102 protein-coding genes (1 of these 102 running past the window's edge) are annotated in these 115,343 nt (G+C 45.4%); 49 read left to right on the forward strand and 53 right to left on the reverse strand.

Annotation, left to right across the window (positions count from 1 at the left end):
* The 9 genes from L3V35_RS21850 to fkpA form a co-directional block, all read right to left on the reverse strand.
* Positions 1–128, reverse strand: a 128-nt coding sequence (locus tag L3V35_RS21850; protein WP_227484038.1) for a GTP-binding protein, incomplete at its 3' end; no start/stop codon positions are given.
* A gap of 146 nt (positions 129–274) precedes the next feature.
* Positions 275–2,371: an elongation factor G gene (gene fusA, locus L3V35_RS21855; RefSeq protein WP_065207392.1), complete on the reverse strand. Its 2,097-nt coding sequence runs from the start codon at positions 2,369–2,371 to the stop codon at positions 275–277.
* Positions 2,372–2,537: 166 nt separating this feature from the next.
* Positions 2,538–3,008: a 30S ribosomal protein S7 gene (rpsG, locus tag L3V35_RS21860; RefSeq protein WP_017073678.1), complete on the reverse strand. Its 471-nt coding sequence runs from the start codon at positions 3,006–3,008 to the stop codon at positions 2,538–2,540.
* A 103-nt stretch (positions 3,009–3,111) separates the two neighbouring features.
* Entirely contained in the window at positions 3,112–3,486 is a 375-nt protein-coding gene (rpsL, locus tag L3V35_RS21865; RefSeq protein ID WP_012604917.1) for a 30S ribosomal protein S12, read from the reverse strand.
* A gap of 181 nt (positions 3,487–3,667) precedes the next feature.
* The gene (tusB, locus tag L3V35_RS21870) at positions 3,668–3,943 is read right to left on the reverse strand and encodes a sulfurtransferase complex subunit TusB (RefSeq protein WP_114634058.1); all 276 of its coding nucleotides are present in this window, start codon (positions 3,941–3,943) and stop codon (positions 3,668–3,670) included.
* 8 nt (positions 3,944–3,951) lie between these two features.
* Positions 3,952–4,308, reverse strand: a complete 357-nt coding sequence (gene tusC / locus L3V35_RS21875) for a sulfurtransferase complex subunit TusC (protein ID WP_114634059.1) — start codon at positions 4,306–4,308, stop codon at positions 3,952–3,954.
* On the reverse strand, positions 4,305–4,694 hold the full coding sequence (gene tusD, locus L3V35_RS21880; RefSeq protein WP_054548206.1) for a sulfurtransferase complex subunit TusD: 390 nt from the start codon (positions 4,692–4,694) through the stop codon (positions 4,305–4,307). The genes tusC and tusD overlap by 4 nt, the downstream gene beginning before the upstream one ends.
* Positions 4,688–5,413 (reverse strand): transcriptional regulator, encoded by a 726-nt coding sequence (locus L3V35_RS21885; RefSeq protein WP_004729851.1) that lies wholly within the window; start codon positions 5,411–5,413, stop codon positions 4,688–4,690. The genes tusD and L3V35_RS21885 overlap by 7 nt, the downstream gene beginning before the upstream one ends.
* A gap of 205 nt (positions 5,414–5,618) precedes the next feature.
* Positions 5,619–6,395: an FKBP-type peptidyl-prolyl cis-trans isomerase gene (fkpA, locus tag L3V35_RS21890; protein WP_004729852.1), complete on the reverse strand. Its 777-nt coding sequence runs from the start codon at positions 6,393–6,395 to the stop codon at positions 5,619–5,621.
* A gap of 131 nt (positions 6,396–6,526) precedes the next feature.
* Here fkpA and L3V35_RS21895 point away from each other — a divergent pair, with 131 nt between their 5' ends.
* Together L3V35_RS21895 and L3V35_RS21900 are read left to right on the forward strand one after the other, a co-directional pair.
* Complete coding sequence (locus tag L3V35_RS21895) at positions 6,527–7,504, forward strand: PQQ-binding-like beta-propeller repeat protein (protein ID WP_029224574.1); 978 nt, start codon at positions 6,527–6,529, stop codon at positions 7,502–7,504.
* Between the two features lie 5 nt (positions 7,505–7,509).
* Positions 7,510–7,737 (forward strand): SlyX family protein, encoded by a 228-nt coding sequence (locus L3V35_RS21900; RefSeq protein ID WP_004729640.1) that lies wholly within the window; start codon positions 7,510–7,512, stop codon positions 7,735–7,737.
* A 142-nt stretch (positions 7,738–7,879) separates the two neighbouring features.
* Here L3V35_RS21900 and L3V35_RS21905 read toward each other — a convergent pair whose 3' ends face one another.
* The 5 genes from L3V35_RS21905 to kefG form a co-directional block, all read right to left on the reverse strand.
* Positions 7,880–8,845: an isoaspartyl peptidase/L-asparaginase gene (locus L3V35_RS21905; RefSeq protein WP_146456893.1), complete on the reverse strand. Its 966-nt coding sequence runs from the start codon at positions 8,843–8,845 to the stop codon at positions 7,880–7,882.
* A gap of 222 nt (positions 8,846–9,067) precedes the next feature.
* Positions 9,068–9,664, reverse strand: a complete 597-nt coding sequence (gene slyD / locus L3V35_RS21910; RefSeq protein WP_017083786.1) for a peptidylprolyl isomerase — start codon at positions 9,662–9,664, stop codon at positions 9,068–9,070.
* Positions 9,665–9,757: 93 nt separating this feature from the next.
* Positions 9,758–9,958 carry a YheV family putative zinc ribbon protein gene (locus L3V35_RS21915; protein ID WP_086048637.1) on the reverse strand — a complete coding sequence of 67 codons (201 nt, stop codon included), beginning with the start codon at positions 9,956–9,958 and terminating at the stop codon, positions 9,758–9,760.
* Between the two features lie 162 nt (positions 9,959–10,120).
* Positions 10,121–11,917, reverse strand: coding sequence for a glutathione-regulated potassium-efflux system protein KefB (gene kefB, locus L3V35_RS21920; RefSeq protein WP_004729644.1), 1,797 nt, complete (start codon positions 11,915–11,917; stop codon positions 10,121–10,123).
* On the reverse strand, positions 11,904–12,488 hold the full coding sequence (gene kefG, locus L3V35_RS21925; protein ID WP_237300663.1) for a glutathione-regulated potassium-efflux system ancillary protein KefG: 585 nt from the start codon (positions 12,486–12,488) through the stop codon (positions 11,904–11,906). The genes kefB and kefG overlap by 14 nt, the downstream gene beginning before the upstream one ends.
* Before the next feature lie 174 nt (positions 12,489–12,662).
* Between kefG and L3V35_RS21930 the strand changes: the two genes are divergently transcribed.
* The 6 genes from L3V35_RS21930 (at position 12,663) to crp (ending at position 18,451) form a co-directional block, all read left to right on the forward strand.
* Positions 12,663–14,585 (forward strand): ABC transporter ATP-binding protein, encoded by a 1,923-nt coding sequence (locus L3V35_RS21930; RefSeq protein ID WP_171316612.1) that lies wholly within the window; start codon positions 12,663–12,665, stop codon positions 14,583–14,585.
* Entirely contained in the window at positions 14,582–15,052 is a 471-nt protein-coding gene (locus L3V35_RS21935; RefSeq protein WP_004729647.1) for a TIGR02444 family protein, read from the forward strand. The genes L3V35_RS21930 and L3V35_RS21935 overlap by 4 nt, the downstream gene beginning before the upstream one ends.
* Before the next feature lie 276 nt (positions 15,053–15,328).
* Positions 15,329–16,321 (forward strand): hydrolase, encoded by a 993-nt coding sequence (locus L3V35_RS21940; protein WP_237300664.1) that lies wholly within the window; start codon positions 15,329–15,331, stop codon positions 16,319–16,321.
* 98 nt (positions 16,322–16,419) lie between these two features.
* Positions 16,420–16,632, forward strand: coding sequence for a YheU family protein (locus tag L3V35_RS21945; protein WP_004729649.1), 213 nt, complete (start codon positions 16,420–16,422; stop codon positions 16,630–16,632).
* A gap of 77 nt (positions 16,633–16,709) precedes the next feature.
* On the forward strand, positions 16,710–17,579 hold the full coding sequence (locus L3V35_RS21950; RefSeq protein WP_004729650.1) for a phosphoribulokinase: 870 nt from the start codon (positions 16,710–16,712) through the stop codon (positions 17,577–17,579).
* A gap of 239 nt (positions 17,580–17,818) precedes the next feature.
* Positions 17,819–18,451, forward strand: a complete 633-nt coding sequence (crp, locus tag L3V35_RS21955) for a cAMP-activated global transcriptional regulator CRP (RefSeq protein ID WP_004729651.1) — start codon at positions 17,819–17,821, stop codon at positions 18,449–18,451.
* A gap of 176 nt (positions 18,452–18,627) precedes the next feature.
* Here the strand turns inward: crp and L3V35_RS21960 are convergent, their stop codons facing one another.
* From L3V35_RS21960 to pilM, 18 genes are all read right to left on the reverse strand, one after another.
* Entirely contained in the window at positions 18,628–19,419 is a 792-nt protein-coding gene (locus L3V35_RS21960; protein ID WP_171308874.1) for a DUF1338 domain-containing protein, read from the reverse strand.
* 257 nt (positions 19,420–19,676) lie between these two features.
* Positions 19,677–21,134, reverse strand: coding sequence for a succinylglutamate-semialdehyde dehydrogenase (gene astD / locus L3V35_RS21965; protein ID WP_017077626.1), 1,458 nt, complete (start codon positions 21,132–21,134; stop codon positions 19,677–19,679).
* Positions 21,135–21,173: 39 nt separating this feature from the next.
* The gene (gene astA / locus L3V35_RS21970; RefSeq protein WP_065207399.1) at positions 21,174–22,193 is read right to left on the reverse strand and encodes an arginine N-succinyltransferase; all 1,020 of its coding nucleotides are present in this window, start codon (positions 22,191–22,193) and stop codon (positions 21,174–21,176) included.
* Between the two features lie 107 nt (positions 22,194–22,300).
* Positions 22,301–23,512 carry an aspartate aminotransferase family protein gene (locus tag L3V35_RS21975; protein ID WP_004729655.1) on the reverse strand — a complete coding sequence of 404 codons (1,212 nt, stop codon included), beginning with the start codon at positions 23,510–23,512 and terminating at the stop codon, positions 22,301–22,303.
* A gap of 465 nt (positions 23,513–23,977) precedes the next feature.
* A complete protein-coding gene (locus L3V35_RS21980) occupies positions 23,978–24,556 on the reverse strand; it encodes an aminodeoxychorismate/anthranilate synthase component II (RefSeq protein ID WP_237300665.1) in 579 nt (192 codons plus the stop codon).
* Positions 24,557–24,756: 200 nt separating this feature from the next.
* Positions 24,757–27,726 carry an ExeM/NucH family extracellular endonuclease gene (locus L3V35_RS21985; RefSeq protein ID WP_237300666.1) on the reverse strand — a complete coding sequence of 990 codons (2,970 nt, stop codon included), beginning with the start codon at positions 27,724–27,726 and terminating at the stop codon, positions 24,757–24,759.
* Positions 27,727–28,242: 516 nt separating this feature from the next.
* Positions 28,243–29,259 (reverse strand): tryptophan--tRNA ligase, encoded by a 1,017-nt coding sequence (trpS, locus tag L3V35_RS21990; RefSeq protein ID WP_004729658.1) that lies wholly within the window; start codon positions 29,257–29,259, stop codon positions 28,243–28,245.
* A gap of 176 nt (positions 29,260–29,435) precedes the next feature.
* Complete coding sequence (locus L3V35_RS21995; RefSeq protein WP_054548214.1) at positions 29,436–30,122, reverse strand: phosphoglycolate phosphatase; 687 nt, start codon at positions 30,120–30,122, stop codon at positions 29,436–29,438.
* Positions 30,123–30,224: 102 nt separating this feature from the next.
* Entirely contained in the window at positions 30,225–30,899 is a 675-nt protein-coding gene (gene rpe / locus L3V35_RS22000; protein WP_029222055.1) for a ribulose-phosphate 3-epimerase, read from the reverse strand.
* A gap of 200 nt (positions 30,900–31,099) precedes the next feature.
* Positions 31,100–31,948: a Dam family site-specific DNA-(adenine-N6)-methyltransferase gene (locus L3V35_RS22005; RefSeq protein ID WP_065207402.1), complete on the reverse strand. Its 849-nt coding sequence runs from the start codon at positions 31,946–31,948 to the stop codon at positions 31,100–31,102.
* Positions 31,949–32,017: 69 nt separating this feature from the next.
* Entirely contained in the window at positions 32,018–33,535 is a 1,518-nt protein-coding gene (locus L3V35_RS22010) for an AAA family ATPase (protein ID WP_237300667.1), read from the reverse strand.
* Between the two features lie 79 nt (positions 33,536–33,614).
* Entirely contained in the window at positions 33,615–34,703 is a 1,089-nt protein-coding gene (gene aroB / locus L3V35_RS22015) for a 3-dehydroquinate synthase (RefSeq protein ID WP_004729663.1), read from the reverse strand.
* A 25-nt stretch (positions 34,704–34,728) separates the two neighbouring features.
* Entirely contained in the window at positions 34,729–35,247 is a 519-nt protein-coding gene (gene aroK / locus L3V35_RS22020; RefSeq protein ID WP_004729664.1) for a shikimate kinase AroK, read from the reverse strand.
* A gap of 176 nt (positions 35,248–35,423) precedes the next feature.
* Entirely contained in the window at positions 35,424–37,142 is a 1,719-nt protein-coding gene (locus L3V35_RS22025; protein ID WP_237300668.1) for a type IV pilus secretin PilQ family protein, read from the reverse strand.
* Between the two features lie 35 nt (positions 37,143–37,177).
* Positions 37,178–37,696 (reverse strand): pilus assembly protein PilP, encoded by a 519-nt coding sequence (locus tag L3V35_RS22030; RefSeq protein ID WP_237300684.1) that lies wholly within the window; start codon positions 37,694–37,696, stop codon positions 37,178–37,180.
* Positions 37,683–38,312: a type 4a pilus biogenesis protein PilO gene (gene pilO, locus L3V35_RS22035; protein ID WP_004729667.1), complete on the reverse strand. Its 630-nt coding sequence runs from the start codon at positions 38,310–38,312 to the stop codon at positions 37,683–37,685. Before pilO ends, L3V35_RS22030 begins: the two co-directional genes overlap by 14 nt.
* Positions 38,305–38,919 carry a PilN domain-containing protein gene (locus tag L3V35_RS22040; protein WP_237300669.1) on the reverse strand — a complete coding sequence of 205 codons (615 nt, stop codon included), beginning with the start codon at positions 38,917–38,919 and terminating at the stop codon, positions 38,305–38,307. Before L3V35_RS22040 ends, pilO begins: the two co-directional genes overlap by 8 nt.
* Complete coding sequence (gene pilM, locus L3V35_RS22045) at positions 38,903–39,928, reverse strand: type IV pilus assembly protein PilM (RefSeq protein WP_237300670.1); 1,026 nt, start codon at positions 39,926–39,928, stop codon at positions 38,903–38,905. Before pilM ends, L3V35_RS22040 begins: the two co-directional genes overlap by 17 nt.
* A gap of 151 nt (positions 39,929–40,079) precedes the next feature.
* On the opposite strand from pilM, the gene L3V35_RS22050 reads away from it, so the two are divergent.
* Positions 40,080–42,641 carry a PBP1A family penicillin-binding protein gene (locus L3V35_RS22050; RefSeq protein ID WP_237300671.1) on the forward strand — a complete coding sequence of 854 codons (2,562 nt, stop codon included), beginning with the start codon at positions 40,080–40,082 and terminating at the stop codon, positions 42,639–42,641.
* 112 nt (positions 42,642–42,753) lie between these two features.
* Here L3V35_RS22050 and oxyR read toward each other — a convergent pair whose 3' ends face one another.
* Positions 42,754–43,647, reverse strand: a complete 894-nt coding sequence (oxyR, locus tag L3V35_RS22055) for a DNA-binding transcriptional regulator OxyR (protein ID WP_114634071.1) — start codon at positions 43,645–43,647, stop codon at positions 42,754–42,756.
* A gap of 220 nt (positions 43,648–43,867) precedes the next feature.
* On the opposite strand from oxyR, the gene L3V35_RS22060 reads away from it, so the two are divergent.
* Entirely contained in the window at positions 43,868–44,596 is a 729-nt protein-coding gene (locus L3V35_RS22060; protein ID WP_004729672.1) for a glutathione peroxidase, read from the forward strand.
* Positions 44,597–44,874: 278 nt separating this feature from the next.
* Positions 44,875–46,341: a dihydrolipoyl dehydrogenase gene (locus tag L3V35_RS22065; protein ID WP_237300672.1), complete on the forward strand. Its 1,467-nt coding sequence runs from the start codon at positions 44,875–44,877 to the stop codon at positions 46,339–46,341.
* Positions 46,342–46,656: 315 nt separating this feature from the next.
* Here L3V35_RS22065 and L3V35_RS22070 read toward each other — a convergent pair whose 3' ends face one another.
* A complete protein-coding gene (locus L3V35_RS22070; protein ID WP_004729674.1) occupies positions 46,657–47,004 on the reverse strand; it encodes a RidA family protein in 348 nt (115 codons plus the stop codon).
* A gap of 87 nt (positions 47,005–47,091) precedes the next feature.
* Between L3V35_RS22070 and L3V35_RS22075 the strand changes: the two genes are divergently transcribed.
* Positions 47,092–47,340 (forward strand): DUF3624 domain-containing protein, encoded by a 249-nt coding sequence (locus L3V35_RS22075; protein WP_026012359.1) that lies wholly within the window; start codon positions 47,092–47,094, stop codon positions 47,338–47,340.
* Between the two features lie 279 nt (positions 47,341–47,619).
* On the opposite strand, the gene argH is transcribed toward L3V35_RS22075, so the two are convergent.
* From argH to argC, 4 genes are all read right to left on the reverse strand, one after another.
* Positions 47,620–49,494: an argininosuccinate lyase gene (argH, locus tag L3V35_RS22080; protein WP_004729676.1), complete on the reverse strand. Its 1,875-nt coding sequence runs from the start codon at positions 49,492–49,494 to the stop codon at positions 47,620–47,622.
* A 347-nt stretch (positions 49,495–49,841) separates the two neighbouring features.
* On the reverse strand, positions 49,842–51,053 hold the full coding sequence (locus L3V35_RS22085) for an argininosuccinate synthase (RefSeq protein WP_009848894.1): 1,212 nt from the start codon (positions 51,051–51,053) through the stop codon (positions 49,842–49,844).
* Positions 51,054–51,166: 113 nt separating this feature from the next.
* A complete protein-coding gene (gene argB / locus L3V35_RS22090; protein WP_004729678.1) occupies positions 51,167–51,955 on the reverse strand; it encodes an acetylglutamate kinase in 789 nt (262 codons plus the stop codon).
* Between the two features lie 12 nt (positions 51,956–51,967).
* Entirely contained in the window at positions 51,968–52,972 is a 1,005-nt protein-coding gene (gene argC / locus L3V35_RS22095) for an N-acetyl-gamma-glutamyl-phosphate reductase (protein WP_237300673.1), read from the reverse strand.
* A gap of 153 nt (positions 52,973–53,125) precedes the next feature.
* On the opposite strand from argC, the gene argE reads away from it, so the two are divergent.
* The 3 genes from argE (at position 53,126) to L3V35_RS22110 (ending at position 58,063) form a co-directional block, all read left to right on the forward strand.
* Positions 53,126–54,262, forward strand: a complete 1,137-nt coding sequence (argE, locus tag L3V35_RS22100; RefSeq protein ID WP_237300674.1) for an acetylornithine deacetylase — start codon at positions 53,126–53,128, stop codon at positions 54,260–54,262.
* A gap of 251 nt (positions 54,263–54,513) precedes the next feature.
* Positions 54,514–57,150 carry a phosphoenolpyruvate carboxylase gene (ppc, locus tag L3V35_RS22105; protein WP_017077604.1) on the forward strand — a complete coding sequence of 879 codons (2,637 nt, stop codon included), beginning with the start codon at positions 54,514–54,516 and terminating at the stop codon, positions 57,148–57,150.
* Positions 57,151–57,523: 373 nt separating this feature from the next.
* Positions 57,524–58,063, forward strand: a complete 540-nt coding sequence (locus L3V35_RS22110; RefSeq protein WP_004729682.1) for a PadR family transcriptional regulator — start codon at positions 57,524–57,526, stop codon at positions 58,061–58,063.
* Between the two features lie 115 nt (positions 58,064–58,178).
* Here L3V35_RS22110 and metF read toward each other — a convergent pair whose 3' ends face one another.
* From metF to L3V35_RS22125, 3 genes are all read right to left on the reverse strand, one after another.
* Positions 58,179–59,078: a methylenetetrahydrofolate reductase gene (metF, locus tag L3V35_RS22115; protein ID WP_029224094.1), complete on the reverse strand. Its 900-nt coding sequence runs from the start codon at positions 59,076–59,078 to the stop codon at positions 58,179–58,181.
* A 275-nt stretch (positions 59,079–59,353) separates the two neighbouring features.
* Positions 59,354–61,765, reverse strand: a complete 2,412-nt coding sequence (locus tag L3V35_RS22120) for a bifunctional aspartate kinase/homoserine dehydrogenase II (protein ID WP_237300675.1) — start codon at positions 61,763–61,765, stop codon at positions 59,354–59,356.
* Between the two features lie 2 nt (positions 61,766–61,767).
* Complete coding sequence (locus L3V35_RS22125) at positions 61,768–62,949, reverse strand: O-succinylhomoserine (thiol)-lyase (RefSeq protein WP_029224093.1); 1,182 nt, start codon at positions 62,947–62,949, stop codon at positions 61,768–61,770.
* A 208-nt stretch (positions 62,950–63,157) separates the two neighbouring features.
* On the opposite strand from L3V35_RS22125, the gene metJ reads away from it, so the two are divergent.
* Positions 63,158–63,478 (forward strand): met regulon transcriptional regulator MetJ, encoded by a 321-nt coding sequence (gene metJ / locus L3V35_RS22130; RefSeq protein ID WP_004729686.1) that lies wholly within the window; start codon positions 63,158–63,160, stop codon positions 63,476–63,478.
* 304 nt (positions 63,479–63,782) lie between these two features.
* Here the strand turns inward: metJ and L3V35_RS22135 are convergent, their stop codons facing one another.
* Together L3V35_RS22135 and rpmE are read right to left on the reverse strand one after the other, a co-directional pair.
* A complete protein-coding gene (locus L3V35_RS22135; RefSeq protein ID WP_237291031.1) occupies positions 63,783–65,072 on the reverse strand; it encodes a malic enzyme-like NAD(P)-binding protein in 1,290 nt (429 codons plus the stop codon).
* Positions 65,073–65,404: 332 nt separating this feature from the next.
* The gene (gene rpmE / locus L3V35_RS22140; protein WP_004729688.1) at positions 65,405–65,623 is read right to left on the reverse strand and encodes a 50S ribosomal protein L31; all 219 of its coding nucleotides are present in this window, start codon (positions 65,621–65,623) and stop codon (positions 65,405–65,407) included.
* 331 nt (positions 65,624–65,954) lie between these two features.
* Between rpmE and priA the strand changes: the two genes are divergently transcribed.
* The 7 genes from priA to rraA all read left to right on the forward strand — a co-directional run bounded on the left by priA (position 65,955) and on the right by rraA (position 73,885).
* Entirely contained in the window at positions 65,955–68,156 is a 2,202-nt protein-coding gene (gene priA, locus L3V35_RS22145; RefSeq protein WP_102498698.1) for a primosomal protein N', read from the forward strand.
* A gap of 240 nt (positions 68,157–68,396) precedes the next feature.
* Positions 68,397–69,401 (forward strand): DNA-binding transcriptional regulator CytR, encoded by a 1,005-nt coding sequence (cytR, locus tag L3V35_RS22150; protein WP_004729690.1) that lies wholly within the window; start codon positions 68,397–68,399, stop codon positions 69,399–69,401.
* Positions 69,402–69,523: 122 nt separating this feature from the next.
* Complete coding sequence (ftsN, locus tag L3V35_RS22155; RefSeq protein ID WP_065207417.1) at positions 69,524–70,057, forward strand: cell division protein FtsN; 534 nt, start codon at positions 69,524–69,526, stop codon at positions 70,055–70,057.
* 215 nt (positions 70,058–70,272) lie between these two features.
* On the forward strand, positions 70,273–70,821 hold the full coding sequence (gene hslV / locus L3V35_RS22160; RefSeq protein WP_004729692.1) for an ATP-dependent protease subunit HslV: 549 nt from the start codon (positions 70,273–70,275) through the stop codon (positions 70,819–70,821).
* 58 nt (positions 70,822–70,879) lie between these two features.
* Positions 70,880–72,220: an HslU--HslV peptidase ATPase subunit gene (gene hslU, locus L3V35_RS22165; protein ID WP_017077598.1), complete on the forward strand. Its 1,341-nt coding sequence runs from the start codon at positions 70,880–70,882 to the stop codon at positions 72,218–72,220.
* Positions 72,221–72,375: 155 nt separating this feature from the next.
* Positions 72,376–73,293 (forward strand): 1,4-dihydroxy-2-naphthoate polyprenyltransferase, encoded by a 918-nt coding sequence (locus tag L3V35_RS22170; RefSeq protein ID WP_017080187.1) that lies wholly within the window; start codon positions 72,376–72,378, stop codon positions 73,291–73,293.
* Between the two features lie 73 nt (positions 73,294–73,366).
* Complete coding sequence (rraA, locus tag L3V35_RS22175; protein ID WP_017077596.1) at positions 73,367–73,885, forward strand: ribonuclease E activity regulator RraA; 519 nt, start codon at positions 73,367–73,369, stop codon at positions 73,883–73,885.
* A gap of 112 nt (positions 73,886–73,997) precedes the next feature.
* Here the strand turns inward: rraA and zapB are convergent, their stop codons facing one another.
* Positions 73,998–74,240, reverse strand: a complete 243-nt coding sequence (zapB, locus tag L3V35_RS22180) for a cell division protein ZapB (RefSeq protein ID WP_004729696.1) — start codon at positions 74,238–74,240, stop codon at positions 73,998–74,000.
* Positions 74,241–74,564: 324 nt separating this feature from the next.
* Here zapB and glpX point away from each other — a divergent pair, with 324 nt between their 5' ends.
* The 3 genes from glpX (at position 74,565) to L3V35_RS22195 (ending at position 76,823) form a co-directional block, all read left to right on the forward strand.
* Positions 74,565–75,572 carry a class II fructose-bisphosphatase gene (glpX, locus tag L3V35_RS22185; RefSeq protein WP_237300676.1) on the forward strand — a complete coding sequence of 336 codons (1,008 nt, stop codon included), beginning with the start codon at positions 74,565–74,567 and terminating at the stop codon, positions 75,570–75,572.
* A 180-nt stretch (positions 75,573–75,752) separates the two neighbouring features.
* Positions 75,753–76,373, forward strand: a complete 621-nt coding sequence (locus L3V35_RS22190; protein ID WP_237300677.1) for a metalloregulator ArsR/SmtB family transcription factor — start codon at positions 75,753–75,755, stop codon at positions 76,371–76,373.
* 102 nt (positions 76,374–76,475) lie between these two features.
* Positions 76,476–76,823, forward strand: coding sequence for a DUF3135 domain-containing protein (locus L3V35_RS22195; protein WP_017077594.1), 348 nt, complete (start codon positions 76,476–76,478; stop codon positions 76,821–76,823).
* A gap of 132 nt (positions 76,824–76,955) precedes the next feature.
* Here the strand turns inward: L3V35_RS22195 and L3V35_RS22200 are convergent, their stop codons facing one another.
* The gene (locus tag L3V35_RS22200) at positions 76,956–77,378 is read right to left on the reverse strand and encodes a DUF805 domain-containing protein (RefSeq protein ID WP_237300678.1); all 423 of its coding nucleotides are present in this window, start codon (positions 77,376–77,378) and stop codon (positions 76,956–76,958) included.
* A 126-nt stretch (positions 77,379–77,504) separates the two neighbouring features.
* Positions 77,505–77,852, reverse strand: a complete 348-nt coding sequence (locus L3V35_RS22205) for a 5-carboxymethyl-2-hydroxymuconate Delta-isomerase (protein WP_004729703.1) — start codon at positions 77,850–77,852, stop codon at positions 77,505–77,507.
* Positions 77,853–78,101: 249 nt separating this feature from the next.
* Between L3V35_RS22205 and tpiA the strand changes: the two genes are divergently transcribed.
* Positions 78,102–78,872, forward strand: a complete 771-nt coding sequence (gene tpiA / locus L3V35_RS22210) for a triose-phosphate isomerase (RefSeq protein WP_004729704.1) — start codon at positions 78,102–78,104, stop codon at positions 78,870–78,872.
* 149 nt (positions 78,873–79,021) lie between these two features.
* Here tpiA and pfkA read toward each other — a convergent pair whose 3' ends face one another.
* The 3 genes from pfkA to L3V35_RS22225 form a co-directional block, all read right to left on the reverse strand.
* A complete protein-coding gene (pfkA, locus tag L3V35_RS22215) occupies positions 79,022–79,984 on the reverse strand; it encodes a 6-phosphofructokinase (RefSeq protein ID WP_004729705.1) in 963 nt (320 codons plus the stop codon).
* A gap of 317 nt (positions 79,985–80,301) precedes the next feature.
* Positions 80,302–81,210, reverse strand: coding sequence for a CDF family cation-efflux transporter FieF (gene fieF / locus L3V35_RS22220; RefSeq protein WP_026012358.1), 909 nt, complete (start codon positions 81,208–81,210; stop codon positions 80,302–80,304).
* A 163-nt stretch (positions 81,211–81,373) separates the two neighbouring features.
* Positions 81,374–81,883 carry a CpxP family protein gene (locus L3V35_RS22225; RefSeq protein ID WP_017077588.1) on the reverse strand — a complete coding sequence of 170 codons (510 nt, stop codon included), beginning with the start codon at positions 81,881–81,883 and terminating at the stop codon, positions 81,374–81,376.
* A gap of 187 nt (positions 81,884–82,070) precedes the next feature.
* Between L3V35_RS22225 and L3V35_RS22230 the strand changes: the two genes are divergently transcribed.
* The 4 genes from L3V35_RS22230 to L3V35_RS22245 all read left to right on the forward strand — a co-directional run bounded on the left by L3V35_RS22230 (position 82,071) and on the right by L3V35_RS22245 (position 85,390).
* On the forward strand, positions 82,071–82,760 hold the full coding sequence (locus L3V35_RS22230; protein ID WP_171308887.1) for a response regulator: 690 nt from the start codon (positions 82,071–82,073) through the stop codon (positions 82,758–82,760).
* Complete coding sequence (cpxA, locus tag L3V35_RS22235) at positions 82,760–84,139, forward strand: envelope stress sensor histidine kinase CpxA (RefSeq protein ID WP_102504177.1); 1,380 nt, start codon at positions 82,760–82,762, stop codon at positions 84,137–84,139. Before L3V35_RS22230 ends, cpxA begins: the two co-directional genes overlap by 1 nt.
* Before the next feature lie 76 nt (positions 84,140–84,215).
* On the forward strand, positions 84,216–84,833 hold the full coding sequence (locus tag L3V35_RS22240; RefSeq protein ID WP_054548233.1) for a superoxide dismutase: 618 nt from the start codon (positions 84,216–84,218) through the stop codon (positions 84,831–84,833).
* A 77-nt stretch (positions 84,834–84,910) separates the two neighbouring features.
* Complete coding sequence (locus L3V35_RS22245) at positions 84,911–85,390, forward strand: tRNA (cytidine(34)-2'-O)-methyltransferase (RefSeq protein ID WP_004729711.1); 480 nt, start codon at positions 84,911–84,913, stop codon at positions 85,388–85,390.
* A 182-nt stretch (positions 85,391–85,572) separates the two neighbouring features.
* Here the strand turns inward: L3V35_RS22245 and L3V35_RS22250 are convergent, their stop codons facing one another.
* Positions 85,573–86,097 (reverse strand): FxsA family protein, encoded by a 525-nt coding sequence (locus L3V35_RS22250; protein ID WP_004729712.1) that lies wholly within the window; start codon positions 86,095–86,097, stop codon positions 85,573–85,575.
* A gap of 284 nt (positions 86,098–86,381) precedes the next feature.
* Here L3V35_RS22250 and aspA point away from each other — a divergent pair, with 284 nt between their 5' ends.
* From aspA to L3V35_RS22305, 11 genes are all read left to right on the forward strand, one after another.
* Entirely contained in the window at positions 86,382–87,833 is a 1,452-nt protein-coding gene (gene aspA, locus L3V35_RS22255; RefSeq protein ID WP_004729713.1) for an aspartate ammonia-lyase, read from the forward strand.
* A gap of 181 nt (positions 87,834–88,014) precedes the next feature.
* Positions 88,015–89,322, forward strand: coding sequence for an anaerobic C4-dicarboxylate transporter (locus L3V35_RS22260; RefSeq protein ID WP_004729714.1), 1,308 nt, complete (start codon positions 88,015–88,017; stop codon positions 89,320–89,322).
* 542 nt (positions 89,323–89,864) lie between these two features.
* A complete protein-coding gene (locus tag L3V35_RS22265) occupies positions 89,865–91,313 on the forward strand; it encodes a YfcC family protein (RefSeq protein ID WP_114634081.1) in 1,449 nt (482 codons plus the stop codon).
* 814 nt (positions 91,314–92,127) lie between these two features.
* Positions 92,128–93,351, forward strand: coding sequence for an arginine deiminase (gene arcA / locus L3V35_RS22270; RefSeq protein WP_054548236.1), 1,224 nt, complete (start codon positions 92,128–92,130; stop codon positions 93,349–93,351).
* A gap of 73 nt (positions 93,352–93,424) precedes the next feature.
* Positions 93,425–94,336, forward strand: coding sequence for a carbamate kinase (gene arcC / locus L3V35_RS22275; RefSeq protein WP_114634083.1), 912 nt, complete (start codon positions 93,425–93,427; stop codon positions 94,334–94,336).
* A gap of 212 nt (positions 94,337–94,548) precedes the next feature.
* Complete coding sequence (locus L3V35_RS22280) at positions 94,549–95,559, forward strand: ornithine carbamoyltransferase (protein ID WP_004729719.1); 1,011 nt, start codon at positions 94,549–94,551, stop codon at positions 95,557–95,559.
* Positions 95,560–96,035: 476 nt separating this feature from the next.
* On the forward strand, positions 96,036–96,965 hold the full coding sequence (gene pyrB / locus L3V35_RS22285; RefSeq protein ID WP_004729720.1) for an aspartate carbamoyltransferase: 930 nt from the start codon (positions 96,036–96,038) through the stop codon (positions 96,963–96,965).
* Between the two features lie 15 nt (positions 96,966–96,980).
* Positions 96,981–97,445 carry an aspartate carbamoyltransferase regulatory subunit gene (gene pyrI, locus L3V35_RS22290; protein WP_004729721.1) on the forward strand — a complete coding sequence of 155 codons (465 nt, stop codon included), beginning with the start codon at positions 96,981–96,983 and terminating at the stop codon, positions 97,443–97,445.
* Between the two features lie 326 nt (positions 97,446–97,771).
* A complete protein-coding gene (locus L3V35_RS22295; RefSeq protein WP_009844705.1) occupies positions 97,772–98,260 on the forward strand; it encodes an arginine repressor in 489 nt (162 codons plus the stop codon).
* Positions 98,261–98,435: 175 nt separating this feature from the next.
* Entirely contained in the window at positions 98,436–100,301 is a 1,866-nt protein-coding gene (locus L3V35_RS22300; RefSeq protein WP_237300679.1) for a protein-disulfide reductase DsbD, read from the forward strand.
* A gap of 212 nt (positions 100,302–100,513) precedes the next feature.
* Positions 100,514–101,143, forward strand: coding sequence for a response regulator transcription factor (locus tag L3V35_RS22305; RefSeq protein ID WP_004729724.1), 630 nt, complete (start codon positions 100,514–100,516; stop codon positions 101,141–101,143).
* On the opposite strand, the gene L3V35_RS22310 is transcribed toward L3V35_RS22305, so the two are convergent.
* Positions 101,140–102,891, reverse strand: a complete 1,752-nt coding sequence (locus L3V35_RS22310) for a potassium/proton antiporter (RefSeq protein ID WP_054548239.1) — start codon at positions 102,889–102,891, stop codon at positions 101,140–101,142. The two genes, L3V35_RS22305 and L3V35_RS22310, sit on opposite strands and share 4 nt — an antisense overlap.
* 426 nt (positions 102,892–103,317) lie before the next feature.
* Between L3V35_RS22310 and L3V35_RS22315 the strand changes: the two genes are divergently transcribed.
* The 4 genes from L3V35_RS22315 (at position 103,318) to L3V35_RS22330 (ending at position 107,293) form a co-directional block, all read left to right on the forward strand.
* Entirely contained in the window at positions 103,318–103,584 is a 267-nt protein-coding gene (locus L3V35_RS22315; protein ID WP_004729726.1) for a DUF4212 domain-containing protein, read from the forward strand.
* Between the two features lie 10 nt (positions 103,585–103,594).
* A complete protein-coding gene (locus L3V35_RS22320; protein WP_054548240.1) occupies positions 103,595–105,298 on the forward strand; it encodes a sodium:solute symporter family protein in 1,704 nt (567 codons plus the stop codon).
* Between the two features lie 210 nt (positions 105,299–105,508).
* Positions 105,509–105,895, forward strand: a complete 387-nt coding sequence (locus tag L3V35_RS22325) for a hypothetical protein (protein ID WP_081009021.1) — start codon at positions 105,509–105,511, stop codon at positions 105,893–105,895.
* Between the two features lie 12 nt (positions 105,896–105,907).
* Positions 105,908–107,293 (forward strand): class II fumarate hydratase, encoded by a 1,386-nt coding sequence (locus L3V35_RS22330; protein WP_054548241.1) that lies wholly within the window; start codon positions 105,908–105,910, stop codon positions 107,291–107,293.
* 129 nt (positions 107,294–107,422) lie between these two features.
* Here L3V35_RS22330 and L3V35_RS22335 read toward each other — a convergent pair whose 3' ends face one another.
* Positions 107,423–110,854, reverse strand: coding sequence for a PAS domain-containing hybrid sensor histidine kinase/response regulator (locus tag L3V35_RS22335; RefSeq protein WP_162838729.1), 3,432 nt, complete (start codon positions 110,852–110,854; stop codon positions 107,423–107,425).
* Between the two features lie 110 nt (positions 110,855–110,964).
* Positions 110,965–112,155 (reverse strand): 3-phenylpropionate MFS transporter, encoded by a 1,191-nt coding sequence (locus L3V35_RS22340; RefSeq protein WP_054548243.1) that lies wholly within the window; start codon positions 112,153–112,155, stop codon positions 110,965–110,967.
* Between the two features lie 232 nt (positions 112,156–112,387).
* On the opposite strand from L3V35_RS22340, the gene L3V35_RS22345 reads away from it, so the two are divergent.
* The 3 genes from L3V35_RS22345 to acs form a co-directional block, all read left to right on the forward strand.
* The gene (locus L3V35_RS22345; RefSeq protein ID WP_054548244.1) at positions 112,388–114,220 is read left to right on the forward strand and encodes a DUF294 nucleotidyltransferase-like domain-containing protein; all 1,833 of its coding nucleotides are present in this window, start codon (positions 112,388–112,390) and stop codon (positions 114,218–114,220) included.
* Positions 114,221–114,231: 11 nt separating this feature from the next.
* Complete coding sequence (locus L3V35_RS22350) at positions 114,232–114,864, forward strand: 3'-5' exonuclease (RefSeq protein WP_237300680.1); 633 nt, start codon at positions 114,232–114,234, stop codon at positions 114,862–114,864.
* A 218-nt stretch (positions 114,865–115,082) separates the two neighbouring features.
* A protein-coding gene (acs, locus tag L3V35_RS22355; protein ID WP_054548246.1) for an acetate--CoA ligase crosses the window boundary here: on the forward strand, positions 115,083–115,343 show its start. 1,689 nt of this gene lie beyond the right edge of the window; only the first 261 of its 1,950 coding nucleotides appear in the window; it begins with the start codon at positions 115,083–115,085; its stop codon lies off the right edge, out of view.

A 115,343-nucleotide genomic window follows, 5' to 3' on the forward strand; every position in this document is an offset into this window, starting at 1 on the left:
ACACCGCCGTACACTTTTGCAAGTGTAGTACAGATAGCAGCAGTTAGAGTTGTTTTACCGTGGTCAACGTGGCCGATAGTACCAACGTTTACGTGCGGTTTCGTACGTTCAAATTTTTCTTTAGACACAATCGTGTTCCTTCCTAGTTATGATTCGCCACGTTCATTATTGAGCGAGACGCGCCAGAAATTGCTATTTTATGCGCCAACTCTCGTTAGCGCAATATTTGGACGCATTGATCTTTCAAAAAATGAAAAAAATGCGTCCCTTTTGTTTAACCACGCTCTGCAATGATTGCTTTTGCAACATTGTTAGGCACTTCAGCGTACTCACTAAACTCCATAGAGTAAGAAGCACGGCCTTGTGTCGCAGAACGTAAATCAGTTGCGTAACCGAACATGACAGACAACGGAACTTGTGCACGAATTATCTTCAGGCCAGCTGTCCCCTCGTCCATACCTTCGATGATGCCGCGACGACGGTTAATATCGCCAACAACGTCACCCATCCAGTCTTCTGGAGTAGTTACTTCAACTTTCATCATAGGCTCAAGCAGAACCGGTTGCGCTTCAAGTGCACCCGATCTGAAAGCCATAGAGGCAGCGATTGTAAACGCCATCTCACTTGAATCTACTTCATGGTAAGAACCATCATATAGTGTAGCTTTGATATCCAAAACTGGATAGCCAGCAAGTACACCATTGTTCATCTGCTCTTCAATGCCTTTAGCGACTGAAGCGATAAACTCTTTAGGTACGATACCGTTGGCAATTTCATCAACGAAGACAAAGCCTTCGCCAGCTTCTGATGGTTCAAGTTTTAGCCACACGTGACCGTACTGACCTTTACCACCATGCTCACGGATAAATTTACCTTCCGCTTTCGCAGTACCGCGAATCGTTTCACGATAAGCTACTTGCGGGTTACCAACGTTGCAGTTGACGTTAAATTCACGCTTCATACGGTCAACGATGATATCTAAGTGTAGTTCGCCCATACCAGAAATTAGTGTCTGGCCAGTTTCCGCATCCATATCAACGCGGAATGATGGGTCTTCTGCTGCTAGTTTACCTAGAGCGATAGTCATTTTATCTTGATCAGCTTGAGAGCGAGGCTCTACAACGATCTGAATAACTGGATCTGGGAATTCCATACGCTCAAGAACGATTTTATGGTTCTGATCACATAGAGTTTCACCAGTAGTAACATCTTTAAGGCCGATAATGGCTGCGATGTCACCTGCTCGTACTTCTTTTACTTCTTCACGTTTGTTTGAGTGCATTTGAACAATGCGCCCTAAACGTTCACGTTGTTTCTTCACAGAGTTGTAAGCTGTTTTACCGCTTTCAACAACTCCAGAGTAAACACGGATGAAAGTTAAAGTACCAACAAATGGGTCTGTTGCAATTTTAAATGCTAGCGCTGAGAACGGTTCTTTGTCGTCCGCGTGACGCTCAATTTCATTCTCGTCGTCATCAACACCTTTAATTGCCGGTACATCGACTGGAGAAGGAAGGAAATCAACCACTGCATCTAGAACAGCTTGTACACCTTTGTTTTTGAATGCACTACCACAAGTGGCAAGTACGATTTCATTATTAAGGGTACGAATACGAAGACCTTGCTTGATTTCAGCTTCTGTTAATTCACCTTCTTCAAGGTACTTATCCATCAGCTCTTCATTTGCTTCCGCAGCAGCTTCAACAAGTTCGGTACGATATTCTTCAGCCATTTCTTGCATGTCTGCAGGAATATCTTCGTACGTGAAAGTCATGCCCTGGTCAGCGTCGTTCCAGTTAATTGCCTTCATCTTGATAAGATCGACAACACCTTGGAAGTTTTCTTCAGCACCAATGTTCAGTTGAATTGGAACAGGAGTTGCGCCTAGGCGGTCCTTGATCTGTTCAACTACGCGCAAGAAATCTGCGCCTGTACGGTCCATTTTGTTAACGAAAACCATACGCGGAACTTGGTACTTATCAGCTTGACGCCATACTGTCTCTGACTGAGGTTCAACACCAGACGAGCCACAGAAAACAACAACTGCACCATCAAGTACACGCAGAGAACGTTCTACTTCGATTGTGAAGTCAACGTGTCCAGGAGTGTCGATGATGTTGATACGGTGGTCCGAGAACTGAGCTTCCATACCACGCCAAAACGTAGTCGTTGCTGCTGAAGTGATCGTAATACCGCGCTCTTGCTCTTGCTCCATCCAGTCCATGGTTGCTGCACCATCGTGAACTTCGCCGATTTTGTGAGAAAGACCGGTATAGAACAGAATACGTTCACTTGTGGTTGTTTTACCTGCATCTACGTGAGCAACGATACCGATATTACGGTATTGCTCTATAGGAGTTTTACGAGCCACGGTTGAATCCTCTTATTAGAGACTTAGGGACTATTGCTATGTCTAGATTATGCGTTAAAAGCGATGCTTCGCTAAAAAGTGCTTGCCCTAGAAATAGCAATAGTTCCTAGCATAAGCATAGGAACTAAAGAAGTGCTGCAAGGAACCTTGCAGCACTAAAAAGGTATTACCAGCGGTAATGTGCGAACGCTTTGTTTGCGTCAGCCATGCGGTGAACGTCTTCACGTTTCTTAACCGCAGTACCTTTGTTCTCAGACGCGTCTAGCATTTCAGCAGCTAGGCGTTGAGCCATAGATTTTTCACCACGCTTACGCGCAGCTTCAACTACCCAACGCATAGCAAGAGCGTTACGGCGAACCGGACGAACTTCTACAGGTACTTGGTAAGTTGAACCACCCACACGGCGAGATTTAACTTCTACCGCTGGGCGAACATTTTCAAGAGCTTCTTCAAATACAGCTAAGTGATCTTTACCAGATTTCTCAGCCATAGTTTCTAGTGCAGTGTAAACAATCTTCTCTGCAGTAGATTTTTTTCCGTCAACCATAAGGATGTTAACGAATTTTGCCAGCAGTTCAGATTTGAACTTAGGATCTGGAAGGATCTTACGCTGGCCTATTACGCGACGACGTGGCATGGAATTTCTCCGTTGTCTTCTTCAGGTTTTTTCCAAAACTTTTCAGAATAATAAATAAATAGTGTTTGGCCTTACTTAACGCTTTCTTTTTAAAAAAGACGCATTAAGACTTAGGACGTTTCACACCATACTTAGAACGACCTTTCTTACGGTCGTTAACGCCTGCACAGTCAAGTGCACCGCGAACAGTGTGGTAACGCACACCTGGTAAATCTTTAACACGACCACCACGGATAAGAACAACACTGTGTTCTTGAAGGTTATGACCTTCGCCGCCGATGTATGAAGTAACTTCAAAGCCGTTAGTTAGACGAACACGACATACTTTACGTAGTGCTGAGTTCGGTTTTTTTGGAGTAGTAGTATATACGCGAGTACATACACCACGTTTTTGTGGGCACGCTTCTAGTGCAGGCACGTTGCTTTTAACAACCTGCTTTACACGAGGAGTACGTACCAACTGGTTAATAGTTGCCATTAACTAGCTCCTGATTTACTTGAAAGTAAGCTTGATGAAAAATCTAGCCCTATTACACATAGTGTAAATAGGGACGCAAAATTCTATTCAGCAGTGGGATGTGTGTCAAGAAATATACAGATTTTTTTTAGCCGTCTAGAGCTCAGGATGGTCTTTTTTTAACCATACTGATAAAACGCAGCTACCAAGTTACTGATTTGTCGTTCAAAACCGTCAGTTTGACGAATCCGTCGAAGTCCACTTGTTCCAGAGTGCTTGAAGCAAGTTGTTGTAAACCTCGGCTATCGAGATCTGTTTTTAATACCGACACATGATCAACATTTGAGATTTGATTGAATAACTCATGATTTGGAAGGCAAACATACACCGCATCTTCAACCAAAAGGATGTGATCCTTTTGTTGCGAGTACGCCAATGCAAGCTTGAGTTTGTCTACTGATTTTACAATATGAAGCATAACGTTCCCTAGAAAGTCAGTATTTTTTGGCTCTGAACTAACTTCTGCGTCAACTCATTCACTTCTAGCGCAGTCACATCGATCAGTAAGTTATCGGTCGAAAGACCAAACTGATTGAGGCTATGTTGACATACGTAAACCTGCTCAATGTCGTAGAGGTCCATAAGCTTGAATGCAGAAATATAGTCACGTGATAGGGATTCATCAGGCTGTTGAGCCTTGAGAAGCTGTGTAACGCCATTACCGACAAAGAACACGGTAATGTCTTCACTATAGGCTGAAGCCGCTAGCAGTGCGTCTAGCCCTTCCCTGCCCGCAGCCGTCGTATGAGGAAAAGTGTTAAATACAAAGGCCAATTTACTCAAAACTGTACAACCCTATCTTGCGTCAAAAGTGCTTCAGATAAGCTCCCTAACCCAGCTTGGGTAAACCCAGCCGCCAAGTTAGATGCACTCAATTGATGTTGCGTTGCTTCATCCGTGCTGATCACTCCGCGTCTAAGCGCAGCAGCCACACACGTTTCAAGGCTAACATTGTGCTCATCCGCCAGTTTTTGCCAAGCGGAAGCCAAGTCGAATTCATCATTAGCAGGCACAGTAATGCCAGAGCCATTACTGACGCCATCTTGATAGAAGAATACACTGTGAAGTTTGTGGCCCTGATTAATAAGAGCCACAGCAAACTGGTAAGCACTTCTTGCCGATTGTGAACCGTAGACCGGTCCATTCACTAAAAGTGTATAGCTTAACAACCCTCTTCATCCTCTGTTTTACGTTGGCGGATGTATAGGTATACGGTGTGCTTAGAGATGTTCAATCGCTCGGCAACACGGTTAATCGCATCTTTGATATCGAAAATACCTTTGTCGTAAAGCTCCATCACGATTTGACGGTTCTTAGTATTGTTCGATACTGATTTGTCGGCATTGATTTCTTCAATGGTGCGTTCAACCGTCTGGTCGACAAGCTCTTCCACATCACTCGCAAAGTTTACTGATGATGCTGCTTCGTCCGCATCTTGGGTAGGCATGAAAGATTGCAGTACTTGTGAGAATGGCGCATCTAAGTTTACGTTAATACACAACAAACCAATCACTCGGTCTTCACCATTGCGGATAGCAACCGTGATCGACTTCATCAATACTCCGCCTTTAGCGCGAGTAAAGTATGAACGTGAGAAGTTACGCTTAGAACCTTCAATATCTTTCAGCATCTTCAATGCGAGATCGGTGATCGGCGAACCAACCTGACGACCTGTATTTTCGCCGTTGGCAATTTTAATCGCAGAAGTATTGAGGTCTTCTAAAGAGTGTAAAACGATTTCACAAAACGGACCGATAAGACTCGCAATACCGTCAACCACGGCCTCATAAGATCTTAGAATGATTTTATCGTGTTCACTGAATGGCATAACGTGGACTGATTCCATTTCAAGTAACACATCTGCATTGACTGTTTCTGTAGTAGTCACTTATTCCTTACCTTCGTGTGAAAAATCAACAAATTTATGTAAGTTTATCAGAAAATTTTAATTGCACACCTAGCTAACATTGCAACTAGTGATTTAGAACAAGTTTAAAAATCAAATACTCACCTTCAAATCATAAAAAAAGCCTAACTCAAAGTTAGGCTTTTTGTTCAATCAACGTATTTTAGAATAAAACTTTTAGCTGATATTACTGAGCAGGAGCCGCTTCAGCGTTATCAATTTTAAGTAGTTCAACTTCGAATACTAGCGTTGAGTTAGCAGGGATAGTCGGTGTGTCTTGCTCACCGTATGCTAGCTCTGGCGGGATTACGAATTTGTACTTAGAACCAACTTGCATCAGTTGTACGCCTTCAGTCCAGCCTGGGATTACGCGGTTTAGTGGGAATGTTGCTGGTTCGCCACGATCGTAAGAGCTGTCGAACTGAGTACCGTCTGTTAGCGTACCTTTGTAGTGTACTTGAACGGTATCAGTGTCTTTTGGAGAAGCACCTTCACCAGCCGTCATTACTTGGTAAAGTAGACCAGATTCAGTTTGCTTAACGCCTTCAGTTTTAGCGAACTCAGCACGGAAATCATCACCGGCTTTCTTCACTTCTGCAGATTTTTCTGCCGCTTGTGCTTGCATTGTTTCAGCAACACGCTTGTCTAGAGCTTCAAGAGCTGCGCGAGTTTCTTCTTCGTTAAGTGCTGTTTTCTCTGCGAATACGTCTTCGATACCTTGAAGAACCATATCCTTGTCTAGGTTAATGCCTAGCTCGCTTGGCTTATCAATGCTTGTGCTTAGGTAGTTCGCGAAAGATACACCGATTGCGTATGCCGCTTTGTCATCTTCTGTTTTAAAGTTTACTGCTGCAACTTTAGCTTCTTCTACCTGTGGAGCTTCTGCCTTTGGTTCTTCTTTCTGACAACCAACTGCTAGCATAACCGTTGCGGCAAGCAGTGATACTTTTAAAACTGATTTCATTGAATTCTCCAATTAATGGCCAAGCCATTGGTTATTGTGCACAAATCTAATGATTAGATTGGTGTGAATACGTTAGTTATAACAATATACTAGTCATATGTCTTTCGACACAAACCGGATTATTAGATGTGATGCGAATATTTTTCCACTCATTGCTATGTACGATTGTCATCACCTTGTTAAATGGTTGCTTTTTCTTTCAAGATGATGAGCAACGTTGGGAAATTGAACCCAATGGTGCCACCAGCTTTGCACTAAGCAGAGATGGACGCTTCGCCCTGCTCTACTCTCAGCAAAAACAACTGTTACTCTGGGACCTCGTCCAAGATAAAGAACTCGCTCAACTCGGCCCGCAAGATCAATCAGAAAACCAAGTATCGCGTATCCGCATCTCGGACAACGGCCGCTTCGCCATTACCGCCAGCCAGATGAATTTCGCCGTTTGGGACTTATCTTGGACTCAAGCTGAAGGGCTTTGGTCTATTTCCGATGGCCTAATTCGTGATGTCGATATATCCAGCAATGGTGAAAAAGTCTTACTTGGCCTGTCTAATGGCAAAGCTATCTATGTGGACTTAGTCACCGGACGCCGTCTTGAGTTCCTTGCTCACCGAGAAAAAGTTAATTCAGTCTCCCTCTCTTCTAATGGCCGCTACGCATTATCAGGCGGCAACGACTACAAAGCTTACCTTTGGGATACCGAATCAGGCTTGGTGTTACGTACCTTCGAGCATGAACAAAGAGTAGTACGAGTTGCACTACAACGGGATGGAGAATTGGCTTTTACTTCCGATGGCGGCAACCAAGCGATGATCTGGGATTTGGAAACAGGTGAACCTCAAGCGCAGTTGCAGAGCTGGTCTCGACAGCTGATATTCTCTAGTGCTCGCTTTTCTGACGACGGCAGTATGTTGGTGACGGGTACGCCATCCAGCCAAGTGAGTGTGTGGAATACTCAAGATGGAAAACGAATTTCTCGTCACGATGCCGAGCCATTAAAAGATGCTCGCCCTCCCCGTGCGGTAGTGTATGATGCAGCCTTTGATGAAAAGAACCGTGTGATATCGGGCACCTCTGCGGGCATCGCCCAAGCTTGGAATGTGGATTAAGAACGATGACAGAAAAGCGAATTGAACAACTAGAAAGCCGCGTGAATGACCTAGAATGTCAGTTGGCTTTCCAAGAACAGACCATTGAAGAACTCAATGAAGCGCTTAGCCAACAACAGATGTTGATCACGAGAATGCAAGACCAAATGAAGTTCGTTGTGGGTAAAGTGAAAAATATGGATGGCTCAAACCTCGCTGACGCATCAGAAGAGACGCCACCTCCACACTATTAAGCGCCGTTCAAAATGACGAATTGATTCTAGTGACATGTATCGCTAGAAATCTGCAAACAAAAGGGCGACAGATACTCATCTGCCGCCCTTTTGTTTATTTCACCTGAGTGAATAAGCTAAAGCCAATTAAGCCAATACAATCTTAGTCATCGGCATAAATCTTCACTTCCACGCAACCGTTCGTATCAACACTCGCACGATACATCCCTGAACTGTTCATACCGAAGTGGATATCACCTTGGCCATCAATAGCAATCAAGCCACCTTCTCCGCCCATGGTTTTCAATTCACCTTGAATGATCGTTTCACAAGCCGTGTGTACATCTTCTTTGAGATAACGCATTCGTGCTGCTACATCACTGGCAACCATTTTACGTAGAAAGAACTCGCCCATTCCTGTCGTTGATACGGCCACGTTGCCATTTTCAGCAACAGTGCCTGCACCGATGATTGGAGAATCTCCCACACGACCGTATTTTTTATTGGTTACGCCACCGGTACTGGTTGCTGCAGCTAAGTTACCGGCTTGGTCTAATGCTACTGCGCCAACCGTGCCGTATTTCTTATCATCTGGGTATTTTTGAACTTGTTGTTCATCATATTTCGCTTCAGACAGCGCAAAGATGCCTTTCTCTTTCATCGATTGAAGTTGGTCATAACGACGCTCAGTAAAGAAGTAATCTTGCTCGGTGAAGATATACTCATGCTCAAACGCAAACTTCTCTGCGCCTTCACCAATCAACAGCACATGATCGCTTTTAAGCATCACATCACGCGCCAGCTCAATGGGGTTTTTGATATGGCGGACACCGGCAATAGCACCCGCATCCATTTCGCGACCGTGCATCACAGAAGCATCCATCTCAACAAATTCATCATGAGTTAAAACAGAGCCTTTACCGGCATTAAAATGCGGGCTGTCTTCCATCACCTTGACTGACGCAACCACCGCATCCAACGCATCGCCACCCGATTGCAAAACTTGATAGCCAGCCAAAACCGACTTCTCCAAAGCCTCGGTAATACCCGTTTTTAATTCATCGCTCATTTGCTCTCGCAAGATAGTTCCTGCGCCACCATGAATGGCAATTGAAAAAGGCTGTGACATGCAAACTCTCCACTGACGTCGTCTTATAATGTTGTGCTATCAATACCACATCCATGGTTTGATGTCTGATAGGGAAAACCAAACTCTTTACGAATGCTTAGATTTGCGGACACTTAGATTTGCACTAGACTAAAAGTCAGCTCAAAAAGCGAGACTTCTAAACGAAGAAAGCCTCCGCAAGGGAGGCTTTCAGTATTCTTAAACTAAACCGCTAATTCGGTATTAGTGAGAACCACAGCTACCGCCGCCGCAGCAGCCGTCTTTTTTCTCTTCAGCGTGGTCATGGCCTTCGCCACCACAGCAACCGCCTTCGTGGTCATGATCATGGTCGTGACCGTGGCTACCACAGCCGCCTTCTTGGTGTACGTGACCGTGTTGAACTTCTTCTTCAGTCGCTTCACGAACGGCTACAACTTCAACGTCAAACGTTAGAGTTTGGCCAGCTAGCATGTGGTTACCATCAACAACAACTTCGTCGCCATCTACTTCAGTAACTTCAACTGGGATTGGACCTTGGTCAGTATCCGCTAGGAAACGCATGCCAACTTCGATTTGCTCAACACCTTGGAATACGTCTGCAGGAACACGTTGAACTAAGTCATCGTTGTGCTCGCCGTAAGCGTCTTCTGGAGTAACCGTTGCTGAGAACTTGTCGCCAGCTACTTTGCCTTCAAGCTCTTTTTCAAGACCTGTAATTAGGTTGTTGTGACCGTGAAGGTAATCTAGTGGAGCTTCTGCAGTTGATTGGTCAACTACTACGCCATCTTCAAGTTTCACTTGATATGCAACACTAACTACTACGTTCTTTTCAATTTTCATGAGAGCTCCAAGGAGGTTTGGACTAAGCTCGAACAGTGAGCTTAGGAAAAATTCTGTACCGGGATATTATGGGGATCAATTAACGAAACTCAATCATTCTGGCTTAAAAATACCGATCATTTCTTGATTCGCGTGTTCAGATTTCTCTACAGTTTTCGGTTTGCGCTGCTCTGTGAAGTCACAATCGACGCATTCCACCAGCTCAATATTATTTTCAACCCACCAGCGGAGTGTGTCTTGAGTCTTGCAGCTTGGGCAGCTCGCCCCTGCGATAAAGCGTTTTTTCTGTTTCACGTTCATATCCTTTACTACTCTGGGTTCGCAGTTCTTCCCACATGCTCTATTCGAGACTAAGCAGAGACCGCGTTTATTATTAGATTGGTTCTTTAAGTTACAGTTTTTAAGAACAACTATAGAGCTAAGCTCAAGCGATTAGTTCTAAGTTCTAAGCTCAGGCTATTGCCAATAGTTTCTAGATTGGTGATCATTTTCCATCTCATGTCCAAAGATCTCTTCAAGCTCTTTACGAGCCTCTTTCGCTCTCTGAGCTAACTCGGCATCTTCGCTATGCTGAGGAAGCAACTCTTTGAGCATACCATTATCCAATTTCCTAAAATGTGCTTCTGCTCGCTTCGCTTTATATGGATGCATACCAAGTTCAGTCAATGTTTGACGACCTAAATCTAGAGCCCCAAGGAAAGTTTCACGAGAATAGTTGCTTACACCATGGTTAAGTAATTGATACGCTTCAACACGGCTTCGAGCACGCGCTAAGATCTTCAACTGCGGGAAATGCTGCTTACACAAATCCACGGTCTTCATGATTTCATCGGGAGAGTCGGTACACAGCACAATGGCTTCAGCCTTATCCGCTCCCGCAGCTCGTAATAGTTCAAGGTGAGTTGAGTCACCGTAGAATACCTTGTAGCCGAATTTTCTAAGGATATGGATTTGGCTGGCATCACTTTCAAGAACGGTGATACGAATCTTGTTGGCATACATTAGACGCCCAATGATCTGACCGAAACGACCAAAGCCCGCAATAATCACTCGAGGGCTACGATCGACCACATCCGAAGACATTGCGCTTTCACTGATTTGATTGAGTTGACGAGCAAAGAAACGATCTTGCAGCTTAAGCATCAATGGCGTGGTCACCATCGAAAGGCTCACAACAACCAGTAAGAACGACACTTGGTCACCACTTAGGATGCCTTGTGCACTCGCTGCGGTAAAAATAACGAAAGCGAATTCACCACCTTGGCTGAGAATCATCGCCATACGGCTGCGCGCTTTAGTTTGAGTGCCGAAGATACGAGCCAGCGTATACAGCACTAAGCCTTTCAATACGACCAGAGACGACACCGCGATCAATATTGCGAATGGACTTTCTGCCAGTAAACCTAGGTTCACCGCCATACCCACAGAGATAAAGAACAGGCCGAGCAGTAACCCTTTAAATGGGTCTATGGCGATTTCAAGCTCATGTCGATATTCACTTTCAGCCAGAAGTACGCCCGCTAAGAAAGTACCTAATGCCATCGACAAACCAATCTGCTGCATGATGACGGCAATACCAATAACCAATAATAGCGCCGCGACCGTGAACAACTCTCGCACACCGCTCATGACTACGTATCGGAACAGTGGTCTCAATAAGAAGTGACCACCGACAAGCAAGCCAATGACACCACCTAGCATCCACAACATGTCAGCCCAACTGCCGCCCGTATTACCCGCAAGTAGAGGCAACATCGCTAGCATTGGAATAACAGCAATATCTTGAAAAAGTAGTACTGCAAAGCCGGATTGCCCCGCTTCTTTTCCGCCAAGCTCTCGCTCTTCAATAACACGTAAGGCTATGGCTGTCGAAGACAGCGCTAAACCCATACCTATTACCAGGCTGGTTTGCCATGTTAATCCGAACAAACAGGCGATAGCGGTAATAATCAAGGTGGTGATCAGCACTTGCGCTCCACCGAGTCCGAGAATAGGCGCCCTCATCTGCCACAGTTTTTTAGGGTTAAGCTCTAAGCCAATCAAGAAAAGCAGCAGCACCACCCCGAATTCGGAGAAATGTAGAATCGCCTCGACATCACTGATTAAACCAAGCCCCCACGGGCCAATCGCCACGCCAGCTAATAGATAGCCGAGTACTGAACCTAAGCCAGCTCGCTGCGCGATAGGAACCGCAACCACAGCAGCCGCTAAAAATATAACGCTACTTTGTAGAAAATCATTAGTCAGAGCCATCATTCGCCCCTATATCTTGTAGCGGGTCTCGCAACCAATTTCGATACGCTTCTGCGTGTTGGTAAAGCGTCATATCCGAAACATTTCTCGCCCAGTGTAAAACTAAGGGGGATATCCAGTGCATCTGACACAAAGCAGCGGTTAACTCGAATGGTTGCAAGATCTCTTGTAATGGATATTTATTATAGCCTGCGGCGCCAAACGCCTCTTCTTTACCACCGGTAGTAATAACGCTGCGCCAGTGTTTGCCTTTAAGCGCACTCTGCTCACCGAATGCAAATCCTTTTCCTAACACACGATCAAACCACTCCTTCAATAACGAAGGACAGGAATACATAAACAGAGGATGCTGGAACACAATCACATCGTACTCTAGGAGTAAGTCATGCTCATAAGGCACATCGATAAAGAAGTCTGGGTAGATGGCGTAGAGATCGTGAATTTTGACATGACCGAGCGACTCGACCTTTTTAACCATCATTTGATTAGCAATAGAGCTGTGTGGCTCTGGGTGTGCGTAGATTATTAACACCTTTGGCACGGCTTTGTCTGTCGAGGGAGTAGTACTCATTCCTTTGAAACATTCCTTTGAGGGCTAAACGGTGGCAAGGCCACAAGAATTTAAGCAAAAGTTATTAATATGTTATTGGCATCATAACGCAAATTGCATTGTGATCGACTTTTATCTGGTTTCAGCCTACTATGCAGGCGTCTGTTCACCTCTAATTTCTATGCTATTTCAATTATGATTACTTTCTCTGATATTCAATTGCTCCGCGGTGGTAAGCCACTCCTCGACCAAGCATCTGCGACTTTTCATCCTGGCGACAAGATCGGTTTGGTTGGTAAAAACGGCTGTGGTAAATCTACGCTGTTCGCCCTAATCAAGGATGAACTGTCTATTGATGCAGGCTCGTTCAGTAAACCAGCTCATTGGGAAATGGCTTGGGTTGCTCAAGAAACACCAGCATTAGAAAGAACAGCCATTGAATACGTGATTGATGGCGACCGTGAATACCGTGGCCTTGAAGATCAACTAGAGAAAGCGGAACAAGCCGACAACGGCACATTAGTCGCAGAGATCCACGGCAAGGTTGAAACCATTGGTGGTTACAGCATCAAAGCACGTGCTGCCGAGTTATTGGATGGCCTAGGCTTTCGCCAAGAGCAAATGACATGGAACCTAACCCAATTCTCGGGTGGTTGGCGTATGCGTTTGAACTTAGCGCAAGCCCTTCTATGTCGCAGTGACTTACTGCTACTCGATGAGCCTACCAACCACTTGGATTTAGACGCAGTAATGTGGCTAGAGCGCTGGTTACAAAACTACCCAGGCACACTGGTTCTTATCTCGCACGATAGAGACTTCTTAGATCCTATCGTCAACCGCATCGTGCATGTTGAAAACCAGCAGCTCAATGAATACACAGGTAACTACTCGTCGTTTGAAACTCAACGAGCACAAAAGTTAATCCTGCAGCAGGCAATGTTCCAAAAGCAGCAGAAACAAATGTCTCACATGCAGAGCTACATTGACCGTTTCCGCTACAAAGCATCAAAGGCTCGCCAAGCGCAAAGCCGTATTAAAGCACTAGAGAAAATGGAACAAGTGCTACCCGCTCAGTTTGATAATCCATTCAGCTTTGAGTTTAGAGAGCCAGACGCGCTGCCGAACCCAATAATGATGATGGATGAGGTATCGGCGGGCTACGATGACAACCTGATTCTAGAAAAGATTCGCCTTAACCTCGTTCCGGGTAGCCGAATTGGTCTGCTTGGTCGAAATGGTGCTGGTAAATCAACGCTAATCAAGCTGCTTTCAGGTGAACTGAAACAGCAAGGCGGTGAGCTGAGCTATTCGCAGGGCGTTAAGATGGGTTACTTCGCTCAGCATCAATTGGAGACGCTGCATCCAGAAGAAACGCCACTTCAGCACATGATGCAAATTGCACCGAAACACACCGAGCAACAACTACGTGACTACCTAGGTAGCTTTGGCTTCCAAGGTGAAAAAGCACTCGACAAGGTGGCCCCATTCTCGGGTGGTGAAAAAGCGCGTTTAGTATTAGCGCTACTGGTATGGCAAAAGCCGAACCTGTTGTTACTCGATGAACCAACCAACCACTTGGATCTCGACATGCGTCAGGCGTTGACCTTCGCCCTACAAACGTTTGAAGGCGCGATGGTTATCGTATCGCACGACCGCTACCTACTTCGTGCGACTACCGATGATTTATACCTTGTACACGACCGTCAAGTTGCACCGTTTGATGGTGACCTAAGCGATTACTACAAATGGCTAACCGAACAGCAGAAAGTTGAACGCAAAGAAGCACAAGCATTGGCACCAGCAAAAGACGGCGCCAACAGTGCAGCAGCGAAAAAAGAGCAGAAACGTAAAGAAGCCGAGTTCCGTAAACTGACGGCACCACTTCGTAAAAAGCTGACTCAATTTGAAAAGCAGATGGATAAGTTAACGCTATCTCTCGAAGAAGCTGAGCAAGAATTATCCGACACTTCACTGTATGAAGCTGAAAATAAGGCTAAACTGAATAAAGTACTCGCTCTGCAAGCGAGCAGTAAGTCACAGCTAGAAGAAGTTGAAATGGATTGGATGTCCACTCAAGAAGAGCTTGAGCAGATGGAACAGGATATGGATAGCTTATGAGCCCAGAGCACGCACCAATATCACTAACACTGGAACGACTATGGCAATTTAGCCTTCAGTATTACAGTGTGCGCGGTGTAAAGGATGCGTGCCTAGCTTTGCAAAACCAGTTCCACGGCAACGTCAATCTACTGCTGCTTCTCAAATGGCTCGATGAGCAGCAATTGTCTTTTGCCGAAGAAGAGTGGCACAAGGTACAACAGTGCTTAAGCCGCTCTGAAACCCTGCTTCATAGCTATCGAGAGCTGCGTAAGCACCTCAAACCTCAAGTCGTCGATTCCCTCTACCGTGAAGCTCTCCAATTTGAACTGCAGTTAGAGAAGCAACAGCAATCTGATCTCGTCGACTGCATTAATTCTCTTCAGCTTACGGCTAACCAGCAATCACCACTCGCTTTTCAATACTGTCGTTTATTAGGGGCAGAAAACCTCTACGACGCTTTTTCTGAACCAGCACCCCAACCCTAACGCGTTTCCTTTCTCTAATCTTCAATCAAGATCCAAGCTTACCTTGGTAGTATCGCTCTTCGTTTTCACACGGGAGTGGCGCGCATGACTGGCAATATGTTTGAAGCTCAATCTCGACAATATTCAACCAGTTACCTACACCCTGTTTTTGTAACCCGTATCAGTGAAACCCTTGCGCTTATACCGAGAATCAACCAAGCTCAAATAAAAACGTGGGCGTTTCGCTAAAAGCTCAACACTTTATCAAAGCCCATAAAAGAAGCATGGACTGTTTTTATGACAATATTTACCGCAGCCGCTGGTTTATCTAATCCGCACTTACAAACCTTAGTGCCACGATTTATTAGAAAGCAGGCATTGTTTGACCCTCAATGGCAAACCTTAGAAACCCCTGACGGTGACTTTCTCGATCTTGCTTGGAGCGAATCGCCAGAGGGTGACACCCCAAGTAATGAGGCTCGAAGTAACAAGCCGATATTCATTCTATTCCATGGCTTAGAGGGAAGCTTTGAAAGCCCTTATGCCAACGGACTGATGAATGCCTTTGCTAAAGATGGCTGGCTATCAGTGATGATGCACTTCAGAGGCTGCAGCGGAAAGCCCAATCGCTTGGCTCGCGCTTACCATTCAGGTGAAGTCGAAGATGCACGCTTTTTCCTAAGACATCTACACGCCCAGTTTCCCAATAACCCGAAGGTAGCGGTTGGTATATCTTTGGGCGGTAACATGCTGGCGAACTATTTGGCTGAGTACGCGGACGACCCACTGCTGTCGGCGGCGACGATTGTCTCTGCACCTTTTGATCTGGCTTGTTGCTCTAGTCGTATTGAGCGAGGTTTCTCTAAGCTCTATAAAAAGTACCTGCTCAACTCTCTCAAATCGAATGCCTTGAAAAAGATTAAGCTGCTGCAAGAAAAGCTCGGTATCACCGCCGAAACCATTAAGAAGATAGACAAGCTGTATGAGTTTGATGAACGTATTACTGCGCCTCTGCACGGGTTCAAGAATGCTCAGGATTACTATGCTCAGTGCTCAGCGCTTCCTAAGCTTAATAAGATTAAACTACCGACTCAGATCATCCATGCCAAAGACGATCCGTTTATGACAGACGACGTGATTCCAAAGTTCGTGTTGCCTGACAACATCGACTATCGCCTATTTCAAAAAGGCGGCCATGTGGGGTTCATTACCGGTAGCACGCTCAAACCAAGGTTTTGGTTAGAAGAAGCGTTACCCGCCTACTATGAAAGTATTCAAGATTCAGCATAATGGCCGAGCCTTTTTAAGGACTGAGTGGTAGACGTCACTAGACACAGTAATCAACACATCAATAAACCTATTTATGAACATAAAAGAGAGAAGTATTTATGATCATCCCATGGCAAGACATTGCGCCAGAAACACTGGAAAACCTCATTAAAGAATTCGTGCTGCGTGAAGGCACAGACTACGGCGACGTAGAGGTTTCACTGCAAAACAAGATTGATCAAGTGAAACATCAATTAGCCTCAAAGGAAGTCAGCATCGTGTTTTCTGAGCTGCATGAAACCGTTGATATTCAAGTCACAAAACGCTTCTAAGCTGCGCTCATAAAGGAGCCGTGTTATAGTGGTAAACGATTGCTAACAAGTAAGTTACTCAAAAGACAAGGGTTGTCATGTCCGCTAAACATCCAATTATTGCGGTGACGGGTTCATCAGGAGCCGGCACCACCACTACCTCAGAAGCCTTCCGAAAAATGTTCAATATGATGGACGTGAAGGCCGCTTGGGTTGAAGGGGATAGTTTCCATCGCTTCACTCGACCAGAGATGGACGTCGAGATCCGTAAGGCTCGCGAGCAAGGTAAGCACATCAGCTACTTTGGTCCACAAGCCAACGATTTTGGCGCATTAGAAGAGTTCTTCCGTCAATACGGTAATGAAGGCACGGGTAAAGTCCGTAGTTACCTACATACCTTCGATGAAGCCGTGCCTTACAATCAAATGCCGGGCACCTTTACGCCATGGCAAGAGATCCCAGAAAATTCCGATGTGATGTTCTACGAAGGTCTTCATGGTGGCGTAGTCGATGGCGATATTAACGTCTCGCAACACGTCGACCTGCTTATCGGCATGGTACCTATCGTAAACCTAGAGTGGATCCAGAAATTCGTTCGTGACACACGCGATCGTGGGCACTCTCGCGAAGCGGTGATGGACTCGATTGTTCGCTCAATGGATGATTACCTTAATTACATCACCCCACAATTTTCGCGTACTCACATCAACTTTCAGCGTGTTCCAACCGTAGATACATCGAACCCACTGAACGCCAAAGGGATTCCAAGTTTAGACGAAAGCTTCGTGGTTATACGTTTGCGTGGCATCAAAAACGTCGATTTCCCCTACCTTCTAGCTATGATAGATGGCTCATTTATGTCACGCCACAACACGCTTGTGGTGCCAGGCGGCAAGATGAGTTTTGCTATGGAGCTCATTGTAAGGCCCATCCTACAACAGCTCATCGAAACCGGAAAAATAGGTTAACAAGACACCATTCTGGTTGATTACTTTTCATACCGTGATCATGTGCACAATTTTGCGTAAAAAATCGTAGCTTGGTCACGATTAAAATCAAGAAATAGTACCTGAAAAAGGATACTATTCTTAAACGAAACACAAGATAGCTTGCAGCGCTCAACGAGTGCTCTTATCCTACAAGTCAATCCAGGCTTAGCTAAAATACGGAAAGCGGCAAGCATACCCTGCAGAGGAAGTAAGATATTATGGTTCTAGGTAAACCCCAAACCGATCCAACATTAGAGTGGTTCCTTTCACACTGTCATATTCATAAGTACCCTTCAAAAAGTACTTTGATTCATGCTGGTGAAAAGGCAGAAACCTTGTACTACATCGTTAAAGGTTCTGTGGCAGTTCTTATCAAAGACGAAGAAGGTAAGGAAATGATTCTTTCTTACCTAAACCAAGGTGACTTCATTGGTGAACTTGGCCTCTTCGAAGAAGACCAAGAGCGTACTGCATGGGTTCGTGCAAAATCTCCTTGTGAAGTGGCTGAAATTTCTTTCAAGAAATTCCGTCAACTTATCCAAGTGAACCCAGATATCCTAATGCGCCTTTCAGCGCAAATGGCAAACCGTCTACAAGTAACTAGCCAAAAGGTTGGTGACTTAGCGTTCCTTGACGTAACAGGTCGTATCGCTCAAACGCTACTTAACCTAGCGAAACAGCCAGATGCAATGACTCACCCTGACGGCATGCAAATCAAGATCACTCGTCAAGAGATTGGCCAGATTGTTGGTTGTTCTCGTGAGACAGTAGGTCGTATCTTGAAGATGCTAGAAGAGCAGAACCTAATTTCTGCACACGGTAAAACTATCGTGGTATACGGCACTCGTTAATCTCGATTAACTGAGCCAAAAATTTGAAAGCCACCAAATGCAAATTTGGTGGCTTTTTGTTTTCTAAAGATCTAGAGAGCAGATGCGAATGGAGCACCTCCCGCGTCCAAGCGCAAACACTCTCAAAGCGAAGCGTACCCGCATCTTTAGGGTGAAGCCCGTGCTCGTATCTTTCTTTAACCGTTGGTGCTCTCAAAGATCTTGTCAGCCGATGCTGCAACAAATCCTGTATAAAGCTCACCATTCGCCATCGCATAACGCTTAGCGAACTCGTAGAAGCCACCAGGAATCACCTCATTGCCTTCAACAAATGAAACTGGGACTTTGTCTGCCATTGTAGATGATTGCTCTAATAAGACCTCTGGAGAGCCTTTAACCTGACCGCCAGATGCATTGATAGTGAAACCTGAATCACTCAAATAGTCATTCACAGTCTGTACTTCATCGAACTCATTAAGCTGATTCACACTCACCGTAAAGTGGTTGGCACCGTAACCATGAGCCGCTAGCCAAGACGCGTATTCACTCTCTTTTGCTAGCACTTGGAAATCCGCGAAGCTCAGATCCCAAAGGCGACCACCAAACAAGAACTCATGGCCTTGAAGCTTGCTTACGTCCACTTGCTCAACCAACTTAGCAACGATCTGTTGTAAGTCACTTGAACACTCTTCTACCTTCAACTCACTAATGAACACTTTCGGTTGGTTTGGGTCTGGGTGCTCATAGTGCTTAGCCACTAGTTTCTTGCTTTCAAACAAGTAATCGCCACACGCTTTATAACCTAGCTCAAGAAAAGGCTTGGCCAGTGTTTCAATGCCCAGCGGTGCAACATTGAAAGTACGCAGTGCAATATGATCATTAATCAGGGCTTCGTCTTCTTTAAGCAGATGATGAACTTTCTCAGCCGATGGGCAAAGCCTGTGAATGTAATCGTCCCATAGTGATTTAAAGAGTAGATCGGGCGTCATGGTGACTCCTTGTCAGAGGTTCTAGCAAGCTAGTAATTTGGATTAGAGAGGGAGAGGCTGGACACAGGGTCAGCAGCCATCAGCCTGTGACATACTTGTTCTATTATTATCTACCGCCCAATCTAGGTGTCGGACGTGATGGAAAAAGGAAGCGATAACACCGCTTCCTCATTACACAATTAACGAATGAATCTGTTATTCATGAACCTAGAGCTCATAAGCTTATGATTCATGAACTTATAGCTTAAGAGCTTAAACTAAAGCTCAATACCTGGGCTAAATGTCGCTGGCAGTTGAGTTTCACCACCTTCCATTGATGCCATAGGGTAAGCACAGTAGTCAGCCGCGTAGTAAGCACTTGGGCGTAGGTTGCCTGAAGCACCTGGGCCACCAAATGGTGCATCACCACTTGCGCCTGTTAGCTGGCGGTTACGGTTAACAATACCTGCACGGATATGGTCAACGAAGTATTCCCATTCAGAATCGTCTGTTGAAACTAGGCCTGCAGACAAACCAAAGCGCGTGTCATTAGCCAATTCAACCGCTTGCTCTAGCGATTGGTAACGAACTACTTGCAGCAATGGACCGAAGTACTCTTCATCTGGTAATTCAGCAATGTTGGTTGCATCAATAATACCCGGAGAAACAAACGCCGCTTCACCCGCCTTTGCTTCTACTAGGCTTACACCGCCTAACGATTGCAGATTAGCTTGCGCGTCCAGAATGAATTTAGCCGCAGCTTCAGAAATTTGTGGCCCCATGAATGGTGCAGGCTCAGCGAATGGCTGATCGACACGAATCTTCAAGGTCGCAGCCACGAGCTTATCAAGCAGTTGATCGCCCTTCTCGCCAACAGGCACATACAAGCGACGTGCACATGTACAACGTTGGCCTGCACTGATGAAGGCCGACTGGATAATGGTATAAACCGTCGCGTCAGCATCACCAAATTGGTCAGTGATCACCATAGGGTTGTTGCCGCCCATCTCTAGCGCTAACATCTTGCCCGGTTGACCTGCGAATTGACGGTGAAGGATATGACCAGTATTGGCACTGCCCGTGAATAGCACGCCATCAAGACCTTTAGCATCCGCCAGTGCGATACCAGTTTCTTTAGCGCCTTGCACTAGGTTAATCACGCCAGCTGGAAGGCCTGCTTCTTGCCACAGTTTCATCGCAAACTCACCCGTCCAAGGTGTCTGCTCTGACGGCTTAAATACCACGGTATTACCCGATAGCAGTGCCGGAACAATATGACCGTTAGGTAGATGACCAGGGAAGTTGTAAGGACCAAATACCGCCATTACGCCTAATGGGCGATGACGCAGTACGATTTGGTTGCCTGCGGCTTCACGTGAAGCTTCACCCGTACGTTCGTGGTAAGCACGAATAGAGATAGCGATTTTACCCGCCATCGCACCCGCTTCAGTGCGAGTTTCCCAAATCGGTTTACCCGTCTCTTTTGCAATAATCTGTGCAATCTCTTCGCTGTTCTCTTTTACCTTCTCAGCAAAGTTCAACACGATCGCTTCACGCTCTGCAAAGCTGAGTTTTTTCCAAACTAAGAACGCGTCACGAGCCGCTGCTACTGCAGATTCAACCTGCGCTGGTGTTGCACTATCGCCTTGCCACACGACTTCATTGTTGTATGGGCTTACTGATGTCATGGCGTCGCCTTGACCTGCCACCCACTGTCCTGCTATCCACTGAGTCATACTTCTATCCTTAAAATCTTCGACAGATAATCGCCGCTCTTATTGAGCCAACATGCGAACGAATTCGCCTTCTTTTACTTCAAGAGCGCTTGCTACTTCAGATGATAAAATCACTGTGTCGCTAGCTTGGTCATACGCGCCTTTCGCGGCTACTGCGCGGAAGTTCTCAAACGAGGTATTACCAATTAGGAAGTCTTTAGAGCTTGAATGCTCTGCAATTGTCACTTGAGCTCGAATCGCATGACGCACTGATTCGATATTTCTTAGATCACACTCAACCGTTGGGCCCCCATCAAAGATGTCGACATAGCCACGGTTGGTGAAACCTTCACGTTCCAGCAACTTAAGTGCAGGGCGCGTATTGTCATGAACCACTCCAATTACTGCCTGAGCTTCTTTGCTCAGTAGGTTCACATAGATAGGTAACTTCGGCATTAGGTCAGCAATGAAGCCTTTCTTACCAATACCCGTTAGATAATCAGCGAGCGTAAAATCAATCGAGAAGAAATGCTCTTGCAGCCATTTCCAGAAAGGAGAGTTACCTTCTGCATCTGATACGCCACGCATCTCAGCAAAAATCGTTTTCGAGAAACGCTCTGGGTGTTCTGACATGATCAAGAAGCGACACTTAGACATCAAACGACCATTCAATCCACCACGGAAAGCAGGACGTAAGAACAGTGTGCAGATTTCACTGCATCCGGTGTAGTTATTGCCGAAAGTAAGTAGCTTCACGACGTTATTAACGCCAAGCTTCTGCGATGAGTGAACCACTTTGCTGATGTGGTAAGAGTAAAACGGAACATCCCAGCCAATTGAGGCTTCGATGCCTGTGGTACCTGCGACTTCTCCGGTTTCGGTATCAAAGCCAACCATTAGGTAGCCTTCATCACCAGGTTCAGTCACATCTTGTTTAGCAAAGCTGTATTCAGAATGAGTAATACGGTTGGTTAACAGTTCTTCGTTAACCGGAAGAGATGTGAATCCGTGACCAGATTCAACCGCGCAGGTATGCAACGCATCGTAATCAGATAATTTTATTGGGCGAACAACTAGCATCAATATTCCCTCCAGATGCAAAACAGGCCCAAAACGAGAATCTTGGGCCTTTAGCAGTACGTCATGGGATCGCTCTAATGGCGATCATTCCTATGACGCCGCTCAGGCTAAACTAGCGTAGCGATTGCTTTGTCTAGTTTTGATAAACCTTCTTCAATTTCTTGTGTAGTGATAACCAATGATGGCGTGAAACGAACCACGTTTGCACCCGCAACCAGTACCATCAAGCCTTGTTCGCCTGCTGCTACTAATACATCACGAGCACGACCTTGCCATGCTTCATTAAGTGCAGCACCTAGCAATAAGCCTTTACCGCGAACTTCACTGAATATTTGGTATTTGTCGTTAATCTTAGCTAAACCATCACGGAACATTGCTTCACGTTCTTTCACGCCAGCTAGCGTTTCCGGTTGGCTAACGACATCAACAACCGCTTCAGCAACGGCACACGCCAGTGGGTTGCCGCCGTAAGTAGAACCGTGCGTACCGACTTTTAGGTGTGTCGCGAGTTCGGTAGTCGTTAGCATTGCACCGATTGGGAAACCGCCACCTAGTGATTTCGCTGTGCTTAGAATATCAGGTGTCACTCCTAGGCCTTGGTAAGCGTAAAAGTTACCCGTACGGCCATTACCCGTTTGCACTTCATCAAAGATAAGCAGTGCATTGTGTTTGTCACACAGTTCACGAACTGTGTTCACGAACTCAGATGTTGGAGAGATGATACCGCCCTCGCCTTGTAGAGGTTCCATCATGATTGCACATGTGCGATCTGAGATGTGCGCTTCTAGCGCGGCAATATCGTTGTAAGGCAGGTGAGTTACATCGCCCGGTTTAGGACCGAAGCCATCAGAGTAAGCCTCTTGACCACCCACCGTTACGGTAAAGAAAGTACGACCGTGGAAACCTTGTTTGAATGCAATGATTTCAGACTTCTCAGGACCGTGAACATCCGCTGCCCAACGACGAGCTAGCTTCAATGCAGCTTCGTTCGCTTCTGCACCAGAGTTGGCAAAGAATACTTTTTCTGCAAAACATACGTCTGTTAGCTTCTTCGCTAGACGTAATGCAGGTTCATTGGTCATGACATTACTTAAATGCCAAATCTTGTTTGCTTGCTCAGTAACTGCGTTAACCATTGCTGGGTGACAGTGACCCAAACAGCTCACAGCGATACCACCAGCAAAGTCGATATATTCTCGGCCTTGTTGGTCCCAAACGCGTGCGCCTTCCCCTTTTACCGGAATCATTTCCATTGGGTTATAACAAGGCACCATCACCTCATTAAACAGACTACGTTCTACTTTTTTTTCCACTGTCATCGTACATTCCTTTTCGATACCGCAAGCTTCGCAAATAAGCGTACTGGTTCATAAGTGAGACAAAGATATTTTCTCTCGCCATAATCCCGCTGCAGCATTATATTTACATTTAATTAACGTTTTCAATAGTAGATTATTCTTTAGCTATCCCTAACAACCAGCTAAACGTCACTACCTATGACTATTTATGCATCAATTAATCTGTTTTATGAAGCTTTTTTTACCTAAGCGTATAACCTGAAACGGCAAAGCCTTACTGGCATTGCGGTATATTGGGTTCAAGACGAAATAAGGCGAATAATTTTGCATAGGCTAAAAACTTAGCCTTAAGAGGGAGAAATGTTATAAAAAGTGATCAGCGTCAGAGGAGTAAGAGACGCGTAGCGCCCGAATTTAAACGCTTAACAAATGGACTAACAGGTTTAACTGGCTTATTTAGGCGGAGAAAGGGTCAAATTTAAACACTCAACGCGCTAAGAAGTTAGCGAGAAGCTGGTGTCCTTGCTCTGTTTTAATCGACTCAGGGTGAAATTGCACCGCATCAATCGGCAAGGTTTTGTGTTGATACCCCATGATCTCATCCATGCTGCCATCTTCAAATTCCGTCCAAGACGTCAGTTCAAAGCAGTCAGGTAGCGTGCCATTTTTCACCACTAGGGAATGGTAACGTGTCACAGTTAGAGGGTTATTAAGCCCTTGAAAAACGCTCTTATCATTGTGGCGTATTGGAGAGGTTTTACCGTGCATCACTTGTCTAGCTCTTACCACTTCACCACCAAACACTTGAGCAATGGCTTGATGACCAAGACACACACCTAAGATCGGCAGTTTACCCACGAAGTGTTCAATGACTTGTAGAGAGATTCCCGCATCATCAGGCGTACAAGGACCTGGCGAGATAACTAAATGGCTAGGATTCAGCGCTTCAATACCGACAATATCAATCTCATCGTTGCGAACAACTTTTACAGTGACCCCTAACTCACAGAAATACTGATACAAGTTATAGGTAAAAGAGTCGTAGTTATCGATGATAAGTAACATGGGTCGAAATCGTTTGCTAAATACTAAATGATTGGGAGATATAGGGGCGGTATTGTGCAATACCCATGGCGAAAGGCAAGTGGAAACTGCATTTCGCCAATAATTAAGGCCAACCTAAGTTGACCTTAATTGTTTACAGATAGCCTTAAGTTATCTGAATTGGCTTGCTTGTATAGCAAGCCAATCTATTTGTGATTGAGCTACTTGCGACGACGCCACATTGCTAAACCAAATAGTGACATCAGAGCACCGAAGCCAAATGAACCGCCAACATTAACCTCTGGTTCGGTAGGAGTGGTGGGGGTAGTGTCTGACTTCTCAACAGTAACTTCGCGCTCAGAGCTGAACTTAACCGTTTCACCAGTAGAGTCAGTCAATTTTTCTTGCAGTAGGTACTGCCCTTGCTCTAATTCTTCGTTAAATTCAACATTAACACTTCGAGCATCAATATCAGCCTGGTCCAAAGTCACACTAGCAGAGTAACCTTGAGCTTCAGAGTTGGATGAGGCAGCTTGAATTGCCCCAGTTAGAGTTAAGCTGACCGTCACAATATCATTCACGGCTGCATTTGGTGGCAGACGAACTTCAACTGCGAACTTCTCACCCGAGCTAGGCAAATCAAGATCAGTGTTAGGGAAGTCTATAGCAATGATCACTGGGTCATGGTCCGACGCTGAGAATGCATCTTTGTACTTCGGCATATCACCAGTGTACTTGCTACTATATTCGAACAAGTTACTTTCTAGCGAGTTAATGTGCCAATCTTCAATAGCAACCACTTTTTGAGCCAAACTACTGCTCGCCAATGCATGATCCAAGTTACCTAACTCACCAGAATAAGTGTATGAAAAAGTATCAGCTCCGTGTAGTACCGTATTCAAATTGTGGTAACCGTAACCCTGTTGGATTTGCGTTTTTTCTACCTGAAGCTCGCCACCATTTAATGTTGTGTAAGACGCAGTGTATATATCACGCTCGTATTTCTCTTTTGAGTAGTCCGTTAAAGTTAATAAAGGATCTTCCATACCGTAAGCATTCAGATCACCCATTACCAACATATCACCTTGAATATCTTTCAACGCTTCACCAACAACATGAGCAGCCGAAACACGGAAGTTATTACAATTTCCTTGAAGGTCAGTTGGCTCTGAATCTTCAACACCTGCGATCCACTCTTCAATACACTCAGAACCTTTCGATTTAAAGTGGTTAACTACAATCGAAAGATCTTCACCCGTCTCTTGCACAGTAAAGGTTTGCAACAAACTATGACGTTGATATTTATCGTATGAAGGGTTATTTTCAGCACCTTCATTACGAGTTATTGTATTCTCCTCAATGTGTTGCTCAGGAGTCACAATGACTTTAGCCGCTTGCTTTGGCGTCACTGCCTTGGCACGGTACAAGATAGCAACCATGATTGCATCGCTACCAAAGTACTCACCTTGATACCTATCTTGATCAGAAATCTCAACATAAGTGTAATGCTCATCGACGTCATCAATCTCAGTGTTCAATGCATTAACTAGGTTGTTCAAAGCACTATCGTCACCGAAACCGTTGTTCTCTATTTCCATTAGACCAATAATGTCTGCATCCATTTTGCTCATCGCTGCAACGATTTTTGCTTGTTGAATTAAGAATTCATCAAGGTTTGTTGCACCCCTGTTTTGCCCAGTTGGATTATCATGACCACTGTCAGCAACAGAGGTGAAATAATTGAGAACATTAAAACTCGCTACACGTAGATCAGACTCAGCAATCGATGGGGCCGCTTTTCGAGCTACGTCGAAATTATCACCTGATGTCACAAAGTTTGTGTTATTTACCTCATTTGTGGCGATCAAACGATATTCGTTGTAACTGTAACTGACCACACCATGTAGACCCTCAACACGAGAACCAAGGCGAATATGTTGCTCAGAAGAACCATCTTGATCAGCATCTTGGCCAAATTCTGGGTAATAAGGAATTTGACCGTTAGCCGCTTTGCCATCAGATTCTAAGAACACGCGATTGCTTGCATTCTCTTTTGCTCGCTCAGTCGCACCTTCACTTTCTGCCGCATGCAGTTGAGTTGGTTTAAGTAAAGGCGCTTGATATGACAGCATCATATTGTTGCGCTTTGAATCATAGTCATAAGAAAAATTACGTGTAACAAACAAATCGCTTGCTGAGCTCAATTCAACTTGCATTCCTTCGTGACGCTCTAGCGCATCACGCAAGGTTTCTCCTTCTTTGATGTTCAGTTTCGTAACAAGAGGGATATCGGACTCTCCCGTCTTAATGTAGCTATTTGCATCAGAGGAAAGCTGAGTACTACTATAATACTCTTGGATTTTACCTTTCACACACACAACATCGCCCGGCTTTAAGTCTGTATCTGCTGTATCGGTATGAATAAATAAGCCTTCGGAAGTCTTATCATTATTATCGTTCTCGATAGCCTGCAGATAGAAACCTTTTGTTAAACCAGTGGTTACAGCACTGACAACACCAGTCACAAAGTGATCTTCTTCTGTAATGTACGGGTAACCATCAATGAGTGGAGAGGAGCCTTCTTCACCCTGAATATCTTGAATGGTTGTGAAGGTAGGTTGTTGTTCATCGACTTCACAAACAAACGGAACTGGCGGTTCAACGGTATTTAAATCTCCAAGACCATCAATATTATCTTTCGCGAATGCAGTCCATTGTGCAGCTTGGTAAGTCGTAGAGGGAATTAAGGCATCACTATTACGAACCAGAGTGGTATCTTTACCAAAATCAACATCCCCCATAACACCAAGAATGTCGTGTACTTCGCCATCTTTGAGTAATGCTAATGGGTCATCACCGTTGAAATTAGCAACACTTTTATCTGTAAAGTCGGCAATAGCTGTAATCGCGTCGCTCGAGTCACCATGAGCAACAACATATACTTGGTTCGCTTGCAAAGTCACTTGGCTTAGGTCTGTTTTACTCCCCCAATTACCATCGCCATTCGACGATTTAGCCAATTCATAACCGGTCAAGGTTACCGCTGCATCACCCGTATTCGCGATTTCTACCGCTTTATTATATGAACTACCTTCAACATACTGGGAAAGAATAATTTCAGCACTAGCATTGGCACTGAGCGCGCTAGCGATTGTCAGAGCAAGTAAAGAGGGTTTGATTAACGTGTCCATTGTCGTACCTGATATTTATTTGAATACAAACTAAGCCCTAAGCAGAGAGCCCACCATTTGCGCTTACTATCAGGCTTATTTATGAAACAAATAAGAAAGAGCAACAAAAGCCGTGAAATCAATCACATGTGAATGTTAAGAATTATGCCAGAGCTGCTCATTTAAACAATTTTTGTAACAAATATATCAATTACCTAAATCAAAGCTAATAATTAGAGTCAATGCTCAGCTTTGTATTTCTTATTATGTTAGGTGGGTTGAACAATAAGATAGCCAATCTAATCTTTTAGAACTGGTGCTGATCGCGCGTACGATTTAGAACTAAACGAACCAATACCCTAAGCAGAATAAACGATACAGCCCATTACGTAGTTTAATTAAAACTCTACTTTACCTTGTAGGCAGAAATGAACCATATGACACAGGCACTCCTCCATTGATATCTCACCGACAATCGACATAAAAAAAGCCCCACCAATGGTGGAGCTCTAAAATTTGATTATCGTCTCATAGGGGCTACGGGCGAGTAACAAAACCTACCGCTTCGTATGCTTTTTTCAGCGTTACGGCAGCGCGCTCAGAGGCTTTTTCAGCACCCGCTTTCATTACTGCATCCATATAAGCACGGTCAGCACGGATACGATGGTATTCAGCTTGGATTGGCTCAAGCATCTCAACCAATGCTGCGCCTACATCTTTCTTGAACGGACCGTACATTTCAACACCTTGGTATTGCGCTTCGATCTCTTCGAACGTTTTACCCGTCGCAGCAGAGTACAGACCCATTAGGTTAGAGATACCCGCTTTGTTTTCCCAATCATGGGCAATACGTGGTGGTGTTTCTGCGTCAGTCTGCGCTTTGTTGATCTTCTTGATGATCGACTTCGGCTCTTCTAACAGAGTAATCACGTTCTTACGGTTGTCATCCGACTTAGACATCTTCTTAGTCGCATCTTGCAGGCTCATCACACGTGCATTCACTGTTGGAATGTAAGGTTCTGGTACTTGGAAGATTGGCGTTTCAGGGCCGTAGATGTTGTTAAAGCGATTTGCGATATCACGCGCTAGCTCTAGATGTTGTTTCTGGTCGCTACCTACTGGCACTTGGTGAGCACCGTAAAGCAGGATGTCTGCAGCCATCAACACTGGGTAGTCGTATAGGCCTACGTTTACGTCATTTGAGTGACGTGCAGACTTATCTTTAAACTGAGTCATACGGCTCAGTTCACCCATTTGTGTGTAACAGTTAAGAAGCCAACCAAGTTGAGCATGCTCTGGTACGTGTGACTGAACAAATAGCGTGCTCTTCTTTGGATCAACACCGACAGCAAGACAGATTGCTAATGCGTCTAGAGTCGCTTCATGCAGTGCTTTCGGATCTTGGCGAACCGTAATTGCGTGAAGGTCTACAACACAGTATTGGCAATCGTAATCATCTTGCATCTGTTGCCATTGACGTAGAGCACCCAAGTAGTTACCGATACTTAGTTCACCAGATGGTTGAACACCACTCAATACGATGGGCTTGCTCATGGTTTTAATTCCTTTGCTTGTTCGCTAAGCTCGTTAACTTAGTTTCTTAACGTAGTATCTGAAAAACTTAGCTTCTTAACTTTAAAATAGAAAAGCCGCACAGCTCTTCTGTACGGCTCATCCAGTGTACTCATTGATAAGTATTTTGCTAGTAGGTTAGCTAACTTTTGTCCGCTTTATGCTGAAACTAGAACGACATCTAGTAATTGTGCAATGTTGTCTGCGACATAGTCAGGGTTTGATACTGAAATCGGCTCACCGTGGTTATAACCGTAAGTCAGACCAAACGAGTGGCAGCCTGCGTTCTTAGCCGCTTTGATGTCGTTGCTTGAATCGCCTACCATCAGCATCTCTTCAGCCTTCACATTATGCTTTTCCAGCAACCAGTTCAGCGCTACTGGGTTCGGTTTCTTCTCTGGGAAAGAGTCGCCACCCAACACATCAACAAAGTACTTATCGATACCGTGCTGCGCCAGAACATCTGGTACAAATTTCGAAGGCTTGTTGGTGACAAGAGCCATGGTGAAGCCCGCTTTGTCTAGCTCAGCTAACGTCTCTTTAACCGATGGATAAAGGTGACTCAGCTTATGCCCGCCCTGCTCGTAGAAATCATCAAACAGGATACGCGCTTTCTTCAAAAGATCAGGCTCAAGGCTTGGATCCACCGTAAGATTACGGCTCAATGAACGTCCAATAAGAACATCAGCACCATTACCCACATAGTCGCGAACTTGTTCTTCGCTTACTGAAGAAAAACCCAGTTCCTGACAAGCTTGGTCAGCGGCGACAGCCAAATCAGGCACGCTATCTAACAAGGTTCCATCCAAATCAAAGGCAATCAGTTTTATTGAGCTTAATGACATCTTACTTTCCTATTTATTATGTTCGTCTTATGAGTTGAGCTCCAAGACGTAAAAAAGGGGCCAATTAGCCCCTTAATATTCAATCTATCTGTAGTTTTACGATTATGCGTTTACTTTTGCAAGCTCTGCACGCATCTCATCAATCACTTCTTTGTAATCTGGTTGATTGAAGATAGCTGAACCGGCAACGAACATATCTGCGCCCGCTTCTGCGATTTCACGGATATTATCTACCTTCACGCCGCCATCAATCTCTAGGCGGATATCACGGCCTGACTCATCAATAAGTTTACGAACAGCGCGCAGCTTATCAAGAGTATGAGGAATGAAAGATTGACCGCCAAAGCCAGGGTTCACTGACATCAGTAGAATCATGTCGACTTTGTCTAGGATGTAATCAAGGCAAGAAAGTGGCGTTGCTGGGTTCAATACTACGCCTGCTTTACAGCCGTGTTCTTTAATTAGCTGTAGAGTACGATCAACGTGCTCAGACGCTTCAACGTGGAAGGTAATCATTGATGCACCGGCTTTAGCAAACTCAGGTACGATGCTGTCTACTGGCTTAACCATTAGGTGAACATCGATTGGAGCTGTGATGCCGTAGTCTCGCAGCGCTTTACAGATCGGAGCACCAAAAGTCAGGTTGGGTACGTAGTGGTTATCCATCACATCGAAGTGCACAACATCGGCACCGGCTGCGAGTACTTTTTCTACGTCTTCACCAAGACGAGCAAAATCTGCAGACAAAATCGATGGAGCGATTAGAAAATCTTTCATACCAAACCTCTTAAGAGTGAGTAAATTGCGAATATCACCGCCTTGTGACATCTCGTACACGAATACAAGACTCAATCCCAAGACTATTTGGTGTGCAATTCTACCTAAGCACCTAAGCAGATTCTAGCAGTTCGAAAGATTAGTTTATGAAAGTACCCGTTGGTCACTCAATTTAATGAGTTTGGGGATTATGCTGACGACTACAATTCTGTTGAAACGTGTTGCTGGTTTTTCTCTTTATGAAAAAGTGCCAGTAACTCATCAACTTTATTACGCCCTGCGCCATTACGGCTAATGGTGCGCTTAACTTTGACCACGTTCAGTTCCGCACCATGGTATAAACGGCGCGTTAAGGTCGTATCATGGTTTGAAATCAAGACAGGAATGCCTCGTTCCATTGCCGCTCTTTCTGCAACATCAGCCAAGGCCGCTTGATCATCTAAGCTGAAGCCATTACCCGCATAAGAGGTAAAGTTAGCAGTACTAGACAATGGCGCATAAGGAGGATCACAATAAACCACACAGCCTTTACGGGCGCGGCTAAAGGTCTCGCTATACCCTTCACAAACAAACGTCGCTTTCTTCGCTTTCTCAGCAAAAAACTCCAACTCAGCTTCTGGAAAATAAGGTTTTTTATAAGAACCAAATGGAACGTTAAAACCGCCCTTCTTGTTGTAACGACACAGGCCATTGAAGCCAAATCGGTTCATGTACAAGAAAGCTAACGAGCGATACATGACGTTATCTGTACCATTGAACTCAGCGCGAACATCTAAGAACACTTCTCTACGGTTATTCTCCGGACAGAACCAACGCTTCGCTTCAGTGATATAGGTTTCAGGATCGGTTTTAAGTAGATTGTATAGGTTGATAAGATCGGGATTGATATCTGCAAGCAGGTACTGTTCAAAATCAGTATTCAGAAATACTGAGCCGGCACCGACAAACGGTTCTACCAATTTACGAGCAGGTGGCAGGTGACGTTGGATGTCTTCAACTAGGCCATATTTACCACCAGCCCATTTTAGAAAGGCACGCTGCTTTTTCATTTACTGCTCTATCTATCAACTCAAAAATAAGGCTGCGGAATGTAACATATTTTGAGGCTAAGCTCAGGGTTATTTCGCACGTTCTATCTCTCGATGCACTTGATTCATCGATTTTGCCCAAGGTTCCAACTGCTGAAGTGGTTTTGATAACGCACTTACGGCATCTCGCGCGACTTGAATCGTTGGATAATCTTGATAAGTGATAATAAACCACTTAGTGTCATTGCGAAGTGTTGGGTAAATACGAACCTTGTCTTCGACTTCATATTCTTCAATAAAAGACTGAACATCTTCTAATGACGTCATCGCGCTCAACTGTAAGGTATACGCGCGTGGCGAGATAGCTTGTAACTCTTCGCGAGCAAATGAGAAGGTGATCTTTTTCGTCGGCGGTGTTGATTCCGTTAGGTCAGTATCTTCATCAACTGAAGCTTGTGACTCGTTTTTCGCCGCATCAGGTTGCGCGCTAACCGCGGCACCTGTATTTTCTTCTACGGCAGCATCAATCGCACTGGTATCGGCACTTTTCGGCTTGTCATCAAGCAAGGCATCAACCACATCAGAAGTAATCACCACACGTTGCTGATCTTGTTTCACCTCGCCAACACTGGCTGTACCTTCCACCACAACCGGTGGTAAAGATGAACTGTCATCGTCAGCACCTTGATAGCTCATGTCAGCTTCGGCTTCAGAATCTGAAGATCCGTCGACTCCGGCTTGCTCGGTACCACTTTCCACTTCAAACGTTGGGATAGCGGTTTGTTCGATGGGAGCGATAAGTGATTGCGCTTTATCGTCAGGGGTTGGTTGACTGAACATCCACCAATAGCCACCACCAATTAAAACCAACAACAAGGCCACCACAATCGCGATATTGATGGGTGAGCCAATAATTGAGCGAATAATAATCCTTTTTTCCACTTTCAATTCTCCTAAAGCCATTAACTCGCCGGGCAAAGGTTGCGCTTTATTAAACGCACGTCGCACGCGAGTTTCAGACTCATCATCAACATATCGAATCACTAGAGATTCAAAGAAATGTTCCGCTTCTGGTTGAGAAAGATCATCGATTTCGAGGTCGATAGGCTTGTGTGGTTGCCCGTAACTAAGACGTGTTAGTAGCGTGTCTAGATGGCCAATTTCCGAGAAGAGAACGATATTAATCGTCCATTGAGGGTTTGATTGAGCTTCAAGTACCAACATCCATAATTCGGATACCAATAGCTCAGACAGTCGATGGGCATCATCTACAACGATAACCACATTACACGACTCTCCATCCAGTAGCCTTGCGAGGCTATCTGATAAAGAATCATGTTGATTAAACAGGGGATCAGAAACAATTTGGCTAAGAATAAGCGCGCGACGTTGTTGATCGTCTTGGCTTGGGTGACAAAGCAGTAAGCACTGATTTTTTTCTGTCGACCACGCCTCAAGATAACGTTGAGCCAACCAAGATCGGCCAGAGCCAGCTTTGCCCGCAACCGTTACAAGGTTTGAACCAAAGTTAGTCAAAAGCTGTAAGCGCTCTAGCAGCTCAACTTGAGACTCTAACTCTAATACTCTTAATTCATGAGCCAAACTCATTGGGGATCCCTACTGATAAGATCGATCAGTAAAACGCTTCAGCTGCCTAGAGTTTAGCTAGGCAACCTCACAACCAAATTTAAAGAGTACGGCAGAAATCAATCGCTTGTTTAATGATGTCTTGAGGCACATCAGCGACCACTTCAGCGGTACCAATACTTGTTGGTAATACCAAACGTAACTGACCAGACAGCACTTTTTTATCACGCATCATGTGCTTCATAAAGTCTTCAAAAGACATGCTTTCTGGCGTATGGATTGGCAGTTTCGCATTCTTGAGTATAGAAATAATTCGCTCAAGTTGCTGCTGAGAGATCAGTCCCTGTAATTGAGCGGTTTTCGCTGCCATTACAGTGCCTGACGACACAGCTTCACCATGTAGCCAATTACCATAGCCTAGTTCTGCTTCGATCGCATGACCAAATGTATGACCTAGGTTCAATAACGCTCTGATTCCTGACTCTTTTTCATCTATAGCAACCACTTCAGCCTTAATTGCACAACAACGAGCAATCGCGGTAATCAGAGCATCTTCATCAAGTTGATAAAGTTTCTCTAGATTCTGTTCCAACCAATCAAAGAAGACTTCATCGTAAATGATGCCGTATTTGATCACCTCAGCAATGCCCGCTGCGAACTCACGCTCAGGAAGCGTTGATAGGCAGTTAGTATCGATGATGACAGATTTTGGTTGGTAAAAAGCGCCGATCATATTCTTGCCAAGAGGATGGTTCACTGCAGTTTTACCACCTACAGAGGAGTCCACTTGAGAAAGAAGGGTCGTCGGGATTTGAATGAAATCAATACCGCGCTGGTAGCAAGAGGCAGCAAAACCGACCAAATCACCGATAACACCACCACCCAAAGCAATCACCACCACATCGCGGCTGTAATTTCCTTCAAGCATGTAGCTCATCACTGAGTTGAACGTTTCAAGTGTTTTGTATTGCTCACCGTCTGGCAACTCTAAAAGAGAAGTTTGACAGCCTACTTGATCCAACAACGATAAAATTTTATCGGCATAAAGAGGCGCTACTGTCACATTACTGATAACAACAACTTTCTGTTTGCCTGATAAAAAAGAAAGGTACGCCGGGTCTTCAAATAACCCGGCGCCAATAGAGATAGGGTAGCTACGCTCAGCTAGATTGACCGTAATCCGTTCCATGGGTTTGCTCTCCGAAAAAATGAACTTAACGTTCTTCTAGCATTTTTACGATCTGGTTGGCTACCACTTTTGCACTTTGATCGTCGGTACGAACTGTGTAGTCCGCCACTTCGTCGTATAGTGCGTTGCGAGATACAGCTAGATCTTCTAGCACATCACGCGGGTTGTCTGTTTGAAGTAGAGGGCGTTTCTTGTCGCGGTTAGTGCGAGCAAGTTGCTTTTCAATTGTTGTTTCTAGGTATACAACAATGCCTCGTGCAGATAGACGGTTACGGTTTTCTTTGCTCAGCACTGAACCACCGCCTGTCGCAAGAACAATACCTTGTTCTTCTGTCAGATCGTTGATTACAGATTCTTCGCGCTTACGGAAACCATCTTCGCCCTCAACATCAAAAACCCATGCGATGTCTGCGCCAGTGCGCTCTTCGATCACAGTGTCAGAGTCTAGAAACTCCATATGAAGTTGGGAAGCTAGGTGTCTACCAATTGTACTTTTGCCGGCGCCCATTGGGCCAACAAGAAAAATATTGCGTTTCTCAGCCATGTTTTTAGCAGTAATTTACAACGTTAATTCAATGACATCGCCACAAGGTAGGTCAGTACAAGTACTGAAATTAAAAGGCCCGTGGCACCGATTCCTCACAGATAATTCGTGATAAGACCCGAAATTATCAAGGTTAGGTGCCACTAATGCAACTTTATTTTTAATCTAATTGCTCATTACTGAATCACAACTTTGGGTGTAACAAAAATAAGTAGTTCACTTTTACCCACATTTTCATAGCTACGACGGAATAATGCACCCAAAACTGGCAGGTCTCCTAACAGAGGAACTTTGTCCACTGTACTGCTCACACTGTGCTGAAATATCCCGCCAAGCACGACCGTTTCACCATTATTAACAAGCACTTGCGTACCTATTCGTTGAGTATCAATGGCAACAGCCTCACCCGTTCCCGTTTTTACTACTTGCCCTGGCCTATCTTGCGTCACGCTTAAATCCAATACCAAACGATTGTCGGGCGTGATTTGTGGTGTCACCTTAAGACTCAACACTGCTTTCTTAAATGCGACCGAAGTAGCACCACTTGAAGACGACTCTAAATAAGGAATTTCAGTACCTTGCTCAATATAAGCGGGCTTTTTATTGGTGGTGATTAAACGTGGGCTGGAAATAATCTCAGCTTTTGACTCTTGTTGTAATGCCGACAATTCAAGATCAAGCAAGGTATCTGAACCCAGTTTGGCCACCTGAAACGCAATGCTTGATGCATTAGGAGATGTCGCCCCTAGATTAACGTTGAGGAAATCGTCAATCGCACTATTCACACCATTATCGTCATACGGCGTAATTTGCGATGGATGGTTGCCCTCTATCGAGCCGCCAACTTTGAAGCTACCGTTGGTGGAAGAAACACCCCAACGCACCCCTAACTCATCAAGGTTACCCTCGGTAACGGTTACGATGCGCGCCTCTATCTGGACTTGCTTCACGGGGATGTCCAAAGATTCAATGATGCCTCGTATCACGGTAATGTTTTCTTCCAGTTCACGAATCAGCAAAGAATTGGTGCGTTCATCAATGGTAATCGAACCACGATCGGACAACATGCTCACCGCCTCTTCACCGCCAATCATGTCGGCAATGTCGGTGGCTTTAGCAAAATTAATCTTGATGATTTCCGACTTAAGCTCTCCTAACTCCTCTTCCAAGCGAGATTTCTCTAACGCTTGTTGCTCTCGAAGATCGAGTTCTGCTTTTGGCGCCACCAAAATAACATTGCCATCAACGCGCTTATCTAGTCCTTTAACTTGCAAGATAATGTCGAGAACTTGCTGCCAAGGTACGCCATCTAAACGTAAAGTTAGGTTACCAGCTACCGAGTCAGACACGACGAGATTGAAATCGTTGTAGTCAGCAATCAGCTGAAGGACATTTCGTACCGGGATATCTTGGAAGTTAATCGATATCAGTTTGCCCTCTTTTTCTAAAACGCTTTTCTCTTTGGTCGCTTCATTGATAACAGGCTTGCTGATCACCACCTCTATGAAACGACCTTTTAGGTTATATTCATACTGATAGTCACCAGCGATCGTCGCCAACAGTCGTGTGCTGGGCGTCTCTTTATAGACTTCAATACCTTCCACTAGGGTCGCGAAATCCTTCACATCCAAAAGATAAAGCTTATCGTCATTAACATGAGTATTGAGTAATTCGATACTTAACCCTTCCTGAGCACGTTGAACATCCACCACAGCGGTGCTGGTTGCCAGCTCAATAATAATGACGGCGTCTTTATCCTTATTTATCCTAAAATCAATATTCTCCAATTGATTAGGTAAGCTCTCGGCGTGGCTGAGCACACTAAAGACCAACATCACAGACACAGCAAAACCTTGTAGAGCCTTGCTCACTAATCCACTTATTCCTTTAATCATATTTACATCTCATATCCACATCATGTGACATTGGTTTACTTCAGAGCCAGCCTAACGTTGCGCTTGTGCCAACAACCTAAGCCATCTGGAAGAGTTTCATTAATCAGAACGTACTGGCTTGTTACCTTGGTAACACGACCATTGTTTAAGCCGATAAACTGGCCTTTCTTGACGTTTACCACGTTCCCTTTGGGTGTTTGCACTAACCCAAACACACTTGTTCCGCTTCCCATGACGCCTCTTAAACGAAGCTTACTCAGTGGGTACTTCTCTAATTTTCCATTGCGAGAACGTGCGCTAGGTTGCCAACAGTCTTTCTTAACTAGAGGCTGATTTTGCACGATGGCTTCTTTAGGCAGTTCAAACGGAGGACGAAAGGCGCGGCGCTGATAAGTAGCGGCCAAAAATTCAGTCGCAGGAACCAGTTGTTCCACCTCTTTTCTCGCTTTGGCCTCAACTTGCACTACAAAGTCTTCTAACGAATCTTCATTCGCTTTACAGCCCGTGAGCACAAGCAATAGTAATGTTGAATAAAACACGCTATTGGGTTTCATCATTGACCTCCGATTTAAATTGGTAGGTATAAGCTCGAACCCTGAAGTGCAGCGTGCTACTTTCTTGACTGACTCGCTGCCAATTCACGTCATCAAAGCTGATGATGCGCGGCAGCTTAGCAATGGCCGCAGAGAAATCACCAATCTCGTGGTAGTCACCCGTCAGCTCGATGTTGAGCGGTAAACGATAGAGAAACTCTTTGTTCTGTTTCTGGCCCCAATCAATTCGCGTAAATGTCAGCTTATTATCCAATCCAAGCTCGTTCACAGAGGCCAACATACTGGCTAGCTCTTTTTGAACGGGCAATTGCTCCAATAGATAGTCGTAACGGCTAGTTAGCTCATCCAACTGGCTCTGAAGCTTAGGTAAGGCCGCAACCTTATTGGCCTTTATTCTCAAGGTCGCTTTTAAGGTCTGCTCCTGTTGCTTCATCTGTTGCAGTTCATCGTCGAGCGGCAGCACATAAAGCCAAGTGCCAACACCTTGGATTAACACTATCAACACCAGAATCACGAGAAGCTGAGGCAACAATGGCCATTCGGTGATCTCATCAACATCGAGATCTTGCAAACTCATCCTGTTTTGCCAACTAATCTTATTTTGAAGGTTAGCCATGATGCGCCCCCTTCTCTTTTATGTGCGCAGTTGTGCTCTCTGCGGTCGTGCTTTCTAAAGACACAGGGCTAAACACAAAAGAGACCTTGAAGGTCTGAAACTCTTTATTGAAGCGCTTGCGGTTATGAACGATGGAGTGCATCTCAACCCCTTTCAGAGAATCTGAACGCTCGAGGTTGTCCAACATCGTAGCGAGACGAGCAGTACTGTCGCTGATGCCCGACATTTCAATCTCCTGACCATTCATCTTTATCTTGTCGACATACACACCCTCGGGAATCAGCTCCGGCATCAAGTTCATAAAGTCGGTGGTCTTATTGCGGCCAAGCTGTAGCGATTCGACTACATCAAGCCTAGTCAGAATCGCTTTATGCTCCTGCTCTGCGACCTTTAATGACTGAATTTGTCGGTCGAGCTCGGCAATATATCGATTGAGGTAACTAAGACGTGCTTGCTGCTTGGCTTGTTGGTCGTAAAAATAGTGACCAACCGCCCATTGCCCTGCAAGCGCGATGATGACACCAAGAATGATCAGATGGATAAAGCGCTTCTTATGCTGAGCGCGAATCTCATCACGCCACGGCAGCAGGTTAATTTGATGCAACATGCTTTTCTCCCTGCCACTTGAGTCCACTTATCGCCATACCCGCCGCAATACCGAAATGTTGCCAGTTCGTTGGTAATCGACGTCGCTTCGCCACCTTATTCTCAAATAGAGACAAAGGGTTCAGTGACTCGCAACTCATCTGAAAATGACGTTCTAGCTCTTCGGTTACCATAGGAATGCTGGCGCCCTCGCCCATCAGCCAGATCCCTGAGATAGGTTGCTGTGCATTTCCCGAGGAATAGAGCTGCAATTGACGCTTGAGCTTCTCAATCAGGTTAACAATGAATTGATGTGTATCTTCAGTGGTGGCGAACACACTCTCGATATCACTTGCCGCACCATTGCTGCGAAGATCTTTGGTACCAAAAGCGATATCTTTATAAAACGGTGCCAAACCTTGTGGAATAATGCCTAACGACGTTTGGTCGATTCCCACATCCACCAGCAGCCAGTTTTTCTTTTCGGGGTACAGGCGCGATGCCATTTGCCAGATGTTAAGCAACCCATGCGCCTGCGTGTCTACCACAACAGGTTTAAAACCAGCTTTGGTCAAAGCATCCGCTCGGCTATCCACCACTTCTTTACGTGTGGCGTATACCTGGTAACTCCTTGTCGAACCTTTACCAAATCGTTTGTCTTCTAGCTTTACAAAATCTAAACTCAGCTCCTCTATCGGAAAGGGAGATTGATGAGCAAAGGTTTGATAGATCGAAAACTCTTTTTCTCTATCTTCTAACTCACTTTCTATTTGCAGTACTTTGCTGATCACCGTGTTATCAGGTACTGAAATAGCGACGTTGCAACAGCCAAAAGGCAGACCTTTCCTAAGTTCTTTAAGTTTCTTAACAGTTTTCTGATACTCCAAAGTATGGTTAGCTGTAAAAATGTCGTCCGAAATCGGCAGCTCTTTGTATCCCACTAGGGCATACAACTCCCCCACGGGTTTTAGTACCACGGCTTTGATGCTGTGATGATTTATATCTATACCTGTAATTAATGATGAACCCATGTGACCTAGCTCCTGAAGTGCCAAGCATTTCGTTGATTATCTAGGGGTTGTGATTATTAGTTAAATAAGCGTTAATAAACGAAAGCTAAGTTTTTAGCCTAGAGTACAAGGGTTTGCTGCTTATCAGCCTTAACTAATCAGGGATTATCCGGTGAAGTTCATAAAGCGATTATTCATATTTACATTGATTTGCATGATTCTTGGAGTCAGTACAATTTTTGGGTTTTATTATTACGTAAAACCAGAGTTGCCTGATGTTGCCACTTTGCGTGACGTGAAGCTCCAAACGCCAATGCAAGTCTTCAGTCAAGACGGTAAGTTGATCTCTCAATTTGGCGAAAAGCGTCGTAACCCAGTGACTTATGACGAGATTCCTCGCCACTTAGTTGAGGCCCTGATTGCCACCGAGGATAGCCGTTTCTACGAACACCCAGGTATTGATCCAATCGGTATCACCCGTGCAGCGCTCGTCGTTGCTATGTCGGGTTCAGCCAAGCAAGGGGCGAGTACCATTACTCAGCAGCTTGCGCGTAACTTCTTCTTATCTAATGAGAAAAAGATCATGCGTAAGATCAAAGAGATCTTCATTGCGATCCATATCGAGCAACTGCTTAGCAAAGAAGAGATCATGGAGCTTTATGTAAATAAGATCTTCCTTGGTCACCGCTCGTACGGTTTTGGCGCGGCAGCGCGTGTTTATTTCGGAAAGGATCTCCCTGAGCTCACCCTGAGTGAAATTGCTACGCTGGCGGGGATGCCGAAAGCACCATCCACGATGAACCCTATCTATTCGCTTGAGCGCGCGACTCACCGTCGTAACGTGGTATTACGTCGTATGTTAGACGAGAAATACATCACTCAAGCAGAGTTCGATGAAGCTCGTAGCGAGACATTGATATCGAAATACCACGGTGCAGAGATTGAACTGAGCGCGCCGTATGTTGCTGAAGTAGCACGTGCTTGGATGGTTGAACGCTATGGCGAAGCCGCTTACACATCAGGAATGAAGGTTTACACGACCGTTGATTCAAAACTGCAAAAAGCAGCGAACCAAGCGGCGATTAAGAACCTACTTGGCTACGATGAGCGTCACGGCTACCGTGGTGCAGAAAAAGTATTATGGCAGACGGCACAATCAGCTTGGGATCAGGAACAAATCGTTAAACACCTTAAGTCTCAACCAACCTATGGTGACTTAGTACCTGCTGTTGTTACCGCGGTTGATTCGAAAAGTGCTCAAGTTTGGGTTAAAAACCAAGGTGAAGGCACTATTGAGTGGCAAGGCATGAACTGGGCGCGTAAATTCCTAACGGATAATCGCCAAGGACCAGCCCCTTCTCAAGCGAAAGAGATTCTTGCTGTTGGTGAACAAGTTTGGGTTCGCCATGAAGCAATTACAGGAGACGAAGTATCTGAAGAACCGACAGAAGAGTCAGCAGAGGCGAAGTCAGAAACACCTGTTGAATGGCGACTAAGCCAAGTACCCAATGCGAACACTGCTTTTGTTGCAATGAACCCGAACAACGGCGCGGTATTGTCGATGGTGGGTGGCTTTAACTTTGTTCACAACAAATTCAACCGTGCGACGCAATCTATTCGTCAGGTGGGTTCTGGTATCAAACCATTTATCTACTCAGCGGCGATTGATAAAGGCCTAACGTTAGCATCACTGATCAACGATGCGCCTATCAATCAATGGGATAAGAGCCAAGGTACCGCATGGCGACCAAAGAACTCACCACCGACCTACGTGGGTCCTACGCGTTTACGTATTGGCTTAGCTCAATCTAAAAACGTAATGGCTGTGCGTGTGCTGCGTGAAGTTGGCTTAGATGATACTCGTAACTACCTAACTCGTTTTGGTTTTGATATTGACGAAGTACCTCGATCTGAAACCATTGCTCTAGGTGCGGGTAGCTTAACGCCAATGAAGGTAGCTCAAGGTTACTCAGTATTCGCTAATGGCGGCTACTACGTTGAACCTTTCTACATCAGCCGTATTGAAACGCCATTTGGTGAGACTGAATTCGAAGCGACACCGAAAGTGGTTTGTAAGGACAATTGCGATCATAAGGTTGCCACAGACCCAATGGCCGATGAGTTTGCAGAGCAAGATGTGGATGCCAAAGTACAATACGCACCTCAAGTCATCTCTGAGCAGAACGCATTCCTTGTTCGTGAAATGATGTACAGCAACATCTGGGGCGGCGGTGACTGGAGTGCTGGCACAGGTTGGAATGGTACAGGTTGGCGAGCTCAGCCGTTGAAGCGCCGTGACATTGGCGGCAAAACTGGCACAACCAATGACTCGAAAGATACATGGTACAGCGGCTACGGCCCTGGCATGGTGGCAACGGTATGGGTGGGTTTTGATAACCACAACCGTAACCTAGGTCGAACTAAAGCGAACTCTAACCTTGGCAAGAGCCAGATTACCGGTGCCGAAGCGGGCGCTAAAACGGCAGAGCCTGCATGGGTTGATTTCATGGGTACAGCGTTAGCAGGCGTTCCTGCACAACGTAAAGAGCTTCCAGAAAACATCATCCGTGTTCGTATCGACCGTGAAACGGGCCTACTGACGAACAAGTTCGATAGCTCATCAATGTTCGAGTACTTCGAGAAAGGCACAGAGCCAACTGAGTACATCACTGAACGTTTCAATGATGACATCTACTCAACGTCATCAGGCGAAACAGTAGAAGAGCTGTTCTAGCTAGAGTTTGTTGAACCTAGCAAGATGAACCAACAAAAAAGGGTTGATATGAATTCATATCAACCCTTTTTTTATATCTACATCTGAACGAACTCCACTCTAAACTCGAGTGCTAAGCCGTTTTTTCCAATTGAGTTCGGATAGCCTCAGCCAGTTGCTCAAAACGCCCCTTTAGCGGAGAGCCCGGTCGGTAGGCAACAACAATGCGACGTGAAGGTGTTGGATTCACCGCAGGCACGTAACACACGCCATCTTTTTGTTTTTCCTTTGGAACCGATAACTGAGGAAGCAGGGTAATACCCGCCCCTGCCGCTACCATGTTACGCAGCGTTTCTAAGCTGGTCGCTTTAAAGCGTTCATCATCTTTTGCACCCGCAGCAAAACAGAAGCCCAAGGCTTGGTCTCGTAAGCAATGACCATCGCCCAGTGCAAGTACGGTTTGTCCATTTAACTGCAGCATATCGACAGCATCCTGCTGTGCCCATTCATGATCACACGGTACGGCAACGCTTAATGGCTCGTCATAGACATCAATCTCTTTGAACGCCGCCGTTTCATCTACCGCAGCCAGCACCAAGCAATCAAGTTTGCCATCTTCTAGTTGGCTCACTAACTGATGGGTCTGCGCTTCGTGCAGGTAAAGCTCAAGATCTGGGAAACTCTCTTTTAGATGAGGAATAATCTTTGGCAAAATGTATGGGCCAACGGTCGGGATAAAACCAATGTGCATTGGTCCCGTCATCGCTTCACCGTGTCCACTCGCCATATCTTTAAACGTCTTTACCTCGTTGAGAATGCGCTTGGCTTGCTCAACAAGTTGTAAACCTGACTCTGTAAATATTACCTTCCTTGGGCTACGCTCGGTTAACTGAAGTCCAATTTCATCTTCCAGTTTGCGTATTTGACCGCTCAATGTCGGCTGACTTACAAAGCACGCTTCTGCTGCTTTTCGAAAATGTTTGTGCTCAGCGAGCGCCACCAAGTATTCAAAGTCACGAATGTTCATGCTCAGTCTCTTACCTCAGGTTTTAATAAGAACAAGGGTTTTAATAGAAACATTTAAAAGAAAAATGCTCTTGATAGAATTTACCTATCAAAACCATAACATCAAACGATTAGAGCTATCAAAGGATTTATCTAATAATGGGCTCAACGAAACGAAACAGAGCAAAGAAAAACGTTATGCTCTGATAGAAAAAATTAAAATACTATTTAAGGAAATCAATATGTTTGCATCTAAAGAAGGTCAATCAATCCCTCAAGTAACATTCCCAACTCGCCAAGGTGATGCATGGGTTAACGTAACGACGGAAGAGCTATTCAAAGACAAGACAGTTATCGTATTCAGCCTACCAGGTGCGTTTACACCAACATGTTCTTCAAGCCACCTACCTCGTTACAACGAGCTGCACTCTGTATTCAAAGAAAACGGCGTTGATGACATCCTTTGTGTTTCTGTAAACGACACGTTCGTAATGAACGCATGGAAAGCAGACCAAGAAGCTGAAAAAATCACATTCATCCCAGATGGCAACGGCGACTTCACAGACGGCATGGGTATGCTAGTTGAGAAAAACGACATCGGCTTTGGCAAACGTTCATGGCGCTACAGCATGCTGGTTAAAAACGGCGTGGTAGAAAAAATGTTCATCGAAGAAGATGTACCAGGCGACCCGTTCAAGGTTTCTGATGCTGATACTATGCTTAACTACCTTGCTCCTGAACACAAAGAGCAAGAGTCAATCACAGTATTCACTAAGCCAGGCTGTCCTTTCTGTATGAAAGCAAAACAGAACCTAATCGACAAAGGTCTAAACTACGAAGAAGTGGTTCTAGGTAAAGACGCAACAACAGTAAGCCTACGTGCAATCTCTGGTCGCACTACCGTTCCTCAAGTATTCATCGGTGGCAAACACATCGGTGGCAGCGAAGAACTAGAAACTTTCCTAGGTTAATCACTTAGTCGCTAATAAACGCTTAGTGATTAAATAACCTAAGTAATTAAATAGCTTAGTAATACCAGCTAACTCACCTTTTTGTGGGTTAGCTATTCCAAACCACTCTTATCTGAGCTTTGGAAAAGAATATAGCTCGTAGCTCGCAAACCTAAGAGTCACAAGCTAAACCTAATAAAACAGAATCACAAAACTGACCCGCAATCCTGACTCTCAAAAAATCACCAGAGTTGGAGGGGTTCGTTCACACTAAATTTAGCCATTGCGAGAAAATTATTATGAAACAAGTCAATGTAGATGTAGCAGTTATCGGGGGCGGTACAGCAGGTCTAGGTTCTTACCGCGCTGCAAAAGCACACACTGACAGTGTCGTGATGATTGAATGCGGCCCTTACGGCACAACCTGTGCTCGTGTTGGTTGTATGCCATCCAAACTGCTTATTGCAGCAGCTGAAAGCGTACACCAAATCGAGAAAGCTCCGGCTTTTGGCGTTCACCCACAAGGTGATATCGTGATTAACGGCCGTGAAGTGATGGACCGAGTGAAGTTTGAACGTGACCGTTTTGTTGGTTTTGTTTTAGAAGGTGTTGATGAAATCCCAGAGCAAGACAAGATCTCTGGCTACGCAAAGTTCTTAGACGACAACACGCTACAAATCGATGACCACACGGTTGTCAACGCTAAGCGTATTGTTATCGCGACCGGCTCTCGCCCTGCATACCCTGCAGTTTGGAATGAGCTTGGTGACCGCCTGATCATTAACGACGACGTGTTCAGCTGGGATGATTTACCGGAATCAGTCGCAGTATTTGGCCCAGGTGTGATTGGTCTTGAGCTTGGTCAGTCACTGCATCGCTTAGGTGTGAAGACCAAACTGTTCGGTTTGGGTGGTCAAGTTGGCCCAGTAACCGACCCAGAAATCATGGCGTATGCAGATAAAGCCTTCAATGAAGAGTTCTACCTTGATGCTGACGTGAAAATCGAAAGCATGAAGCGCATTACCACAGAATCAGGTAAAGCTCGCGTCGAAATCCAGTTCATCAATAAGCAAGGTGAACTAGAAACAAACATCGTTGAGTATGTTCTGGCAGCAACAGGCCGTCGTCCTAATACAGACAAGCTTGGCCTAGAGAATACCTCTCTTGAGCTTGATGAGCGTGGTGTTCCAATTGCCGACCACTACACACTACAAACATCACTGCCATCGGTATTTATTGCCGGAGATGCAAGCAACCAACTGCCTCTACTGCATGAAGCAGCAGACCAAGCACGTATTGCGGGTGATAATGCAGGTCGCTTCCCTGAGATTCGCGCAGGCTTACGCCGCTCTAAAATCTCTGCGGTATTCTCTGACCCACAAATCGCGATGGTGGGTGAAACATACAAAGAGATCATAACCCGCTTAGGCACCTGTGGCTGTTTCGCAACAGGTGAAGTGTCTTTCGAGAACCAAGGTCGTTCACGAGTGATGCTACGCAACAAAGGTATTCTGCACGTTTACGGCGAGCAAGGTACAGGCCGTTTCCTTGGTGCTGAGATGATGGGACCAAACGCAGAACATTTGGCTCACTTACTCGCATGGGCACACCAGAAAAAGATGACGGTTTCTGAAATGTTGGATATGCCATTTTACCACCCAGTAATTGAAGAAGGTGTACGAACAGCGCTACGTGACCTGAATGCGAAACTGCACCTTGGTCCAGAGATGGTGAAACACTGTCTAGATTGTGGCCCGGGTTGTTAATCTCAGGCTATCGTTAGCAATGAGCAAACGCTAGATACTAAAAAGGAAAGCCATTGGCTTTCCTTTTTGTTTTTGGCAACGAGCAAATAACAGATTCCCGATTACGCTCCTTCGTCGCTTTCGGGAATGACGTAACTTTTAACGCACATCTGAGCCGAAGCCAATCAGTGTGATGGTAGTTTTAAAAACGCATCTAAGCTGAAGCAGACCAAAGTGACGCATCAGCTAAACCAAAACTTAACCGTCATTCCAGAACCGAGGGACGAGGTATCTGGAATCTCTTGAAGCCATGGCTTGTCGCTAAAGACTTAGCGATTACTTCTCAGCAGCAATCACAGAGATCTCAACAAGTAACGCTTCACGAGCCATGTCGCCAGTCACACATGCGCGAGCTGGAGCGTGACCTTCTGGAACCCATGCATCCCAAACTGCATTCATTTCTTGGAAGTCTTTCATGTCTTTCAAGTAAATCGTTGCTGACAGCATATGTTCTTTGTCGCTACCCGCTTGCTCAAGTAGGGCTTCCACTTTATCCAGCATCGTTTGTGTTTGCTCAGTGATGTCTTTTGTTGCATCAGCACACACTTGGCCACATAGGTAGATAGTGCCGTTGTGTTTAACAATACGGCTCATGCGTTGTTTGGTTTCTTGGCGCTCAATCATCGACTTTCTCTCTCTGTGTCACCGTGATCCAATATCTTGTGACGTGTTATTATCAAGGCAACAAGCATAACGCGAATCAAACCCAAGATGACATGCATTCATTGCAATAAAAGTGAAAAAATCCGTAACAAACTCGGCCGCTGCCAGCGCTGTATGAATCAGCTGATGGTGTTGTCGATTTTAAGTTGGGGAGCATGGTGGTTGTTTTTCAAAGAAGACCCAAAAACCATCAATGCCATCGCGTTGATGATGGCCGCTTTTGCGTTCAGTGGGTTGCTGTCGTTACATGGGATAATGAAATTTGTCGTGCTGCCTTTAAGGAACAAAAAGCGCTAACAGAGAGACTTTGCTAGATAAGTGATAAAGACTAGATAAGCGATAAAGACTAGATAAGCGATAAAGGCTAGATACCCAATAAAATGACCCGACTCAGCAAGCCATCATCATTTCCCAAACAGCAGATAGAAAAAAGCCCCAGAACCAATCGATTCTAGGGCTTTCTTAGAAAATTCTAAGAAAAAGCAGTGGTACTTTAATAGACCGGACTTTTCTTAATTTGTTCCCAAAAAAGATCAATTTTTTGATCTTTTTTTTAGGGACTATAAAATCAATGCTTTATGCAACATTAACCTTAGCGATGATCTGCTCTACCAAGTTCACTTCCAAGGCCACTTCATCACACGCGTGTTGACGAGGACACTGGTCACAATCTTTCAGCACCTTCTCAGGTAGCAGAGATTTTGATGTCGGTAAGAAGTCATGCTTCATAAAGAACTCTGGAGTACGAGTCAGTACAAACACCTTCTTAATGGCCATTTGTCGTGCTTTATCAACCAAGTGCTGCACAATCGCTGTACCCTGCCCTTGACCTTGCCACCCAGCCTCAACACCGAGCGAGCGAATTTCCGCTAAACCAGAATCATACACATAGAGTGATGCACAACCTGTCACCTCACCATGATGTTCTGCGACAGCAAACGAGCCAATATCACGCACCAGTTCATTACGAGAACGAGGTAGGTTTTCTCCCATGTTCGCCCAGTAGGCCACCATGCCTTCCAACGCTTCAATATCCGTCAGACGAGCAGGACGAACCTTCACGATGGAAGTGTCACGCTGTGATAAACGCTTCTCAGCTTGGTCAACCGCGTAAGCCACTTGCTGTGGTGATACACCGCCTAGCGCGCTACGTTTTTCAAGACACGATTCAATGGTCAGGATGTCATACACATCCTCTTCAATCACCTCAGAGAACTCTTTCATCTCTGCGATGGTTAACTCTTCTAATGCACAGCCTTTAGCAATCGCCGCCACTACCGTCACACCAACAATATGGTGAGCTTCACGGAAAGGAATGCCTTTCGCTACTAGGTAATCAGCCAGTTCGGTTGAGTTCGCGTAGCCTTGTTTCGCTGCTTCAAGTGTACGTTCGCCGTTCACTTTAATGCCGTCAAAACAAAGAGCAGCCATTTCCATACAATCATTCCAAGTATCTAAAGCGTCGAACAGACCTTCTTTATCTTCTTGCATATCTTTGTTGTACGCCAAAGGCAGGGCTTTCACTGTCATCATCATTGCGGCTAATGAACCATAAACACGGCCAGTTTTGCCACGGATAAGTTCGAGCGCATCAGGATTTTTCTTCTGTGGCATCAGAGATGAACCTGACGTCACGGTATCCGCTAACTCGATGAAGTTCGATTCACCTGAGTTGTAGAAAATCATATCTTCTGCAAGACGTGAAAGGTGAAGCATTGAAATAGAAGCGATCGACATCAGCTCCATCACATGATCACGGTCAGAAACTGAATCTAGAGAGTTGCGCGTTGCACGACGGAAACCTAAGTTGTGAGCTAACTCTTCACGGTCCATCGGGTAAGCAGTTCCTGCAAGGGCACCAGAACCCAGCGGACATGTATCTAGACGCTTAATCGCATCATTCAAACGCGAGTAATCACGCTCAAGCATTTCTACGTAAGCCAAACACCAGTGAGCAAAAGTTACCGGCTGAGCACGTTGCAAGTGAGTGTAGCCAGGAAGCACGGTTTCTTGATGCTGAGAAGCAACATTCACCATTTGGCTTTGCAGACGGTCAAGCGCGAGTAGCAGTTGGTTGCCTTGTTGACGACACCATAGTTTAAGGTCGGTCGCCACTTGGTCATTACGAGAACGGCCAGTATGCAGTTTTTTGCCCAAATCACCGACTTTGCCGATAAGTTGTTGCTCAACCCAGCTGTGAATATCTTCTGCATCAGAACGTAAGATCTGTTCAGGATCTTCCATCACCTCGAGTTTTAGCTCGTTCAGTGCAAGCTCTAGTCTTTGCTGTTCTTCTTCTGTTAGAACGTTGACCGATTGTAGAGCCTTTGACCAGGCAATAGAGCCCACAATGTCTTGCTCAGCCAATCGGTAATCAAAACGAAGAGAATCGTTAAAATCTTTGAACCGGGTGTCTGCTGCTTGGGTAAATCTACCGCCCCATAATGCCATTGTGTATCTCCTAATTGCACAGTGCTCACTGTTTTTGCAAATGATAATTCTGATTAAGATTCAGTATTTTTCTGATGGTTTAAACTTACGGCAATTCAAAATGAAAATAAAGTATTAATTCATTATTTTAACATATTTATTCACCAAAAGTTCATTCCATTGATTATTTTCAGCGTGGAGCGCGAATTATATGCCATTCGACAGTAAAAACCGAAGCTGATTTATTAAACAAACAGAAAGCAAAAAGCCCACTCACTAATCAATAGTAAATGGGCTTTGCATAATAATGTCTGTTTACTGGCCTTCAACCTTTCGCTAAAGGCTAGCTCACTAACTCATTGTTCGGATTACTTTTGGCTATTCAGAGCACGGATACGGCTTGATAGCGAGTAAAGACGGATGAAACCTTCAGCGTGGCTTTGGTCGTAAACTTCATCTTCGCCAAAGGTTGCAAACTCTTCTGAGTACAGGCTGTTGTCAGAACGCTTCTGAGTCACCGTTGCATGGCCTTTGTAAAGTTTGATAACCACTTCACCATTCACGTCTTGTGCTAGCTCATCTGTTGCTGCAAGAATTGACTTACATAGCGGAGTGAACCAACGGCCATCGTATACAAGGTGAGAAGCTTTAACACCCAACTCTTCACGGAATTCAAATGCTGCTTTATCAAGAACCAGTTGCTCTACTGCACGTAGTGCTTCCATCATGATTGTGCCACCTGGAGTTTCGTAACAACCACGAGATTTCATGCCAACAAGACGGTTTTCTACGATATCGATACGACCAACACCGTGTTTAGCACCCTTCTCGTTTAGGTAAACCAGCGCGTTGTATGGCGTCATTGTTTCGCCATCAACCGCGACCACTTCGCCTTTTTCAACTTTAAGCGTCACTGTTTCAGATTCGTTTGGCGCTTGCTCTGGGTCTACAGTCCAAGCCCAACAATCTTCATCCGGTGCGTTCCATGTGTTTTCTAGAACACCACCTTCTGTAGAGATATGCCATGCGTTTGCATCACGCGAGTAGATCTTAGTCAGAGAAGCCGTACAAGGGATGTTACGTTCTGCTAGGTAATCCAGACACTCTTCACGACTTACTAGATCCCATTCACGCCAAGGTGCAATTACGTGTAGGTCTGGTGCTAGTGCAGCAAATGCACCTTCAAAACGAACTTGGTCATTACCCTTACCTGTACAGCCGTGACATAGAGCGTCTGCACCTACTTTACGTGCAACTTCAACCTGAGCTTTCGCAATGATTGGACGAGCCATTGAAGTACCTAACAAGTATTTACCTTCGTAGTAAGCACCTGTTTTAAGCGTTGGGTAGATGTAATCTGCCACCATCTCTTCTTTAAGGTCAGCGATGTAACACTCAGACGCACCAGAAGCTTTTGCTTTCTCTTCGATTCCAATCAGCTCTTCATCGCCTTGGCCTACATCAGCAACAAATGCGATAACTTCGCAGTCATAGTTCTCTTTCAACCATGGGATGATTACTGATGTGTCTAGACCGCCAGAGTAGGCTACTACAACTTTCTTTACGTTAACTTTGCTCATTTTCTTTCTCCTAGTTTCCATACTGCACATGGCGGTCAGCGTTGGAAATCACTTTAATAATTATATATTTAATTTATTTATCTAAATTCTTTAGTAGTAACTCGTAGTGAGGTCTACTGAGGTAAAAACTGTGTTCCTATGCTCTTACCTGCAAAAAGTTGTGTCAGCTTGTCTGGGTATCGCCAGGTTGCAACTTCAATTGGTCGTCCTAGGTCATTAGCCGCTTCTAGTGCAGCTTGTACTTTCACGATCATGCCATCGGTAATCACTTTACCTTTAATAAGGTCATCGGCTTGTTGCTGATTAAGGCTTGGAATCAGGTGGCCTTTACCATCCAATACACCACTGACATCAGAAAGCAGTACCAGTTCAGCATCAAGCGCGCCAGCTACAGCTACAGCAGCTTGGTCTGCATTGACGTTCATCAGTTGGCCTTGCTCAGTCAAACCAATCGAGCTAATGATTGGCAGTGCGCCAGCATTAAGGATGGCTTGCAGGACGGTTGAGTCGCCCGGCTCAGCTTTACCTACTGCACCTAATTCAGGGTTCAGCTCGCTGACTTTACATAGACCACCATCAGCTAGGCTCAAACCAACAGCGTTGATGCCGTCTTTAATCGCCTGACCTTGAAGCAATTTGTTGGCCGTGCCCGCTAGCGCACCAGCGATCAAAGGAATCTGATCATAAGGAGTAACACGTAGCCCTTCTTTCTTAACGGTTTCAAGGTTCAACTTATTCATCAAATCATCAACAAGGTAACCACCGCCGTGAACAATCACGATTGGTCGCTGTGCCTGCTGTTGGTAAGCTGAAATCGCACCAAATAACTTGCTAAGTGTTTCACCACAAGATAGCGCAGCGCCACCTAACTTTATGATTAATGGTTGATTATTAAGGCTCATATCTAGATTTCCTTACACTAACGCAGTTAATGGTGCAAAACCATAACGTAAATTCAAACACTGCATCGCTTGACTAGATGCACCCTTTAATAAGTTATCAATCGCTGAAACAACGATGATGTGCTGACCTTGTACCTTCCAACCTAAATCGCAGAAAGGTGTTTGTTCTACATCTTGAATTCTTGGCAATGTCTCTTCGAGTAATCTCACAGCTGGTTTACCTTGATAAGCTTGCTCGAAGGCCTCTTGTATCTGTTGTTCTGTCACACCGTCAACCAGTTTCATGGTAATGGTCGCTAAAATGCCACGCTTAAAGTTGCCTAGGTGCGGGGTGAAAATCACATCACATCCTAGATGTGCAGCCATTTCAGGTTGATGACGGTGGTTGAATACACCATAAGCTTGTAGGCTTACTTCGCAGAAGCTGTTGACCATACTCGCCTTGCGGCCTGCTCCAGTGACACCACTGGTCGCGTTAATCACCGGCCATTGATTCCCATCCAGTAACTTCGCTTCAACCAAAGGCTTAATCGCCAGTTGTGATGCAGTTGGGTAACAACCCGCGACGGCGACAAGCTGAGCCTCTTTGATTTCTTGTTCGTTCCATTCAGCTAAACCGTAAGCAGCTTTGTCTAGCAATTGTTCGTGTTGATGTTCAAAACCGTAAAACTCTTGATAGAAGTTTTCGCCTTTAACTCTGAATGCACCCGATAGGTCGAACACTTGGCAATCGTTCTCAAGGAAGATTGGCGCTAGGTCGTGACTTACCTCGTGTGCAGTGGCTAAGAAAATCACATCAGACTGTTTAGCCACTTCTTCCGGATTTGTTAAAGGTTGCACTGGCATATCAATCAGGCCAGCTAACTTACCGTGCAGTGCAGCGATAGGTTTGCCTGCGTCTACACTATTGGCTGAGACATATAAACCTGATAGCGTGAGCTCAGGGTGTCTGTTTATCATTAGAGCCAGTTCTGCTCCTGTGTAGCCGCTTGCGCCAATGATCGTGGTTTTCAACATCTCAACACATCCATTCTTGAGGTAAGTTACATTTCAAATTTGACTATTCATACTTAATTTTTAGCTTTATTTGATTTCTTATGCATTAAATATGATTTAATATGTGTTTTACCGACTTATGGTTTTCCTGTCAATAGTAGAAGTGAAGTTATTATGCAATTACCGAGTTTTCTTGAGGTCTATAAAGGCCTAATTTCCACCGACTCCATTAGCTCCACCGATCCAAGCTGGGATCATGGCAACGAGAAAGTGATCGAAAAAATGGCTCAATGGTTTAAAGACGTAGGCTTTAGTGTTGAGGTGGTAGAGGTCGAACCCGGCAAGCATAATATGGTCGCAAAGATGGGTTCTGGCGAAGGGGGCTTACTGCTTGCAGGACACAGCGACACCGTGCCATTCGATGAAGGACGTTGGAACTTCGACCCTCACGCACTGACAGAACACAACAACCGCTTCTACGGATTAGGCACCGCCGATATGAAAGGCTTTTTCGCTTTCGTTTATGAAGCTGCAAAGAAGATGGATTGGAGCAAGCAAACCAAGCCGCTTTATGTATTAGCAACCTGTGACGAAGAAACCACTATGCTGGGTGCACGTCATTTCACTGAAAATGCGCCGTTTAAACCGGATTACTGCATCATTGGTGAGCCAACCAGCCTAGTGCCGATTCGTGGTCATAAAGGTCATGTCGCCAACGCAGTACGAGTAACCGGTAAATCAGGCCACTCTTCTGATCCAGCATTAGGCGTCAACGCCATTGAGATCATGCATGAAGTGCTGTTTGCTTTAATGCAGCTGCGTGACAAGCTAGTCAAAGAGTACCATCACCCAGGTTTTGCAATTCCAAGCCCTACTCTGAACCTTGGTCATATTCACGGTGGCGACAGCGCTAACCGTATCTGTGGTTGTTGTGAACTGCACTATGATGTTCGTCCTTTACCGGGCATTAGCTTAGATGGCTTGGATAACATGCTGCGTAGCGCACTTAAAGAAGTAGAAGCAAAATGGCCGGGCAGAATTGAGATCACTCCCCTGCATGAGCCAATCCCGGGTTATGAGTGCCAGCACGACCATCCATTTATTGATGGCATGGAATCAGTTTGTGAAATTGAATCGCAAACCGTGAACTACTGTACTGAAGCACCTTTCCTTCAAGAGTTATGTCCAACCTTGGTGTTAGGTCCAGGCTCAATTGACCAAGCTCACCAACCGGATGAGTTCTTAAGCTTCGATTTTATTGACCCAACAATTGATGTTCTGAGTAAATCGATCCGTAAATATTGTTTCTAGTTATTACTTCCTTTCCAATATTTTCGTATATAAGCCACCCAAAAAGGTGGCTTTTATTCTGTTATCCCTGACACAGCCTGATCTTGTAATTAAATTTCACTTTTTCTCTAAGTTTTGAAAAATTTACTTCTCCCGCATTTTTAAACCTAATAATTGCAAACTTAGAATGCTTTATTTGACTAGATACAGCACTTTTCGCTAGATTGTGTACTTAACAAGGAACAATGGATGTAATTTTTTTACGAGGCAGGATGACAATGAACGAGAAATACGCCGCTCTCAAGAGTAACGTAAGCATGCTGGGACGCTTGCTAGGTAACACAATCCAAGATGCACATGGTGACGTTATCTTAGAGAAAGTGGAGACTATCCGTAAACTTTCCAAATCCGCCCGCGCAGGCAACAAAGCTGACCGTGACAGCCTAGTTGAAGAAATCAAAAACCTGCCGAACGAACAACTCACTCCTGTTGCTCGTGCATTTAACCAATTTCTCAACCTCACCAACATGGCAGAGCAATACCACACCATCTCTCGCCACTGTGAGGAGCATGTTTGCGAACCAGACGTGCTGCAATCTCTATTTTCTAAACTAAATCAAAATGACATCAGCAAGCTAGACGCGGCTCAAGCCGTTCGCGACCTGAACATTGAACTCGTTTTGACCGCTCACCCAACAGAAATCACTCGTCGAACCATGATCAACAAGCTGGTTAAGATCAACGAGTGTCTGTCTAAATTGGAATTAAGCGACCTATCACACAAAGAACGCGTGAAAACAGAACGTCGTCTAGAGCAGCTTATCGCTCAAGGTTGGCACTCTGATGTGATTCGTCAGCAACGCCCGACACCACTTGATGAAGCTAAGTGGGGCTTTGCGGTTGTAGAAAACTCTCTATGGGAAGCCGTGCCTGATTTCCTACGTGATATGGATGGCCGACTAAAAGGGTACCTTGGTGAAGGCCTACCAATCGATGCACGCCCAGTTCACTTCTCATCTTGGATGGGTGGCGACCGCGATGGTAACCCATTCGTAACGCACACCATCACCAAAGAAGTACTGCGCCTATCTCGCTGGAAAGCCGCTGATCTGTACCTAGGTGACGTGAACGAGCTGATTACCGAACTGTCGATGACGAAGTGTAATGATGCCGTTCGTGAATTGGCTGGCGATGAGCACGAAGCTTACCGTGCAATCCTTAAGAGCCTACGCACTCTGCTGAACAACACGCTAGAAGTGCTTGACGCAAAACTGCATGATGCTGAAGTACCGAAGAAAGAAACACTGCAGAACATCGACCAACTTTGGACACCACTTTACGCGTGTTACCAATCGCTGCACGAATGTGGCATGGGCGTAATCGCAGATGGTTCTCTGCTTGATACTCTACGTCGCCTAAAAGCATTCGGTGTGCATTTAGTTCGTCTCGATGTTCGTCAAGAAAGTACACGTCACTCAGATGTCCTATCTGAACTGACTCGCTACTTGGGCATTGGCGATTACGACCAGTGGAGCGAACAAGACAAGATTGCTTTCTTAACCAATGAATTAAGCTCAAAACGCCCACTGCTACCGCGCGACTGGGAGCCATCTGAACAGGTCAAAGAGGTTTTAGACACCTGTAAGGTCGTTGCTGCTCAACCTCGCGAAGCCTTTGGTGCTTACGTAATTTCTATGGCTCGTACAGCATCGGATGTGCTGGCTGTTCACTTGCTGCTGCAAGAATGTGGTTGCCCGTACCGCATGGACGTATGTCCATTGTTCGAAACGCTGGACGACTTGAACAACTCAGAAGCAGTAATGAAACAGCTAATGAGCATCGATTTGTACCGTGGCTTTATCCAGAACCACCAAATGGTGATGATCGGATACTCTGACTCAGCAAAAGATGCCGGCGTAATGTCTGCAGGTTGGGCGCAATACGACGCGATGGACAAGCTGGTTAAGGTTTGTGAAGAAGAAGGCATTGAACTGACTCTATTCCACGGTCGTGGCGGTACAGTTGGTCGTGGTGGTGCTCCTGCGCATGCTGCACTTCTTTCTCAACCACCTAAGAGTTTAAAAGGCGGCTTACGTGTGACAGAGCAAGGCGAAATGATCCGCTTTAAACTTGGCTTGCCAGATGTTGCCGTAAACAGTTTCAACCTATACGCAAGTGCGATTCTAGAAGCGAACCTTCTGCCGCCACCAGAACCAAAGCAAGAGTGGCGCGACCTAATGGAAGTGCTTTCTCAAGTTTCTTGTGAGGCTTACCGCAACGTAGTTCGTGGCGAAGAGAAATTTGTACCTTACTTCCGTCAAGCGACACCAGAGCTAGAGCTCGGCAAACTGCCACTCGGTTCTCGCCCAGCAAAACGTAACCCGAACGGTGGCGTAGAAAGCCTACGTGCTATTCCATGGATCTTCTCTTGGAGCCAGAACCGCTTAGTTCTTCCTGCATGGTTAGGCGCGGGCGAAGCGATTCAATATTCAGTAGATCAAGGCCATCAAGCGCTACTGGAAGAAATGTGTCGTGAATGGCCATTCTTCTCTACTCGTCTAGGTATGTTGGAAATGGTGTACTCTAAGTGCAACATGGAAATTGCGAAGTACTACGACCAGCGTCTTGTTGATAAAGAACTACTGCCATTAGGTGAGTTACTGCGTGAACAGCTGCAAAAAGACATCAAAGCGGTACTAAATGTAGAGAACAACGAGAACCTGATGCAAAGTGACCCTTGGGGACTTGAATCGATTCGCCTTCGTAACATCTACGTTGAGCCACTAAACATGCTTCAAGCAGAACTACTTTACCGTACTCGTAAGTGTGAAACACCACCAGCAGAGCTAGAAGAAGCACTAATGGTGACGATTGCAGGTATTGCAGCAGGTATGCGAAATACTGGTTAATTAGTGATTCCTACTATAACCTAATCAGCATTTACATCTACAAAAAGAACAAAAGGTCGCCATGTGCGGCCTTTTTATTTCACCAGATAACCGATAGTAAGTATTTTGTCAGTTTTTTGGGTTATTTTGTCCATGTATTCTACTTTATGCTTATTATTTAGATATACTACTGCTCCGCTGCGGAAACACTCCAAAAAAATAATCTGCAGCAACTTGACCTATAAACTGGTCAACCTAGGTGATAAACGGCTTTGTAAGGTGACATAACCAACCGCCGAGTTGGTGCTACTTAGACATAACCAATATAACGTGCCATTAGAAGCACACTTGTTGTCTAAGTATTTGTTTACTGTTTACCATTTGGATTTCAGACATGTCATTACCACACGTAATTCTAACCGTTTTAAGTACACGCGATGCTACTGGTTACGATATCACAAAAGAATTCTCCTCAAGCATTGGTTACTTCTGGAAAGCTAGCCACCAACAAGTTTACCGCGAGCTAAATAAAATGGCTCAGAACGACCAGGTAACTTGCGTGCTTGAGCCTCAAGAAGGCAAACCTGATCGTAAAGTTTACTCTATCACTGACGCAGGCCGTGGCGCGCTAGGTGAATGGTTTGAACAACCAACTGCACACCCAACCGTTCGTGACGAGTTCTCAGCTAAGCTAATGGCTTGTGCTGTACAACCTGCTGACGCTTACCGTGTACAACTTGCTGAGCTAGTTGAAGAGTCTCGCAAACTGGTTTCTCACTACAAAGAAATCGAAGCGGCTTACTACGCAACGCCATCTACACTAGACAAGCAAGCACGCCTAGAGCGTTTAACGCTTCGTCGTAACCTACTTATCCGTGAAGCATGGATTGTTTGGGCGGACGAAGTACTGCTTGAACTTGGTGCTCTTGCTTAAGTTAAGCTAGACGCTAGAAAAGCAAAAGGCTTGAACTCTTAGAGTACAAGCCTTTTTTGTATCTATCGGATTTGAGATTTACAGCAAATAGCGCTTTAACAAGGCTGAAGCTTAATTACAGCGCAGCAACTTGTGGGCGAACACCTAGAGTATGGCAAAGTGCGTAGGTCATTTCTGCACGGTTTAGCGTGTAGAAGTGGAAGTCTTTCACACCTTCACGGCTCAGCGTACGAACCATATCGATCGCTTGGCTCGCACCGACTAACTGGCGAGTCGTTGGATCATCATCCAAGCCTTCGAATTGCTTCGCCATCCAGCCCGGTACTTTTACGTTATTCATCGCAGCGAAACGAGACGCTTGCTTGAAGTTAGATACTGGCAAGATACCCGGTACAATCTCAACATCCACACCAGCCGCTACACAACGGTCACGGAAACGTAGGTAGCTTTCTACATCGAAGAAGAATTGCGTAATAGCACGGTTCGCGCCCGCATCCACTTTACGCTTTAGGTTAATAAGATCAGATTGAGCGCTTTTTGCTTCAGGGTGAACCTCAGGGAATGCCGCTACTGAGATATCAAAATCGTGGCGAGATTTAAGCAGCTCGACTAGATCAGATGCGTACATCTCTGGCGCACCGCCGCCTGCTGGGATGTCACCACGCAACGCAACAATGCTTTCAATACCATTTGCCCAGTAGTCGTCAGCAATTTGAATCAGCTCGTCGCGGCTCGCATCAATACATGTAAGGTGTGGTGCTGCCACTAGGCCAGTTTGGTTCTTAATTTCTTTAATGATTGAGTGGGTACGGTCACGTTCACCCGAGTTTGCACCGTAAGTTACCGATACAAATTTTGGTTGAAGTGTTTTAAGACGGTGAACAGAGTTCCACAAGGTCTCTTCCATCTTCTCACTGCTTGGTGGAAAAAACTCAAATGACACATTGATGTTGTCAGAAAGCTCAGCGATATTCTGATTTAAAGCGTCGATATGACTAGCGTGTGTGTATCCCATCTTACTCTCCCTGTGGCAAAAGCAACCACTAAAACTCAAATCCTTAAACGACGTTTAGACGTCTATATGTCTGTAGAATGTATTGAATACGATTTAATGTCAACAGATCCATTATGAATTTTTCTCAAGTAGATCGTGAGTAAAACTCAAGTCGTTAGATGGGTCGCAAAGCAGAAATAATGTAGAAAAAAGGCTGACAAACACATCGTGCTTTCAGCCTTATTTATCTTAGTGAATAGTATGCTATTTAGACACTAAACCAACCGATCTGAAAATCAAAACAGGCTAGACATTCTGTTTAGGTCAGATTGAATTGCACCAGCAGTGACTTCACGCCCTGCACCTGGGCCGCGAATAACCAATGGATTATCTTTGTACCATTTGCTCTCAATCGCAAAGATATTATCGCAGGGCAGTAAGTTCGCCAGTGCGTGCTCTTTCGATAGTGCTTCAACGCCTACGGTTGCTTTACCATTCTTCTCCAAACGCGCTACGTAACGTAGAACCTTTTGTTGAGAGTGCGCTTTTTCCAAACGCTCAGCTAACTCTTCGCTCAGCACCGAAGCCTTATCAAAGAAATCATCCACCGATAGCTCTTGCAGCTCTGAAGGTACTAACGATTCGACTTTGACGTTTTCAGGTTCAATATCCAAACCCGATTCACGCGCCAGAATCACCAGCTTACGCATGACGTCTGAACCATCAAGGTCAGCACGCGGGTCCGGTTCAGTCAGGCCTTGTTGCCACGCTAAGTCGACTAACTCGCTGAACGGCACCGTGCCATCAAACTGTTGGAACAACCAAGATAGAGTGCCAGAGAAGATGCCTGATAAGGCAATAATATCATCGCCGCTTTCACGCAGGTCTCGTACTGTGTGGTTGATAGGTAAGCCTGCACCCACTGTCGCGTTGTACAACCAATGACGGCTGATCTTAGCGAAAGCATCTTGTACCTGATGGTAATACTCGCTCGATGCAGAACCAGCCACCTTGTTAGCCGAGATTAGGTGGATACCTTGTTGTGCAATTTGTAGGTATTTTGCAGCAAGCACAGGACTTGCAGTTACATCGAGTACTACTGCTTCATCGTAACCCTGAATAGAGCCCAAACGCTCTAACCAGTCGTTACCGTTGTTGGCAATCGCTTCGTCATCAAAACGCTTACCTACAGAAGTCGCATCAATACCTTGGTCATCGAACCAATAGGTTTGGCTATCAACCACCGCAACCAATTCAAAGTTCATCCCACGACGCTTTTCAAGTTCCGCTTTTTGCTCTGAAAACAGGCTTAACCAACTTGAGCCAATATTGCCCTTACCACACAAGGCAATCGCAACACGCTTCTGAGCTTGGAACAGTTGAGAATGAATGCCTTTCACTAGGCTTGATGTTTCACTCTTACGAATCACGGCCACCAAGCTTAAGCCTGAGTTCGCTTCTGAGATGAACTCTACTGGCGAGCTCTTGAGCTGTTGGTAGAAACCGTAGCAATGGTTCGGGTTCTTAGTCACACCCGCCCCCACTGCAGCAATCAGAGAAAAACCTTCTTTCAGTTTAATCTCAGCTTCAATCGCGTGGTCTTGTAGATATTCTAATGCACCACCAGCGATCTCTTCCGTGTAAGCAAGGCGCAAGCAGTGTTGATCGGGTTCTAATTCATAAGCAAGCGGCTCTAATTGAGCACGCTTAAGCCCTTCAAGGACTTCACTCTCCAGACGGTCGAAATCATGGCCGTGACCAAAGGTCAGTTGCACGATAAGAACTTCATCCAAAGAGGTAATAATTTTTGCACCGCGCCCCGATGCCAGTACTCGCTCTATCTGTGTAGAGCCCGCCTCCGGCTGGTAGCTGCAGCGCAAGCTGAGATCCATGGCACTTTGAGCGACAGGCTGTAGCGTTCGGCTGTGTAGCACTGGAGCCGCAAGACGAGCTAATTCACTGGCTTCATCAAGGCGAAGCAGAGGTAATAAGCACGCATCCGAAACCAAACGAGGGTCTGCGCTGTATACGCCCGCCACATCACTCCAGATTGTCACGCGTTCAACTTCAGCCAGAGCACCAATCACGGTTGCTGAGTAATCCGAACCGTTACGACCAAGCAGTACCGTTTCGCCTTCGCAGTTCTGAGCCATAAAGCCAGTAATTACCACGCGGCAATGTGCATGCTGCGCCAAGGCTTCTTTAATCAGAGGATAAGAGCGTGCGCGGTCAACTTCAGGTTGAGCACCCGCTTCTGCACGTAAAAAGGCACGCGCATCTTGAGCAACCGCTTGTAAGTCATGCTGGCACAACAACGTCGCCAGCAAACGTGAAGACCAAACCTCACCATGACCCAGTACTTGTGCTTTTTGTGCTTCACTCAAGGGAGCCGTTAGCTCACCCAAAGCGGTAAATTCTTGTTGGATAGTTGCCGTTAGTTGCGAGGCAGCTTCACCTTCAAGCAGAACCTCAATCAGTTCAAGTTGAAACTGACGAAGGGTTTGCAGGCATTCATGAGCAATACGACCATCTTTGTCGAGCGCTTCGACAAACTCAATTAAGCGGTTGGTTGTTTTACCTGCGGCCGATACCACCACCAAATCCGTCGCTGATGAATATTCTCTAAGAATGTTGACCACGCGTTGGTAACACTCAGGGTTCGCTAAACTGCTGCCACCAAATTTATGTAGCTGGCGAAAGGTTGCCATTATTAAGCCTCCCCTTCAGCAATAAAGCGTTGTGTTTTTTCAAACGCTTGCTTGAGATCGTCGATTAGGTCTTCCGCATCTTCAAGGCCAACAGAAAGGCGCAGTAATTGTTGAGAAACACCCGCTTCTGCCAATGCTTCTTCGCCCATCGCACGGTGAGTCATCGACGCAGGGTGACAAATCAGGCTTTCAACACCACCCAGTGATTCAGCCAAAGAAAATAGCTCTAACTTATCTACAAAATATTTAAGTGCTTCAAAAGAGCCCGCAAACTCAAAGCTCAACATGGAACCAAAGCCCAACTGCTGTTTCTTCGCGATCTCGTGACCCGGGTGTTCAGGAAGGCTTGGGTGGTAAATAGTGCCCACCAGATCTTGTTGTTGCAGCGCCGTCAGAATTTCACGTGAACTCTCTTCGTGAACACGCATACGCGCACCTAGCGTACGAATACCACGTAGAGTCATGTAACTATCAAATGGTGTGCCGGTCGCACCAATACAGTTGCCCCACCATGCAAGCTCTTCAGCGTGCTCTTCAGTTTTCGTCACGACAACGCCACCAATAACATCTGAGTGTCCGTTGATGTATTTGGTGGTTGAGTGGATAACAAAATCAGCACCCAGCTCTAAAGGCTTTTGGAACACCGGCGTCAAAAACGTGTTATCGACAGCAACCAGAGCACCTACCTCTTTCGCTTTACGGCAAGTCTCTGCAATATCAACCACACGAACCAACGGGTTCGATGGCGTTTCTATTAAGATCAACTTTGGCTTGAGCGCGATCGCCGCATCCAACGCTGCTTGATCCGATTGATCAACGAACAAAACTTTGAAGTCACCTTTTAACGAGCGGGTATTAAACAGGCGGTAAGTACCACCGTAGCAGTCGTGTGGTGCGATAATAAGATCATCACCGCCTAAGAAAGCGGATACCCACAAGTTAAGTGCCGAAGTGCCGCAGTTAGTCACCACAGCACCTTTGCCAGACTCAAGCTCAAACAATGCCGTTTCTAATAAACCACGGTTTGGGTTACCAGAACGGGTGTAATCGTACTTTGGCACTTCACCAAAAGCGGGAAACCCATAGTTAGTCGAAAGATAAATGGGTGGGACAACGGCATGGTGTTGCGTGTCTGACTCGATACCAGTACGTACTGCGATTGTTGCTGGCTTCCGGCTGCTCATAGGTGCTTCCTTACAAGTTTTGCGTCTGAGAATCACAGCGGCTTGTCGGCATTCTGCGGCTGTGTTAGATATATGTTATTCACTTTACTTTCATAAATGTGAGACGTCAACACTTCTGGACGTCTATATGTCTTTGCTTATGGCAGTAAATCCCGCTAAAATCACCACTACTAATTTATTCTAACAACTAAAGTGATGAAGGTACGCAATGGCCGACTGGAATGGTGAATACATAAGCCCATATGCTGAGCATGGAAAGAAAAGCGAACAAGTAAAAAAAATTACAGTTTCTATCCCTCTAAAAGTGTTAAAGGTTCTTACTGACGAGCGCACTCGCCGCCAGATTAATAACCTACGCCATGCAACAAACAGTGAGCTACTGTGCGAAGCCTTTCTACATGCGTACACAGGCCAACCACTGCCAACGGATGAAGATCTCCGTAAAGACCGTCCAGACGACATCCCGACTGAAGTGAAAAAGCTGATGACAGAGATGGGTATCGAATTCGAAGCGTTTGACGAAGAATAAAAACAACTCAGTCACTGCCTTCAATATTGATTCGCTATAGCTGAACCTTATTTGTCGCATCACCCACTACGTTATCGGTAGCTGCTCTGTGAATGATAGACATAAAAAAAACCGACTCCTATGAGTCGGTTTTTTATTATTCTTTTTCGCTCAATAGAGCAACAGCTATTAAGCTATTAAAGCATTAAAGCATTAAAGCATTAAAGCATTAAAGCATTAAAGCATTAAAGCATTAAAGCATTAAAGCATTAAAGCATTAAAGCATTAAAGCATTAAAGCATTAAAGCATTAAAGCATTAAAGCATTAAGCCATATAGTTAGCAGGCATCTCAATACGAGCTACGCCAGATTCAACGGCCGCTACTGCAACCGCTTTTGCTACGCGAGGAAGTAGACGTGGGTCCATTGGCTTAGGAATGATGTAGCCTTTACCAAACTCCAGTGCAGTCTCACCTGCAGCAGCGAGTACTTCAGCCGGAACTTCTTCTTTCGCTAGTTCACGAATCGCTTTAACCGCAGCCAGCTTCATCTCATCATTGATTTCGCTCGCACGCACATCAAGCGCACCACGGAAAATGAATGGGAAACAAAGTACGTTGTTTACTTGGTTCGGGTAATCGCTACGGCCTGTACCCATGATAAGGTCAGAACGAACTTCATGAGCAAGCGCTGGCTTGATCTCTGGATCTGGGTTTGAACATGCAAACACAACAGGCTTATCAGCCATCAGCGTGAGTGCTTCTGCTGGTAACAGGTTGGGACCTGATACGCCCAAGAACAGGTCAGCGCCTTCGATAACATCTTCAAGCGTGCGCTTGTCCGTGTTATTTGCGAATAGCGCTTTGTATTCATTCAGGTCTTCACGACGAGTATGGATTACACCTTTACGGTCAAGCATGTAAATCTTCTCACGCTGAGCGCCACACTTAATCAGCAGTTCCATACAAGCAACCGCCGCTGCGCCAGCGCCCAAACAAACGATCTTACACTCTTCAAGCTTCTTACCTTGAAGCTCAATCGCGTTCAGCATACCAGCAGCCGTTACAATCGCTGTACCGTGTTGGTCATCGTGAAAAACAGGGACATCACAACGCTCAATCAGGCGACGCTCAATCTCAAAACAGTCAGGTGCTTTGATGTCTTCTAGGTTAATACCGCCGAATGTATCTGCGATATTCGCAACCGTATCAACGAACTCATCGATTGTGCGGTGTTTAACTTCAATATCGATAGAATCTAAACCAGCAAAACGCTTAAACAGCAGCGCTTTACCTTCCATAACAGGTTTAGAAGCAATAGGGCCAAGGTTACCTAGGCCAAGAATCGCTGTACCGTTAGAGATAACTGCAACCATGTTGCCTTTACCTGTGTACTTATAAACGTTATCAACGTTCTGTGCGATCTCGCGAACAGGCTCAGCCACGCCTGGGCTGTATGCAAGTGCTAGGTCTTCTGCAGAGTTTGCAGGCTTCGTCAGTTCTACGGCAATTTTGCCTGGAATTGGGAACTCATGGTAATCAAGAGCTTGCTGACGGAATTGTTCTTGAGGCGATAACGCTTGAGAGGATTGATCTTGGCGGCTGTCTTCAGACATAGGTGTAGGTTCCTAGGATATTATTATTTGGGGGATCTTGTTCATGTTAATAGATGTACTTCAAAGTTCCTAGGTGGTTAAAGCCTCTGTCTCATTAAAAAACGAGATTTCACTACTAATAAGACCAGTGAGCAGTTGAAATTACTGTCGCTTGTTGAACTTTCGAGCGGATTTCGAGAATGGAGTATTGGGTGTAAGTTATGAAACAAAACTCAAGCGGGTTGCCTGTCGTTTTCGATATGTTGATAGCTGAATAAGATTCAGCGTTTTCTTAAATTTCAGGCAACAAAAAAGGACACCGAAGTGTCCTTTTTATGTCTAAATAGCGAGAATTACTTCTTGCTAGAAAGAGCACCGAAACGCTTGTTGAAGCGATCAACACGGCCGCCAGTATCTACGATACGTTGCTTACCAGTGTAGAATGGGTGACATTTGTCACATACGTCTAGGTGGATAGATTCTTTTGCAAGCGTTGAGTTGAACTCAAATGTGTTGCCGCAAGAACAAGTTGCAGAAACTGCTTTGTATTCTGGGTGGATACCAGTTTTCATGGGATAACCTCAAGTAGGCCGTGTCGCTATACGATTCTAAGCCGCACACCACACGTAGTTAAAAAATAAAATAAAGACACCGCTGCATCACTAAACTGCGATAAAGCCATACCTTTAAGGCGCAGTATAGTAATGAATCTATAAGGCAGGATCAACTGATTTGATACATTTTTCACCAATAGCCTCTTTATTTCCTTTGTCGGCCTGAGATTTCGGGCTCTCGTTATCTTCCTGCGTTAACTCGATACTCTCATCCAAACTGCTCCTCGAATTTAACGCCCTTATCCATTAGACTGTTCGCTCTCGTCAACTCAGATAAAGCTGTCCCTTTATGCGTCCAATGATTGCCCGCGTGGCACTGCCTGTTCCACTAGACAAGCAGTTCGATTACAAGATTCCTAACCACCTATTCCCGATTATTGGTGGACGAGTCTCTGTGCCTTTTGGACGACAAACCTTAACAGGTATTGTTACAGCTCTGGTTAACGAATCTGAATTCGAGCTAGACAAGCTCAAGCCCATTAAAGCCTTATTAGACAACCAACCCGTTTGGCCAGAATCGGTCTACTCACTCTTGGTATGGTGCAGCCAGTTCTATCAGTATCCACTGGGTGAAACCTTGGCTAATGCTCTACCAAGCGCTTTACGAAAAGGCAAAGCTGCCGACTTCGCAACGCTTGTCGAGTGGCAATTGACCCCATCAGGCAGAGATCAACTGATGCAAGGCTTTGGTCGTGCGGTTAAGCAAGCCAAAGTGATGCACATGCTTGAGCACGGCCCTGTTCCTCATCAAGAATTCATTGGTGAAGAAGTCGGGAGCGCGGTGCTTAAGACTTTGGAAGAGAAAGGTTGGATTGAGTCGGTAGAGAAAAAGCCAAAGCGCCAACCATGGCCAGTTGAACTTGAAAACGAACAAGACAAGCCGAAGCTCAATGCTGAACAAGCGATCGCTATTGCGACAGTAAATAGCCAAACCGATTTTAGTTGCTTCTTGCTCGAGGGGGTTACCGGCTCAGGTAAGACTGAAGTCTACCTGAATATGATCAAGCCGATTCTCGACCAAGGTAAACAAGCGTTAGTCTTGGTACCGGAAATAGGCCTCACTCCACAAACGATTAATCGCTTTAAGCGTCGTTTTAATGTGCCTGTTGAGGTGATTCACTCTGGATTAAACGATTCTGAACGACTGAATGCTTGGTTATCAGCACGAGACAAAATAGCGGGCATTGTAATTGGTACGCGCTCGGCTCTGTTCACCCCCTTCGCTGATCTGGGAATTATCATTGTCGATGAAGAGCACGACGCCTCTTATAAGCAGCAAGATAGCTTACGCTACCACGCTCGTGATGTAGCGATCATGCGTGCTCATAAAGCACAGATCCCGGTTGTGTTAGGCTCGGCGACTCCGGCCTTTGAGACGCTGCACAACGCTCAGATCGGTAAATACAGTTACCTCACCCTGACCTCACGCGCGGGTGTCGCACTGCCGACCACCAATAAGGTGTTGGATGTTAAGGGTGAATATCTAGAAAGTGGCTTGTCTGCGTCGTTGATTGCTGAAATGCAAAGACACCTCAAAGCAGGCAACCAAGTGATGTTGTTTCTCAACCGTCGTGGGTTCTCTCCCGCACTGATGTGTCACGATTGTGGTTGGACTGCAGAATGTAAGCGTTGTGATGCCTACTACACCTATCACCAGTACAGTAATGAAATGCGCTGCCACCACTGTGGTTCTCAGCAGCATATCGTACACAATTGCCAAGGTTGTGGTTCAGCGAACTTAGTGACGGTGGGTGTTGGTACCGAACAGCTAGAGGCTCAACTTGGTCAGCTATTCCCTGAATACAAAACCATTCGTATTGACCGAGACAGCACCCGCCGCAAAGGCAGCTTAGAAAGCGCGCTCGAGTCGATTCGTAAAGGTGAATACCAAATTCTTATCGGCACACAGATGCTTGCTAAGGGTCACCACTTTCCTGACGTGACACTTGTGGCGTTATTGGATGTTGACGCCTCTTTATATAGTAGTGACTTCCGCGCCTCTGAACGGTTGGCTCAACTGTTTACTCAAGTCGCCGGTCGAGCAGGCCGTGCCAGTAAGCCGGGTGAGGTTATCTTACAAACTCACCATCCAGAACATGGCTTGTTACAAGCGTTGCTGCACAAAGACTATAACCACTTTGCCCAAACCGCATTGGCCGAGCGTAAACAAGCGATGCTGCCACCTTATACCTTTATGACTCTGTTTAGAGCGGAAGCCAATGACACACGTTTAGTGGAAGAGTTCTTGCGTCAAGTTCGTCATACATTAGAATCGCATCCGTTGTTTGACCAATATTGCATGGTTCTAGGCCCCACCCCAGCGCCACTGGCCAAGCGAGCGGGCAAATCACGCTGGCAGTTGATTCTACAAACTCAGACTCGTTCGTTAATGCAGAAGTTATTAATGAGTGCCAAGCCGGCAATTAATATGTTACCTGCTGCGAAAAAAGTCCGTTGGTCACTCGATATTGAGCCGCAAGATTTGAGCTAAACCTACTTGGGTTAAAACTAATGATAAGTTTGTTCACAAATATTTCATATTTCTCGTGAGCAACCTCACACTAGTCATGTGATTTTTGTTAATCTAGCCGTAACTTTACACGGATGAAACGAATAAAATATTGCAATAAAAAAAGTGTTAGCAACACTTTCATAATATCTATCCGATTGTATTAATTATTCACGCCTTAAATACTTAGGCGACAAAGGAACTTAAAAGAGGGTTTAATTTATGGCGACAATGAAGGATGTTGCCCAGCTAGCAGGCGTCTCAACGGCAACGGTATCACGTGCATTGATGAACCCTGAAAAAGTCTCGGTTTCGACTCGTAAACGAGTTGAGACAGCAGTACTTGAAGCTGGATACTCACCCAATACATTAGCTAGAAATTTACGTCGCAACGAATCAAAAACCATCATCACTATCGTTCCTGATATCTGTGACCCTTACTTCGCCGAAATCATTCGTGGTATCGAAGATGCCGCTGTAGAGAATGATTACCTCGTTCTACTGGGTGACAGTGGTCAACAAAAGAAGCGTGAGTCTTCGTTTGTTAACTTGGTCTTCACCAAACAAGCAGACGGTATGCTACTGCTTGGCACTGATCATCCGTTTGATGTCAGTAAGCCTGAGCAAAAGAATTTACCGCCAATGGTTATGGCGTGTGAATTCGCACCTGAGCTTGAACTGCCAACGGTTCACATCGACAACCTAACCTCTGCATTTGAAGCCGTGAATTACCTCGCTCAGTTAGGTCATAAGCGCATCGCTCAAATCTCTGGACCAACGACTGCAACCCTGTGTAAGTTCCGTCAACAAGGCTACCAACAAGCATTGCGCCGCGCTGGAGTATCAATGAACCCAGCTTACAGCACTGTGGGCGATTTCACCTTTGAAGCGGGTGCGCAAGCGGTTCGTCAATTACTTGCACTTCCTGAACAACCTACAGCGATCTTCTGTCATAACGATGCGATGGCGATTGGTGCGATTCAAGAAGCGAAGAAGCTAGGTTTACGTGTTCCTCAAGACCTATCGATTGTTGGCTTCGATGACATCCAATTCGCTCAATACTGCGATCCACCGCTAACCACTATTTCTCAGCCTCGTTATGAGATTGGACGCCAAGCGATGTTGATGATGCTTGATCTATTGAAGGGCAACGATGTGCAAGCAGGTTCGCGTCTGCTTGAAGCTAAATTAGTCGTTAGAGGCAGCACCGCACCACCTCGAATGTAACCCTCAGAAATACCCTTATAAATCTGCGGCACATTTTGATGTGCCGCTTCCATTTCTGCACTATTATCCTCGCGCAATCTGGATTACCATGAGGATAGAATCAGCAACTATTGAATTGTCTTGTGGCTAATAGAGATTATGTAAAGCGCGGTCGTGGCACGAAAAAACCGACCAAGAAACAAGCCCCTCGCCGTAAACCTTGGCGCAGTGGTCTTTTGGCGATCCTCCTTGCCGGTGGTTTTGGTTATGGACTTTACTTATTGAGTAATGATCCTGAGCCGCCAACTCCAGTGGTAACCAAACCAAAACCTAAGCCAAAACCAGCGAAAGTGATTCCACCGCCTCCTGAAGAGAAGTGGGACTACGTTGAAACGCTGCCAAGCCGCGAGATTGAAGTTAAAGCCAAAGAACAAGAGATCTCTAAGATCCCTTACGTGATGCAGTGTGGCGCTTACAAAACGTCAGCACAGGCAGAAACGCGCAAGTTAGATATTGCGTTCCAAGGTATCTCGAGTGAAATCCGTAAAAAAGACGGCAGTAGCTGGTACCGTGTGGTTCTAGGGCCATACAAATTGAAGCGAGATGCAGAGCGAGATCGCCATAAGCTGCAACGGGCGAAAATCGAACCTTGCGCTATTTGGAAAGACACCGATTAGATTTAGCGATAGTCGCAGCCTTAATCTTAGCAAAAGCCAAACACCGAAAGCCTCCCATTGTGGAGGTTTTCTTTTATTTACTCCCTTTAGTCAGTTTTCCTTACAACTTCCGCCGATAAGTTGCGCGACATCACTCGCCCTTCCTTGAATTATCCGAGCACCATCCTCATATACTTTTTATACCCAAAGATAAGAAATATTAAGAGGCCCTACTCGTGACTACCATTGTATCTGTACGTCGTAATAATAAAGTCGTCATCGCGGGTGATGGACAAGTATCTCTAGGCAATACTGTAATGAAGGGCAATGCCCGTAAAGTACGTCGCCTATACAACAACAAAGTACTGGCTGGTTTTGCTGGCGGTACGGCAGATGCTTTCACGCTATTCGAAAAATTTGAAAGCAAGCTGCAAATGCACCAAGGCCACCTAACCAAAGCTGCCGTTGAGCTGGCGAAGGATTGGCGTAGCGATCGTGCTCTACGTAAATTAGAAGCACTGCTAGCAGTCGCGGATGAAACCGCTTCACTGATCATTACTGGTAACGGTGACGTCGTTCAACCAGAGAACGACCTGATTGCGATCGGTTCGGGCGGTAACTTCGCTCAAGCAGCAGCGACTGCACTATTAGAAAATACTGATTTAGATGCGCGTGAAATCGCAGAAAAGTCGCTGAACATTGCTGGCGATATCTGTGTATTCACCAACCATCACCACACTATTGAAGAACTAGAAAGCACCGTTGAGCTGCCAAAGCCAGAGTAACGACCGCTTCCATCAATAACGTTCTATTCAACAGTGATTAAAGAATTAAGGAAAAACCATGTCTGAGATGACTCCTCGCGAAATTGTTCACGAACTCAATCGCCACATTATCGGCCAAGACAACGCTAAGCGTTCAGTGGCTATCGCTCTACGTAACCGCTGGCGTCGTATGCAGCTTGAAGAAAGCCTGCGTGTTGAAGTTTCGCCAAAAAACATCCTGATGATTGGCCCAACGGGTGTGGGTAAAACTGAAATTGCTCGCCGTCTAGCGAAACTCGCTAATGCGCCGTTCATCAAGGTAGAAGCAACTAAGTTCACCGAAGTGGGCTACGTTGGTAAAGAAGTTGAGACCATCATCCGTGATCTAACGGACGTTGCGATCAAGATGACGCATCAACAAGCGATGGAAAAAGTACAGTACCGCGCTGAAGAACAAGCTGAAGAACGCATTCTTGATGCCCTTCTACCACCAGCACGTGATGCTTGGGGTCAGAACGAGCAATCAACTGAAGACACCACCTCTTCAAACACTCGTCAGATTTTCCGCAAGAAACTGCGTGAAGGTAAGCTAGACGACAAAGAGATCGAAGTCGATGTAGCCGCACCGCAAATGGGCGTTGAAATCATGTCACCTCCAGGTATGGAAGAGATGACCAACCAGCTGCAAGGCATGTTCCAAAACCTAGCGGGCGACACCAAGAAAAAGCGTAAGATGAAAATCAAAGATGCATTCAAAGCACTGACTGAAGAAGAAGCTGCGAAGCTTGTGAACCAAGAAGAGCTAAAAGAGAGCGCGATCTTCAACGCTGAAAACAACGGCATCGTATTCATCGATGAGATCGACAAAATCTGTAAGCGTGGCGACAGCTCAGGCCCAGACGTATCTCGCGAAGGTGTTCAGCGCGACCTACTGCCTCTAATCGAAGGCAGCACAGTATCAACGAAGCACGGCATGGTTAAAACTGACCACATCTTATTTATCACATCAGGTGCATTCCAAGTGGCTAAGCCATCAGATCTGATCCCTGAACTGCAAGGTCGTCTGCCAATCCGCGTAGAACTTGAAGCACTATCAGCACATGACTTCAAACGTATTCTTACTGAACCAAAGGCGTCACTGACAGAACAGTACATTGCTCTGATGAAAACAGAAGATGTCGGCATTGAGTTCACTGAAGATGGCATCAACCAAATTGCTGACGCAGCATGGCGTGTGAACGAAACCACTGAAAACATCGGTGCGCGTCGTCTACACACAGTCATGGAGCGCCTAATGGATGAAATTTCATTTGACGCAACAGACCGAGCAGGCAGTAAATTGCTGATTGATGAAGCTTATGTAATATCTAAGCTTGGCGAGCTCGTAGAAGACGAAGACCTAAGTCGCTTCATCCTGTAGCACACAAAACTCCAACTTATTGCTCTATCTCAAAGAAATAGCAGCTAATAAGCGAATTCAAGGCCCACTTTCGAGTGGGCTTTTTATTACCCGAAAAATGGGCGTATACTCAAATCACAGTTTGAAACGAAGACTTACAAAGAAATAGACCTACGATGAAACAATCTCTACTGATTTGGCTTGATGCCGCACGACCAAAAACTCTGCCTCTCGCACTCGTCTCTATTCTTACAGGAAGTAGTTTAGCGTTCGCCGGCGGTCAGTTTTCTCTATCAATAGCTCTACTGGCTTTTTTAACTGCCACCTTATTACAAATCCTGTCGAACCTAGCCAATGACTATGGCGACGCAGTAAAAGGCACCGACAACGAAAACCGTCTAGGGCCAACACGCGCAATGCAATCCGGCGCGGTGACCGCGAAAACCATGAAGCAAGCCATCATCCTCAACATCGTGTTTACCATGCTCGCTGGGCTGATTCTTATTTTTCATGCCTTAACCTCGATTGAAAGCATCTTATCTTTCATCGCGTTAGGCGTATTAGCCATAATGGCTGCCATCGCTTACACCGTCGGCAATAAACCTTATGGTTATATTGGCCTTGGCGACTTATCGGTATTTATCTTCTTCGGTTTGTTAGGCGTTTCAGGCACATACTTCCTACACACTGGTCATGTTGAGCCAAGCCTATTTCTTCCGGCCTTAGGCTGTGGATTAATGGCGGTTGCGGTACTCAACATCAACAACATGCGTGATATAGAGAACGACAGTGAATGTGGTAAGCGCACCATGGCGGTTCGCCTAGGGCAACGCAAAGCCAAGCACTATCATTTTGCACTGCTTGGGCTCGCCCTTGCCTCTTTCGCTATCTACCTACTGATTCAAGAAAAACCGGTCTGGATCAGCCTGCCGTTTTTATTGAGCATTGTTATTGTTTACAAACATGGCAAGGCCGTTTGGGAAACCGAAAAACCAGCGCAGATTGCACCAATGATGCCAGTGATTGTGAAATGCTCACTGGTCACTAACCTATTGTTTGCAGGGGTTGTCGTAGCTCAAACTCTATTGAGTTAAATGAGACTAATCATTGCAAAGGGATCAAGCACCGATATACTCAAAGTAAGCTCATTGTTCAAAAGGTATACTAATGGAATACAACACTTCAGCACTGTGCGACATATATTTGGATCAAGTTGATGTCGTGGAGCCCATGTTCAGCAACTTCGGTGGACGTGCATCCTTCGCAGGACAGATCACAACATTAAAGTGTTTTGAAGACAATGCTTTGATTCGCTCCGTATTGGAGCAAGATGGTCTGGGACGTGTGTTGTTAATCGATGGCGGCGGCTCGCTACGCAAAGCGCTGATCGATGCTGAGATTGCCCTACTTGCTGAAGACAATGAGTGGGAAGGTATTGTGGTTTACGGCTGCGTTCGTGAAGTCGATGAGCTAGAAGACATGAACATTGGTATTCAGGCTTTGGCTTCAATCCCTGTTGGTGCGAGCCAAGAAGGTGTCGGCGAATTGGACGTACCGGTCAACTTTGGCAGCGTAACCTTCTTACCGGAAGATTACCTCTACGCTGACAACACCGGCATTATTCTTTCGGCAGAGCCGCTAGATGTCGAACTTGACCTGGATGTTGAAGAAGAAGAGGTCGAGTAACTCTCACTCAGCTTCAAATAATAAAACAAACCATAAGAACACGAAGCATAAGAACACAAACAAAAACGCCCGCTACTGAGTAGCGGGCGTTTTTTTAAATCTGAAGAGTCAATTACTCTACGTCATCCATTTTACCAAGAAGGTTACGGATGCGATCTTGCCACGCTGAATGCTCTTCCTGCATTTGCTGAGTTTTTTGCTCTAGCTCGTGACGGCTTTCTTTAAGCTCACCAGCTTCTGTTGCTAGTGCTTGTTTCTCTTCTTTAAGCTCTTCCACTTCCATTTGAAGAAGTGCAATTGTATCTACTGCTGTTTGAATTTTTGCTTCTAGCTGCTCTAGTACTTCAAAAGACATTCTGGCCTACCTTTAAGTTATCCGTTTGATGGTGAAGGTCTACTCCACTTATTTCCCCATTCTACTCAGCAGAGCAAGGATAAACACTCAATATATTCGATATTTTGCGCCATTCGATGAAAAAAACAGCGCTTTTTACCGAATATTGACGTGAATTATTACTACCGCGACAACAGACTGATTATTTTGATGAATATTACCTGTTTTCACCCGCAAATTGATCAAGAGCAATCCCAAAAAAACAAAAAGGCAAACGTTTCCTTTGGGATATGGTAAAATTCGCCGCGAAATTTCTATTCCCCTTTTGAAAATTTTGGAGTCCGCATGAAACGCGATTTAGCAATGTCATTCTCTCGTGTCACTGAAGGTGCAGCACTAGCTGGTTACAAGTGGCTTGGCCGCGGCGATAAAAACGCTGCAGATGGCGCTGCTGTAGAAGTAATGCGTAGCCTACTGAACAAAACCGAAATTAGCGGCGAGATCGTTATCGGCGAAGGTGAAATCGATGATGCACCTATGCTATACATCGGCGAAAACGTCGGTATTGGCGGTGATGCAGTAGATATCGCCGTTGACCCAATTGAAGGGACACGCATGACAGCAATGGGCCAATCAAATGCATTGGCTGTATTGGCTGCAGGCGAAAAAGGTAGCTTCCTAAAAGCACCTGACATGTACATGGAAAAATTGGTTGTTGGTCCTGGCGCAAAAGGCGTGATTGACCTAGAACTGCCACTGACAGAAAACCTAGAAAACATTGCGAAAGCACTAGGTAAAACACTCGATACACTGGTAGTAACAACATTGGCTAAGCCACGTCATGATCAAGTTATCGCCGATATGCAGGCAATGGGCATTCGTGTATTCGCAGTGCCAGACGGTGATGTAGCGGCTTCTATCCTAACGTGTATGCCAGATAGCGAAGTAGACGTAATGTATTGCATCGGCGGCGCACCTGAAGGTGTGGTATCAGCTGCTGTTATTCGTGCGCTTGACGGTGACATGCATGGCCGCCTTCTTCCTCGTCATGAAGTAAAAGGCGATACAGAAGAAAACCGTAAACACGGTGAAATTGAACTAGAGCGTTGTGCTGAAATGGGCGTAACGGCAGGCATCGTTCTGAAGATGGAAGACATGGCTCGCAGCGATAACGTTGTGTTCTCTGCAACAGGTATCACCAAAGGTGACTTGCTAGAGGGTATTACTCGTACAGGTAATATCGCAACCACAGAAACTCTGCTTATCCGTGGTCGCTGTCGTACGATTCGCCGCATCAAGTCTATCCACTACCTAGAGCGTAAAGACCCAGAAGTAATAGGCCATATCCTGTAGACCTAAACTAGGTTAAATAGAACATTCGAAGGCTGATACCAAGTATCAGCCTTTTGTTTTATTGGTCTTCGACAATCACATCATTGACTGTCGTTATAGTAAATCACCATCAATATAGTAAATGGTTTGCTTTATAAACACCTTGCCCCATAATAGTAAGGTTCATGAGGTAGGGATAGTATGAAAACAAGCGACAAAATCTTACAAACCATTAAGCGTCAAGGCGCGGTAACCGCGAAACAATTGTCAGAAGAATTTGGCATGACGACGATGGGTGCAAGACAGCACCTACAAAGTTTGGAAGATAACGGTATTCTTGCGTTTCATGACGTAAAAGTAAAAGTAGGACGCCCTACCCGCCACTGGTCTTTGACTCAACAAGGCCATAGCCAATTTTCAGATCGACACGGCGAACTCACCATTCAAGTGATTGATGCTGTCGAAAACCTATTTGGCAAAGAAGGCTTAGCCAAAGTTGCAGCTGAGCGTGAACAGCACACTCTTAAGCAATATCAAGCCGCTCTATCCGACTGTAATAATCTGATCAGTAAGCTTGAAAAACTCACTCAACTTCGCGAAGAAGAAGGCTACATGGCTGAACTTCAAGAACAAGGTGATAACTACATCTTGATCGAAAACCACTGTCCTATCTGTAAAGCAGCCACTCGCTGTCCGAGCCTCTGCCAATCTGAGCTCAATGTATTTACTGAGTTACTCAAAGATGAATGTCATGTGAGCCGCACTGAACACATCATTACTGGCGAGCGTCGTTGTACTTATACCCTAACGCCAAGTTACTGATCCTGTCTCAATATTGAGAAAACACCAATAGATTAAAATTTGTACAAATTTCTTTCTTAAGCTTAAAGCATATGAAACATGCTTAATGCTAAGGAAGGAATCATGGCACATCCACAGCCCAATCAAAAACTGCCCCCTTTTGATGAACTGGTCCAACTCGCGAAAAGCGATCCGAAAGCATTCGATCAATTCAAACACGAGATGTGCGAACAGATGATTTGCTCAGCCTCAGAGACCATGCAAAACAGGCTTCGCGCTCAACAAAGTCATATCGATTTAGTCGTCAGCCGCTGCAAGAATCCACATCACGCTAATGTTGTTCTGATGCAAGAGCTGCGCTGTCAGGTCTGTAAATTCCAAGATGCACTCAAAGGCCGCTGCGATTTTGAAGAATCTCTGCCTGAAAATGTCGTGCCTTTCAGGCCAAATACAGAGCCAAAAATGTACTAACCGTTAAAATGTACTAGCTGTTTAAATGTACTAACCGTTGAAATGGACTAGCGACAAAAACCTATTCAAAGAAAAACGCCTTAAAAAAAAGGGAGCACAATGCTCCCTTCTTATTTCTCAATCATTCAATCTTTACACTGGGTCGTCACCGTAATCATTACGGCCTTCAGTTCCCTTGAGCAATCCACATTCAATCAAAATCCATAAACCACATACTAATGCTGCAACCGTTGCTGCCATGTGAATTGGCGATACCGATTCTGTGGTCGTTGCTACCATTGGCGAAGCCAAACGTCCAAGCACGAGTGGCACATTCAACAATAGCCAGTAATTCGACTTATTACGGTCATGCCAACGCTTGGCGGTGACCGCAAGATCTGGGATAACCAGCAACAGTAGGAAGATTGGTAGCAGGATATAGGAATATGCAGGGAACAGAACAGAAATACCGGAAGCAAAACCAGTAATCGCTACATAGTAGAAAACATTCCAAATCCAGTAAGTCTTACGACCAATTCTCCCCTTGAAAGAGAGCAGTAAATCTTTCATCGACATCTTAAATACTCAAAAAATTAATACGCTACCAAAAAGTTAGCAGCAAATAGTCAGTTAATCACTTTTAGTTAGTTAGTTAGTTAGTTAGTTAGTTAGTTAGTTAGTTAGTTAGTTAGTTAGTTTTAGCTAGTTAATCACTTTCTGAAAGCAACTTTTATCCATATCTCGTATGTTGACCGTTAGGCTACGGATATGGCTTGCCTGTTCTTGTAGGGTTTGCATCAACAAACGCGACAATTCTCTTTTCTGTTCTTCGGTACGTCCTGAAAGTAACTCAAAGCTAATATGAACAAAATCCACATTGTCCTCTTCATCACCGACCAACCAGTTATGACAGCGCAGTGAACGAGACTTCACAGAAGGTACATCAAACAAACCACAGTTTAATGTAACTTGATGAAGGTCTTCCAGTAAACCTTGGATATTCACTCGCTCATCCACTGAATTTGAGTACTCTAGAACTAGATTCGGCATTATTACTTCCTATTGTTAACGCAATCGTTTGTCCCTTAATAGCAACTAACGATGAAAAATCCGAGAAGTTAGCTATTATTCTGTCTGCCGGATCACTGATATATGCTCAAAATCTACTCTGACCATTGAGTAAGATCCAAGAAAGTCATGACCACAGTCATGATCTGTTGATATTATTCTGTTATATTATTTCGTAATAAAGTTTACTTTTTTACATTCGATTTATTTAAATACTTTGGAGATATTCCTATGCGTCATCCTGTAGTTATGGGTAACTGGAAACTAAACGGCAGCAAAGAAATGGTTGTTGATCTACTAAACGGTCTTAACGCTGAACTTGAAGGCGTAACAGGCGTAGACGTAGCAGTTGCTCCACCAGCACTTTTCGTTGATCTTGCTGAGCGTACGCTTACTGAAGCGGGCAGCGCGATCATCCTAGGTGCTCAAAACTCTGACCTAAACAACAGCGGTGCATTCACTGGCGACATGTCTCCAGCAATGCTTAAAGAGTTCGGCGCATCTCACATCATCATCGGTCACTCTGAGCGTCGTGAATACCACGCTGAGTCTGACGAATTCGTTGCTAAGAAATTCGCATTCCTAAAAGAGAACGGCCTAACTCCAGTTCTTTGTATCGGTGAGTCTGATGCACAAAACGAAGCAGGCGAAACTGTTGCTGTATGTGCTCGTCAACTTGACGCTGTTATCAACACTCAAGGTGTTGAAGCTCTTGAAGGCGCTATCATCGCTTACGAACCAATCTGGGCTATCGGTACTGGTAAAGCAGCTACAGCTGAAGATGCACAACGCATCCACGCTCAAATCCGTGCACACATCGCAGAGAAATCTGAAGACGTTGCTAAGAAAGTTGTTATCCAATACGGCGGTTCTGTTAAGCCAGAAAACGCAGCAGCTTACTTCGCACAACCAGACATCGACGGTGCTCTAGTTGGCGGCGCAGCTCTAGACGCGAAAAGCTTCGCAGCTATCGCTAAAGCAGCAGCTGAAGCAAAAGCTTAATTTAAACGTCACCGTTTAAATTGAATGAAAGGTCAACTTAGGTTGGCCTTTTTTATTGCCTGTCATTTCTGAAGCCTCAAACGGCAGGCACAAAAAAACCGCTGAACAATCAGCGGTTTTTAATATTTTAAGCGAACGCTAAGCGTGTCTTAGAACAACTCTTCTGCAACGCGGAACAGCTCAGAACGGTCTGGGTTCTGCATGTTCTCGATACAGTCGATGATGTCGTGGTGAACAAGCGCTTCTTTCTCGATACCAACACAACGACCACCGTGGCCTTCTTGAAGAAGGTGAACAGCGTAGTTACCCATGCGAGAAGCCAGTACACGGTCAAATGCAGTCGGGCGACCACCACGTTGGATGTGACCAAGAACCGTTGCACGAGTTTCACGACCTGTTGAAGCTTCGATCTCTTTCGCTAGTTCATTCGCATCCATCATTAACTCAGTTAGAGCGATGATTGCGTGCTTCTTACCTTTCGCAATACCATCTTGGATATTGCTGATAAGCTGATCTTTATCTAGGCCAGTCTCAGGTGTGATGATGTACTCACAGCCACCCGCAATTGCTGACATAAGCGTAAGGTCACCACAGTGACGGCCCATGATTTCAACAATAGAAATACGTTGGTGAGAAGAAGACGTGTCACGTAGACGGTCGATTGAATCGATAACAGTGTTAAGCGCTGTTAGGTAGCCGATTGTGTAGTCTGTACCCGCGATATCGTTATCGATTGTGCCTGGAAGACCGATACATGGGTAACCCATCTCAGTCAGTTTCTTAGCACCCATGTAAGAACCGTCACCACCGATAACAACTAGTGCTTCGATACCGTGCTTCTTAAGGTTCTCGATGCCTTTCTCACGAACAGCAACGTCTTTGAACTCAGGGAAACGTGCAGAACCTAAGAAAGTACCACCACGGTTGATCACGTCAGATACGCTTGAACGGTCAAGCTTTTCGATACGGTCTTCAACAAGGCCTTGGTAGCCATCGTAAATACCGTAAACTTCAATGCCAACTGATAGCGCAGTACGAACTACACCACGAACTGCTGCGTTCATGCCTGGAGCGTCACCACCACTGGTCAAAACACCGATCTTCTTAATCATGCTCACCCTCGATTTTTGGGAATCTATTATTCAATTCTTATTCTTGCTGATTGTATATCAACAAGATTTTAAATCTATATTTGTGCGTTATGTTACATTTCCTCAACAGGAATAGCACTTAAATCGCGTAAAATTATGTAACATTTCTACTTCTGTAAGAGTATTACAGTTTTACTCAGTAACTTTGTTGATTCACATCAGAATCAACATTAATTGTTACTAAGGTGATTTTTGAATCACCGAAGAATTAGTAATTTTTACTCACTTTAGTTCAAAAGCCACCTACTTACCATTTGCCTACCCTTTTTTTAGCCCGCTTACCATGAGTGAAATTTCTGCTGCTTCTCGGGTCCAAATACGACCGAATACGGGTCTTGATGAATTAATACATCAGCATCAGGAAAAACGGAGATAAGCTTGTCTTCTACTTCGTCAGAAATGCGGTGCGCTTCAATAAGTGGGATATTATCTTCGAGTTCTAAATGCAATTGAATGAACCGAACAGGCCCTGAACGACGCGTTCTTAGTTGATGTACGCCAAGCACACCTTCCACACTCAGCGATGTCTCTTTTATCTGTTTTAATTCTTCATCTGGCAGCTTTCTATCCAGCAAAGATTGAATGGCTTCTGTTGCCATTTGGTAGGCACTGTAAAGAATGTAGATACCGATACCAATCGCGAATACCGAGTCCGCTTGACCAATGCCAAACCAGCTCAGTGCTAGCGCGAGCATGATCGCTGCATTCATATAAAGGTCGGATTGATAATGCAGTGAATCGGCGGCTATCGCTTGGCTGCCCGTTTTGCTGACAACATGTTTTTGGAATCGAACCAAACCAAAGGTCATTACGATCGCGAACAAGCTGACATAAATACCAATTTCAGGAGAGTTCAGCTCATGCGGTCGGAAGAAACGCTCAATACCATTAAGAATAAGGAAACAAGCGGAACCGGAAATAAACATTGCCTGCGCTAATGCAGCAAGAGATTCTGCCTTACCATGGCCAAAGGTATGTTCTTTATCGGCAGGCTGAAGAGAGTAGCGAACCACCACCAGATTGACGACAGAAGCGGCGATATCCAACAGCGAATCGACCACAGAAGCTAATAAACTGACTGAACCTGTCACCCACCACGCAGCAACCTTCACAACCAATAATATGGAGGCAATGATGGTGGCAGCCCAAGCGGCGAGCGTAACTAAACGTGCGTATTCTTGTTTCATAAATTGGCTATAAAGTGACTGATAGCACAAAGTATAACCCGCAAACAACCGATTGAATATGACAGCCATGATGTAATACATTCATTTTTAAAGATCAAAAAAGCGGCACTAGGCCGCTTCTTTCTAAACACTTTCAATCAATTCAGCTTTCTCAAGCCATGAATTACTTGTCTTTGTTCATGCGTTTTTCCATTTTGTCAGCACACTTCGCCATGCGCTCTTGTTGGATTTCTTTCAGCTGAGTCTTTTGCTCAGGTGTTAGTACGCTCATCATTTGGTGTTGCTTCTTAAGCATTGCTACGCGACGCTCTGTTTGCTTCTCAACCATTTGGCTTGCTAGGTCGTTTGCTGCAGCTTCATCAAAAGTATCCGCGAGAACTAGATCTTGAACTTTCTCGTGATGCGCTTTCATTTGCGCCATTTTATCGGCTTTGTTGCCTGAGTGTTTTGCTTTCATCTCAGCACGATTCGCTTCGCGCATCTCTTTCAATTCTGTTTTTTGAGCGTCCGTCAGGTCTAGTTGGCGCATCACTTTCTTATCGAAGCCACCACACTTACCGTGCATACCTTTGTGATCACCTTTATCACCACCGCCGTATGCAAACGCACTCGCTGTACCTAACATAAGTGGAAGTGCCGCAGCTACTAGTACAAGTTTCTTAGTCATTTTCATAATTGTTGCCTCGATTCGGTATAATAAGTCATGTATTGCGTCTGTTTCTCAGCGCTTAGATATAGATTAGTCTTTCCCTCGTAAAGTGACGTTTAGAAAGCGTAAAGAATCGTAAAGAGTGAAAGTTGACGAATAATTAGCAGTATTATTAACCTGTAAATAGTAGATAACCGATTAAGGCTTCCCAATGGCGAACATTCTTCTTATTGATGACGACACAGAACTAACCAGCTTACTGAAAGACATCCTGAGCTTTGAGGGCTTCACTGTTTCCGAAGCCAATGATGGCTATGCGGGGCTTGACGCTATCAATGATGAGATTGATCTGATTCTTTTGGATGTGATGATGCCGCGCCTTAACGGTATGGAAACGCTAAAGAAGCTGAGAGAAAACTGGGAAACACCAGTATTGATGCTGACTGCCAAAGGCGAAGAGATCGACCGTGTTATTGGCCTTGAACTTGGCGCAGATGATTATTTGCCAAAGCCGTTCAGTGACCGAGAACTGCTCGCTCGTATTCGTGCCATCTTACGCCGAACACAGACTAACACCGCGCCTAAATCAGCCAGCGACACCATTCAATATCAAGACATCGAAGTCTTCCCTGGTAAACAAGAAGCCTACTGCAATGGTCAGCTCATCGACCTCACCACAACCGAGTTCGCACTACTGAGTCACCTTATCCAAAATCCAGGGCAAGTGATCACCAAAGAAGCATTGAGCTTAGATGTGTTAGGAAAAAGGCTTGCGGCGTTTGACCGCGCAATTGATATGCACATCTCCAATCTGCGTAAAAAGATTCCTGAGCGCAGCGACGGAAAATCTCGCATCAAAACCTTACGAGGCCGTGGCTACTTATTGGTAGAGGAAGATTAATGCGTATCCCTAAAATCACCAGCTTATATGGACGTATCTTTGCTATCTTTTGGTTCACCATGTTACTGGTGCTTTTGTCGGTGCTATCACTTCCTCATTTAGATCCACGTGTAGCACGTGATGTGCCCGCGGATCATCTAAATAAATTGGAGCGTATCGCTAAAATCACAGAGAAACGCTACGCCAAAGAACCTAATCTAGGCAAAATTGTTTTCCAACTTGAGGCACCACGTAGCCGCAAGGATTCTCGAGCTCGCATCTATTTAACCGACCTTGAAGGTGCTGTCCTTACGTCGAAAAGACATTCGGACTATAAACTTAAGGCGATTCGCAACTTTGTTACCTCGATTGATAACCCTGAAGTACCAAAACAGAAACTATACGGACACTACATGGTGGCAGGGCCAGTACCTATCACACTCGCTGGTGAAGAATTACTGATGTATGCCGGAGTAAAATGGAACCAACCACCGCCATTTTTGCTACGACTATTTGATAGACCTTTACAGCTGTTGCTTGCGGTAATGCTAGCAAGTACCCCGCTATTGCTATGGCTAGCTTGGGCATTGAGTCAACCCGCACGTAGGCTTGAACGCGCAGCGCAGCGTGTAGCAAAAGGGCAATTTGAGGTCGATCCTCAACTTGAAAAAGGCACCTCAGAATTCAGACAAGCGGGTGAAAGCTTTAACCAAATGGTGGAAGCGGTAAACCAGATGATTTCGGGACAACAGCGCCTACTTTCTGATATCTCACACGAACTGCGCTCGCCATTGACTCGTCTACGTATGGCCAATGCACTGGCAATTCGTAAGCAAGGTGAGAGCCAAGAATTAGAACGTATTGATACCGAAGCGCAGCGTTTGGAACAAATGATCAGTGAGCTACTGACGCTATCTCGTATGCAGGTCGACAGCCACATAACTCGCGAGGTTCAACCTATCTCGAGCTTATGGGAAGAGATCTTAAAAGATGCAGAGTTTGAAGCTGAACAGATGGGTAAATTACTGACGTTTTCAGAGATCCCAGAACGTTCTATTTCAGGTAATCCTAAGCTGCTGATGAGTGCCTTAGACAATATTACGCGCAATGCTATCTACTACGGTAAAGACCAAGTCGATGTGCAATTCCATGTTGTCCAAGATCAGCTGACGATTTGCGTCAATGACAACGGTGATGGTGTACCGGAGGATGAACTGGATTCTATCTTCAGACCTTTCTACCGAGTTTCAACGGCACGCGATCGTAATTCAGGTGGCACTGGGCTTGGCCTCACCATTACAGAAAGTGCGATTCGCCAACACAGCGGAACCATCACTGCAAGCCGTAGCCAGCTCGGTGGATTACAACTCGAAATCACCCTACCAATCTTGCCGGTATAATACCCCCACAAAGATCACAGTTGATAATGATTGTTATTATCATTATGGTGAATCCTCTAATTAAGGAGGATTTACCATGTCACACACTTTCCCTACTTTACCCTACGCTTACGACGCCCTAGAACCTTACATTGATGCTAAGACGATGGAAGTGCATTACAGCAAGCACCATAGAACCTACTACGATAAGTTTGTTGCGGCTATTTCTGGCAGCGAGCTAGAGCAACAGTCTCTGACCGAGATCTTCGCTAACATTTCTCAGCACAGCCCAGCGGTTCGTAACAATGGTGGCGGTTACTACAACCACATCTTGTATTGGAACTGCATGTCGCAAGACGGTGGTGGTGAACCCACGGGCGAGCTTGGCGAGGCTATCAAAAGTACTTTCGGAGATTTCGAGACATTCCAAGATCAGTTCGCTCAAGCGGCAATCAATACCTTTGGTTCAGGCTTCGCTTGGCTAGTGGTTGAAGAAGGACAACTGAAGATCATCTCGACTTCGAACCAAGACAACCCGTGGATGGATACGGTTGCCAGTAATGGCGAGCCCATTCTTGCACTCGATGTTTGGGAACACGCCTACTACATCAGCTACCAAAACCGTCGTCCTGATTACATCAATGCATGGTGGAACGTAGTGAATTGGAATGCGGTATCTGAAAACTACGCGCAGGCACTAGCGAACCAGGCCTAAGCTGAGGGTGGCGAACTGTACTCACTCAGCTTGCCGCCGTATACTCTGGCTATCTTTGATTATTCTTGTGAACCAACATGTTTGATATCGCTCTATATGAACCAGAAATCGCGCCCAATACGGGTAACATCATCCGCCTATCAGCTAACTGCGGCGCAAACCTGCACCTTATCGAGCCGCTTGGTTTTGATTTCGAAGAGAAGAAAGTTCGTCGTGCGGGTTTAGATTATCACGACCTCGCACGAGTAAAGCGTCACAAGAATCTAGAAGCCTTCCTTGAGTATCTAGAGAATGAACGTGAGGGTGACTACCGTATCTTTGCTTGTACGACCAAGACCACTGGCCACCACGTTGATGCGAAATTCCAACAAGGTGATGTACTGATGTTTGGCCCTGAGTCTCGCGGTCTGCCTGCTGAATTCATCGAAAGTATGCCAATGGAGCAACGTATTCGTATTCCAATGATGCCAGAAGCACGCAGCTTGAACCTGTCTAACGCAGTGGCCATTATTGCGTTCGAAGCATGGCGACAAATGGGTTTTGAAGGCGCGGTATAATACCAATCTCAGTAAATTAATCTCAGTAAATAACCGCTCACTCGGCCTGTTATCTGTTCCTACTAGCAATCGTAAATAGCAGGTAACACGCAATAAAAAAGGCTCTTACCATTATCACTTTCTTGCGAAGGATAACGGTAAGAGCCTTTTCTGTTTGTCTCTCTATATAAAGAGACAAACCATTAATTTAAGCGGTTACGATCGTTGTCGTCGTCTTTCTTCTCAAACTCACCCTCAAAGGTGTTGCCGTCTTTTGATTGGTCAGATGGACCTGAATTGAATGGGTCTTGTCCAAATGGGCTCTGGCCAAAACCAGCTTGTCCACCCGCATGAAAACCACCAGACATATTGGTCACCACCATTTTTTCCATCATTTTCTTGGCAATCATCGCTCTTGGTGCTGGTAACAATACCAACATACCGAGTGCGTCCGTCATAAAGCCCGGAGTCAGCAGCAATACGCCTGCAACCGCAAGCATCACGCCTTCAAGAATCTGTTGTGCTGGCATTTCGCCTTGTTGCAACCGACCTTGAACAGACATAAGTGTCTGAATGCCTTGGCTACGAACCAGCGATGCACCCACAAATGCAGTGATCAAAACCAACGCGATAGTTGGCCACAATCCTAAGAAGCCACCAACTTGAATAAATAGCCCAATCTCAATGATGGGTACGAAGATAAAGAGTAATAATAAGATAGGAAACACACGCCCTCCTTTGTTACGTCCAGTTTACGCTGAAAGCCCTACCAATCTCAAATTTATCCTGTAAATAAGCGTGTTTATTGACCCGGAATAAGTTTGCTAAATATTGACGAAACAAAAACGAAAAAGGTGATCAACTTAATATTTTTATGCGCTAAGTACAGTATCATGTGCCACATAAGTCAGGACGGATTTATCAGCCCAATATTCTAGCGAACGGAGTATTTGCACACAGAATAGGCTAATAACTAACTATATAATCAGAATAATTCTCTAAGGATCCTGTTATGGCTACTCAATCAGAAGCTCAAGTTGAAGCTCCTCAAGCTACTCGTCTCGAAGAAGATCTATTAGGTCAACGTCATGTTCCGGCTGATGCTTACTACGGCATCCACACTCTACGCGCAGTTGAAAACTTCAACATCTCAAATGTAACGATCTCAGATGTACCTGAATTCGTTCGCGGTATGGTGATGACAAAGAAAGCAGCGGCTTTAGCAAACAAAGAGTTAGGTGTAATTCCAAGCGAAGTGGCTAAATACATCATCGAAGCTTGTGATCTCATTCTAGACACTGGCAAGTGCATGGATCAGTTCCCATCGGACGTTTTCCAAGGTGGTGCTGGTACTTCTGTAAACATGAATGCTAACGAAGTCGTGGCAAACGTGGCGCTTGAACTTATGGGCAAAGAAAAAGGCCAATACGAGTTCATCAACCCAAATGACCATGTAAACCGCAGCCAATCTACAAACTGTGCTTACCCAACTGGCTTCCGTATCTCTGTTTACAACAGCGTTCGTAAACTGATCGATGCTATCGAATACCTAAAAGGTGCATTTGAGCTTAAGAGCCAAGAATTCAACACAATTTTGAAGATGGGTCGTACTCAACTTCAAGATGCTGTGCCTATGACGGTTGGCCAAGAGTTCCACGCTTGGGCTGTAACCATCAATGAAGAAATCAAAAACCTAGAATACACTTCAAAGCTTCTGCTTGAAGTTAACCTAGGCGCAACAGCTATCGGTACTGGTCTGAACGCAGCACCGGGTTACCAAGGCCTAGCAGTTAAGCACCTAGCAGAAGTAACTGGCTTAGAGTGTGTAGCGGCTGAAGATTTAATCGAAGCAACGTCTGACTGTGGCGCATACGTAATGACGCACGGCGCACTTAAACGTCTAGCGGTTAAACTGTCTAAGATCTGTAACGACTTACGTCTTCTTTCTTCAGGTCCACGTACTGGCTTCAACGAGCTAAACCTACCGGAACTGCAAGCAGGTTCTTCAATCATGCCTGCTAAAGTAAACCCAGTTGTACCTGAAGTAGTAAACCAAGTTTGCTTTAAAGTTCTAGGTAACGACAACACGGTTTCTTTCGCAGCAGAAGGCGGTCAACTTCAACTGAACGTAATGGAACCCGTTATCGCACAGAGCATGTTTGAGTCTTTAGACATCCTGACAAACGCATGTGTGAACCTACGCGACAAATGTGTAGACGGCATTACTGTAAACAAAGAAGTATGTGAATCTCACGTATTTAACTCTATCGGTATCGTTACTTATCTAAACCCATACATTGGCCACCACGAGGGTGACATTGTAGGTAAGATTTGTGCTGAAACAGGTAAGAGTGTTCGTGATGTGGTTCTAGAGCGCGGTTTATTGAGCGAAGAAGAACTTGATGACATTTTCTCTGTTGAAAATCTGATGCATCCTCAGTATAAAGCTAAACGCTACGAATAACGGTAGCGAGAAAGGGCTCCAAACGGAGCCCTTTTTTAGGCTCCAATACGGTTAACCCTGCTGATCTTGTGGATTTCCGTTGGTTGCGTTTTTGCTTAATTAGACCTAAACCATAGAACTATTATGTGAACATTCCAGTGGCGAATGTTCACATAATAAAATCTAAAATGAGGTGTTACTTATGATTGCAGTAGAACTATTTGTCGTCCTGCTCTTTATCTTTTTGGGGGCCAGAATTGGCGGTATCGGTATTGGTTTTGCCGGTGGTGCTGGTGTTATTGCCCTTTCATTAATTCTTGGTGTTCCAACAAGCCAATCTTTTATCCCGGTCGATGTAATTTTGATCATCATGTCGGTTATCACCGCAATTGCAGCAATGCAGGTTGCTGGCGGTATGGACTGGTTGGTACAAATTGCAGAAAACTTCTTGCGTAAACACCCTGAACGCATCACCTTTTACGCACCGATTGTGACCTTTGTAATGACACTAATGGCGGGTACTGGTCACACAGCATTCTCTACGCTGCCTGTTATTGCAGAAGTAGCAAAAGGCCAAGGTGTTCGTCCTTCTCGTCCACTGTCTATCGCAGTTGTAGCCTCTCAAATTGCGATCACAGCTTCGCCTATTTCGGCAGCAGTTGTGGCTTTCGCAGCGATGCTTGCACCCTTTGGTGTCGATTACCTAACGCTATTGATGGTTTGTATTCCAACAACCTTCATCGCTTGTATGGTTGGTGCGGTTGTCGCGAACTACATGGGCAGTGAACTGAAAGACGATCCAATTTACCAAGAACGTCTAGAGAAAGGTCTAATCAAGCTAGCAACAGAAGAGAAACGCGAAATTCTACCAACAGCGAAGAAAGCGACTTACATCTTCCTTGCGGCGATTGGTTTTGTTGTTTGCTACGCAGCCGCTATCTCTAGCTCTGTTGGCCTAATTGAAAACCCAGCACTGGGCCGTAACGAAGCGATCATGTCTGTGATGCTGGCAGCAGCAGCGGCAATCGTGATGTTCACTAAGATTGATGCAGCGAAGATTTCTTCGGCTCCAACATTCCGTTCAGGTATGACAGCGTGTGTTTGTGTACTGGGTGTGGCTTGGTTAGGTTCAACGTTTGTGAATGCACACGTTGCTGAAATCAAAGACGTTGCTGGTGCTCTACTGGCTGACTACCCATGGATGCTGGCTCTTGTTCTGTTCTTCGCTTCTATGCTGCTTTACTCTCAAGGTGCAACAACGGTTGCACTGATGCCTGCAGCTCTAGCGATTGGCGTAGCACCACTAACAGCCGTAGCTTCTTTTGCTGCGGTAAGTGCACTGTTCGTACTTCCAACTTACCCTACGCTACTGGCAGCGGTTGAGATGGATGACACAGGTTCAACTCGTATTGGTAAGTACGTATTTAACCACCCATTCTTCATTCCTGGTGTGGCAACAATCAGTACAGCGGTAGCACTCGGCTTCGCATTCGGCGGTCTATTTATCTAACACTCGCTGAAAAACCAAACCTAAAAGGAAGCTTCGGCTTCCTTTTTTCTTTTCTGAACAATGTGTTTATTTGATACGTATCAAATAAACATTATAAACTTAAAAACCCGAACAAAAATAACGTTTGAATAAAATTCCAAGAATATTCACGCCATTCATTAACAATGCCTGCCAACGCAACCACCCCTTGTTTCTATCTAATTTACATCGAATATTAATCCAAGCTAACTAACCAAAAAACCTTGCTCTTTTTCTAACGTTTTTCAGCCTATTCATTGGTCACTATTTTTGTGAACAATACCAAAATTAAATGGCGACGTAAGGAATAAAATAACCGCAGTTAAATTAAATCTTAATTCATTTGGATATATAAATATAAAGATACTTATATTTAAAGTCGGCAACGTCATATAGATGAACGCTCTATAAGGGCAATAATTTTATATCGTTGAATGCTTTATAAATGTCACTGTATTTACAATCTATAAACATTAGTCGCTAATTCACGTCAATTCTATTTAGGATGATGTAAGGAGATAGCCATGACGACTCAGACGATACCAAGCGAGAAAAAAAAGGGCGGCTTCTTTGCCAACTTTAAATTCCCTTCTGCCTACACCATTCTATTTATTCTAATTGCATTCGTAGCCCTGCTTACCTGGGTTGTTCCAGCAGGCCAATACGACCGAGCAATGAATGAAGAGTTAGGTCGAGAAGTACCGGTAACCGGCACCTATCAAGCAGTAGAAGGTAACCCTCAAGGTGTGATTGACGTACTACTCGCGCCCATTGACGGTTTCTACGACCACAATAGCTATGAAGCTGCAGCCATCGACGTTTCACTGTTCATTCTAATCATTGGTGGCTTCTTAGGACTAGTAACCAAAACTGGTGCTATTGATGCCGGTATCGAACGTGTCACCGCCCGCCTAGAAGGGCGAGAAGAGTTGATGATACCGATACTGATGGCGCTGTTTGCTGCTGGCGGTACCGTCTACGGCATGGCGGAAGAATCACTGCCATTCTATACGCTGCTAGTACCAGTAATGATGGCCGCTCGCTTTGACCCTCTAGTGGCTGCTGCAACGGTATTGCTTGGCGCAGGGATTGGGGTGCTAGGGTCAACGATTAACCCATTCGCAACCGTGATCGCTGCCAACGCCTCTGGTATCCCATTCACCGACGGTATCGTGCTACGTGTTGGAATGCTGATTATTGGTTGGGGTATTTGTGTCGCTTACGTTATGCGTTACGCAAGAATGGTTCAAGCTGACCCAACAACATCGATTGTCTACGACAAATACGAAGAGAACAAAGCACACTTCCTTGGTAACGCGAGCGGCGAAAAACTTGAATTCACCGCGACTCGTAAACTGATTCTGACCATTTTCGGTGGCTCTTTCGCTGTGATGATTTACGGTGTATCGGTTGCTGGATGGTGGATGGCTGAGATCTCCGCGATGTTCTTAGCAGCAACAATCATCGTTGGTATTGTATCTCGCATGAGCGAAGAAGAGTTTACCACTAGCTTCATTGACGGTGCTCGAGACCTACTGGGCGTAGCACTTATCATAGGTATCGCACGTGGTATCGTGGTCGTGATGGACCGCGGTATGATCACCGACACCATTCTCTTCTCTGCAGAACAAATGGTGACGGGGCTTTCTTCAGTTATCTTTATTAACGTGATGTTCTTCTTAGAGATTCTATTATCATTCTTAGTACCATCAACGTCTGGATTAGCGGTACTGACTATGCCGATCATGGCACCGTTGGCCGATTTTGCAGGCGTCGGTCGTGACCTTGTTATCACCGCTTACCAATCCGCTTCCGGCTTGGTGAACCTAATCACCCCGACCTCTGCGGTAGTAATGGGTGGCTTGGCTATTGCCCGCGTCCCTTATGTTCGCTGGGTTAAATGGGTAATGCCATTAGTCGGTATCTTAATGGTGTTCTGCATCGTTGTACTAAGTATTGGTGCGCTTATCTAACTTAAAGCACTTCACTCCGTTCTCATCCAAAGCCGCTTCCATAGCGGCTTTTTTTATTGCTATCTAATCCAATTCCAACCCAATCACCAAAACAACCTGCCGAGCTGCACACGCTTCATTTAACGCCTCTCTATGACCTATATCAGTAGCAAAGCTTAAACAAGCAAAAACCACTTGCGACAAAGAGTAAGCCAACGTTTAAACATCAAAGTTAAAGCTAATAAATCGCCAACTATTCTTCGCTCTTATATTTATACAAATATTTAGTCATTTATTAGCGTTAATTATATTTAAAGTAATTTACGCAGTAATAACCAAAGAGGAAATAGTAGTGATTTTTATAGAAAACGGGCTTTAAAAACCCAATTATAAAGTGTGACCACAATAGCTTTATTCGCATTTAAATTGTTAAATAATAATTAATTCTACGTACAAAATTAAATATATAAATACTAACATTGCATACTTCCAATCTAAGCTCATTCTTATCAATAAAACCATTTTGCATATAATCCCTCACAAATTGGATTCTAGCTAGGCGAATGAAAAAAGCATGCATAATATTCCCAAGGAGTTAACTATTTAGAAAAGACTAGCAATAGTTGAAAGTGCATAAAGTTTGTTAAAACCCTTGATTTTAAAGGGCTGCGGGATAAAAAACGATTTGTGATAGATCTCTAAGAATACCTGACTAGCAGGCGTAATATTAATTCCAGACAAGAGATATGAATAAAATAATTCATTCTTCTCAACTGAAAATAAATAATTACTCTTAGCGATAAAAGTAATTCAAATATATAAGAGAGAGACGATCATGAGTAAGTTCTATGTAGGTTCTGAAATAGGTCAATTACGCCGCGTTCTAGTTCACCGTCCAAGACGCGCACTGACTCACCTAACACCCTCTAACTGTCACGATTTGCTGTTTGATGACGTACTGGCTGTTGAGCGTGCAGGTAAAGAGCATGACGCATTTACTCAAACGCTACGTGATCAAGGTGTTGAGGTTCTTCTTCTTACTGACTTGCTAGCCGACACACTAGCGGTGTCAGAAGCGAAAGATTGGCTACTAAGCTGCCAAGTATCTGATTACCGTTTGGGTAAAACATTCGCCAATGATGTGCGCTGCTACTTGGGCGACTTACCAAACCTAGAGCTAGCAAAAATTCTAACGGGCGGTTTGTCTTACGCTGAGATGCCAATGAAATCATCTTCAATGATGCAAGGCATGCACGCACCAACCGACTTCATTATCGAGCCTCTACCAAACCACCTATTTACTCGCGACACATCTTGCTGGGTATACGGCGGTGTATCTATCAACCCAATGGCGAAACCAGCTCGTCAACGTGAAACAAACCACGTTCGCGCTATTTACCGCTGGCACCCAACATTCGCAGGCCAAGACTTCATTAAATACTTCGGCGATGAAGAAAAAATCAATTACGACAACTCTACGATTGAAGGTGGTGACGTTCTTGTACTTGGTCGTGGCGCGGTTCTTATCGGTATGTCTGAGCGTACAACAGCACAAGGTGTTGAACACTTAGCATCTAGCCTATTCAAACACGGTCAAGCGAAACAAGTTATCGCAATGCAGCTACCAAAACACCGCTCTTGCATGCACTTAGACACCGTAATGACGCACATGAACGAAGATACGTTCTCTGTTTACCCTGAAGTCGTGAGTAAAGATGTGCAGTGTTGGAACCTAACTGGTGATGAGTCAGGCGCAGTGAAAGTGAAAGAAGAAGGCTACTTCGTAACGGCTATCGAAAAAGCACTTGGCGTAGACAAGCTAAACCTAATCACAACTGGTGGCGACAACTTCCATGCAGAACGTGAACAGTGGAACGATGCAAACAACGTGCTAACGGTTAAACCTGGCGTCGTTATTGGCTACGAAGGCAACACATACACCAACGAAAAATACGACAAAGCAGGCATCACGGTTCTTCCGATTCCAGGAGACGAACTTGGCCGCGGTCGCGGTGGCGCACGCTGCATGAGCTGCCCAATTGAGCGTGATGGTATCTAATCACTAAGACGAAAACGGCCAAGTTGAACGATCTTAAATAATCTCAGCTTGGCCAAAATGAGAGAACACAATTATGACTAAGCAAACTGTTGTTGTTGCACTCGGCGGTAACGCCCTACTTCGTCGCGGTGAGCCGTTAGAAGCCGACGTTCAACGCCGTAATATTGAAACAGCGGTTAAAACCATCTCTGAAATCGCGAAAGTGTACAACGTCGTGTTAGTGCATGGTAATGGCCCACAAGTTGGCTTACTTGCCTTGCAAGGTTTGGAATACAAAAAAGTAAACCCGTACCCGCTCGATGTTTTGGGCAGTGAAACTCAAGGCATGATCGGCTACATGTTGATGCAAGAGTTCAAGAACTACCTGCCTGACCGCAACATCTCATGCATGCTAACGCAAATGACCGTCGATCCGAACGACCCTGCATTTGCTGATCCAACGAAGCCAATTGGCCCGATCTACGAAGAAGCAGAAGCACGTGAATTGGCGGAAAAATACCACTGGATAGTAAAACCAGATGGCAAACATTTCCGTCGTGTAGTACCAAGCCCAAGACCGACAGGCATTGTTGAACACGAAGCGATCACACAGCTTATTGAGGCGGGTCACCTAGTCATTTGTACTGGTGGCGGTGGTATCCCAGTGAAAAAAGAGAATGGCAAATTAGTCGGGGTTGAAGCTGTTATCGATAAAGACATGTCGGCCGCTTTCTTAGCTAAACAATTGGATGCAGATGCGCTGCTTATTTTGACCGACGCTGACGCTGTATACCTTGATTGGGGCAAACCAACTCAACACGCACTACGCAGTACCACACCAGGTGAATTGGAGAAGTTTGAATTTGATGAAGGCTCAATGGGGCCAAAAATTGAAGCATCATGCGAATTCATTCAACAAGGCGGCAAAGTGGTTGGTATCGGCGCACTCGAAGATGGCTTGCAAATACTGCAAGGCCAAGCGGGCACCAATATCACCAAAGATTAACGCACTAGCGAGCTTTATCATCTTGAAAAACTTAAAGCTTGAGAACCTTAAAGCTTAAGAAGCTGAAACCTTGAGAGCTTTTAAAACTTGCGAAAACAGAATTAAACGAAACAAACAGAACCGAACAAATTTAACTAAAAAATTGAATCGCGCTTTCTTGAATTTTCTTTCCCTGTAACAAGAAAGCGCCTAAATCTAAGAAGGAATACATCATGGCTTTTAACCTACGCAATCGTAACTTCCTAAAACTACTAGATTTCACTCCACGCGAAATTCAACACTTGTTAGATCTTTCTATGGAGCTAAAAAAAGCGAAGTACAACGGTTACGAACAGCCAACACTGACTGGCAAAAACATTGCGCTTATCTTTGAGAAAACGTCTACTCGTACTCGTTGTGCATTTGAAGTTGCCGCGTTCGACCAAGGTGCTCGAGTGTCTTACTTAGGCCCATCTGGTTCTCAAATTGGCCACAAAGAATCAATGAAAGATACCGCTCGCGTTCTTGGCCGTATGTACGATGGCATTGAATACCGCGGCTTCGGTCAAGAAATCGTTGAAGAGCTAGGCGCTTACGCTGGCGTACCGGTATGGAATGGTCTGACTGACGAATTCCACCCAACACAGATCCTTGCTGACTTCCTAACTATGACGGAATACGGTCGTGGTAAACAACTGCATGAAATCAGCTTTGCTTACCTAGGTGATGCTCGCAACAACATGGGTAACTCTCTGATGGTTGGCGCTGCGAAAATGGGCATGGACATTCGCCTTGTTGCTCCAAAACAATTCTGGCCACAAGAAGAGCTATTGGCTCAATGTCGTGAAATCGCAGAACACACTGGCGGCAAAATTACGCTAACAGAAGATGTTCAAGAAGGCGTGCAAGGTTGTGACTTCCTATACACTGACGTTTGGGTATCCATGGGCGAAGCGAAAGAAGCATGGGCTGAGCGCATTAACCTAATGATGCCTTACCAAGTCAACATGGACATGATCAAAGCGACAGGCAACCCACATGTGAAATTCATGCACTGCCTACCGGCTTTCCACGGCGAAGATACCACAGTAGGCAAACAGCTTGCTGCTGAATATCCGCAGCTTAAAGATGGCGTAGAAGTGACAGATGAAGTGGTCGAGTCTGAATACTCTATCGTGTTCGATGAAGCAGAAAACCGCATGCATACCATCAAAGCAGTCATGGTTGCGACATTAGGCAGCTAAGAAGTTAAGAAGTTAAGAAGTTAAGCACTCACTTGTTCGCAAGACGTTAATAAGTTAGGTGCAATGACAGGGAAGTGCGGGTGGCGTTCTTGGGATTTTGACCTTGGATAAAGCTCGCATTTTTTTTCATGTAGTTGAATAGATTATTACCTAAAAAAGCCTGAGATTCTCAGTTCCAACAAAGGCTTAAACGGAAGCTTAAAACGGACGTTATTTCGCATAAAAATCCATTAAATGAATAGTTTACAGAAAGTATTGCATGGACTTTTTATCTGAGTATAATCCTCCGCAATTTGTCTTAAGAGAGCAAAAAATGAACCGCAATTTTGTCGCACATGATTGTCAACCAATACGCCTTAGAATGGCGTTGGTGTCATTTTTATTTTGCTCTATTGATCGTTTCGAAGCCTCCTATTTTTAGGGGGCTTTTTTTTGTCCGCAATTTGACTGTATGCATAGAAAAAGGAAGACCCGTTATGGCGCATTCGTTATTTAACAAGCACATCATCTCCATTCCAGAGCTCTCTCGTGATGAACTGGAGCTTATCGTCGATACTGCCGCAAGACTCAAAGCAGAGCCAAATCCAGAGCTGCTGAAAAATAAGGTTGTCGCGAGTTGCTTCTTTGAACCTTCAACTCGAACTCGCCTTTCATTTGAAACCGCAGTTCAACGCCTTGGCGGCACCGTCATCGGCTTTGATAATGGCGGAAACACATCACTGGCTAAGAAAGGCGAAACACTTGCCGATTCGGTGCAGGTCATTTCTTCTTACGTTGATGCCTTTGTGATGCGTCACCCGCAAGAAGGCGCAGCACGTTTAGCCTCTGAATTTTCTAACGGTGTGCCAATTGTGAATGGTGGCGACGGTGCGAACCAACACCCAACGCAGACCTTGTTGGATCTGTTCTCGATTTACGAAACGCAAGGCACGCTCGATAACCTCAATGTGGCATTCGTTGGCGACCTAAAATATGGCCGTACCGTGCACTCATTGACGCAAGCATTATCAAAATTCAATAACGTGCGTTTCTTCTTTATCGCGCCAGAAGTGTTAGCGATGCCAGATTATATCTGTGAAGAATTAGAAGAGATGGGTATCCAATACAGCACCCACAGCAGCATTGAAGAAGTGGTGCCTGAACTGGATGTTCTGTACATGACTCGCGTACAGAAAGAGCGCTTTGATGCGTCAGAATACGCGCACATGAAATCGGCTTACATTCTGACGGCCGATACGCTGAAAGACGCTCGCCAAAACATGAAGGTACTTCACCCACTGCCACGCGTCGACGAAATCACAACTGACGTCGATAAAACGCCACACGCTTACTACTTCGAACAAGCCGAAAACGGTGTGTATGCACGTGAAGCTTTATTAGCCCTAGTTCTAAACGACACTTTATAAGCAGGAGATACAGTCATGGTTAAACAAACTCAGCTACAAGTAGAAGCGATCCGTAACGGCAGCGTCATTGACCACATCCCTGCTCATCTTGGGATTAAAATTCTCAAACTGTTCAAGCTGCATAAAACAGAGCAACGCATCACGATGGGGTTAAACCTGCCATCATCCGCGCTCGGCAATAAAGACCTAATCAAGATTGAGAACATCTTTCTGACCAAGGAACAAGCTAACCAATTGGCTCTGTACGCTCCACAAGCGACAGTGAATCAGATTGAAGAGTACAAAGTGGTCAACAAGCTCACACTTGTGCTGCCAGAACAAATCAACAGTGTGTTCGCCTGCCCAAATAGCAACTGTATTTCACACGGTGAACCTGTCGAAAGTAGCTTTAAAGTGCAGCTAAAACACGAAAACGTACAGCTAAAATGTCACTACTGTGAAAAAGTATTCTCTCGCGAGATCATGAGTGAAATTCGCTAACCCTTAGCGCTATTACCTCCGCAACAAAAACCCTTTATAACTTATGGATATTTATTCCCAACGCGGAATAAATATCCATTCAACCAAAGAATAAAACTCCACAATAAAAGCAATTAACCAGAATTTTGTTTGGTGATCGCCTTCAAAAAGATAACTATCCTTTAGTGGTAGACTCAATGCATAGATGATCATACATCTCGCATACCCTCCCTCTTATTTCGGGGTTCATCGGTAAGCCCTAATTAACAATCGTACTCTACGGCTTTGGGAGTGCGTTCTGCGCTATGGACAAGCGATATCAACACGTTGACCTTAAGGAGTTGTTCATGAACCAAATCACTGAGCACGGTTGCTTGTATTCAGCTGAAGATAAAACACTGACTGCCGCGTGCAAACGCTTACTACAACAGCAAAGCTTCTCGACCCAGAACCAACTGCGCGAGAAACTCGTCGACATTGGCTATACAGGTATCAGTCAATCGACCGTCTCTCGCATTTTGTCACAGCTTGGCGTTGTCAAAATTCAGAATGCCTGTGGTAAAAAAGTTTACTGCATCACGGTTGAAAGCGCGCCTGTGCGTGTCGATGCCTCAATCTCATCACAAATCGAATTAATTACTCACAACCAAGCGATGGTGATCGTAAAAACAAACCCTGGTTGCGCACAGTTGGTCGCAAGATTAGTCGATATCGACCCACATACCGAGATTATCGGTACGGTTGGCGGCAATGACACAGTGTTAATTATTCCGAAAGACACCACGAATATAGATGCTTGCGAACAAGTAGTAAGAGCACGCTTAGGAGTGGCTTAAATGTCTTATTGGCAAGGGCTGTTCACTGCAGTTGCGCAGCTAACCCTCTCTCGACTGCCTAAGAAAGTGGCTCACCCGCCCTAGCGGATATTTGCTGGTCGATGAAACTAATCACAAACTATTACGGTCTGATTGAGTTAAGATACCTTCAACTCCATTTTGATGACTAAATAGTATGCGACGACTTGCCACATTACTTTTTGTTTGTGTTTCCCTGTTCACCCAGCCTGCGTGGGCGCTTTTTGGAAACGACAACGCCGAGCCAAGCTTCGGAGGCAATAACAACGGTTTTGTCCCTGTAGACCAAGCTTTTCCTTTCAATTACTACCAGCAAGACGGCAAGGTCCTTCTCGACTGGCAAGTAAAAGAGGGCTACTACCTCTATCAACATAGCCTCTCGTTCACAGGCCAAAACCTCGCTATCGGCAACGTTGAAATGGAAGATGGCCAACCACACCAAGATGAATTCTTCGGTGAGGTAAGCATTTATACTCAGCCGTTATTCGTGCAAGTTCCTCTACAGAGTTACCAAGACGGCTCACAGCTGGTCGTTAAGTATCAAGGCTGTGCAGATGCTGGTTTCTGCTACCCACCAGAAACTCGAGTAATCGATATTGAACCGTTTACTGCGACGAGTTCTGGCGATATGAAAAGCAGTGATGTGCAAAACAGTGGTGCCCCACAAGATTCTTCTGATGCAGCCGGTGAAGCGGACAATTCAGTACAACCCTCTTCTCCTGCAGCTGACACAGCAAGTAATACCACTCAACAAACCAATGCTCCCGCTTCAAAAGAAGCAGGCTTAGCCGATAAGCTCGGTGACAGTTGGTGGACGCCATTATTATTCTTAGCACTCGGTGTTGGCTTAGCCTTTACGCCGTGTGTTCTGCCTATGTACCCAATCCTAACGGGTATCGTATTAGGTGGCGGCAAGCTCAGCCAAGGTCGTGCGCTGATGCTGTCCTTCATCTACGTACAAGGTATGGCGTTAACCTACACCTTATTGGGTTTAGTGGTTGCCTCGGCGGGTATGCAGTTCCAAGCTGCGATGCAACATCCTTACGTACTAATCGCACTGAGTGTTCTGTTCGTGACGTTGGCGATGTCGATGTTCGGCGTTTATAACCTACAACTACCAAGCAGCATTCAAACTTGGCTCAACAACCAAAGCAACAAGCAACAAGGTGGCAATACCTTGGGCGTGTTTGCGATGGGTGCTATCTCGGGCTTGGTGTGCTCACCTTGTACTACTGCTCCACTGTCAGGTGCGCTGCTGTATGTGGCTCAAAGTGGTGACCTATTAACGGGGGCAATTGCTCTGTATGCGTTAGCGATGGGTATGGGTATTCCGCTGATCTTAGTTGCGGTATTTGGCAACAAACTACTGCCGAAAGCGGGCAGCTGGATGGACAAAGTGAAGATCGTATTCGGCTTTATCTTGCTGGCAGCGCCTATCTTCCTGCTAGAGCGAATTATTCCTGAATTGTGGGCAACGGTGCTTTGGTCTGGATTAGGCTTCATCGCCTTTGGTTGGCTTTACCACAGCAAGAATGCACTACCATTTGGCGGCTGGAAGCAAAGCGCAGTGGGTATCATCGCGATGTTAGGCCTGTTCGCTTCAGCGCAACCTGCATTGAATTACTGGTTCGCAGAAAAGAGCGTTGTGGTTGAACAGCAAATCCAATTTGCACGCGTCAACACGGTTGAAGAGTTAGAAATCCAGCTCATCGAAGCCAAGAAACTCGGTAAGCCAGTGATGCTCGATTTCTACGCCGATTGGTGTGTGGCATGTAAAGAGTTTGAGAAGTACACCTTCCACCAAGCTGATGTTGAGAACAAGCTTTCTGATTTCGTCCTGCTTCAGGCTGATGTAACGAGAAACATGCCTCAAGACATTGAACTGCTTAAACAATTACAGGTACTTGGCTTACCAACCATAGAGTTCTGGGATGGCGAGGGTAACCATGTTCCAAATGCTCGTGTCACTGGTTTTATGCCTGCAGATGTATTCTTAAAACACATGCAAGACCACCAGCTATAACGGTAATATTCACCGGAATATCCGCCTAAACGAAAGCCGCACCGCCCCTCAGTAACGAGATTGCAGTGCGGCTTTTTTGCTATTCAGAGTAACGCTTTCTTATTCCGGGGATAAAAGTCGATATGGTTCAGACTTTTCATGCATAGATATTGTCCACATACTCAATCAGGATGATAATAAATATTAACTAAATTGTTAAAAGTATGAACGTCATGGACTCGACCTATACCATCATCATTGCTGATGACCACCCTCTCTTTCGCAACGCCCTGTTTCAGTCAGTTCATATGGCGATCAGCGGTGCGAACCTGCTTGAGGCTGATTCTCTCGATGCCTTACTGACTCTGCTAAAAAAAGAAGATGAACCTGACCTGTTGCTTCTCGACCTTAAGATGCCGGGGGCTAATGGGATGTCTGGCTTAATTCAACTGCGTGCTGAATATCCAGATTTACCGATTGTAGTGATCTCTGCCAGTGAGGATGCCAGCGTCGTAACTCAAGTAAAGAGCCACGGTGCCTTTGGCTTTATTCCTAAGTCGAGTGATATGCGTGAATTGGTCAGCGCACTCAATCAAGTGCTGAATGGCGACCCGTTCTTCCCTGAAGGGCTGATCACCAACAATGCAGCCTGTAGCGACCTTGCGGAAAAGCTTTCCACATTGACGCCTCAACAATACAAGGTGTTAGGAATGCTATCGGACGGCCTGCTGAACAAGCAAATCGCGTATGAATTGAATGTTTCGGAAGCGACCATCAAGGCACATATGACAGCCATCTTCCGTAAACTGGATGTGAAAAACCGAACTCAAGCAGTTATCTTGCTACAAGAAATCCACAATTAAGCTTCGTTTACATCCTCTTCTAAAGTCGTCTTAGGCAAACATAAACCCAGCTTGACGACTTTATGATCATCTATATCTGCCACCACCCAAGTGATGTCATGCCACTCAAAGCTATCGCCTAATACCGGGTGTGCCCCAAGCTCTTGATCAACCAATTGTTTTAGCGTCATTTCTCGCTCTTCTTCCGAGCCAAGTTCAATACCATAACAATCGCTTACCGCAGCGACTGATAACCCAACATCTAAGAAGAAGTCACCAAAGAATCGAGCGGCTTCTTCTGCCAAAGGTGCCTCACTGAACAGCTCACTTAGACTATTTAGATCTTTATCTTGACCAAGTACACAGAGAATATCGTTCGCCTCTAATATGGTACTGCCCGATGGGTGAAGCAAGGCATCTTGTCGAAACAGTGCGGTGATGCGCGTCCCTTCAGGCATCGATAAACGCTTGAGCGGTTCACCGACACACCACTTTTCCTCTTTCAGCTTGTAGACAAACATCTCCCACTCACTGGTCGGGTAAATCTCAATGCCGGTACGAGAAATCGGTGTCGGCGTTGGTGGTAAGGTCACTTTAGCGAGTCTCGCGACTTTCATTAAACTGCCGCCCTGAACAATCAGCGAAACCATAACCACGAAGAAGGCGATATTGAAATACAGCTGAGCATTTGGCAGGCCAGCCATCATCGGGAAAACCGCCAAAATGATCGGAACTGCACCACGTAAACCGACCCAAGAGACAAACCAGCGCTCCTTGGTGGTAAAGCTTCTGAACGGCAGCAAACCCAACCAAACCGACACTGGACGAGCAAACAAAATCATACCGAAAGCCAGTGCTAACGCAGGAAGTGCAATGTCCATTAAGGTCGATGGCGTAACCAATAGCCCCAGCACCAAGAACATCACGATCTGGCTTAGCCACGTCATGCCATCAAGAACATTAAGAATAGAGTGTCGAGAGCGAGTTGGACGATTACCAATGAATAGACCGACTAGGTAAATCGATAAGATGCCACTACCACCAAGCATGTTAGAGAACGCAAACAGAGCCACGCCCCCACTGAGTACCAGAATGGAATAAAGGCCATCAGCCAGCTGTACTCGATTGATTAAGCTCCATAGAACCCAGCCGCCGCCGATACCAACAAGAGTACCGATACCAAACTGCATCGCAAAACTTTGCAGTAGGAAGTTCATTCCCATCTCAGCGTCAGGGTTACCTAACAGCGCAATTAAGGTCACCGTCAGGAAGACTGCCATTGGGTCGTTAGTGCCTGATTCGATCTCTAGAGTTGAACCCACACGCTCATTGAGACTCTGCCCTTTCAGCAAAGAGAATACCGCTGCTGCATCGGTTGAACCAACAATCGCCCCGACCAAGATGCCCTGCATTAATGACAAGTCAAACAGCCAAGCCGCCATTAATCCGGTTAAGGTTGCTGTACATGCGACACCTATCGTCGCCAGCGAGAGCGAAGGCCAGAAAGCGACCTTGAAGCTCGCCACCTTGGTTCGCATACCGCCATCCAACAGAATCACGGCAAGCGCAAGGTTACTCACCAAGTAGGTCAGTGAGTAATCATCGAAATGAATATTACCGGGTCCATCTTCACCCGCTAACATACCAACGAACAAAAAGATCAAAAGAATAGGAACGCCCAATCGAGAGGACACTTGTGAGAAAAGCACGCTGATGGCGATGAGTACGGCACCAGTCAAGAATAAGTGGTTAATGGTTATTGCGTCCAATTCGTTCCCCCAAAGAATAAAATCCGAGCTTTAAGCCTGTTGATCTTCTGCCGTTTAGCAAGGCACGGTCGGTGAAAGTGCCTTAGTTACTATAACAAACTTATGTTTCGCTTCGTGTCATAAGCAGAGCTAAATACCGTTTCTCGGTCATTTAGTTGTTAAATTTTATGACTCGCAGTCTAATTAATCCCTTTTTGTTAGACCTTTGGCTAGTTTAACAATACTGTAACATCACATTTTTCTATGGTTATGTCTCCTAGCTCCCATATTTCAGTACATTAGCGCTAATACCATCCCGACTAAAGTTGCACAGATCCCTTGACTTATCCTTGCTACATTCTAAATCGTAACATTACGTTAACACGCTATTTTACAAAACGGTTTCACAAAAACGGTTTCTACGAAAACGGAATAAAGGAGAAGGCAATGGCGTTCGAATCTACGGAACATGCTCAAGCCTACTGGAAGGAAAACTTGGGAATAATGGGAACACTACTCGCAATATGGTTTGTGGTGTCTTACGGCGCTGGCATCTTATTTGTGGATGTCCTCAATACCATTCAATTTGGCGGATTTAAGCTAGGTTTTTGGTTCGCTCAACAAGGTTCAATTTATACCTTCGTGGCGTTGATATTTATTTACGTTGTTCGCATGAATAAGCTGGACAAAAAATACAACGTACAGGAAGACTAGAGGCTAGAACATGGATATTCAAACTTGGACGTTTATTCTCGTCGGTATTACTTTCGCAGTATATATCGGCATCGCAATCTGGGCTCGCGCTGGAACAACTAGTGAATTCTACGTTGCTGGCGGCGGCGTACACCCAGTAGCAAACGGCATGGCAACAGCCGCTGACTGGATGTCGGCAGCATCGTTCATCTCAATGGCAGGTATCATCTCATTCGTTGGTTACGACGGTGCGGTTTACCTAATGGGTTGGACAGGTGGTTACGTACTACTTGCGCTATGTTTAGCACCTTACCTACGTAAGTTCGGTCAGTTTACGGTTCCTGATTTCATCGGTGAACGTTACTACTCGAAAACAGCACGTATGGTAGCGGTATTCTGTGCAATCTTCGTATCATTTACGTACGTTGCAGGCCAGATGCGTGGTGTTGGCGTTGTATTCTCTCGTTTCCTAGAAGTTGATATTAACCTAGGCATCATCATTGGTATGGGTATTGTGTTCTTCTACGCAGTACTGGGTGGCATGAAAGGCATCACTTATACGCAGGTAGCTCAATTCTGTGTCCTCATTTTCGCCTTTCTTGTTCCAGCAATCTTTACCTCAATCATGATGACGGGTAACCCACTTCCACAAGTTGGTATGGGTTCAACGCTATCTGGCACGGATGTTTATCTTCTTGATAAACTGGATGGCCTAACCGAAGAGCTCGGATTTACCGCCTATACCGAAGGTAACAAGAGCATGGTGGATGTATTCTTCATCTGTGCAGCTCTAATGGTCGGTACTGCGGGTCTTCCACATGTAATCATTCGTTTCTTCACAGTACCAAAAGTACGTGATGCTCGTATCTCAGCGGGTTGGGCACTACTGTTCATCTCATTGCTATACACAACAGCACCCGGCGTTGCAGCGTTCGCTCGTGTAAACATGATTGAAACGATTAACGGTCCTGACATGCAAGGTGTCGCAGCAGCAGACGCACCAAGCTGGTATAAAAACTGGGAAAGCACGGGCCTAGTAGGTTGGGAAGATAAGAACGGCGATGGCAAAATGTTCTACTCGGGCGATGAACGCAACGAGATGAAGATTAACCGTGACATCATCGTACTGGCTTCTCCAGAGCTAGCAAAACTACCTAACTGGGTTGTAGCACTACTCGCAGCCGGTGGCCTAGCAGCCGCACTATCAACAGCCGCAGGTCTACTATTGGTAATCTCAACGTCGATTTCACATGACTTGTTGAAGAAAGGCTTTAGACCAAACATGACCGACAAGCAGGAGCTGTTAGCCGCTCGTTTGGCAGCCATGGTCGCGATTGTCGGTGCTGGTTACTTAGGTATTAATCCACCAGGTTTCGTAGCTCAGGTAGTAGCGTTTGCCTTCGGCTTAGCCGCAGCATCCTTCTTCCCTGCCATCATCCTAGGTATCTTCTACAAGAAGATGAACAAGGAAGGCGCTATTGCAGGTATGTTGTCAGGTATTGCCTTCACAGCAAGCTACATCATCTACTTCAAGTTCATTAACCCAGCAGCAAGCACACCGGAAAATTGGTGGTTTGGTATCAGCCCAGAAGGCATCGGTACGCTAGGTATGTGTCTAAACTTTGTAGTATCAATTGCAGTGAACAAAGTGACCGCTGAAGTTCCTGAAGATGTACAAGAGATGGTTGAGTCTATCCGTTATCCTAAAGGTGCTGGTGAAGCTCACGACCACTAAGAAACTCGCGACTTAGTGACTAGGATAAGAAGTACTTAGAAAATGAATCAGTACTTACATTGTAGGGATTAGGTACTGACTCAAGAAAGCCGATACTTTATGTATCGGCTTTTCTTTTTTCCTGCCATTTTATAAAAAGACTAAAGAAAGGGTTGTTTTTAAATTCTCATTTGATAATAATTATCATTAACATCCATTAAAGAGATGCAAATGATGATGAAAGAGCAGCAGGTTCTCTATTCGAGATTTTACAAAGCACAGGATCGCTTTACTTCATTAGAGCAAGTTCAAGGTAACGAACCGTTTGTGATTCGAGACTATATCGAATGCGCACTCACGCTTTCGGCTTACTATGAAAAGCATGCCGCTCAAGAAAATATCCTGTTGTGTGAACTGTACCTACGCCAAGTTTTCTTTCATTTAATTGAAGCGATTGAGTCTCCTAACCACAGTTTCACCTTTCGCCATATCTGCCTAGACTCTATTCACTCTCCACTATTTTATTTAAAACGCCACTACCGCCAGCAACCGCACGGCCAAGCGCGTTTTTTGAATATCAGCCAGACACTACAACAAGTCCAAGCCCCACTTGGCTAACAAGGATAGAACATGACCCAAGAATTTCGGATTGAGAAAGACAGCATGGGCGAAGTTAAAGTTCCTGCCGATGCGCTATACCAGGCACAAACTCAACGTGCCGCGGATAACTTTGCGTTTAGTTCGCACAAGATGCCAACCAGCTTTATTCAAGCACTGGCGTTAATTAAGCAAGCCGCCGCCGATACCAACGCTCAATTAGGCTTATTAGAAGGTGATATTGCCAACGCAATTGCCGAAGCAAGCCAAGAGATCATTGAGGGTAAACACCTCGAGCAATTCCCTATTGATGTTTACCAAACGGGCTCAGGTACTAGCTCCAACATGAATGCCAACGAAGTCATTGCCACGCTCTCTTCAAGAAGCTTACAAGGCGACGTGAACCCCAATGATCACGTCAACATGGGTCAAAGCAGTAACGATGTCGTGCCAACGGCGATCCAAGTGAGCGTTGCTTTGATGACAGAAAACAAATTGTTGCCTGCATTAACTCACCTTTCTGCAGCACTTACCGTTAAACAGCAAGAGCTTGCTGAGGTAGTAAAAACAGGTCGTACTCACCTAATGGATGCGATGCCGATTACCTTTGCTCAAGAGCTTGGTGGTTGGAAGTTCCAGATTGAACACGCCAAGCAAGCCATTGAAAGCAGTTTGCCAGCAATCAAGGCGCTTGCTCAAGGTGGCACAGCGGTAGGTACGGGCATCAATGCCGACCCACGCTTTGCCGATAAGTTTGCGAGTAACCTGTCTCAATCGACAAAGATCAGTTTTACCTCGAGTGAAAACTTCTTTTTTAACCTCAGCAGTCAAGACGCGATCGTTGCGTTTTCTGGTCAGCTTAAAACTGCAGCAGTTGCGATCCTCAAGATCTCAAACGATCTTCGCTGGATGAACTCAGGCCCGCTGGCTGGCTTAGGGGAAATTGAGTTACAAGCGCTGCAACCGGGCTCGTCTATCATGCCAGGAAAGGTCAACCCTGTGATTCCAGAGGCTGCAGCCATGGCGGCGGCGCAAGTGATTGGTAATGACACCACGATCACGATTGCTGGCCAATCGGGTAACTTCCAATTGAATGTGATGCTGCCGGTTATTGCTCATAACGTTCTAGAAAGCATAGAGTTGTTAGCAAACAGCTCAGTCGCACTGGCTGATAAAGCAATAGCTACCTTCACCGTGCGCCAAGACAATCTCGACTTAGCGCTTTCAAAGAACCCAATTCTGGTGACGGCGCTCAACCCTGTGATTGGTTACCTAAAAGCAGCAGATATTGCCAAGAAGGCCTACAAAGAAGGCTTGCCGATTCTTGATGTGGCAGAAAGAGAAACCGATCTTAGCCGAGACGAACTCAGCAAACTGCTCAATCCGACCACACTGACACAGGGTGGTATTGCTGGTTAGCTAGTTAGCTAGTTATCTAGTTAGTTAGTTAGTTAGTTAGTTAGTTAGTTAAAAAGCGAATAGGCATTAACAATCCTTACTGAAACAAAAAAGGCCTCATCCGAGGCCTTTTCTACATCCGTTCATTAATTAGCTCACCCGATTTAAGACCGCTCTGAGTTTTAGCGGCTTGACGGGTTTAGCGATAAAGCTGAAGCTATTGGCTTTTATCGCTGCCAGCATGTCATCGGTTCTATCAGCACTGATGATGACCCCTTCAAAAGAGTCCCCAAGACGTAAACGACACTGCTGCAGGACTTCGAGTCCAGTTCGACCATTATCCAAACGATAATCAGAGAAAATCACATCCGGCTGCCAACCATCATCTAGGCACTTCAAACTTTCAACTAGATCAACGGCTGTCTTAACCTCACAGCCCCAACGACCAATCAAGTTCTCCATACCGACTAAAATCTCTCGTTCATTATCGACACACAATATTTTCAAGTGCTCGATATCACTGGTCGCCATTGGCGTCGAAGCTTGTACAACCGGAGCCACCTTTTCAGCTCTCGCTAAGGTGATGGAAAAGACACTGCCTTGACCCGGCCATGAACGCATCGATATTTGATGACCAAGCACATGGGCAATACCTTTGGAGATGGCTAATCCTAGCCCTAACCCCTGATCAGCACGCACTTGGCTACCACGAGTAAATTCTTCGAAGATCTCTTGTTGCTTGTCTTCATCGATACCGGTTCCGTTATCCCACACATCGATTCGCACCTGACCATTCACTCGTCTCACACCGAGGACCACTTTGCCCTCAGGGTTATAGCGGAACGCATTAGTCAAAAAGTTCTGAATCACTCGTCTTAATAATTTAGGGTCAGAATGAATGAACAATGACGATGGGATCATTTGAAACTGGATTTTTTGTTGTATCGCTAAAGCGCTAAATTCCGCATTCAAATTGGTTAGTACATCATGCACGGCAATCGCATGAATGTTGGTTTCTAACTTGCCGGATTCCAAGCGAGAGATATCCAACAAATCACCAATCAGATCTTCGGCCGCACCAAGCGCACTTTCGATGTGGGATGAGAGCTGTTTGACCTCTTGCTCTTTTGCGACCTCAGATAGCGAAGAAGCAAACAAGCGAGCAGCATTCAATGGCTGCATCAAATCGTGACTCACAGCCGCAAGAAAACGACTCTTGGATTGTGATTCTTGATCCGAAATCTGAGTTGCTTTTACCAAGCGATGATTCAGTTTTTCGAGCTCTTGAGTTCGCTCATGCACTCTCGATTCCAAGCTTTCGTTAGCATCTTTTAGCGCTTGCTCTGCTTGTCTGAATACCGTGATGTCGGTAAAGCTCATCACAAAGCCACCGCTTGGCATCGGGTTACCTTGCACTTCAATGACTCGACCATCAGGACGAATACGAGAAGAAGTATGTCGGGTGCCTTGTTCAAGGTGATAAACACGGCGGCGTACGTGATCTTCCGGGTCGCCAGGACCACACAAACCTTGCTCAGCATTATGGCGAATCACATCTGAAATGGGTCGACCAACCTGAATCAAGCCAGCAGGGAACTCAAACAGTTCTAAGTAACGTTGATTCCACGCCACCAGCCTCATTTGTTTGTCGATTACTGCAATACCTTGGCCAATATGTTCAATCGCACCTTGCAGTAAACCACGGCTGAAGTCGTACAATTCCGAGGCTTCATCAACGATGGTCGCCACTTCTTCAAGCTGCATGTTTCTGCCTTGCAAAGCAGAAGTGAGTACTAACTTAGCAGACGAAGCACCAAACACCCCAGCAAGCACGCGCTCTGCATGTCTAATCAGGCTTGCAGGCGCTTGTTGATTAGGAAGTAACGGCTGGCCGTGTTGTTGCCAATAGCTGTGTAAGGCGCTTTTCGCTCGCTTGCGACCCACAAAACGCGATGCCAACATCTCTAATTCTGCGACTGTCACACGGTTCTGATAGAGACTGATGTTCTCATTTTCAGGCAGTGGTGTACCAACAAATGCTGCCGATTGTAAGCGCTCACTTAGGCTTGGTCTGGTCGTCATCGAGACCACGGCATAGCACAAGGTATTGAGTAAAATACTCAGCACTATGCCCCAATTGGAGCTGCTAACATCCCAACTTCTCAGCAGTTCTGGCGGCGTGATAATCCACAGCAGTAAGTTACTTTCGCTATCGCCCGCTAGCATGCTGGTTTGACTCATCAGGGTAATCAGCCAGATCACCGAACCGACAAGCAAACCGACATAAACACCCTTTCGGTTTCCGGGACGCCAGTACAATCCACCAATTAATGCAGGAGCGAACTGAGCAATCGCAGCAAAAGAAAGAAAGCCAATCGCCGACAATGAATGGATAGTATCGAGGGCCTGATAAAACAACCAAGCACCAAGTAACAGCAGCAAAATTAACCCGCGTCGAATCACCAATAACAGGCCAGAAAAATGTCGATGTGTTCTTTGGGTTAGACGCATACGGCGCAGCAGCAATGGCATCACTAAATCATTCGATACCATGATCGCTAATGCGATGGTCGATACAATCACCATGCCACTCGCCGCCGAAGTACCTCCGAGGAAAGCTAACAAAGCAATGTGATTGGCACCTTCTGCCATTGGCACGCTGATAACGTAAGTATCAGCCGGCATGTCAGTGAGCAACCCTTGTCCTGCCCAAGCAATTGGCAGCACGAACAGTCCCATCAAAATCAGATAAAGCGGAAACAGCCAGCGAGCAGTATGCAAATCTTGAGGACGTTCGTTCTCAACCACCATGGTGTGGAATTGGCGCGGCAGACAGACAATCGCCAACATGGTTAAAACGGTATGAATAATTAAGGTCGGAATATTCGGCGATTCGTAGGTGGAAGCCGCCACATCAAGCAAGTCAATTTTGTCACTGCTCACCGCCAGGTACATGATGAACAAGCCAACAATCAAAAATGCCGCAAGCTTAACGATGGATTCAAACGCTACAGCCATCATCATGCCGCGGTGGTGTTCAGTGTTATCGATGTGTCGCGTGCCAAACAGCATGGTAAAAATGGCCAATGCACCGACAACAAACCAAGAGACGTGATAGTCCTGATAACCAAAATCAGTGGCTAGGTTTGGCGCAACAATATCCAACCCCATGGTAATACCGCGCAATTGCAGCGCGATATAGGGAAGAATACCAACCACAGCGATAATGGTCACAGCCACAGCTAAGCCTTGAGATTTTCCGTAACGAGCCGCGATAAAGTCAGCAATAGAGGTGATGTGTTCACGCTTCGCGATGAGGATCAGCCGAGCTAAGATCCGCCATCCCAACGTGAAAACCAAAATAGGGGCGAGGTAGATGGGCAAGAAGGACCATGGGTTATTGCTCGCCTGCCCGACCGTTCCATAAAAGGTCCAAGAGGTACAATACACCGCAATAGAAAGGCTATAGATCCATGGACGCCAGCGTGATAGCCAACGAACTTGCCTGTCTCCATACCAAGCGATCAAAAACAACACGCCCAAATAGGCTAAAGAGACTGGAATTACTATCCATCCTTGCATTAAAAACCCTTTTTCATCCATAAAAAAACCTCTCCATAAGGGAGAGGTTTCATTTAACTAGGGAAGTGCGTTTAACTCAATCGCATCGCTTAAATTCTGTGCTTTAGGCTTTAATTCTGAGCATCAGATTGAGCTGAGGCTATTTGATTAACCTCAACCACGGAGCTTCTTTCATCGACCTTAATAAACAAGGCAAGTGCTCCCATTGCGGCCATACCCCAGAAAATATTGGCACCCCAAAGCTCATATCCCCAACCACTTAAGGTGGTCATTAGTGCGATAAATGCACCCAATGGAATCGCATTATAGAGAGCTTGTAGCGCAACCATCTTGTTCTGTTCTTCAGATTGGATGTATTGAATCGCTGCGATGTGTGCCATAGCAAACGTCACACCATGCAGCAGCTGCACCATAACCAGTGCGAAAATCGCTGTGGTAGAAGCGGTAATACCCCAACGAGCCATCACCCCAATTGCCGCTACCACGAACAGAGTACGCAGTGACCAACCAGAGAATAAGCGCTTACTTAACGCAAATACGGCCACCTCAGCGACAACACCAAGGCTCCACAAATAACCGATGATCGCTTCTGAGTGACCGGCTTCTTTCCAATAAATTGCACTAAAGCTGTAGTAAGCCGCATGGCTACCTTGCAACAGTGCCATCAAGGCTAAAAATTTCACCACTGACGACTCGCGCAGTAACTCACCTAGTTTTGGTCGCACCGCTTGTTGCTCAGATTGTGTTACTGGCATCACATTGGGATTTCTCATCGCAAGAATCAACGACAACAACACACCAGCAAGTGCAGTATACAAAATCATGTCAGTGCCGAATTCAGCCACTAGATAACCAACCACGGTTGAACCCGCGATAAAAGCAACCGAACCCCAAAGGCGAGTTCGGCCGTAGTCGAGCATCTTAAGACGACTGTAATGGTTAGCCATTGCGTCAGAAAGAGGAATGATCGGCCCACAACACAGGTTAAACAGTACCGTTGCCAGCAACATCAGTATAAAACTGCCACCCGTGAAAAAGTGGAAGCCTACAAACAACAGCGCGGCGAAACTCAAACAGCGTAAAGCTGGCATCAAGTGTTCAACTTTATGGATACGTGGCGTAATCACTAGATTGGCCACACAACGCGTCGCAAAGCCGATACCAATCAATACACCAATATCACCAGCAGACACGCCTTGGTCTTCAAACCACAACGCCCAAAATGGCAAGTACACGCCATACGCAAAAAAGAAACCAAGAAAATACTGAGAGATCCAGCCATAGGGTGAAGGGCTAAACATAAATAACCTATAAAGTGTGCGGAAAAAGGCAGCACCAATTATGCCTATCTCGCATACGATGAAAAAGGGAATTATTACTGGGATGCTATTCCTATATTCAATTTACTTGGATATCGCATTTCAACGAGATATCTCAGGCTCATCGATACCCATACTCTCATTTAGACTAAAGTCGTCTGGAGCTTCGCTGGTATTTTGTCAGACTGATTAAAGACTCCCATTTCTTCTTGTGATGCTTATGCCTGACAAATTTAATATGCAGCACCCACCCTTCGATAGCCTGTCCGACACCGAACAGTTGAAGCTGCGCTCGTCATTAGACGTGGTGTATTACCGCTTTCAAGAAGTAATACTGGAAGCCGATAGGCCGAGCCGACATCTGCACATTTTGATCAAAGGCGCGGTTGAAGAGCGTGCGAGCAGTGATGGCGAGATTTACGCACACTATGCCAATGACGATATTTTTGATGTCCGAAGCCAATTTGAACCTCACACCAAACACCAATATATCGCGCTCGAAGATACATTAAGTTATCTGCTGCCCACTGATATTTTTCTCGAGCTTTACCACGCCAATGGCCAATTCGCCGCCTACTTTGATAGTAACCTATCAACACGTAAAGCGCTGATCGAAGCCGCCCAACAACAGCAGAATCTAGCCGAGTTCATATTGACCAAAGTGGATGACTCTATCTATCACCCACCACTGATACTTGAACCGAACCAACCTATCAACCAAGTTACTCAAACCCTTAAAGAACGAGGGTTGGACTCAGCTCTCGTTCATTTGGAACATGATGATCCAAAAGCTTTTGGATCATCATGTTCCTTACCGTATGGAATCGTCACTCGAACCAATTTATTGCATGCTGTGATGCTCGATAATTTCCCACTGGATGCGCCCGTCGGCAAGATCGCGACGTTTCCGGTGATGCACGTAAATCAAGGCGACTTCTTATTTAACGCCATGATTACCATGACCAGAAATCGGGTAAAAAGGTTGATGGTTTGTGATGGTCTAAATGCGGTTGGCATGGTGGACATGACACAGATCCTCAGTGCATTCTCCACTCACTCTCACGTTCTTACTTTGCGTATTGCGCGAGCCACCAGCATTGAAGAGTTGTCAATGGCCTCTAACAAACAGCGTCAACTGGTCGAGAGCTTGCTCAGTAACGGGATTCGCACACGCTTTATCATGGAGCTGATTTCTGCTGTTAATGAACAGATCATAGAGAAGGCTTTTGAGTTGGTGATCCCACCTGCACTGCATAATCATTGCTGCCTAATCGTGTTGGGTTCCGAAGGCCGTGGAGAACAAATTCTCAAAACCGATCAAGACAACGCGCTAATAATTCAAGATGGCTTGGAGTGGCATCAATGCCAAAGTGCCATGAACGATCTCACCCACACACTGCAGCAATTGGGCTATCCACTGTGCCCGGGCAATGTGATGGTCAACAACCCGAAATGGGTACATTCAGAAAAAGAGTGGAAACAAACGCTCACCCGTTGGGTAAAAAAAGCCACGCCAGACACCGTGATGGATATTGCTATCATGGCGGATGCACACGCCGTTGCGGGTAACAGAGAGTTATTAAAACCAGTAAAACAACACCTCAGTGATTTGATGCTCGGACAGGAATTGATTCTGACTGAATTCTGCCGCCCTGCTCTGAACTTCTCGGTTCCCCTCACCCTGTTTGGTAATGTAAAAAAATCCAAATCAGGGCTCGATATCAAACAAGGCGGCATTTTCCCTATCGTGCATGGTGTGAGAGCACTTTGTCTTGAGCATGGCGTCACGGTCAACAACACCTTCGAACGCATTGAGCAACTGGTCAGCAAGAAGGTATTAGAGCAAAGCACCGCAGACAATCTCAGTGAAGCTCTCAAACAATTCTTTAAGTGGCGCTTAGCCCAAAGGCTTTCTCAGCAGCACAGCAGCAACAAGATCAACGTCAAACTGATGGAGCGAGCAGACAGAGATCTGCTTCGTCATAGCTTACATGTGGTGAAGAAATTCAAGCAATGGCTAGGTTACCACTATCAAATAAGAGATTAGGCGGCTGAACGATGAATAGATTGGTTCGTTATTACTGGCATCACAAGCTCAAAGGCTCTCCTTATCAGCCTCTGTTTACTACGCCTACACATAATGAATATGTATCGCTCGATTGTGAAACCACTAGCCTCGACCCTAATCAGGCGGAATTAGTCACTATTGCCGCGACAAAGATCATCGGTAACCGAATCATTACCAGCCAACCTTTTGAAGTTCGACTCAGAGCACCTCAGTCACTCGATTGCAATTCCATCAAAATCCACCGCATTCGCCATCAAGATCTAAAGCACGGTATAGAAGAGAAACAAGCCTTAATTGAGCTACTGAACTTCATCGGAAATCGTCCTTTAGTCGGCTATCACATCCGCTATGATAAAAAGATTCTCGACCGTTCCTGTTTAAAACAGCTTGGATTTCCACTGCCTAACCGATTAGTCGAAGTGAGCCAGCTCTACCAAGACAAACTCGAAAGGCAGCTACCCAATGCCTATTTTGACCTCAGTATAGATGCCATCTGTCGTCAGCTTGATTTACCTATCCCGGTCAATAAACATGATGCATTACAAGATGCTATCTCCGCTGCGCTGATTTTTGTTCGCCTTAAACACGGTGATTTACCTCGTTTCAACTCTTCTTATTCTTAATTCAACCATTGCCTCTCTACATAGAGAGCAATATCGCAAAAATGAACTTAACTCGCTATTTTGTAAGTGAAAAGCGGCGTCTCATCCTAAAGTCTAATTGTGGAAATCGCCGTCCTAGCCGAGAGTGATAGCACAACGACGGTCCTGTAATAGACTTAGAAACTGAACACAAAGGAAGTTGCCAGTTCATTAAGAATGTAGGCACAAGGAGAGATGCAATGAGTGAAGCCCACGTTTATCCGGTAAAAGAAAGTATTAAATCAACCACACACGCGGATAATGACACTTACCTAGCCATGTACCAGCAATCTGTTTCTGACCCTGAAGGCTTTTGGGGTGAACACGGAAAAATCGTTGATTGGATTAAGCCTTTCACACAAGTAAAAAATACCTCTTTCGACCCTGGTCATATCGACATCCGCTGGTTTGAAGATGGCACGCTTAACGTATCGGCTAACTGTATCGACCGTCACCTTGCT

Origin of the sequence: Vibrio sp. L5-1 (assembly GCF_021728315.1) — a bacterium.
GTDB lineage: Bacteria > Pseudomonadota > Gammaproteobacteria > Enterobacterales > Vibrionaceae > Vibrio > Vibrio splendidus_K.

Bases quoted from the DNA above. Each gene is read 5' to 3' on its own strand.
- rpsG (WP_017073678.1), bottom strand. From the start codon at position 3,008: ATGCCACGTCGTCGCGTAATAGGCCAGCGTAAGATCCTTCCAGATCCT.
- rpsL (WP_012604917.1), bottom strand. From the start codon at position 3,486: ATGGCAACTATTAACCAGTTGGTACGTACTCCTCGTGTAAAGCAGGTT.
- tusB (WP_114634058.1), bottom strand. From the start codon at position 3,943: ATGCTTCATATTGTAAAATCAGTAGACAAACTCAAGCTTGCATTGGCG.
- fkpA (WP_004729852.1), bottom strand. From the start codon at position 6,395: ATGAAATCAGTTTTAAAAGTATCACTGCTTGCCGCAACGGTTATGCTA.
- L3V35_RS21895 (WP_029224574.1), top strand. From the start codon at position 6,527: ATGCGAATATTTTTCCACTCATTGCTATGTACGATTGTCATCACCTTG.
- L3V35_RS21900 (WP_004729640.1), top strand. From the start codon at position 7,510: ATGACAGAAAAGCGAATTGAACAACTAGAAAGCCGCGTGAATGACCTA.
- L3V35_RS21905 (WP_146456893.1), bottom strand. From the start codon at position 8,845: ATGTCACAGCCTTTTTCAATTGCCATTCATGGTGGCGCAGGAACTATC.
- slyD (WP_017083786.1), bottom strand. From the start codon at position 9,664: ATGAAAATTGAAAAGAACGTAGTAGTTAGTGTTGCATATCAAGTGAAA.
- kefB (WP_004729644.1), bottom strand. From the start codon at position 11,917: ATGGCTCTGACTAATGATTTTCTACAAAGTAGCGTTATATTTTTAGCG.
- kefG (WP_237300663.1), bottom strand. From the start codon at position 12,488: ATGAGTACTACTCCCTCGACAGACAAAGCCGTGCCAAAGGTGTTAATA.
- L3V35_RS21930 (WP_171316612.1), top strand. From the start codon at position 12,663: ATGATTACTTTCTCTGATATTCAATTGCTCCGCGGTGGTAAGCCACTC.
- L3V35_RS21935 (WP_004729647.1), top strand. From the start codon at position 14,582: ATGAGCCCAGAGCACGCACCAATATCACTAACACTGGAACGACTATGG.
- L3V35_RS21940 (WP_237300664.1), top strand. From the start codon at position 15,329: ATGACAATATTTACCGCAGCCGCTGGTTTATCTAATCCGCACTTACAA.
- L3V35_RS21945 (WP_004729649.1), top strand. From the start codon at position 16,420: ATGATCATCCCATGGCAAGACATTGCGCCAGAAACACTGGAAAACCTC.
- L3V35_RS21950 (WP_004729650.1), top strand. From the start codon at position 16,710: ATGTCCGCTAAACATCCAATTATTGCGGTGACGGGTTCATCAGGAGCC.
- crp (WP_004729651.1), top strand. From the start codon at position 17,819: ATGGTTCTAGGTAAACCCCAAACCGATCCAACATTAGAGTGGTTCCTT.
- L3V35_RS21960 (WP_171308874.1), bottom strand. From the start codon at position 19,419: ATGACGCCCGATCTACTCTTTAAATCACTATGGGACGATTACATTCAC.
- astD (WP_017077626.1), bottom strand. From the start codon at position 21,134: ATGACTCAGTGGATAGCAGGACAGTGGGTGGCAGGTCAAGGCGACGCC.
- astA (WP_065207399.1), bottom strand. From the start codon at position 22,193: ATGCTAGTTGTTCGCCCAATAAAATTATCTGATTACGATGCGTTGCAT.
- L3V35_RS21975 (WP_004729655.1), bottom strand. From the start codon at position 23,512: ATGACAGTGGAAAAAAAAGTAGAACGTAGTCTGTTTAATGAGGTGATG.
- L3V35_RS21980 (WP_237300665.1), bottom strand. From the start codon at position 24,556: ATGTTACTTATCATCGATAACTACGACTCTTTTACCTATAACTTGTAT.
- L3V35_RS21985 (WP_237300666.1), bottom strand. From the start codon at position 27,726: ATGGACACGTTAATCAAACCCTCTTTACTTGCTCTGACAATCGCTAGC.
- trpS (WP_004729658.1), bottom strand. From the start codon at position 29,259: ATGAGCAAGCCCATCGTATTGAGTGGTGTTCAACCATCTGGTGAACTA.
- L3V35_RS21995 (WP_054548214.1), bottom strand. From the start codon at position 30,122: ATGTCATTAAGCTCAATAAAACTGATTGCCTTTGATTTGGATGGAACC.
- rpe (WP_029222055.1), bottom strand. From the start codon at position 30,899: ATGAAAGATTTTCTAATCGCTCCATCGATTTTGTCTGCAGATTTTGCT.
- L3V35_RS22005 (WP_065207402.1), bottom strand. From the start codon at position 31,948: ATGAAAAAGCAGCGTGCCTTTCTAAAATGGGCTGGTGGTAAATATGGC.
- L3V35_RS22010 (WP_237300667.1), bottom strand. From the start codon at position 33,535: ATGAGTTTGGCTCATGAATTAAGAGTATTAGAGTTAGAGTCTCAAGTT.
- aroB (WP_004729663.1), bottom strand. From the start codon at position 34,703: ATGGAACGGATTACGGTCAATCTAGCTGAGCGTAGCTACCCTATCTCT.
- aroK (WP_004729664.1), bottom strand. From the start codon at position 35,247: ATGGCTGAGAAACGCAATATTTTTCTTGTTGGCCCAATGGGCGCCGGC.
- L3V35_RS22025 (WP_237300668.1), bottom strand. From the start codon at position 37,142: ATGATTAAAGGAATAAGTGGATTAGTGAGCAAGGCTCTACAAGGTTTT.
- L3V35_RS22030 (WP_237300684.1), bottom strand. From the start codon at position 37,696: ATGAAACCCAATAGCGTGTTTTATTCAACATTACTATTGCTTGTGCTC.
- pilO (WP_004729667.1), bottom strand. From the start codon at position 38,312: ATGGCTAACCTTCAAAATAAGATTAGTTGGCAAAACAGGATGAGTTTG.
- L3V35_RS22040 (WP_237300669.1), bottom strand. From the start codon at position 38,919: ATGTTGCATCAAATTAACCTGCTGCCGTGGCGTGATGAGATTCGCGCT.
- pilM (WP_237300670.1), bottom strand. From the start codon at position 39,928: ATGGGTTCATCATTAATTACAGGTATAGATATAAATCATCACAGCATC.
- oxyR (WP_114634071.1), bottom strand. From the start codon at position 43,647: ATGAACATTCGTGACTTTGAATACTTGGTGGCGCTCGCTGAGCACAAA.
- L3V35_RS22060 (WP_004729672.1), top strand. From the start codon at position 43,868: ATGTTTGCATCTAAAGAAGGTCAATCAATCCCTCAAGTAACATTCCCA.
- L3V35_RS22065 (WP_237300672.1), top strand. From the start codon at position 44,875: ATGAAACAAGTCAATGTAGATGTAGCAGTTATCGGGGGCGGTACAGCA.
- L3V35_RS22070 (WP_004729674.1), bottom strand. From the start codon at position 47,004: ATGATTGAGCGCCAAGAAACCAAACAACGCATGAGCCGTATTGTTAAA.
- L3V35_RS22075 (WP_026012359.1), top strand. From the start codon at position 47,092: ATGACATGCATTCATTGCAATAAAAGTGAAAAAATCCGTAACAAACTC.
- argH (WP_004729676.1), bottom strand. From the start codon at position 49,494: ATGGCATTATGGGGCGGTAGATTTACCCAAGCAGCAGACACCCGGTTC.
- L3V35_RS22085 (WP_009848894.1), bottom strand. From the start codon at position 51,053: ATGAGCAAAGTTAACGTAAAGAAAGTTGTAGTAGCCTACTCTGGCGGT.
- argB (WP_004729678.1), bottom strand. From the start codon at position 51,955: ATGAGCCTTAATAATCAACCATTAATCATAAAGTTAGGTGGCGCTGCG.
- argC (WP_237300673.1), bottom strand. From the start codon at position 52,972: ATGTTGAAAACCACGATCATTGGCGCAAGCGGCTACACAGGAGCAGAA.
- argE (WP_237300674.1), top strand. From the start codon at position 53,126: ATGCAATTACCGAGTTTTCTTGAGGTCTATAAAGGCCTAATTTCCACC.
- ppc (WP_017077604.1), top strand. From the start codon at position 54,514: ATGACAATGAACGAGAAATACGCCGCTCTCAAGAGTAACGTAAGCATG.
- L3V35_RS22110 (WP_004729682.1), top strand. From the start codon at position 57,524: ATGTCATTACCACACGTAATTCTAACCGTTTTAAGTACACGCGATGCT.
- metF (WP_029224094.1), bottom strand. From the start codon at position 59,078: ATGGGATACACACACGCTAGTCATATCGACGCTTTAAATCAGAATATC.
- L3V35_RS22120 (WP_237300675.1), bottom strand. From the start codon at position 61,765: ATGGCAACCTTTCGCCAGCTACATAAATTTGGTGGCAGCAGTTTAGCG.
- L3V35_RS22125 (WP_029224093.1), bottom strand. From the start codon at position 62,949: ATGAGCAGCCGGAAGCCAGCAACAATCGCAGTACGTACTGGTATCGAG.
- metJ (WP_004729686.1), top strand. From the start codon at position 63,158: ATGGCCGACTGGAATGGTGAATACATAAGCCCATATGCTGAGCATGGA.
- L3V35_RS22135 (WP_237291031.1), bottom strand. From the start codon at position 65,072: ATGTCTGAAGACAGCCGCCAAGATCAATCCTCTCAAGCGTTATCGCCT.
- rpmE (WP_004729688.1), bottom strand. From the start codon at position 65,623: ATGAAAACTGGTATCCACCCAGAATACAAAGCAGTTTCTGCAACTTGT.
- priA (WP_102498698.1), top strand. From the start codon at position 65,955: ATGCGTCCAATGATTGCCCGCGTGGCACTGCCTGTTCCACTAGACAAG.
- cytR (WP_004729690.1), top strand. From the start codon at position 68,397: ATGGCGACAATGAAGGATGTTGCCCAGCTAGCAGGCGTCTCAACGGCA.
- hslU (WP_017077598.1), top strand. From the start codon at position 70,880: ATGTCTGAGATGACTCCTCGCGAAATTGTTCACGAACTCAATCGCCAC.
- L3V35_RS22170 (WP_017080187.1), top strand. From the start codon at position 72,376: ATGAAACAATCTCTACTGATTTGGCTTGATGCCGCACGACCAAAAACT.
- rraA (WP_017077596.1), top strand. From the start codon at position 73,367: ATGGAATACAACACTTCAGCACTGTGCGACATATATTTGGATCAAGTT.
- zapB (WP_004729696.1), bottom strand. From the start codon at position 74,240: ATGTCTTTTGAAGTACTAGAGCAGCTAGAAGCAAAAATTCAAACAGCA.
- glpX (WP_237300676.1), top strand. From the start codon at position 74,565: ATGAAACGCGATTTAGCAATGTCATTCTCTCGTGTCACTGAAGGTGCA.
- L3V35_RS22190 (WP_237300677.1), top strand. From the start codon at position 75,753: ATGAAAACAAGCGACAAAATCTTACAAACCATTAAGCGTCAAGGCGCG.
- L3V35_RS22195 (WP_017077594.1), top strand. From the start codon at position 76,476: ATGGCACATCCACAGCCCAATCAAAAACTGCCCCCTTTTGATGAACTG.
- L3V35_RS22200 (WP_237300678.1), bottom strand. From the start codon at position 77,378: ATGTCGATGAAAGATTTACTGCTCTCTTTCAAGGGGAGAATTGGTCGT.
- L3V35_RS22205 (WP_004729703.1), bottom strand. From the start codon at position 77,852: ATGCCGAATCTAGTTCTAGAGTACTCAAATTCAGTGGATGAGCGAGTG.
- tpiA (WP_004729704.1), top strand. From the start codon at position 78,102: ATGCGTCATCCTGTAGTTATGGGTAACTGGAAACTAAACGGCAGCAAA.
- pfkA (WP_004729705.1), bottom strand. From the start codon at position 79,984: ATGATTAAGAAGATCGGTGTTTTGACCAGTGGTGGTGACGCTCCAGGC.
- fieF (WP_026012358.1), bottom strand. From the start codon at position 81,210: ATGAAACAAGAATACGCACGTTTAGTTACGCTCGCCGCTTGGGCTGCC.
- L3V35_RS22225 (WP_017077588.1), bottom strand. From the start codon at position 81,883: ATGAAAATGACTAAGAAACTTGTACTAGTAGCTGCGGCACTTCCACTT.
- L3V35_RS22230 (WP_171308887.1), top strand. From the start codon at position 82,071: ATGGCGAACATTCTTCTTATTGATGACGACACAGAACTAACCAGCTTA.
- cpxA (WP_102504177.1), top strand. From the start codon at position 82,760: ATGCGTATCCCTAAAATCACCAGCTTATATGGACGTATCTTTGCTATC.
- L3V35_RS22240 (WP_054548233.1), top strand. From the start codon at position 84,216: ATGTCACACACTTTCCCTACTTTACCCTACGCTTACGACGCCCTAGAA.
- L3V35_RS22245 (WP_004729711.1), top strand. From the start codon at position 84,911: ATGTTTGATATCGCTCTATATGAACCAGAAATCGCGCCCAATACGGGT.
- aspA (WP_004729713.1), top strand. From the start codon at position 86,382: ATGGCTACTCAATCAGAAGCTCAAGTTGAAGCTCCTCAAGCTACTCGT.
- L3V35_RS22260 (WP_004729714.1), top strand. From the start codon at position 88,015: ATGATTGCAGTAGAACTATTTGTCGTCCTGCTCTTTATCTTTTTGGGG.
- L3V35_RS22265 (WP_114634081.1), top strand. From the start codon at position 89,865: ATGACGACTCAGACGATACCAAGCGAGAAAAAAAAGGGCGGCTTCTTT.
- arcA (WP_054548236.1), top strand. From the start codon at position 92,128: ATGAGTAAGTTCTATGTAGGTTCTGAAATAGGTCAATTACGCCGCGTT.
- arcC (WP_114634083.1), top strand. From the start codon at position 93,425: ATGACTAAGCAAACTGTTGTTGTTGCACTCGGCGGTAACGCCCTACTT.
- L3V35_RS22280 (WP_004729719.1), top strand. From the start codon at position 94,549: ATGGCTTTTAACCTACGCAATCGTAACTTCCTAAAACTACTAGATTTC.
- pyrB (WP_004729720.1), top strand. From the start codon at position 96,036: ATGGCGCATTCGTTATTTAACAAGCACATCATCTCCATTCCAGAGCTC.
- pyrI (WP_004729721.1), top strand. From the start codon at position 96,981: ATGGTTAAACAAACTCAGCTACAAGTAGAAGCGATCCGTAACGGCAGC.
- L3V35_RS22295 (WP_009844705.1), top strand. From the start codon at position 97,772: ATGAACCAAATCACTGAGCACGGTTGCTTGTATTCAGCTGAAGATAAA.
- L3V35_RS22300 (WP_237300679.1), top strand. From the start codon at position 98,436: ATGCGACGACTTGCCACATTACTTTTTGTTTGTGTTTCCCTGTTCACC.
- L3V35_RS22305 (WP_004729724.1), top strand. From the start codon at position 100,514: ATGGACTCGACCTATACCATCATCATTGCTGATGACCACCCTCTCTTT.
- L3V35_RS22315 (WP_004729726.1), top strand. From the start codon at position 103,318: ATGGCGTTCGAATCTACGGAACATGCTCAAGCCTACTGGAAGGAAAAC.
- L3V35_RS22320 (WP_054548240.1), top strand. From the start codon at position 103,595: ATGGATATTCAAACTTGGACGTTTATTCTCGTCGGTATTACTTTCGCA.
- L3V35_RS22325 (WP_081009021.1), top strand. From the start codon at position 105,509: ATGATGATGAAAGAGCAGCAGGTTCTCTATTCGAGATTTTACAAAGCA.
- L3V35_RS22330 (WP_054548241.1), top strand. From the start codon at position 105,908: ATGACCCAAGAATTTCGGATTGAGAAAGACAGCATGGGCGAAGTTAAA.
- L3V35_RS22335 (WP_162838729.1), bottom strand. From the start codon at position 110,854: ATGCAAGGATGGATAGTAATTCCAGTCTCTTTAGCCTATTTGGGCGTG.
- L3V35_RS22340 (WP_054548243.1), bottom strand. From the start codon at position 112,155: ATGTTTAGCCCTTCACCCTATGGCTGGATCTCTCAGTATTTTCTTGGT.
- L3V35_RS22345 (WP_054548244.1), top strand. From the start codon at position 112,388: ATGCTTATGCCTGACAAATTTAATATGCAGCACCCACCCTTCGATAGC.
- L3V35_RS22350 (WP_237300680.1), top strand. From the start codon at position 114,232: ATGAATAGATTGGTTCGTTATTACTGGCATCACAAGCTCAAAGGCTCT.